This is a genomic window from Verrucosispora sioxanthis, from assembly GCF_010560025.1.
GTDB lineage: Bacteria > Actinomycetota > Actinomycetes > Mycobacteriales > Micromonosporaceae > Micromonospora > Micromonospora palythoicola.
Map to the genome: position 1 here is coordinate 115,344 of NZ_SAIY01000001.1, position 112,030 is coordinate 227,373.

Consider the following 112,030-nt stretch of genomic DNA (forward strand, 5'->3'; position numbering starts at 1 on the left):
GGCAGGTCGGTGCGGCCGATCGACCCGGCGAAGAGCACGTCTCCGGAGAGGCAGAGCTGCTCCGCCTCCCACCGCGAGCCGGCGCCGGGCAGCCGGAAGAGCACCGACCCGCCGGTATGGCCGGGCGCGTGGTCGACGGTGATCTCCAGCCCGGCGAGGGCGAGCGTCGTACCGTCGGCCAGCTCGGCCACGTCCTCGGGCTCGGCGTACGGCAGTCGCCCGCCGAACATCTGGGCCAGGTCCACCGACAGCCCCTTGGCCGGATCGGCCAGCAGCTCGCGGTCGTCCGGATGCACGTACGCGGTGATCCCGCGCGCCCCGCAGACCGGCGCCACGGAGAAGGTGTGGTCCAGGTGGCCATGGGTGAGCAGCACCGCGGCCGGGTGCAGACGATGCTCGGCGAGCAGCGCGTCGAGCCGGTCGATCACCCCGATGCCGGGATCGACCACCACGCACTGTTCCCCCGGCGCGGTGGCGACCACGTAGCAGTTGGTGCCGAAGGCGTCCGCGGGAAAGCCGGCCACGAGCACGTCCGCTCCCCTTTCCGTCGAGTCGTCCCCTCCGGGCAGCCTACCGGCGTCGAGGTCCGGTCTGCCCGACCCGCCGGGCACCCCGGGCGAGGCACTGACGGATCCCGATGCGGAAGGGCACCGACCTCGTACACCACTTTCCCAGCCGGTACCCGTACACTCTGGCGGGCGTGTGGCGTGGCACACCTGCCGCCCGACAGGTACACGACCACCGGGTGACGACCAGGGTAGAGGAAAGGGGAGCACGGGTGGCTTCCAGCAGGGACCGGCAGCGCAAACTGGCGCGGGCCAAGCTCGACCGGCAACTGGCCCGCCGGGCCGCCGCCGCCAGGCGTCGCCGACGCATCCAGGCCGGTGTCGGCACCGCCCTGATCCTGGTGCTGGTCGTCGCCGGCTCGGCGTGGGCCCTCGGCGCGTTCGACAGTGAGCCGACCGAGGACACCGCGACCGACGAGGTCTGCCTCTGGACCCCGCAGAACACCGACGGCAACGCCAACCTCAAGGACGTCGGCGAGCCCCCGACCACCGGCCTGCCGGTCACCGGCACCCGGCCGATGACGATCGTCACCAACCAGGGCGCGCCGATCTCCGTCGAGTTGGATCTCGCCAGCGCCCCGTGCGCCGCGGCCAGCATCGCCCACCTGGCCAGCCAGTCGTTCTACGACAACACCAAGTGCCACGAGATCACCACCGACGGCGCGGTGCGCTGTGGTGACCCCAGCGGCACCGGTCTGGGTGGCCCGGCCTACTCGTTCTACAGCGAGAACGTGCCGACTGCCCCGGAGGCGTCGCCGGAGCCGAGCCCGTCTCCGGACGAGCCACCGACGTACCCCAAGGGCACGGTCGCGATGATCTCGAACCCGCCCGGGGCCAACGGCAGCCAGTTCCTGATCTTCTTCAAGGACTTCACCCCGACCGAGGAACCGCAGTACCCGATCATCGGCCGGGTCACCGAGGGTCTCGACGTCGTCGAGAAGATCGGTGCCCTGCCGACGGTGGACAATGGGGCCGGGGAGAAGGTCAAGCCGGAGAACGACGACGTGGTCATCCAGAGCCTGACCGTCGGTGAGCCCGTGCTGGACCCGGCGTCGCCCGCCGATCCGGCGCCCTCGGGCACGCCGAGTCCGGAACCCTCCGGCGCGCCCGAGGCCAGCGCCAGCGCCGGCTGACCAGGCTCGACCGGGCACCCACCCCACCACAGCGGCATCCACATACAGTCCAGGAGGATCGAGGCGTGACGTCCACCAGAGAGCGGCAGCGCGCGGCGGCCCGCGCCCGGCTCGAGAAGGAGATGGCCGAGCGGGCCGCTCGGGCCCGTAAGCGCCGCCAGACGCAGGCGGTCGTCGGGGCCGGCGTGGTCCTGCTGCTGGTGGTCGCCGGCACGGCCTGGCTGGCCAGCAACATGCTCGGCGACGACAGCGGCACCGACAACGCGGCCCAGGACGCCAACACGGTGCAGTGCGACTGGGTCGAGCTGCCCGAGGGCGAGCGCACCCCGCAGGTCAAGGACGTCGGGCTGCCGGACACCCAGCAGAGCAAGGCTGGCGTCCAGACCATGACGATCACCACGAACCTCGGCCCGATCACCGCCCGGATCGACAGGTCCGCGGTGCCGTGCACGGCCGGCAGCTTCACCCACCTGGCCGAGCAGAACTTCTTCGACAACACCAAGTGCCACCGGCTGGTGACCGAGGGCATCAAGGTGCTCCAGTGCGGCGACCCGAGCGCCACCGGCGAAGGCTGGCGGGAGACCGACGGCACCGGCGGCCCGAGCTACCGGATGGCGGAGGAGAACCTGCCGGCCGACAAGCGGCCGCCGTACCCGGAGGGCGTCATCGCGATGGCCAACTCGGGCCAACCGTCAAGCAGCGGCAGCCAGTTCTTCATCGTGTACGGCGACTCCCCGCTGGATCCGAACTACACCGTCCTCGGCACCATCACCAGCGGGATGGACATCGTCAAGGACGTCGCGGCGGCCGGTGACGACGGCGCGTTCGCCCAGCAGGCCGGCGGCGGCCACCCGAAGAAGGAGGTCGTCATCACCGACCTCACCATGACCGAGGCCTGACCCCCGCACCAACCCACGAAGCGCCCGCCGGCAGTCCCGGCGGGCGCTTCCCTGTCCCCACTCCGCGTCCGCCTCCGTTAATCATGAGGTTGTTACCCACGACACGCCGTGCGGGTGACAACAACTTCATGATCGACGCGGGCCGACCGGCGGGCGGCGGGTGAGCGGGGTGGGGGTGGGTGTGGGTGTGGGGTTAGGCGCCGGAGGTTACGCGGTAGGCGTCGAAGACGCCGTCTACCTTGCGTACCGCCGCCAGTAGGTGGCCCAGGTGTTTGGGGTCGGCCATCTCGAAGCTGAACCGGCTCACCGCCACCCGGTCGCGGGTGGTGGTGACGGTGGCGGAGAGGATGTTGACCCGCTCCTCGGAGAGCACCCGGGTGACGTCGGCGAGCAGCTTGTGCCGGTCCAGCGCCTCCACCTGGATCGCCACCAGGAACGTCGAGGCAGAGGTGAGCTTCCAGTTGACCTCGACCACCCGCTCGCCCTGGGCACGCAGGTCCTCCGCGTTGGCGCAGTCGTCGCGGTGCACGCTCACCCCGCCGGAACGGGTCACGAAACCGAACACCGAGTCCGGCGGGACCGGGGTGCAGCAGCGGGCCAGCTTGATCCACACGTCGCTGACGCCGCGGACGACCACACCCGGGTCGTGGCTGGAGGCGCGGCTGCGCGGCGGCCGGGTGGCCACGGCGGTCTCGGCGATGTCCTCCGCCGCGCCCTCCTCGCCGCCGTAGGAGGCCATCAGCTTCTGCACCACCGACTGGGCGGAGACCTGACTGTCGCCGACCGCCGCGTACAGCGACGCCACGTCGGCCAGGTGCAGGTCCCGGGCGATGGCCATCAGGTTGTCGGAGGTGAGCATCCGCTGCAAGGGCATGCCCTGCTTGCGCATCGCCTTGACGATCGCGTCCTTGCCCTCCTCGATCGCCTCCTCGCGCCGCTCCTTGTTGAAGTACTGCCGGATCTTCGTCCGCGCCCGCGGGCTCTTGACGAAGCCGAGCCAGTCCTGCGTGGGGCCGGCCGTGTCGGACTTCGAGGTGAAGATCTCGATCACGTCACCGTTGGACAGCGTCGACTCCAACGGCACCAGCTTGCCGTTGACCCGCGCCCCGATGCACTTGTGCCCCACCTCGGTGTGCACCGCGTACGCGAAGTCCACCGGCGTCGACCCCGTCGGCAACGGGATCACGTCGCCCTTCGGGGTGAAGACGTACACCTCCTGGCTGGACAGGTCGAACCGCAACGCGTCCAGGAACTCGCTGGGGTCGGCGGCCTCCCGCTGCCAGTCCAGCAACTGCCGCAGCCAGGTCATCTCGTCGATGTGCGCCGGCGGACCGACGATCTGGGTGCCCTTGTGCTCCTTGTACTTCCAGTGCGCCGCGATGCCGAACTCCGCCGTACGGTGCATCGCGTAGGTGCGGATCTGCATCTCCACCGGCTTACCGGTCGGCCCGATCACCGTGGTGTGCAGCGACTGGTACATGTTGAACTTGGGCATGGCGATGTAGTCCTTGAACCGGCCCGGCACCGGCTGCCAGTTCGCGTGGATCACCCCAAGCGCCGCGTAGCAGTCCCGCACCGTGTCGACCAGGATCCGCACACCCACCAGGTCGTAGATGTCGTTGAAGTCGCGCCCCCGCACGATCATCTTCTGGTAGATCGAGTAGAGGTGCTTCGGCCGACCCGTCGTCTCCGCCTTGATCTTGGCGGCCTTCAGGTCGGTCTGCACCTTCTGGGTCACCTGCCGCAGCAACGCCTCCCGCTGCGGCTGGTGCTCCCCGATCAGCCGGTTGATCTCCTCGAACCGCTTCGGGAACAACGTCCCGAACGCCAGATCCTCCAACTCCCACTTGATCGTGTTCATACCGAGCCGGTGGGCCAGCGGGGCGAGGATCTCCAGCGTCTCCTTCGCCTTCTGTTCCTGCTTCGGGCGCGGCAGGAAGGTGAGCGTCCGCATGTTGTGCAGCCGGTCGGCCAGCTTGATCACCAGAACCCGCGGATCCTTGGCCATGGCGACGACCATCTTGCGGATCGTCTCGGCCTTCGCCGCGTCGCCCAACTTGACCTTGTCGAGCTTGGTGACCCCGTCGACCAGGAGGGCGACCTCACCACCGAAGTCGGACCGCATCTGGTCGAGGGTGTATTCGGTGTCCTCGATGGTGTCGTGCAGCAGCGCCGCCACCAGCGTGGTGGTGTCCATGCCCAGGTTCGCCAGGATGGTCGCCACCGCGAGCGGGTGGGTGATGTAGGGGTCGCCGGACTTGCGGTACTGCCCGGAGTGCCAGCGCGCCGCCGTGTCGAAGGCCCGTTGCAACAGCCGCGCGTCGGCCTTGGGGTGATTCTCCCGGTGGGACGCGATCAGCGGCTCCAGCACCTCGCTGACCTGCGAGGACTGCCACGGCGCGTTGAACCGGGCGAGCCGGGCCCGGACCCGCCGCCCGGTGGGGGCGTGGGACAGGCCGAAGCCACCGGCCGCCGAGGAATCGCCGGCGTCGACGGCCGGACGAGCCGGCTCGTCGGTCTGCCGCGCCGCCCCGGACGCGCCGTCCGACGCCGCCGCGGCGCCGTTGCGGTCGGTCAGCGAGCCCTCCGCCTCACCTGTCGGGTGCACCGTGCCCTCCACCGGAGGAACGACCTCGTGGGACACCGGCCTCCTCACCGCTCGCCGAGACGACACCGACCGTGCGCCGGCCGGTCTGGTCTAGCGCCGCACAGACGGGTAACCGCCCGGTCAGCAATGGGCAATGCTACCCCCACCCGAGGGGCCGTGCCGCTCCACCGGACGGTCGGTGCCGGGCCCGTCCGCGGTCGCCACGGCCTCAAACGGTCAACAGGGCATGCACGGGACGCGGGGCCAGCCGGTCGCGCCCGCCAAGGAACGACAGCTCCAGCAGCACGGTGAAGCCGGACACGGTGCCGCCCGCCCGCTCCACCAGGTCCAGCGTGGCCGCGGCCGTGCCACCGGTGGCGAGCACGTCGTCGACCACCAGCACCCGATGACCGGCCGTGAAGGCGTCCTGGTGCACCTCGAGCGTGGCCTCGCCGTACTCCAGTTCGTAGGAGGCGGCGTACGCCGGCCGGGGCAACTTGCCGGCCTTACGCACCGGCACCACCCCGACCCCGGTCGCGTACGCGATGGCGGCGGCGACCACGAAGCCCCGCGCCTCGATACCGACCACGGCGTCGAAGGACTCCCGCCCGTGGTACGCGACGATCCCGTCGATCACGTCCCGGAAGGCGTCACCGTCGGCGAACAACGGCATCAGGTCCTTGAACATGACGCCGGGCTTGGGAAAGTCGGGCACGTCGAGCACCCGGCTGGCCACCAGCCGGGCCACCTCCGGCCCGCTGTCCCCGCGTACCCCGGTGCTGTGGGTCTCCGTCACGGCAGTTCCGCTTCCCTTCCACACGACGGCGGCGTCCCGCACACTGCTCGCACAGCATGCAGGACGCCGCCGGTACCAGTTCCTACCGGGTCGCCCCGGGCGTCCTCAGCGTCGCTTTCCGCCGCCCGGACGGTTGCCGCCCCGGGACGCCCGCCCCGGGCACCGCCGGAACGCTTGCCCGCCGGCCGGGCGCCCACCTTCGGCGCGGCGGCACCGGCGAGGGCGCCGGCCTCCGCGGTGACCGGTTCCTGCTCCGGCTCCGGCTGGGCCGTGGCAGCCGCGCTGGCCTTGGCCGGGGTCTCGCCCCGGTTGACCGTGCCGCGCCGGGCCAGCACCCGCTTGTTGTGCGCCTGGATCCGCGGGTCGCGGTTCTTCAGCACCACCAGCAGGGGGGTGGCCAGCGTGATCGAGGTGAGGAAGGCCATCGCCATACCGACGAACAGCACCAGGCCGAGGTCCTTCAGGGTGCCCGCACCGAGCAGGCCGGCACCGATGAACAGGATGCCGCCGACCGGGAGCAGGGCGACCACCGAGGTGTTGATCGACCGCATCAGGCTCTGGTTCACGGCCAGGTTGGCCGCCTCGCCGTAGGTCTGGTTGTTGTTCGCGGTGATACCTCTGGTGTTCTCCTGCACCTTGTCGAAGACCACCACCACGTCGTACAGGGCGAAGCCCAGAATGGTGAGGAATCCGATGATCGTCGACGGGGTGACCTCGAACCCGACGATCGAGTAGAGGCCGGCGGTGAGGACCAGGTTCATCACCAGGGCGAAGATCGCCCCGACCGCCATCTGCCACTCGAACCGCAGGACCAGGTAGACCGTCACCAGCGCCAGGAAGATCACCAGACCGAGCAGTGCCCGGTTGGTCACCTGGCTGCCCCATGCCTCGCTGACCCGGTTGCTGGCGATCTCCGCCGGGTCGATGTTGAACACCTGACCCAACTCGGTCCGGACCGCCTCGGCCTGCTCGGCGTCCAGCTCGGTGGTGCGCAGCTCGTAGAACTCGCCGCCGCCACCGCCGACCTGCTGGGTGGTCACGACCCGGCCACCCTCGCCCGCGGTGGCCAGCACCTCGCCCGCCCGGTCCTCCACCTGCTCCAGGGTGCCGACGCTGGTCGGCACCTGGAAGGAGTTGCCGCCGGCGAACTCGATGCCGAGGCTGAAGCCCCGGAAGATGACACTGCCGAGCGCGATCAGCACCAGCACGGCGGCGACGGTGAACCACATCTTGCGTCGGCCGACGATGTTGAGGCCGGCCTCACCTCGGTAGAGGCGGGCTGCCAGACCAGTCTCAGCCATCTCAGGCCTCCTTGACACGCTGGTTGCGGGACGACGGGGCGGCCGGCTCCGACCGGGCCGGCAACGCCCGGCCCAGGCCGCTGACCCGTGGGGACAGGAACGCCTTGGTACGGGCGAACATCGTCATGATCGGGTGCCGGAAGAGGAAGACCACGAGCAGGTCCAGCACCGTGGCCAGGCCGAGGGCGAAGGCGAAGCCCTTCACCGTGCCGACCGAGACGATGTAGAGCACCACCGCCGACATGATCGTGATCGCGTTCGCGGAGATGATCGTCCGGCGGGCCCGGACCCAGGCACGGGGCACCGCGCTACGCGGACTGCGCCCCTCCCGGATCTCGTCCTTGAGGCGTTCGAAATAGATGACGAACGAGTCCGCCGCCACACCGAGCGAGACGATGATGCCGGCGATGCCGGCGAGGGTGAGCGTGAAGCCGATCTGCCGGCCGAGCACCACCAGCGCGCCGAAGAGCAGCAGCGCCGACAGGACCAGGCTCAGGAAGATCACCGAGCCGAGCAGGCGGTAGTAGAAGAACGAGTAGATGATGACCAGCAGCATGCCGATGCCGGCCGCCAGCAGACCGGCCCGCAGGTGGCTGGCGCCCAGGGTCGCGGTGACGTTCTGCTGTTCCTGCGCCTCGAAGGTGACCGGCAGCGCGCCGTAGCTGAGGTAGCCGGCCAGCTCGCTGGCCTCGGCGTTGCTGAAGTTGCCGGTGATCTGGGAGTTGCCGGTGAGCACGCCCTGGATCTGCGGCGACGAGATGATCTTGTTGTCCAGCACCACGGCGACGCGGCACTTGCCCTCGTCGCCGAGCGCGGACGCGTCGCACGCCTGGCCCTCGTTGTTGAACGCCTCGCGGGTCAGCGCGGTCCACTTGTCCTGGCCCGAGCTGGTGAAGTTCAGGCTGACCACCCACTGGCTGGTCTGGTCGCGCACCGCGTTGGCGTCGGAGACGTCGGTGCCGAGCACCTTCGCCACGTCCAGCAGGTTCTTGGCGTACCCACCCTCGCAGGCGACGACCTGCTGCTCCGGGTCGGAGATGGACGCCGGCGGCCGTTCGTCGAGTTGGACGCAGCTGATCGTCGGCACGTTGAACTGCATCTGCGCCGGCAGCACCGCGACCTCGCGGCCACTCAGCTCGGCGAACGGCTTGAGCTTCTCGGCCAGCGACGGGTCGGCGCTCAGGTCGGCCGGCGCCTGCAACCCGCTCGCCGCGGCCCACGCCTCGGCGCCGACCTTCTGCTCGACGGCCCGACGCTGCTCCTCGATGCTCTGCGGCACCTCTTCGCTCGCGGTCGGCGACGGGGTGGGCGACGCGGTCGCCGACGGCGTCGGCGTCGGCGTCGGCGCGCCACCGCCCTGACCACCGGCGTCCGGCGACGAGGTGGCCTCGGCGTCGGGCGTGGGGCTCGCGGAACCCGACGGGGTGGCCTCGGGGCTCGGGGAGCCGGACGGGGTCGCCGAAGGGGTCCCGCTCGGTGCCGGCGACGGGATCGAGCCGCTGCCGTCGGCGATCTTCAGCACCTTCCGGAAGCGCAGCTCGGCGGCGCTGCCGACCTCGTTGAGTTCGCGGTTCTCGCCGGGCAGGGAGACGACGATGTTGCGGTCGCCCTCGGTGACCACCTCGGCCTCGGCCACACCGTACGCGTTGACCCGGCTCTCGATGATCTGGCGGGCCCGCTCCAGGTTCTCCGCCGTCGGGGCCCGGCCGTCGAGGGTGTTGGTGGCCTCCAGCGTGAGCCGCGTGCCGCCGACCAGGTCAAGACCGAGGCGGGGTTCGAGCCGGTCCTTCCAGCCACCGCTGGCGCCGCCCGAGAAGAACACCAAAAGATAGAGGACGACGAAGATGGCCCCGAGCACGGCCAACTGCCGTCCCGGGCGCATCTGTCCCTGAGGTGGTGCCACGGCTGTCCTGTCTCCCTGTGGTCACGCCGCCGCGGGCGCGGCGGCGGGTCTGCCGGAATCCCAGGCCGGCGGTCTGCCTACCGGACGGCGCCCGGGCTGACGCCACCCCGGGTGGTCGACGCGCACGCGTGGACCGGGTACGAGCCGGCGCGCCGACGCCCGACGTCGGCCTGCTATCCAATTGTCTCAATGTGCGGATCGAGGATGGCACCCGCCCGGGGACGCGTGCGGGCACCTCCCGTCCGAGCCGCCGGTGGACCGGCAACCCGGATGGGACTCGATGTCAGTCCTTGACGGAGTCGGACTCCTCGACTGGCGACTCGACAGGGCGCTCCACCGGGGTGACCACCCGGGCGATCGCCGGTCGGGCGTAGCGGGTCTGCACTCCGGGAGCGACCTCCAGCAGGACGCTGTCGTCCTCGACACCGGTGACCGTGCCGTAGAGCCCGCCGATGGTGACCACCTCGTCGCCCACGGAGAGGTTGGCCTGCATCGATTCGGCCTCGCGGCGGCGCTTCTGCTGCGGACGGATCATCATGAAGTACATGACGCCGAAGAGCAGAGCGATCATGAGGATCGGCGTGAAGCCTCCCGCTCCGCCGCCATCTGCTGCGTAGTGCACGGTTGTCGACCTTCCCATTGGCCGCCGCAACGGCGCGTCGGCGCCGCAGCGGAGGCGGATTTTCACGTCCTGTACAGACCGCGGCGAGTCTAGTCGCTCTATCTGGGAACGCCGAATGCGGCACAGATCACGAACAGATCACGGCTCGCCGCCGTCCAGCGAGAACAGATCGGGCACGGTAGGAGCTTCTGCGGCAAATGTACCATTCGGTGGCGTACGGCCCAGATGGTGCCAGGCGGCCTCGGTGGCCACCCGCCCCCGGGGCGTACGCGCCAGCAGCCCCGCCCGCACCAGGAACGGCTCGCAGACCTCCTCGACCGTGTCCGGCTGCTCCCCCACCGCCACGGCCAGTGTCGACAGGCCGACCGGACCACCCCGGAACGAGTCCACCAACGCGGTCAGCACCGCCCGGTCGAGCCGGTCCAGCCCGAGGGCGTCCACGTCGTACACGGTCAGGGCCGCCTGAGCGGTCGCGACGGTGACCACACCGTCGGCGCGCACCTCGGCGAAGTCCCGCACCCGACGCAGCAGCCGGTTGGCGATCCGGGGCGTGCCCCGCGACCGGCCGGCGATCTCCGCCGCCCCGTCCTCGGTGATCGGCACCCCGAGGATGCGGGCCGAGCGGTGCAGCAGCGTCTCCAGGTCGGCCGGCGAGTAGAAGTCCAGGTGTGCCACGAAGCCGAACCGGTCCCGCATCGGACCGGTGAGCAGACCCGACCGGGTGGTCGCGCCGACAAGCGTGAACGGCTCCACGTCGAGCGGGATGGCGGTGGCCCCGGGTCCCTTGCCGACCACCACGTCGACCCGGAAGTCCTCCATCGCGCTGTAGAGCAGTTCCTCCGCCGGCCTGGCGATCCGGTGGATCTCGTCGATGAAGAGCACGTCGCCCTCGGCCAGGCTGGTCAGGATCGCCGCCAGGTCACCGGAGCGTTCGATCGCCGGCCCGCTGGTCACCCGGATACCGGTGCCCAACTCGGCGGCCACGATGTTGGCGAGGCTGGTCTTCCCCAGGCCCGGCGGGCCCGAGAGCAGGATGTGGTCGGGCGGCGAGCCGCGCCGCATCGCGCCCTGGAGCAGCAGGTCGAGCTGGTCGCGAACCCGGTCCTGGGCAATGAACTCGGAAAGGCGCTTCGGCCGGACGCTGACCTCCGCGTCCAGCTCCGCGTCGCTGACGTACGCCGAGACCAGGTTCTCGCTGCTCATCGGGTCCGACCCAGCAGTCGGATCGCCTGCTTCAACAGCACCGGCACCGGCGGGGTGGGACCGTCGACGGTCTCGGCGACGGCGGCGACCGCCTGATCGGCCTGGCCGGCCGTCCAGCCGAGCCCGATCAACGCCTGGCGGACCTGGTCCGGCCAGCTACCGCCGGTCACCCCGGCCGCGCCGTCGGCACCCACCGGCACCGGACCGATCCGGTCGCGCAGCTCCAGCACCAGCCGTTCGGCACCCTTCTTGCCGATGCCCGGGACCCGGGTCAGCGCCGCCGTGTCCGCGTTGGCGATGGCCTTGCGTACCGCGTCGGGGGTGTGCACCGCGAGCACCGCCTGGGCCAGCCGCGGACCGACGCCACTGGCGGTCTGCAACAGCTCGAACAGCGCCTTGGCGTCGTCGTCGGCGAAGCCGTAGAGGGTGAGCGAGTCCTCCCGGACGACGAGGCTGGTGGCCAGCCGGGCCGGCTGACCGACCCGCAGGTCGGCGAGGGTGCCGGGGGCGCACTGCACGGCCAGGCCGACGCCGCCGACCTCGATCACCGCGTGGTCCGGGCCGGTGGCGGTCACCACGCCACGCACACTGGCGATCATCTCGCTCCTCCTCGTCTGACCCGGTCCGCCGCGGCGGCCAGTTTCGACCGGGTGCCGCCGCGCCACACGTGGCAGATGGCCAGCGCGAGGGCGTCCGCGGCGTCCGCCGGCCGGGGCGGCTCGGGCAGCCGCAGCAGTCGGGTGACCATGGCGGTCATCTGGGCCTTGTCCGCCTGCCCGGAACCGGTCACCGCCGCCTTCACCTCGCTCGGGGTGTACGTCTGCACCGGCAGCCCGGCGCGCGCCCCGGCCAGCACCGCTATCCCGCTGGCCTGGGCGGTGCCCATCACCGTACGCACGTTGTGCTGGCTGAACACCCGCTCCACGGCCACGCTGTCCGGCCGGTGCTCGGCGACCAGCTCGGTCAGCGAACGGTCCAGGTGCAGCAGGCGGGTGGGCAGTTCGTCGGCCGGGTCGGTGTAGACCACGTAGTAGGCGATGAGTGTGCAGGGCCGGCCGGGTGTCCCCTCGACCACGCCGACGCCGCACCGGGTCAGTCCCGGATCGACGCCGAGCACCCGCACGCCGCCTCCCTCCAGCCGCCGGACAGTACGTGTGTTCGACACCCTACCGATGCCGCCACCACGGCGCGTCGCGGGACACGCCCGCCCCGGCACGCCGCCGGACACGACCGTGAGGACCGGATGGCCGCGCGGAACCGCGACCGCCGTGGCAACGGCGACGGAGATGTAGCGGACGACCACACAGTACGGCGGGAGTATGTGCCACCATCCCATGTGCGCCCGACCACACAGCTCGTAACTTCATGCGCCATGACGGCAGAACCCGTGGCGGTCCCCCACGTCGTGAACGTCGACCTGACCGGTCGTACCGCCCTCGTGACGGGCGGGGGCGGCGGCATCGGCCGGGCCTGCGCCCTGCGGCTGGCCGCGGCCGGCGCCACGGTCGTGGTGGTCGACCGCAACGTCGAGGCGGCCAAGCTGGTGGCCGCCGAGGCCGGCGGCCGGGCCGAGGGGGTGGACCTCGCCGATCCGGCGGCGGTGGACGCCCTCGACGCCGACGTCGACATCGTGGTCAACAACGCCGGACTGCAACACGTGGCGCCGCTCCAGGACTTTCCGGTCGAGCGTTTCGAGTACATCCAGCGGGTGATGGTGGAGGCGCCGTTCCTGCTGATCCGGCGGGCGTTGCCGCACATGTACGCCCGTGGTTGGGGCCGGATCGTGAACATCTCCTCGGTGCACGGGCTGCGCGCCTCGCCGTACAAGGCGGCGTACGTCTCGGCGAAGCACGCGCTGGAAGGGCTGTCGAAGGTGGTGGCGCTGGAGGGCGCGGCACACGGGGTGACGGCGAACTGCATCAACCCGGCGTACGTGCGTACCGCGCTGGTGGAGAGCCAGATCGCCGACCAGTCGACCGCCCACGGCATCCCCGAGTCCGAGGTGATCGAAAAGATCATGTTGGCCCGCGCGGCGGTCAAGCGGCTGATCGAGCCGGAGGAGGTGGCGGAGCTGATGGCGTACCTCTGCGCGCCGCCGGCGGCGTTCCTCACCGGTGCCTCGATCGCGCTCGACGGGGGTTGGACGGCGAACTGACGCCGGCCACCCGCAGAATGTCGGTCATGTCCTCGCCGGTGGAGTTCCTGGAACTGCTCGCCCGGGAGGCCGCCGCGGTCGAGTTCGAGGGACCGCTGGTCGCCGCCCGCTCGGCCGGGCTGCCCGCCGAGCGTCTCGCCGAGTTGGAACAGGCAAAGACGGTGGCGTTGCGGGTCCGGGCACTGCTGGAACGCCGCCGCCGTCGGGAGAGCGAGCTGTCCGGCCTGTACGACACGGTCAGCGACCTGGCCGGGCTGCGCGACCTGGACGAGGTGCTGCGGGCGATCGTGCACCGGGCCCGGCACCTGCTGGGCGCGGACGTCGCCTACATGACGCTCGACGACGCCGAGCGCGGCGACACCTACATGCGGGTGACCGACGGTTCGGTCTCCGCCCGCTTCCAGCGGCTTCGGCTGCCCATGGGCGCCGGGCTCGGCGGTCTGGTGGCCCAGTCCGGCGCCCCCTACGTGACCGCGAACTATCCGGAGGACGAGCGGTTCCACCACACCCGGGAGATCGACGCCGGGGTGGGTGAGGAAGGGCTGGTCGCCATCCTCGGGGTGCCGCTGCGACTCGGCTCGACGAGCATCGGCGTGCTCTACGCGGCCAACCGCTCGGCCCGGCCGTTCGCCCGGGAGGAGGTGGCGCTGCTGCTCTCGCTGGCGGCCCACGCCGCGGTGGCGATCGACACCGCGCGGCTGCTGGCCGAGACCCGCTCGGCGTTGGCGGAGCTGTCGTCGGCGAACACCACGATCCGGGCGCACAGCAGTTCGGTGGAGCGGCCGCGGCGGCGCACGACCGGATGACCGCGCTGGTGTTGCGCGGCGGCGGGGTGGAGGACCTGGCCGCGGCCGTCACCGACGTGCTCGGTGGCGCGCTGCTGGCGCTGGACGCCGAGGGACGGCGGCTGGCCCAGGTCGGCGAGATCGACGAGCCGGACCGGGCGGAGATCGTGGCGGCGGTCGCGGCGTCGCGGACCGAGGGGCGCAGCGTACGCCGGGGGCGTTGTGGTACGCGGCCGTGGTGGCCGGCGCGGAGAACCTGGGCGTGCTGGTGCTGCGTCCCGACGGCGAGCCGGCCGATGCCGACCAGCGGATCCTGGAGCGGGCGGCGCTGGTGACCGCGCTGCTGCTGCTGTTCCGGCGTACCGTCGCCGAGGCGGAGGGGCGGGTCCGGGGCGAGTTGCTCGACGATCTGGTCGCCCGGCCACTGCGGGACACCGACGCGCTGCGCAGCCGGGCACGTCGGCTTGGCGTGGATCTGGACGCACCGCACGTGCTGGTGGCCGTCGGCGACGACGCCATCGCGGCGACCGGTTCCGCCCGGCAGCGGGTGCTCTCCTGGGCCACCACGTACGCCTCGACCCGGGGCGGTTGGCCGCGGCGCGCGACGGCCGGGTGGCGCTGATGCTGCCCGGTCAGGACGCCGGTGGCAGCGCCCGGGCGGTGGCCCGGGACCTGTCCCGGATCACCGGGCGACCGGTGACCGCCGGAGCCAGCGGCCCGTCGACGGGCCCGGCGTCGCTGGCCGCGGCCTTTCGGGAGGCGGACCGGTGCCTGACCGCGCTCGGGGCGCTGGGCCGGGCCGGGCAGGGGGCGAGCAGCGCCGAGCTGGGTTTCGTCGGGCTGCTGCTGGGCGCCGTCGACGACGACGGCGACGCCGACGTGAGCCGGTTCCTCAGCACGACCATCGGGCCGGTGCTCGAATACGACGCCCGCCGGGGCACCGCGTTGGTGCGGACCCTGGAGGCGTACTTCGGGGTGGGTGGCAGCCTGGCCCGGGCCGCCGAGCAGTTGCACGTGCACGTCAACACGGTGACGCAGCGCCTGGAGCGGGTCGGGCAGCTGCTCGGTGCCGACTGGCAGCGACCGGATCGGGCCCTGGAGGTGCAGTTGGCCCTGCGCCTGCACCGACTGCGTACGCCGGCCGGCTGAGCGACCGTCGGGCACCGTGCGCCCTGCGATGTGTCGGCGGCGCCGGTCAGCGAGCGCGAATACCGGCCAGCACGCCGTCGACCACCTTCTCCGGCAGCGTCGCCTCGTCGAGGTCCGGGTTCCAGTTCAGCACCCGTTGGATGAGCATCGGCCCGGTGAGCATCGCCATCGTCACCTCGATGTCGATGTCGGCGCGCAGTTCGCCCTCGCGGACGCCACGGCGCAGCACCTCCCGCATCGCCGCCCGGCGGGGCTCCACGATGCTCTGGTAGAACGCGTACTGCTCGGGGCTGCGCTTCATCTCCGGCACCAGACAGGGCATGATCTGCGCCGCGCGCGGGTCGACGTTGTGACCGATTGCGCTCACCAGCGTGATCAGGTCCTCGCGGACGGACCCTCCGGACGGCTGCGGCGGATCGCCCTTGAGCCGGCGCAACGCGTCACGCAGCAGTGCGTCCTTGCCCGGCCAGCGGCGGTAGATGGTGGCCTTGCCCACCCCGGCCCGCGCGGCGATCGCCTCGACCGAGATCGTCTCGATGGTGCTGCCCTCCGCGAGCAGATCCAGGGTGGCCTCGACGATCGCCTCGTCCGCGCGGACGCTGCGTGGCCGCCCGGGTGGTCGCGCAGCGTCCGCGGTGCTTGTCATCCCCTCATTGTCCCTGCCCGGACGTGGCAGTGGCCAACCCGGGCTCGCCGATCATCACCGGCCCGCCGGTGGTGGCCCGGCCGGGCATGAAGCGCAGAGCCACCAGGATGCCGGCCGCGGCGACCAGCGCGGCCAGCGCGGCCGAGAGATGCATGGCCGAGACGAAGGAGTCGTTCGCCGCCGCGATCAGTTGCGGGCCCGCCGGGCCGAGCTGGCCGGCTGCCGCGTACGCGCCGGCGATGGACTCACCGGCCGCTTCGCCGGCTGCCGACGGCAGATCCGCCAGGGCCGGTTCGATCCCGTTGCGGTAGCCGGCGGCCAGCACCGAGCCGATCACCGCGACGCCGAGCGCGGCGGCCACCTGCCGGATGGTGTTGCTGATCGCGGAGCCCACGCCGGCCTTCTCCCGGGGCAGCGCCGACATGATCGATTCGGTGGCCGGCGGCATGATGTTGGCCATCCCGACGCCCTGTAGGAAGAAGGCGACAAGCACCAGCCAGATGGGCGTGGCGGCGTCGACGAAGGCGAACGCGCTCAACGCCACCGAGGTCAGCACCAGCCCCACCACCGACACCGCCCGGCTGCCGTACCTGCGGACCATGGTGGCGCTGCGCGGGGCGAAGACGAGTTGGGCGACCGCGAAGGGCAGGAAGAGCAGGCCGGTCTCGAGCGGGCTGTAGCCGCGCACCAGTTGCAGGTAGAACGAGCTGAAGAACATCACGCCCATCGCGGCGAAGAAGACCAGCCCGATCATCGCCACCGGGGCGGCGAACCGGGGCACCCGGAACAGTCGGACGTCAAGCGCCGGGTGGCTGCTGCGGCGCTCGTGCAGGACGAACCAGGCCAGCACCGCGACGCCGCCGAGGATCGAGGCCCAGACCAGGGGTCGACCGAAACCGTGTTCGCCGCCGTCGATGATGCCGTAGGTGAGGGCGACCAGGCCGACCACCGAGAGCAGCACACCGAACGCGTCGATGCGGCCCGGTCGCGGGTCGCGCGACTCGGGCACCAGCAACGCGACCAGGGCCACGCCGAGCGCCACCACCGGCACGTTGATCAGGAAGACCGAGCCCCACCAGTAGTGCTCCAGCAGCAGCCCGCCGAGGACCGGCCCGATGGCCACCGCCAGACCGACCGAGCCGGCCCAGACGCCGATGGCGCGTCCGCGCTCCCGGGGGTCGAAGACGTTGGAGATGATCGACAACGTCGCCGGCATGATGGCCGCGCCGCCGACCCCCATCAGGGCCCGGGCCACGATCAACTGGCCGGGCGTCTGCGCGTACGCCGACAGCAGGGACGCCAGGCCGAAGAGCGCCAGCCCGATCAGCAGCATCCGGCGCCGGCCGGCCCGATCCCCCAACACTCCGAAGGTGAACAGCAGCCCGGCGAAGACCAGAGTGTAGGAGTTGATCGACCATTCCAGCTCGCCCTGGCTCGCCCCGAGCCCGTGTACCGGATCGGCGAGGGTGCGTAGCGCGACGTTGAGGATGGTGTTGTCGAGGACGACCACGAGCAGGCTGATCACCAGCACCCCGAGGATCGCCCACCTCCTCGGATGTCCGGTGTTCTCGCTCGGCTGCATCTCCGCCCCCGGTCTTCGATTCGGATCCCGTCGGCTCTGAGCATAGAGCATTTACGATACGGAACGTATCCGTATCGATATGACGCGCGTCACCGTGCCGGTGGCGAGGACCGAGCGCGTCCCGGCCCGCCTACAGCATCCGGAGGGCGGCGGACAGCGAGCCGAGACGCGTTGCGGGTGGGGTGAGCGGCTCGACCCAGCCGGGCCCGGCGGCGTACACCCGGACCGCCGGGAACTCCCGGGCGAACCGGCCGATGCGGTACGACCGGCCGGTCACCGGCGACTGGGACCAGACCGCGACGGTGTGTGGCCGGGCCCGGTCGACGGCGCTGGCCAACGCCGTCCAGGGCAACGCCGGCCCGACCAGCAGGCAGCCCTGGCCGCGCTCACGCAACGCGGCGGCGAGCGCGTGCAGTCCGAGGCAGTGTTCTTCCTGCTCAGCCCCGGCCAGCAGGACGCCGTCGGTGGGCAGCCCGACTCCCGGATCGCGGCGGAACACGTCCAGCCCCGCTCGGACGCCTTCGGACAGGGCGTGCTCGATGGCGATTCCGACGGCGGCCCGCCCGCTGAACGCGGTGAGCACCGGCACGCAGACGTCGTCCCACAGCCGCACCACGCCCCACTCCTCGGCCAGTTCGACGACCAGCGCGCTGATCCGGCTGCGGTCGAACTCCTCGGCGGCGGCCGTCAGGCGCTTGCGCGCGACCTGCACGACCTCGGCCGGCACCGGTACCCCAGACACCAGACTCCCTCCCAGTGGACAGGTCTCCACGGGGATTCGTTCGGTGGCCCCGTCACGGATGCGCCCGCGACGACCTTGACCCGGACGGCTACGTTGATGATCAACTCAGCAAGAGCCGTCACCGGAAAGGTCCCGACATGCCCTTCGGCTTCATCCTGGCCATCGTCGCCGCCGTCGTCGCAATCGTCGCCGTCGCCGTCGCCCTGTTCAGCTCGCAACCCCAGGTGCGGCAGATCGGCGTCCTGACCGCGGTCGGCGCTTTGGCCGGCACGGCGATCCTCACCGTCGCGTCGAGCGCCCACTCGGTGCCGATCCGCTCGGTCGGCATCGTCACCAGCTTCGGCAAGCCGACCGGTGAGGTCACCGGTTCCGGCCTGAAATGGGTCACCCCGTGGCAGCGGGTCGGCGAGTGGGACGCCGGGCGGCAGAAGTACGACCACATCGGCAACGACCAGTGCGTGCGGGTACGTACCGGCACCCTCGCGGACGCGTGCGTGGAGGTGCTGATCGAGTGGCAGGTCCAGCCCGAGAACGCCCCGCAGCAGTTCATGGACTACAAGGGTGACTTCGAGAGTTTCCGGGGGCAGCGCGTCGGCGTCCAACTCGACAGCGCGGTCAACGACGCCTTCGCCACCTACAACCCGCTGGAGCGCATCGACTCGAAGACCGGCAACCTGAACGTCGACCTCAAGCCCTTTTCGGCGAGCATCAAGTCCAACGCCGAGGGGCGGTTGGCCGAGGACGTCGAGATCCTGTCGGTCACCATCACCCGGGTCAACCACGACGACAAGACCGAGGGCAACATCAAGGCGTTCCAGGACAAGCTCGCGCAGACGCGCAACCTCGAACAGGACCGCCTCAACGCCGAGATCCAGAAGCAGGTCACCGAGACCAACGCGACGGTGGACAAGGTGACCCGCTGCCTGGAGATCGCGGACAAGCACGGCAGCTCGCCGGGGCTGTGCATCAACCCGGGCATCATCACCGGCAAGTGAGGCGGCGGCCGGGGGACGTCGCGGACACCGTCGGGATGGCGGGAGACCGCTCCGCGGACAGTGCCGCCCGCCCTCACCGGTCGGGTGAGGGCGGGCGGCGGGCGCCGGCCGCACACCGGCGAGCCGTCCGGTGCGACGTGGCCGGCGCGGTCAGGAGGTGAGCGCGTCGAGGGCCAGGTCGACGTCCTCGGTGGTGGAGTAGAGATGGAACGAGGCCCGGACGCGACCGGCCCGCACCGCCGCGCGTACCCCGGCGCGTTCCAGCTTCTCCTGCGCGCCGGGCACCTCGACGGTGACGATCGCGCTGTGCCCGGGTGGCTGCCCCAGACCGGCGAGGAAGCGGTTGGCCAACGCCACGTCGTACGCCCGCACCTGCTCGACACCGATCTCCAGCAGCAGCTCCAGAGCGGGTACGGCACCCACCCAGCTGAACCAGGCCGGTGACAGGTCGAACCGGCGGGCGTCGTCGGCCAGCCGCAGCGGCGGCCCGTAGTAGGAGGCATGCGGATCGCGGCCCGCGTACCAGCCGGCGGCGTCGGGTCGCAGCCGGTCCCGCAGCCCGGGAGCCAGGTAGGCGAAGGCGGTGCCCCGGGGAGCCATCAGCCACTTGTACCCGCCGGCCACCACGACGTCGGCACGGGCCGCGTCGAACGGCAGCCAGCCGCAGGCCTGGGTGGCGTCCACCGCGACGAGCGCGCCGTGCGCCCGGGCCGCCGCGACGATCTCGTCGTACGCGGCGACAGTGCCGTCGGCGGACTGCACCAGGCTGAACGCCACCAGGTCGGTGTCCGCGTCGATCGAGGCGGCCAGCTCGGCCAGCGCGACGGTGCGTACCTCGACGCCCCGCTCGGCCTGGACCAGCCAGGGGAACAGGTTGGAGGTGAACTCGACCTCGGGCACCAGCACCCGGGCACCGGTGGGCAGCGCGGCGGCGACCGGCGCCAGCAACTGGGAGACGGTGGCACCGACGGCGACGTCGGCCACCGGCACCGCGACCAGGTCGGCGAACGCCGTTCGACACCGGTCGGTGGCGGTGCCCCAGTCCTCCCACGCTCCCCGCCCCACCCGCCAGGCGGCCAGCGCGTCCTGCAACGCGTCCCAGGCCGGGTCGGGCGGCAACCCGTAGCTGGCGGTGTTCAGCCAGCCCGGCTGCGGTTGCCACAACTTCTGTGCCTGCTCCAGATCCACACCCCGACGCTAGTGGCCCCGCCTCCCACCCCTAAGCGCCAATCCCCCCCTCGTGGCCCCCACCCCTTATCCCCCACCCGGAGGGGTACGGGGACGTCAGGTGACGTTGGCGGGGCCCAGGACGCTTTTCAGGTCGGCCATGAGGGCGGTGGTGGCGGCCACGCGGACCGGGCTCAGGCGCAGGGTGGTGGAGCGGGTGCCGTTGAGAAGTTTGACGTGCACCTCGGCGTCGCCGGGGTGCAGCACCAGGGTCTCCCTGAGGCGTTCCACGAGCGGTGGGGTGCAGCGGGTCACCGGGATGGTGAGGGTGACCGGCTTGTTCGTCGTGCTGGTGCTGACGTCCGGCAGGGACATGTCCATCGCCATGATGCGCGGGGTGTCGTCGCGCCGGTCGACCCGGCCCTTGACCACCACGATCGCGTCCTCGGCGATGTACTGCCCGATCACCTCGTAGGTGTTCGGGAAGAACAACGTCTCCACGCCGCCGGCCAGGTCCTCCAGGGTGGCCGAGGCCCACGCCCGCCCCTGCTTGGTGACCCGTCGCTGCACGCCGGAGAGGATGCCGGCGAGGGTGACCACCGCGCCGTCGGGCACGGTGCCCTCCTCCGACAGCGCAGCGATGGTGGTGTCGGCCGCCGCACCGAGGATGTGTTCCAACCCGAACAGGGGGTGGTCGGAGACGTACAGGCCGAGCATCTCGCGCTCGAAGGCGAGCTTGTCCCGCTTGTCCCACTCCCCCTCGGCGATGACCGGCATGACCGTGGTGTTCGTCGCCACCTCGGCGTCACCGAAGCCCGCGCCGAACAGGTCGTACTGCCCGACGGCCTCCTTGCGCTTGACGTCGGCGTACGCGTCGATGGCGTCGGCGTGCACGGCGAGCAGGCCCTTGCGGGGGTGCTTCAGCGAGTCGAACGCCCCCGCCTTGATCAAGGATTCGATGGTCTTCTTGTTGCAGACCACCGCGTCCACCTTGGACAGGAAGTCGTAGAAGTCGGCGTACTCGCCCTTCTCCTCGCGGCAGCGCATGATCGCGGCGACCACGTTCGCGCCGACGTTGCGGATCGCGCCGAGGCCGAAGCGGATCTCCCGGCCGACCGGGGTGAACGGGCCGGCCGAGGTGTTCACGTCCGGCGGCAGCACCTGGATGCCCATCCGCCGGCACTCCGACAGGTACATGGCCATCTTGTCCTTGTCGTCACCGACGGAGGTCAGCAGCGCCGCCATGTACTCGGCCGGGTAGTTGGCCTTCAGGTAGCCGGTCCAGTACGACACCAGCCCGTAGCCGGCGGTGTGCGCCTTGTTGAAGGCGTAGTCGGCGAACGGGACGAGGATGTCCCACAGGGTCTTGATGGCCTCGTCGGAGTAGCCGTTGCTCCGCATCCCGTCGCGGAACGGAATGAACTCCTTGTCGAGGACCTCCTTCTTCTTCTTGCCCATCGCCCGGCGCAGCAGGTCGGCCTTGCCGAGGCTGTACCCGGCGAGCACCTGGGCGGCGCGCTGCACCTGCTCCTGGTAGACGATCAGACCGTAGGTCGGGCCGAGGATCTCCTCCAGCGGCTCGGCCAGCTCCGGGTGGATCGGGGTGATCTCCTGGAGCCCGTTCTTGCGCAGCGCGTAGTTGGTGTGCGAGTTGGCACCCATCGGGCCGGGTCGGTAGAGCGCCAGGACGGCGGAGATGTCCTCGAAGTTGTCCGGCTTCATCAGCCGCAGCAGCGACCGCATCGGCCCGCCGTCGAGCTGGAACACGCCGAGGGTGTCGCCCCGGGCCAGCAACTCGTACGTCGGTTTGTCGTCCAACGGCAGTTTGAGCAGGTCGACCTTGAGTCCGTGGTTGAGCTCGATGTTCTTCAGCGCGTCGTCGATGATGGTCAGGTTGCGCAGGCCGAGGAAGTCCATCTTCAACAACCCGAGCGACTCACACGTCGGGTAGTCGAACTGGGTGATGATCGCCCCGTCGGCGTCCCGGCGCATCAGCGGGATGTGCTCGATGATCGGCTCGGCGGACATGATGACGCCGGCGGCGTGCACCCCGGTCTGCCGGATCAGCCCCTCGATGCCCTTGGCGGTGTCGATCACCTTGCGGACGTCGGGGTCGGACTCGTACAGCCCGCGGATCTCGCCGGCCTCGGCGTAGCGCGGGTGCTTCGGGTCGAAGATGCCGGTGAGCGGGATGTCCTTGCCCATCACCGCCGGTGGCATCGCCTTGGTGATCCGGTCGCCGACCGCGTACGGGTAGCCGAGCACCCGGGCCGAGTCCTTGATCGCGGCCTTCGCCTTGATCGTGCCGAAGGTGGCGATCTGGGCGACCTTGTCCTCGCCCCACTTGTCGGTGACGTACTTGATGACCTCACCGCGCCGACGCTCGTCGAAGTCGATGTCGACATCCGGCATGGAGACCCGCTCGGGGTTGAGGAAACGCTCGAAGATCAGCCCGTGCGGGATCGGGTCCAGGTCGGTGATGCCCAGGGCGTACGCGACCAGGGATCCGGCTGCGGAACCACGGCCCGGACCGACGGCGATGCCCTGCGCCTTGGCCCACTGGATGAAGTCGGCCACCACGAGGAAGTACGACGGGAAGCCCATCTGGATGATGACACCCAGCTCGTACTCGGCCTGCACGACGTGCCCCTCGGGGATGCCCTCCGGGTACCGGCGGGCCAGGCCGGCGAAGGTCTCCTTGCGGAACCAGGACTCCTCGGTCTCGCCCTCGGGGACCGGGAAGCGCGGCATCAGGTTGTGGAACTCGAACATCCCGGCCGGGTCGACCCGTTCCGCCACCAGCAGCGTGTTGCGGCAGCCCTCCAGCCAGGCGTCGGAGTGGTCCACGCCGCGCATCTCGTCGGCGGACTTGATGTAGTAGCCGCTGCCGCCGAACTTGAACCGGTTCGGGTCGGCGACGTTGCTGCCGGTCTGTACGCACAGCAGCACGTCGTGCGCCTCGGACTGCGCCTCGTGGGTGTAGTGCGAGTCGTTGGTGACCACCGGCGGGATGTTCAGCTTGCGGCCGATCTCCAGCAGCCCGTCGCGGACCCGCTTCTCGATGTCCAGGCCGTGGTCCATCAGCTCCAGGAAGTAGTTCTCCCTGCCGAAGATCTCCTGGTACTTCGCGGCGGCTTCGAGGGCCTGCGCGTCGTGGCCGAGCCGCAGCCGGGTCTGCACCTCACCGGAGGGGCAGCCGGTGGTGGCCATCAGTCCGTCGGCGTACTCGGCGAGCAGCTCGGCGTCCATCCGGGGCCACTTGACGAAGTAGCCCTCGGTGTAGGAGCGCGAGGTCAGCGCGAACAGGTTGTGCAGGCCGGTCTTGTTGCGCGCCCAGATGGTCTTGTGGGTGTAGCCACCGCTGCCGGAGACGTCGTCGCTCTTCTGCTCCGGCCGGCCCCACCGCACCCGCGACTTGTGGAACCGTGACTCCGGCGCCACGTACGCCTCGATGCCCAGGATCGGGGTCACCCCGGCGGCCATCGCCTGCTTGTAGAAGTCGTTCGCGCCGTGCATGTTGCCGTGGTCGGTCATCGCCACCGCCGGCATCCCCTGCCGCTTGACCTCGGCGAACAGGTCCTTGAGCCGGGCCGCCCCGTCGAGCATCGAGTACTCCGTGTGCACGTGCAGATGCGCGAACGAATCGCCCATGCGGAGGCCCCCCGGTTCGGATGATCGAGTCGGTCGGCGCTAACCCTAACCCCGCCGTCGCCGGTCGCTCCAGCGCGCCGCGCGCGGCGCTCGCCGGTCCGCTCGACCCGCCTCGGCGACGGCACCGACGCCCGTGCCGTGTCGGCTGGTGGACTCGGGGCCGGACACGGCGGTCGCGGCGGCGTAGCCTGAACGCCACCGCAACACCGGCGAGCACGGGACGGCGCGATGACCCTCGCGGACGGGATCGACGACCTGGCCGCAGCCGCGGCGCGCGGCGACCCGGCGGCCCTGGACACGCTGCTCGCGGCGGTGCGTCCGGAGGTGCTGCGGCTGTGTGGTCGGCTGCTGCCCAACCGGGAGGACGCGGAGGAGGCCTGCCAGGACGCGCTGCTCGCGGTGGCGCACGGCATCCACCGGTTCGAGGGCCGCTCGTCATTTCACACCTGGCTGTACCGGCTGACCGCCAACCGGGCCCGCTCGACCTACCGGGCGCTGCGCCGACGGTGGCTGATGGAGACCGCCGGGGCCCCGCTGCCGGACCGGCCCGACCCGCGCCGCACCAGCGTGGTCGCCGGTACCCGACTCGATCTGCTGGAGGCCCTCGACGCGGTCCGACCGGACCTGGCCGAGGCGCTGACCCTGCGGGACGTGCTCGACCTCGACTATCGCGAGATCGCCGAGTTGCTCGACATCCCCGTGGGCACGGTCAAGTCCCGCATCCACGAGGCCCGCCGGCAGGTCCGGCAGCGGCTCACCGGTGCCGGCTGACCAGGCCGGCCCGCGCCGCCTGGCGGTGCTGGCCCTGGCCGTCGGGATCGTCGCGGGTGCCGCCGGTTGCCGCCGAGCCGGTCGCGCCGCTGCCGGTACGCCCACCCGCGTCCACCACCGCAGCACCGCAGTCTGCCCCGTCGCCGGTGCCGCCTTTCCGTCGACGGCCCGGCCGAGCGGAACACCTGTCGGCGCCCCACCGGCGGTCGGGACGGTGCCGACCGTGCGGTCGACTCCGGCGCCCCGCCCGCCCACCCCGCGACGGAGCACCCGTTCCCCGACACCCGCCACCAGCATGTCCGAGTCCTGCCTCGGCGCGGTCCGGTACGAGTTGCCCCTGTCCGACCCCGGGCCGTTGCCGTCGTCGCTCTGCTTCGCCACCGGCGGGGTGCTGCGCCTGCGGGACATCGGCCCGGGTGAGGTCACGGTGGACCGCGAGGACCTGGTGGACAGCAACTACGAGGCCGGTGTGGTCGATCTCCGGTTCCTCCGGACCGGCACCGTGGACGTGTTCATTCCCCGGGAGGCGGGCACCCACGTGCTCACGGTGGTGGTGCGATGACCGGCTGTCGTACCCGTACCCCGTCGAGCAACGCGTCCACGAACTCGTCGCCGGCACCGGGCGGGGGCACGACCTGGGCGTAGAGCAGGCCGGTGGGCGCCCGGGCGGCGGCCTCCACCAGCACCGGGCGCTCGTGTGGGCAGTCGAAGCGGGCGACCACCCAGTCCAGGCCGCCCAGCCGCACCCGTCGGGGCGAGGTGGGTGTGCAGTCGGCGTGGGGCTGCTCGGCGACGAAGGTGGCCGGATCGCCGCGGCGGGCGGCGGCCTCCGACAGTCCGAGGAAGGCGCCCGGCACGCGCGGGTCGACGGCCCACCGGCGCGGCTCCGGCGAGATCACCATCGCGGGTTCGAGGCGGCCGGACGGGTCGTACCGCCCGGCCCAGCCGGTGCCGGCCGCCCGCCAGCCGGCCGGCAGCACGACGGACAGCGGACCACTTCTCGCCGTACCGCTGGGCGTCGCCGAGTCCGCCGAGACTGTGCCGGCCGCCGCCACCAGGATCACCGTCAGCGCGACCGCACGCAGCCACCGTGTCGGTGCGGCAGCTACCGGGGCGTCGGCGCCGCGGGTACCGGGCGCGGGAGCCGGCCACTGTCCGGTGCTCGGGGCGGTCGGATCCGGGTTTGCCGCGCCGCCGCCAGCAGGGCCGCGCGGAACGCCTCGGCGTCCAGGTACCTGTCGTCCGGGCGGGTGGCGGTGGCTCGCCGGAGAACCGCCGCCACGGGCTGCGGCACCGGCTGTGCGAGCAGTCGCCGGCCGAGTCGGCCGAGGGCGTACACGTCGGCGCGCTCGTCGACGACCGCGAGCGGGTCGTCCTGCTCGGGTGCCATGTAACCCGGCGTGCCGGCGCGCATGGTGAGCCCGGAGGCGACGGCGAGCGCCTTGGCCAGACCCAGGTCGGCGATGACCACTCGTTCACCGTCGGCGGTCGAGCGGAACAGGATGTTGCCGGGTGTCAGGTCACGATGCACCACTCGGTGCCGGTGCAGCACCGCCACCCCGGCGGCGATCTCGGCGAGCAGGTTCAGGGCGGTCGCCACGGGAAGGGGCCCGGCGGCGAGCCGCTCCCGGAGGCTGCCCCCGTCAGCCCAGTCGAGCACCGTGTAGGGCCGTCCGTCCGTCAGTTCCCCCACCACGCGTACCCGGACCAGCCGGTCGTCCTCCATCCGGCGTAGCAGCCGGGCCTCGTCCAGGAAGCGTTCCCGGACGCGAACGTCGTGGTGCCAGTTCTCCGCCAGCACCTTGATCGCCACCCGGATCTCCAGCCTCGGGTCGTACGCCAGCCAGACGGTCGCGAACGAGCCCACCCCGAGCAGGCGCTCCACCCGGTACGCCCCGATCCGCCCCGGCACCCCCACCCGCCCCACCCCACCCTCTCCCGCAACCCTCCCCCTCCCCCGTCCCCGCAGCAACCACCCCGGCGGATGGGGACGGGGCGAACCGCAGGGGTGGCTGGGGAGACGAAGAGAGTAGGAACTCGATGCCGAGGAGGCGATTTCTGTGCACCGTTTCGCGTATGTCGCAGTCGCGACCGTTCTTGGCCTCGCCGGGGCAGCTCCGGCGCAGGCCGCACCACTGCCGCGTTCGGCTCCCTCGGTGGTGGTGGGCGCGCAGCCGCCGGTCACCACCGACACCGGTGTGTTGAGCGTGCGGGGCGCCGGGCCGTACCGGATCGGTGCCGGTCTCGACCGGCTCACCGCCGCCGGAATGATCGACTGGTCCGTCGCCACCTGCGACGGCGTGGTCCGGGCTGGTGCGACCGGCGCCTGGGCGGGCGTGATCCTGTTGGCCTTCCGGCACGGCCGGCTGGTCGAGGTGACCACCGCCACCGTCCCGCCCTACTCCCCCGCCGGTGCGGGAGTCGGCATGACCTTCGCCGACCTGGAGACGATCTACGGCCCGCGCGGCGGCCTGATCAGCAACGACGCGGGCACCGCAACGGCGTACCTGGTGCGGGTGGGCGCGCGGGTGGAACTGTTCACCGGGCATCCGATCCGGTCCGGCGTGGGCGCCTTCCAGGTCGGTCCGGCGTCCTTCGTGGAACGTGGCTTCCGGCAGGGCGGCACCTGCTGAGGCGGCCTACGGAGGGACGGGGAGACGACGCGGGGCGTCCGGTCATCCGGGCGCCCCGCGTCGTCGGGCACGGGACGGGCCAGTTACATCGTTGCGTGCTAGACAATGGTGTGTGTCGCACAGTATCGTGTGACGCATGGTCAGCGATGACGTGTTACGGACCCACCTACAGGAACTACGTCGGGGCACCGTGGTGGTGGCCAGCCTGGTCGCGCTGCGCCGACCCGACTACGGCTACGCACTGCTGCAACGACTCACCGGACACGGCTTCCCGGTCGACGCGAACACCCTCTATCCCCTGCTGCGACGGCTGGAGGAGCAGGGGCTGCTGACCAGCGAGTGGAACACCGAGGAGAGCCGGCCTCGGAAGTTCTACCGCACCAGCGACTCCGGCAAGCAGGTGCTGGAACGCCTGCTCGACGACCTCGCCGCCGTACAGACCTCCCTGCGCACCCTGATCGAAGGAGCCCCCGAATGACCTCGCTGACCGACCGCTACCTGGCTGCCACCCTGCGCTCGGTGCCCACCGGGCGACGCGAGGAGATCGCCACCGAACTGCGCGCCTCCATCGGCGACATGATCGACGGCCGGACCGCCGAAGGGCTCGACGCCGCGACGGCCGAACGCGCCGTCCTCACCGAGCTGGGCAACCCCGCCCAACTGGCCGCCCGATACTCCGACCGCCGTCTGCAGCTCATCGGGCCGGCGTACTACCTGGCCTGGCAGCGGCTGCTGATCGTGCTGCTCAGCACCATTCCCGCTATCGTCGGGGTGCTGATCGGCGTACTCCAGGCCACCGTCGCCGACAACCCGGCCGGTGCGATCGGCGAGGGCATCGTCGCGGCGTTCAACGTCGCGGTGCAGATCGCCTTCTGGGTGACCCTGGTCTTCGCGCTGCTGGAACGCCTCGGCACCCCGCTGAACCTGCCCGAGTGGAGCGTCGACCAACTACCCGAGCTGCCCACCGAACGGGGCGTCACGCTCACCGACGTGTGCGCCTCGATCGTGTTCCTCGGCCTGTTCATCGCCTTCCTGCCGTGGCAGCACTTCCAGTCGGTGGTCGGGCCCGACGGCGAGCGCCTGCCGATCCTCGATCCGGCGCTGTGGACGTTCTGGCTGCCGCTGCTGATCGTCGTCCTGCTCGCCAGCATCGCCCTGGAGATCGGCAAGTACCGTGCCCGCCGGTGGACCTGGCCGCTGGTCGTCGGCAACGCCGTGCTGAGCCTGGCGTTCGCGGTGCCGGCGATCTGGCTGCTGCTCGACGACCGGCTGCTCAACCCGGAGTTCGTCACCCGCTTCGCCTGGCTGCGCGACGGCGGTCTCGACACGGTCGCCCGGATCAGCATCGTGGTGATCGTCGCGATCACCCTGCTGGACATCGCCGACAGCGTGGTCAAGGCGCGTCGGTCCGCGCGCTGAGCAGGAGCGGGCCTGGACCGACGAACGTACGATGATCAGCGGAAGTACCGACTCACACCGAGGGAGCGGCCGTGGAACTGATCATCGGACTGGTGTGCCTGTTGTTGATCGTCGTGGCGGTGCTCGGCTTCGGCGTGTCGATCTACAACGGGCTGGTCCGGGCCCGCAACGCGTACCGCAACGCCTTCGCCCAGATCGACGTGCAACTCGTCCGGCGACACGACCTGATCCCCAACCTGGTCGAGACCGCCAAGGGCTACCTCAAGCACGAACGGGAGACCTTGGAGGCGGTGATCAACGCCCGCAACGCCGCCGTCAACGCGCAGGCCACCGCCGCCGCGGCTCCCGGTGACCCGGCGGCGATGCAGCAGCTCAGCGGCGCGGAGAACGCGCTCACCGCCACCCTGGGTCGGCTGTTCGCGCTCTCCGAGGCGTACCCGGACCTGAAGGCCAACCAGAACATGATGCAACTGTCGGAGGAGCTGACCTCGACGGAGAACCGGGTCGCGTTCGCCCGGCAGGCGTACAACGACGCGGTGATGGCCTACAACAACAAGCGCGAGGTGTTCCCCTCCAGCGTGGTGGCGGGGATGTTCTCGTTCGGCCCGGCGGAGCTGTTCCAGCCGGACGACCCGCAGCAGCGCCAGGCGCCGCAGGTCTCGTTCTGATCGGGCCGCGATGAACTTCTTCGAGCGACAACGGCAGGTGCGTCGGCTGTCGACCCGGCTGGTGCTGCTGTTCGTGCTGGCCGTGGTCGGGATCGTGGTGGTGGTGAACGTCGCGGCGTTGGTCGCCTTCAACGCCACCACCGCCGATCCCGGCCAGCTCGCCGGGTTCATCGCCATGGTCACCGTCGCCACCCTCGCCGCGATCGGGCTGGCCGCCCTGGTCCGTACGCTCGCGTTGCGCGGCGGCGGCGGGAAGGTGGCCCGCGAGCTGGGCGGGGTACCGGTGCCGGCGAACACCACCGACCCCGAGCTGCGCCGGCTGCGCAACGTCGTCGAGGAGATGGCGCTGGCCTCCGGCGTACCCGTCCCCGAGGTCTACGTGCTGCCGGAGGAGACGGCGATCAACGCCTTCGCCGCGGGATGGACCCCGTCCGACGCCGCCGTCGCCGTCACCCGGGGCGCGTTGCAGCGACTCAACCGGGACGAACTCCAGGGGGTGATCGCCCACGAGTTCAGTCACGTGGTCAACGGCGACATGCGGCTCAACATCCGGTTGATGGGCCTGCTGTTCGGCATCCTCTTCCTGACCGTGATCGGCCGCGGGCTGGCCCGCGCCGGAGTCATCGGCGGCGGCCGGTCGCGCGGCAACAACAGCGGCGGCAGCGCCGCCCCGCTGGCGCTGGTGGGCCTGGCCCTGCTGGTGGCCGGCTACGTCGGCGTGCTCGCCGGGCGGCTCATCCAGGCGTCGGTCTCCCGGCAGCGGGAGTACCTGGCCGACGCCTCCGCGGTGCAGTACACCCGCCAGACCCGGGGCATCGCCGGGGCGCTGAAGAAGATCGGGGGTCTCAGCGACGGCTCCGAGCTGAAGTCGCCGAAGCGCGACGAGGTGGGGCACATGCTCTTCGGCGAGGCGGCCCGCACCTCGTGGTTCGCCACCCATCCCCCGCTCGCCGACCGGATCAGGGCACTGGAGCCGTCGTTCGATCCGGCCGAGCTGCAACAACTGTCACGGCGATGGGCGGCGGCGGCGCCGTCCGGCCGTCAGGAGGATGTGGCGATGGGTCTGGCCCCGGCCGCACCAGGCCAGCCGGGCGCACCAGGCCGGCCCGCTGCGGCGGGGCGGAGACGTCGGGCCGGGCGCGGCAGGCTCAGCCCGGGCCACCCGGGCGCGGCGAGCGGATCCGCGTCGCGCCGGAAGAGGTGCTGGGCCGGGTGGCCGCGCCGACCGAGAGCGCCTACACCCACGCCGCAGCCATCCTCGACCGGATCCCGGATCCACTGCTCGACCGGGCCCGCGACCGGGAGGCGGCCGTACCGCTGCTGCTCGGCCTGCTGCTCAGCGCCGAGCCGGAGGTCCGGCAGCACCAGTACGCCGCGGTGGCCCAGCGGCACGGCCAGCACCTGGCCGACGCTGCCCTGCGCGCGGCGGACGACCTGGTCGAACTCCCCGCCGAGCTGCGGTTGCCGCTGGCCGAGCTGGCCTTCCCGGCGCTACGCGACCGGCCCGACCCCGAGGTGGAGTCACTGCTGGCTGCCGTGTTCACGTTGATCCAGGCGGACGGCGCGATCAACGTGACCGAGTACTGCCTGTCCCGGCTGTTGCTGGCCGAGTTGGAGGAGTCGCTACGGCCGGACTCGCGCTGGCGTACCGACCGGCGCAAGCTCACCGACACGCGCTCGGCGGCGGCCACCCTGCTGGCCATCCTCGCGCAGGTCGGGCACCCTGACCGAGGCGAGGCGGAACGGGCCTACCAGGCCGGCGTGGGCACGCTGCTGCCGGGCACCAACCTGCCGTACGCGCCGCCGGAAAACGGCGTGCTCGCCCTGGAGACCGCCTGGCCGGTGCTCGACGGGTTGCGTCCCGGCGACAAGGAACGGCTGGTGGCGGCCACCGTTGCGGTGATCAGCCACGACGGGATGATGACCGTGCCCGAGATCGAGTTGCTGCGGACGATCTGCGGCCTGCTGCACTGTCCGCTGCCGCCGATGGTCGGCGACGTCACCGGCTGACCATCGCCCCGCCCGGCCGCACGGCCCGGTCCGCCGGTGCTCTCTGCCCTCGGTGGGCCCACACACGGACCGGACACAGACAGTGATTGTCACTACGAGTCACGGCAACGCGGACGACCTCTATCCACCTCGCACGCTTTGCTCTGCTTCAACCCACGCACTGGCGCCTGAGCAGGGGCGCTGCAACGGCCCACGGCCGCGCATGTCGCATCCCTCGATACTTTCCGTGAACATTGCGTCCGTTGAAGCAGAGCAAAGGGAGGAGAGGGGTATTGGTTGGGGGAGGTCGGGAGGCACTGTCCGTGAGGATCGGTGGACGGACGGACGGCCTGATCTCACCCGACGCGAATGGCGATCGGCGGGGGGATGGCATGCTGCCCAGGGTGACCACCGAGACCGCCGAGACCAGCGACGAGTGGCGCCGGGCCGAGACCGGTGACGACTGGCGACGGCCGGGGCCGACGCCGGAGCAGCGACGGCTGGACCTGTTCGCCGGTCTGGCCGCGACGGCTCTCGCCCTGCTCAGCCTGACGTTGGCCCGCAGCACCGGGGCATTCTTGCTGGGCCCACCGCCGTCCGGTGTCGAGCAGCTCTTCTGGACCGTCGCGGTGCCGCTGCCGTTGATCTGGCGACGTCGCTTCCCCGTCGCCGCCACGCTGGCCGTGTCGGCCGCGTTCATCGGTTCGCAGGTGCGGGCCGTCCCCGAGTGGCAGCTCTCCGCCTGGGCGCTGTTCATCGCCATCTACACGCTGGGCGCCTGGGGCCGGGACCGTCGATTGTCCCGCCGACTGCGGATCGGCGTGATCGTTGCGATGTTCACCTGGATGGGGATCGCCTTGTCGATCAACTACCGGACGCTCACCGCGGAGTCCTTCGACGACGCTGTCGGCCCGGTGCCGCCGGTGCTCGCCGCGATCGTCACCGGCATCCTGGTCAACGCGCTGTACTTCGGGTTCGCGTACTTCTTCGGCGAGACCGCCTGGGTGGCCGCTCGTCGTGAACACCAGGTGGCCGAGCAGGCGGAGCGGTTGCGCCGGTCGCAGGCCGAGGTACGCGAGCACGCGGTGGTCGGCGAACGGGTACGGATCGCCCGTGAGCTGCACGACGTGGTCGCCCACCACGTGTCGGTGATGGGCGTGCAGGCGGCGGCCTGCCGCCGGGTCTTCGACAAGGATCCGGCGAAGGCCCGCGACGCCCTCGCCGCCATCGAGGAGACCGCCCGTCAGGCGGTCGACGAGTTGCGCCGGATGCTCGGCGTACTGCGGGCCCGCGACGGCGACCCGGAGAACGCGCGGCAGCCGGCCGGGATCGACCGGATAGCCGCCCTGGTGGATCGGGCCGGCGAGGCCGGGCTACGCGCCACCCTGGGGGTGTACGGCGATCCGCAGTCGCTGCCCGAATCGGTCTCCCAGGCGGCGTTCCGGGTGGTGCAGGAGGCGGTGACGAACGTGTTGAAGCACGCCACCGGAGCGAGTCTGCTCGACGTCCGGGTCCGCTATCTGGCACAGGAGATGGAGGTCGAGGTGAGTGACGACGGTCGGGGCAGCCGCTCGGCGAACGCCGACGGGATGGGACTGATCGGGATGCGGGAACGGGTCGCGACCCACGGCGGTGAGTTGGAGGTGGGTCCGCGTACCGGGGGTGGCTGGCGGGTGCGGGTCCGTTTCCCACTGCCGGCAGGGAGTTCGACGTGAGCCCGATCCGCGTGCTCCTCGCCGACGACCACCACCTGGTGCGTACCGGCTTCCGGGTGATCCTGGAGATCGAGGACGACATCGAGGTGGTCGGCGAGGCCGCCGACGGGGAGCGGGCCGTCGGCATGACCCGGGCGCTGCGCCCGGACGTGGTGCTGATGGACGTGGAGATGCCCGGGATGGACGGGCTGGAGGCCACCCGGCGGATCAGCACCGACGACGAGCCGGGCGGGCCGGCCGTGCTGATGCTGACCACGTTCGACCGCGACGACTACCTCTTCGCCGCGCTGCGCGCCGGGGCGAGCGGCTTCCTGCTCAAGAACGGCACACCGGAGGCCCTGGTCGACGCGATCCGGGTGGTGGCCCGCGGCGACGGGCTGCTCGCGCCGGAACTCACCCGGCGGGTGATCGCCACCTTCGCCCGCCCCGGCGACAGACCCGGTGGTGACGTCGGTTCGGAGGCGGCGCTGGACAGCCTGACCCCTCGGGAACGGGAGGTCCTGGTGCTCGTCGCCGGGGGCGCCAGCAACGCCGAGATCGCCGCCGACCTGCACCTGGGCGAGGCGACGGTGAAGTCACACGTCAGCCGGGTGCTGGCCAAGCTGGGTCTGCGCGACCGGGTGCAGGCGGTGGTCTTCGCGTACGAGCACGGGGTGGTGCGGCCCGGCGGGTGAGCGGCCTCCACCGGGAGAGGGAGTCGTGATCTCCGTCGGCGGGCGGACGGCAGCCGGCCACCGACGACCTAGCGTTGCCCCATGACCAGCGTGCTCCGTCTCGACGGCGTCGACCGCAGCTTCGGCGACCGTCAGGTACTCAAGGACGTCTCGTTCGACGTGGTCGCCGGCCGGATGACCGGCTTCGTCGGCGGCAACGGTGCCGGCAAGACCACCACCATGCGGATCATCCTCGGCGTGCTCGCCGCCGACGCCGGCCAGGTGACGTGGCGGGGTGAACCGCTGAGCCGGGACGCGCGGCGGCGCTTCGGCTACATGCCCGAGGAACGCGGCCTGTACCCGAAGATGAGCGTCCGGGAGCAGGTCACCTACCTCGGTCAGCTGCACGGGTTGACCGCCGACGCCGCCCGCCGCGCCACCGACGGGCTGTTGGAGCGGGTTGGTCTCGCCGAGCGGGGCAACGACCTGCTGGAGACGCTGTCCCTGGGCAACCAGCAACGCGCGCAGATCGCCGCCGCACTGGTGCACGACCCGGAGGTGCTGGTGCTGGACGAGCCCTTCTCCGGCCTCGACCCGCTGGCCGTGGACACGGTCGTCGGCGTGCTGCGGGAACGGGCCACCGCCGGTGCCCCGGTCCTCTTCTCCAGCCACCAGCTCGACGTGGTCGAGCGGCTCTGCGACGACCTGGTGATCATCGCGGACGGCTCGATCCGGGCCGCCGGCAGCCGGGAGCAGTTGCGTTCGGCGTACACCACGCCCCGCTTCGAGCTGGTGGTGGAGACCGACGCCGGCTGGCTGCGCGACCACCCCGGGGTGAGCCTGGTGGACCTCGACGGCGCACGAGCCGTGTTCGACCTGGCCGCCGGCACCGACGAACAGCCGGTGCTGCGCGCCGCGTTGGAGCGCGGCCCGGTCCGCGCGTTCCGCCCGGTCACCCCCTCCCTCGCCGAGATCTTCCGAGAGGTCGCCAAGTGAACGTCATGCAGGCCACCCGCCTGGTCGCCGCCCGGGAGATCCGGGTCAAACTGCGCGACCGTACCTTCCTGATCAGCACCGTCGTCTTCCTGCTGATCGCCGCGGCGGCGACGATCCTGCCGCCGCTACTGTCCGGCGGGCCGTCCACCGTGGCGGTGACCGAGGCGGCGGCGGGCCCGTTGCGGGCGGCCGGGCTGGAGGTGCTCGCCGTACCCGACGACGCCGCCGCCGAGCAGGCGGTCCGCGACGGCGACGCGGACGCCGCCGTGGTCGCCGGCCCGGCCGTGCTCGCCATGGACGACGCCCCCGACGACGTGATCTCCGCGTTGAGCACCGAACCCCCGGTCCGGCTGCTGAACCCGGACGCGGTGGACCCGGTGGTGGCCTTCCTGGTGCCGTTCGCGTTCGCCTTCATCTTCTTCATCACCTCGCAGACCTTCGGGGTGCAGATCGCGCAGAGCATCATCGAGGAGAAGCAGACCCGGATCGTGGAGATCCTCGTCGCCGCGGTGCCGGTCCGCGCCCTGCTGGCCGGGAAGATGCTCGCCGGTACGATCCTCGCGCTCGGGCAGATCGCCCTGGTGGCCGTGGTCGCGGTGGCCGGCATGACGTTCGGTGACAACACCACGCTGCTGTCGCTGCTCGGGCCGGCGATCAGCTGGTTCGTGCCGTTCTTCCTGCTCGGCTTCGTGCTGATCGCGTCGATGTGGGCGGCGGCCGGCGCGCTGGTGAACCGGCTGGAGGACATCGGTGGTGTGTCGATGCCGGTACAGCTCGCGGTGATGCTGCCGTTCTTCGCGGTGATCTTCCTCAACGACAACGTCACCGCCATGCGGGTGCTGTCCTACCTGCCGTTCTCCGCACCGACGGCGATGCCGCTGCGGTTGTTCACCGGGGACGCCGCCGGGTGGGAGCTGGTCGTCTCGCTGGCCCTGCTGCTGGTCGCGGCGGCCGGATTCCTGCTCGCGGGAGCCCGGGTCTACGAGGGTTCGCTGCTGCGCACCAACGGCCGCACTTCGATCCGCACCGCCTGGCGCGAACGCGAAACGCTCGGCTGAGCCGGCCGCTGCAGACGCTCAGCGTTGGGGTGGAATCGCGGCCCAGTTGGTGGGGAGGTGCGGGACTGGCCAGGCGGGGTCGGGTTGCCAGGTCGACCAGGACTCGTCCCACCAGCGCTCACCGGCGTCGAGCAGGGCGGCGATCCGGTCGCCCTCGGCGCGGATCGCCTCGCCCTGGCCCGGGTAGCGCCCCTCCACCAGCCGCTGGGCGAACATCTCCACGTCCTTGAAGACGTACCGGTCGGCGTCCGCCGCCCACCACAGGTCCAGCTCGTGGTCGAGGGTGTCCACCCCGATCGGCGTACGCCGGAACGGGTCCTGGAGGTTGAAGTACCAGCCGGCGAAGGTGCGCTGCGGGCCGGACCAGAACACGTCGACCGAGTGCGCCTCGCCGGGCCGTTGCAGCATCAGCTTGCCGTGCCCCGTCCAGGCGGTGTGCCCGGCGAGCTGCCACGGGTGCCGCCCGCACGGAAACTTCCCCGACTCGGGGAAACCGAACTCGGCGCCGGTCGGCAGGAAGAGCGCGAGCAGGTCGGGTGAGTCCTCGACGCAGATCGTCGGGCAGCCGAACCACACCTCACCGCGCAGGATCTCCCGCCGTACCAGCACGTCACCCGGCGCGAACCGGCCAGCCGTCGTCACGCTCGCAGATGCCGCCCTACTTCTTGCCGACAAGCTTCTGGGTGATCGGCCGCCCGGCCTCGCTGGCGAGCCGCAGGATCACCGCGCCGACCGGATCCTGCTCCCCGTCCTTGAGCCCGACATCCGTGGAGTTGACCCGCATCGGCGCCTGGCCGGTCGGCTTCATCACGTACGCCGCGGTCTTGCCGGCGAACAGGGTGCCACCACCGAAGACCTGGACCTCCACCTCGGCCATCTCGGCCCAGGTGGCGGCCCGGGCGTTGCCGTTATGGACGTACACCATCCCGCCAGGGTAGAGGTAGCCTGCCTCGAAGCCCCTCACCAACACGACGACGAACCAGCCGACAGCGCAGATGCCGAGCGCCAATGACGGGATCGCCAACCAGATCAGCGGCCGCCAGGAGGACGCGAGCGCGAAGAGGGCGACCGACACCAGGACCGCCACCGCGCCGACGGCGACGATCGTGAGCGCGGACCTGATGGGATTTCCGCTGCTGCGCTTGTCGATCAATGTACCGAGCCCGCGTTCCGCAGCCAGGCTGGCCACCTTTTCCGGTACTTCCTGCCGCTCGTCGACACTGCTCATGCCCGCCCCGTTTCGGTCGTCGAAAATCAGCGGCGAGCATATCCATGGTGGACAGTTGCTGCTGCCCCGTGTTGCGCGGCGGGCGGGAGCCGACGAGTGGCCGGGTGTGGCGTCCGGCTACCGGCGAGCGCCAGCGGACTTCAGCTCTCGGGCAGGGTGCGCATGGTGCGCAGGGGGGAGAAGACGACCCAGAGCACTCCGAGCAGGGCGCCGAGGCTGGCGATCCAGAGGGCGGGCCGGACCCCGATTGCCGCACCGAGCGTTCCGCCGAGCACGGCACCGATCGGCCGGATGCCGTAGTTGACGGTGCGGCGGAAACCGGAGACCACGGCGAGCATCGCCACCGGGGTGGCCGCGATCTGCACCGATCCGACGGCGATGTCGAGGATCATGACGCCCAGCGCGGCGACGAACTCGGCGGCGAACAGCAGCGCGAGCACCAGCGGCTGCGGCCCCATGGCCAGCGGCACGAGGACCATGGGGGCCGGGAAGGCGACGAAACCGAGGAGCACCGCGGGGCCGATGCCGATCCGGCGACTGATCGCGCCGGTGACCGCCGCGCCGAGTAGTCCACCGACCGCGCCGGCCCCGATGATCAGGCCGAGCAGGCCCGGGGAGACACCCAGTTCGGTGGTCACGTACAGCACGAACAACGCGGCGAACATGTAGTTGAACAGGTTGAGCGTGGTGGTGCCGAGCAACGTCGCCCGCAGGACCGCCGAGCGGGCCACGTACCGCACTCCGGCGGCCATCCCTCGGCCGGAGCCCTTCGGTACGGGATTCTCGGTGACCTGCGTCCGGGCCAGGAAGACCGCCGAGATCAGGTAGGTGAGCACCCCGGAGAGGAGCGCGAACGGAGCGGTGAGCACCTGCACCAGCACCCCGCCGATGCTCGGGCCGGCCACGTGCGACATGGCCCTGCTGCCGTTGACCAGACTGTTGGCGTCCACGTAGTCCGCCCGTCGGACCAGGGCGGCGAACAGGCTGCTGTGCGCCACCTCGAAGAACACCGAGAGGATCCCGATCAGGAAGGCCACCACACAGAGCAGCGGCAGGTTCAGCGCGTCCACCCACCACAGCAGTGGCACGGCCAGCAGCAGGACCGCCCGACCGACATCGGCGACGATCATCACTTGGCGCCGGCGCGGGTACCGGTCCACCCACGCGCCCGCCGGCAGGGAGAAGAACAGGTTCGGCAGCAGCGAGGCGGCGGTCAGGTAACCCATCTCGGCGGGTCCGGCGCCGAAGGCGAGCACGGCCAGCAGCGGCACGGCGAGCATGGTGATCTGGTCGCCGAAGAGCGAGACGGTCTGCGCGGACCAGTAGCGTCGGAAGGCCGCCTGCCGCAGCAGCCGTGGGACGCGCGGCCGGCGCGGCGGCGCCGGGTCGGCCAGGGTGAGGGATCCGGTCACGATTCGTCTCGGCTCGTCTCGTGCGGAGGTACGCCGCCGCGCGGTAGCGCCATCTGGACGAACGTCACCGGGCGGGAGCCGGGTGGGCGCTTCGCCGGGTCGGCGATCCGTTCGTCGTACCGGGCCAGCAGCGCGTCGATCTGTCCCGTGATCTCACCCAGCTCGGCGGCGGTGACGTGCAGCAACGCGTCGCCGAAGCCGGCGGCGGCCCGCCACTCGGCGGGCTCGTCGGCGCGGATCGCCAGGTAGTCCTGCGCCCGTTGCAGGTAGAGGGCGACCATCACGCTGTTGATCTGATCCGTGGCCTCCCGCATGGCCGGATCGTCGGAGTCGTCGTCCCAGGAGGTGTACTGCGTGGTGGCCCGCCAGGGCCGTTCCCGACCGTCCGCCCCGGGCACGCGTTCGGCGAACCCGTACTTGGCGAGTTGCCGCAGGTGGAACGAGCAGTTCGGCACGTTGTCGTCGAGCCGAGCCGCCGCCTGCGTGGCGGTCATCGGCCCTTCGCCACGCAGCAGCCCGATCAGGCGCATCCGCAGCGGGTGGGCGTACGCCCGCAGGGCGCGTGGGTCGGTGACCTTGAGCGAGCGCCGAGGTACCTCGTCAGTCATACAGTAGAGGATGCTTTAGAAAGACATCTCTAGCAACTGCCATCCATCCGTCCCACCGTCGAGGCCGGCCTAGGTCGCCGCGCCGGGCGTGGTCGACGAGGGGCACGAGAAAGGCGCTGACCTCGTGGTCAGCGCCTTCGACTCGTACACTCTGTCAGCCGACGGCGGCCATGACCTCGTCGGAGACATCGAAGTTCGCGTAGACGTTCTGCACGTCGTCGCTGTCCTCCAGGACGTCGATCAGCTTGAAGATCTTGCGCGCGCCCTCCTCGTCCAGCGGCACGGTGACGCTGGGGATCAGGGAGGACTCGGCCGACTCGTACTCGATGCCGGCGTCCTGCAGAGCGGTCCGCACGGCGAGCAGGTCGCCCGGCTCGGAGATCACCTCGAACGCCTCGTCCAGGTCGTTGACCTCCTCGGCGCCCGCGTCGAGGACGGCCAGCATCACGTCGTCCTCGGTGGTGCCGGCCTTGGGCACGATCACCACGCCCTTGCGGGAGAACATGTACGACACCGAGCCGGCGTCGGCGAAGGAGCCGCCGTTGCGGGTCAGCGCGGTGCGTACCTCGGTGGCGGCGCGGTTGCGATTGTCGGTCAGGCACTCGATCAGCAGCGCGACGCCGTTCGGGCCGTACCCCTCGTACATGATCGTCTGGTAGTCGGCGCCGCCGGCCTCCAGGCCGGAGCCGCGCTTGACGGCCCGGTCGATGTTGTCGTTGGGGACCGAGTTCTTCTTGGCCTTCTGGATCGCGTCGAAGAGCGTCGGGTTGCCGGCCGGATCACCGCCACCGGTACGCGCCGCGACCTCCACGTTCTTGATCAGCTTGGCGAACATCTTGCCGCGCTTGGCGTCGATGACCGCCTTCTTGTGCTTGGTCGTCGCCCACTTTGAGTGGCCGGACATCTGTTACCTCCGTTGCTACCCGCCGTCCGCATCGACCGCACCGAGCGCCCCGCTCCGCACCGGCGCACACGGTGGTGCCGGTCAGCTCTGGTGGAAGCAGTGGCGGCCAGATGGCCCTGCCGAATCTCGACAATCCTACCGACGTGCGGCGGGTGGTCGTCACCCGCCGCACGTCAGCCGTCGGCCCGCTCTCCCCCGATCGCCACAAAGCGGACGAAGTCACTCCCCCATGCCGTACGACCCCAGCACGGTGAACTCGGTCGTGCTGCGCTGCTCGCAGCGTTCTTCAAGCCCGGCCCGGAAGCGGCCGAACGACTCCAGCGACGGCAGTGGTCCGGGCAGGTCCGGGCCGATGACGACGTCGACGAAGCTGAGCCCGTCGTCGAGCCGCAGGGTCAGATAGCGGAACCCGGGCGGGCGCAGTCGGGTCAGATCCCGGTGCACCGCGTCGAGCAGGGTCAGGTGCTCGTCGAGGCGGTCCGAGCGGACTCGGTACGTGATCAGAAGCGTCTCCATGGTCAGATCACCGGCCACCAGCCGGGACCGCGTCCCGCCCCGCAGTCCGGACCGAGGCGAGGAGTTCGGCGAGCATTGCCGTGATCATCTCCGCTCGGCCGTCGCGGGGCGCGATCCGACCTTCGGCGGTCGGATCGGACCGGTCCTCGCCGGACCAGTCGAAGTCGGTGAACAACTCCAGCTCCACGTGGTTCGGTAGGACCGCCATGCCCACCTCGGCGAGAATGGGCCGTAGGTGCTCGGCGGCCCGCCCACCCCCGCGTACGCCGTAGGTGAGCACACCGGCCGGCTTGCCCCGCCACTCGGCGTCCAGGTAGTCGATGGCGTTCTTGAGGACGGCCGGGATCGAGCTGTTGTACTCCGGGGTGACGAAGACGAACGCGTCGCAGGCCGCTGCGACCGTCGACCAGCGGCGGGTGTGCTCGTGACGGTAGTCGCCGAACCTCGCCGGCACCGGTTCGTCGAGCATCGGCAGCCGCTGCTCGGCGAGATCGACAAGTTCGACGTCGACCTTCCCCGCTCGCACCGCCGGATGCCGGGCCGTCGTCTCGGCCACCCATCCCGCCACTGTCGGGCCACGTCGCCCCGGGCGACTGCTGCCGACGACCAGGCCCACCTTGATCGGTCCGTGCTGTCGTGTTTTGTTCATGAGCCGATCCCACCGCCGTCGGAAGCGCTCGGGGAGACCGGCGGGAGGGTAGCCCTGGCGGGGCCACGCTCCGGGAGCACGAGCGCGGCAGACTGGACGGGTGATGGACGGCGAGTTGGGCGCGTTCCTCCGCAGCCGACGCGAGGCGCTGCGCCCCGAGCAGGTGGGGCTGCCCACCAACGGCAGGCGACGTACGCCGGGCCTGCGGCGGGCGGAGTTGGCCACGCTGGCCCAGGTCAGCGTGGAATACCTGACCCGGCTCGAACAGGGCCGGGACACCCGCCCGTCGCCGGGCATCCTCGCCGCACTGGCGGAGGCGTTGCGCCTCGACGACGCCGACCGCCGGCACCTTCAACAACTCGCGTCCGTCGACCACCGCCGGCAACTGTGCGCGGGCGGGCGGCCGACCGCGTCGCGTACCGTCCGCCCGCAGGTCCGGACGCTGCTGGAGGCGTTGCGGGACCGGCCGGCGTACCTGACCAACCGGCTCGGCGACGTGCTGGCCTGGAACGAGCCGTTCGACCGGTTGGCCCGCCCGCTGGGGCTGCTCGACGGCGAGCGGCCCAACCTCGTGTGGTTCCTCTTCGTCGACGAGCGCGCACGTCAGCACTTTCCCGACTGGGCCGACCTCGCCGACCAGCAGGTCGCCGACCTGCACCGGTTGCGCGGGGGCGACCCCGCCACCGACGCGTTCGCCGAACGGCTCACCCGTACGGTCGGGGAACCGTTCCGGTCCCGGTGGCAGCGCCGGCCGGTCGCGGTGCAGCCGAGCGGGGTGCGCTGGTTGCGGCATCCGGAGGTGGGGCCACTGCGGCTGTCGTACGAGACCCTGGAAATCCCCGACGACCAGCAGCGACTGGTGGTGCAGCAGCCCACCGATGCGGACAGCGCCGCCGCGCTGGATCGCCTCCTCGGCCGCCGCCCCGGCAGCCTCCGCTCCGTGGCCGGCTGACGTCAGTCCCGGACAGCGCCCCGGCCGGCACAAGATCCCCGCAGTTTCGGGGAAACTGCGGCTTGGAGGCCGCAGGAAGCGGCAGTTTCCCCGAAACTGCCGGCACGCCTCGGCGCAGCGCGGCGGCGCAGGGGTGGTGTCGGGGTCAGCGGGCGGTGCGGACCAGGTCGACGAAGTAGGCGTGCAGGCGGGGGTCGCCGGTGAGTTCCGGGTGGAACGAGGTGGCCAGCAGGTTGTGCTGGCGTACGGCGACGATCCGGCCGGACGCGGGTCCGTCGGACACCATGCCGAGGACCTCCACGTTCTCGCCGACCCGCTCGACCCAGGGCGCGCGGATGAAGACCGCGTGCAGCGGTCCGCCCGGGATGCCGGTGATCTCCACCGGCGCCTCGAAGGAGTCGACCTGCCGGCCGAAGGCGTTGCGGCGGACGGTCATCGCGATGCCGTCGAAGCCGCGCTGGTCCGGCCGGCCGTCGAGCACCTCGGCCGCCAACATGATCATGCCGGCGCAGGAGCCGTAGACCGGCATCCCATCGGCGATCCGCTTGTCGATCGGGTCGCGCAGCTCGAAGATGTCGACCAGCTTGCTGATCGTGGTGGACTCCCCGCCCGGGATGACCAGGCCGTCGACCGCGTCCAGTTCCGCCGGCCGGCGTACCGGGCGGGCCTGCGCGCCCGCCGCCGTCAGGGCCGCGACGTGTTCGCGGACATCGCCCTGGAGGGCGAGGACACCGATCACGGGTGCCGTCACCGGTGGGTCACCAGCCGCGTTCGGCGAGGCGGTGCGGCTGCGGGATGTCGTCGACGTTGATGCCGACCATCGCCTCTCCGAGACCCCGGGAGACCTTGGCCAGCACGTCCGGGTCGTCGTGGAAGGTGGTCGCCTTGACGATGGCGGCGGCCCGCTGGGCCGGGTTGCCGGACTTGAAGATGCCCGAGCCGACGAAGACGCCCTCGGCGCCGAGCTGCATCATCATCGCCGCGTCGGCCGGGGTGGCGATGCCACCGGCGGTGAACAGCACCACCGGCAGCTTGCCGGTCTCGGCGATCTCCTTGACCAGCTCGTACGGTGCCTGCAGCTCCTTGGCCGCGACGAACAGCTCGTCGGCGGGCAGCGACGACAGGCGGCGGATCTCCTGGCGGATCTTCCGCATGTGGGTGGTGGCGTTGGAGACGTCGCCGGTGCCGGCCTCACCCTTCGAGCGGATCATGGCGGCGCCCTCGGTGATCCGGCGCAGCGCCTCGCCCAGGTTCGTCGCGCCGCAGACGAACGGCACGGTGAACGCCCACTTGTCGATGTGGTTGGCGTAGTCGGCCGGGGTGAGCACCTCGGACTCGTCGACGTAGTCCACCCCGAGGGACTGGAGGATCTGCGCCTCCACGAAGTGGCCGATGCGGGCCTTGGCCATGACCGGGATGGAGACCGCGTTGATGATGCCGTCGATCATGTCGGGGTCGCTCATCCGGGACACCCCGCCCTGGGCGCGGATGTCCGCGGGTACCCGTTCGAGGGCCATCACCGCGACCGCGCCGGCGTCCTCGGCGATCTTGGCCTGCTCGGGGGTCACCACATCCATGATCACGCCACCCTTGAGCATCTCGGCCATGCCGCGCTTCACCCGCGCGGTGCCGACTACCGGGGTGGCGGTGTTCGGGGAAGTCGTCTCGGACACGTCGTCGCTCCTCAGGCGTCCTCGGGAGGTGGCAGCGCAGATGCTACGCGCGGGCCGGCGCCGCTCCGACAGCCAATCAACCCCGTGGTGGCCTGCTGTGTGGCCGCCGTCACCCCGGGCGGGGGGCTCAGCGGATGGGCACGTCGGCGGCCGGGACGGTCAGGGTCGGGTCGTCGATGTCGAAGTAGCGCGGCCAGGTGTGCCCGCGTCCCATCCGCAACAGCCGCACCAGCGGCCGGCTGCGCACCGACCGGGCGTCGCGGACCAGGTCGGTGTGCACCTGGCGGGCCAGGGCGAGCCGCCGGCTGGCCGCGATGACCGCCTCGCAGTCGCCGTCGGTGGGGTCGAGCCGCACCGCCCGCAGCTGCCGGGTCAGGTCGTTCTCGGCCGCCTCCCGCTCCTCCGGCTGGGCGTCGAGGGCGATCCGTGCTGCCGCGTACAGCTCGACGCCGTAGCGACGTTCGGCCAGCACCGCCGCGGCGGCGGCCCGACGCAGCAGGTGGGCGTCCAGGGCACGGGCGGCGAGCTGGGCGCGGTCCTGGAGCCGCTCGACCCGGCCGGCGGTCCAGATCAGGTACACCGCCACCAGGGCGACGACCACCGTCGCGCCCACCACCCACCACATGCCCGGCATCGTAGTGCTGCTCCCGTTCCTCCCGATCAGTCCGGCCCCGCCCACTCCTGGTCGATCACCCGCCCGTCGGTCGCCTCGATCGCCGCTGCGTATACCTCCAGAACCCGGCGGGCAACCACGGGCCAGTCGAAATTCGCCACCACCTGGTCGCCGCAGGCGGTCAGCTCCGCGCGTTGGTCCGGATCGTCCAGCAGTTCGGCGATCGTCTGCCGCAGCGCCACCGCGTCTCCGGTGGGGAACAACCTGCCGGCCCGGCCGCCGTCGAGCACCCGGCGGAAGGCGTCGAGATCGCTGGCGACGACCGTGGTGCTGGCCGCCAACGCCTCGGTGAGGATCATGCCGAACGACTCGCCGCCGGTGTTGGGTGCCACGTAGAGGTGCACGCTGCGCAGCATGCGCGCCTTCTCCGGCTCGGGCACCAGCCCGAGGAAGGTGACCCGGTCGCGCAGGTCGGCCGGAAACCGGTTGAACAGGTCGTCCGGGTCGCCGGGGCCGGCGACCAGCAGGCGCAGCCCGGGACGCTGCCGGGCCAGCTCGACGAAGGCGTCGCGCAGGATCGGGAACCCCTTGCGGGGTTCGGTGAAACGGCCCAGGAAGCCGAGGGTGCCGCCGGTACCCGGCCCGCACGCCCCCGGCCAGCCGGACAGCGGCTCGACCCCGGCGTACTTGGCCACCGCCACCCCGTTCGGGATCTCCACCGCGCCGCCGTCGAGGTGCTCGACCTGCACCTTGCGGGCCAGGGCGCTCACCGCGATCCGTGCGGTGATCCGCTCCAGCAGGATCTGGAGCACCCCCTGGGCGGCGGCGAGCACCCGGGAGCGGGTCATCGCGGTGTGGAAGGTGGCCACCACCGGTCCCCGGGCGGAGAGCACGGCGAGCATGGACAGGCTCAGCGTCAGCGGTTCGTGCACGTGCAGCACGTCGAAGTCGCCCCGGGTGATCCACCGGCGGACCCGCGCGGTGGAGACGGGGCCGAACGCGATGCGGGCCACCGAGCCGTTGTACGGCAGCGGGACCGCCCGCCCGGCCGGCACCACGTACGACGGCAGCGGCGAGTCCTCGTCCGCCGGGGCGAGCACACTCACCTCGTGGCCCAGCCCGATCAACGCCTCGGCCAGGTCCATGACGTGGTTCTGCACCCCGCCCGGGACGTCGAAGGAGTACGGGCAGACGATGCCGATCCGCATTGCGCCCGTCCCCTCAGTCCAGCCACATCCGTTGCAGCATGTGCCAGTCTTCCGGATGCCGGGCGATGCCCGCCGCGAGACCGTCGGCGATCCGCTGGGTCAGCGACCTGACCCGTATGTCGAGGGTGCCCGCCTCGGGCCCCGGCACCGGCAGCGGGCCCTCCAGCGAGGCGCACGCCGCATCCGGTTCGTACCACATCGACGCCACGTACAGCGGTGCGCCGGTACGCAACGCGAGCAGCGCCGGACCGGGCGGCATCCGCGTCCGGCCGCCGAAGAAGTCCACCTCCACGCCCCGGGCGGAGAGATCCCGGTCGGCCAGCAGCGGCACCACCGCCCCGGCGGCCAACCGGTCGGTCAGTACGTCCAGCGGCGGCCGGACGCCGCCGGTGGTGGGCAGGATCTCCATCCCCAGCCGTTCCCGGAACGCGGTGAACCGCCGATAGACGCCCTCCGGCTTGAGTCGTTCCATGACGGTGGACAACGGCCACCCGTTCGCCACCACCCACGCGCCGGCCATGTCCCAGTTGCCGGCGTGCGGCAGCGCTACCACCGCACCCCGGCCGGCGGCCACGTCGGCGGCAAGCAACTCGGTGCCGTCCAGTCGGAATCCGGCGAGAATCTGGTCGCGGCTCAGCGACGGCAGGCGGAACGCCTCCATCCAGTAGCGGGCGTACGACCGCAGGCCCCGGCGGACCAGGTCGTCGAGCTCGGCCTCGGGCAGTTCCGGACCGACCACGCGGCGGAGGTTGGCGCGTAGCCGGGTGGCCCCGCCCCCGGCGGCGGTGAGCGCGGTCGGCCCCGGCGGTGAACGCGGCGGCGGCGACCGGTCGAGGTAGCGCGCGGACCAGCCGCCAGCCGGCGAGGAAGCCGAACTCGGTGAGGTTCACCCGGTGCTCCGTCCGGCTGTGCCGCTCACCCGTGGCCGCCCGGCACGTCGACCTGCTGGGCCTGCCGGTACACGTGGCGCATCCGCTGGCCGACGGTGAACAGGGACACCGCCGCGAGCAGCCAGAGCGCGATCGGCAGCGCCACCGGGTGGACCAGCTCGGCGAGCAGGCCGCCGACACCGACGATCAGCAGTCGCTCCGTACGCTCGGCGATGCCCACGTTGCAGGTCATCCCGAGCCCTTCGGCGCGGGCCTTGACGTACGACACGAGCCCTCCGGCGGCCAGGCAGATCAGCGCGGCGGCCAGCCCTGCGCGGTCGCCCTCGGTGGCCAGGTAGAACGCGACCGCGCCGAACACCGCGCTGTCGGCGACCCGGTCCATGCTGGAATCGAGGAACGCGCCGAACCGGGTCGACCCGCCGCTCATCCGGGCCATCGTCCCGTCGAGCAGATCGGTGAGCGCGAAGACCGTCACGATCAGCGCACCGGCGACCAGGTGGCCGCGGGCGCCGAAGCCGAGCGCGCCGGCGAGCACCCCGAGGGTGCCCGCGACGGTGACCGCGTTGGGGGACACGCCCGCGCGCAGCAGGCTGCGGGCGATCGGCTCCACGACGCGGGTCATCCCCGCGCGGGCCGACACTTGGAAGATCTTCGCCATGGCGGTCCCACGATAACGGTCGGCCCTGGACCGGCGACACCGCCCGGCTGACCAGCCACGCTCAACCCGGCGCGGCGGCTGGCCGGAGAGGGTTGTGTCGGCCCGGCATCGGGTGTGAGATCGAGCCAGAAGGGTGACCCGGCTCACCCCGCCGCCTGTTGACTGCCCGGTCCCCAGCGAATCACCGGAGGATATCGCCGCAGCACCCCGCCCGGGCCGCATCCCCGTCGCGTGCGGCGGTCGCCACCCACCACCACCGGCTGAGGGAGGTGCGCCCGATGGCGCAGAGGAGTCAGGACAGAGGAGCCCCCGGCGTACCGGTGGTGACCGACCCCGCCAGGATCCGCAACGTGGTGCTCGTCGGGCACTCCGGAGCTGGCAAGACGACACTTGTCGAGGCGTTGCTCGCAACCTCCGGCACGATCTCCCGGGCCGGCTCGGTCACCGACGGCACCACCGTCTGCGATCACGACCCGGCCGCCGTCCGCCAGCAGCGTTCGGTCGCCCTGGCCTGCGCGCCGCTGCTGCACGACGGGATCAAGATCAATCTGCTCGACACGCCGGGCTACGCCGACTTCGTCGGCGAGTTGCGCGCCGGGCTGCGGGCCGCCGACGCCGCCCTCTTCGTGGTCTCGGCGGTCGACGGGATGGACGCGGCCACCGCGGCGCTGTGGGAGGAGTGCGCGGCGGTGGACATGCCCCGGGCGGTCGCGGTGGCCCGGCTGGACCACCCCCGCGCCGACTTCGACGAGGCGGTGGCGCTGTGCCAGCGGGTCTTCGGCGACAACGTGCTCCCGCTCTACCTGCCGATGCTCGGCGACGACGGCGAATCCACCGTCGGTCTGCTGGGGTTGATCACGCGGCGGGTCTTCGACTACACGGGTGGGCTGCCGCCGCAGGTGCGTGAGCCCGACCCGGAGCACCTGCCGGCCATCGTCGAGTCCCGCAACGAGTTGATCGAGGGGATCATCGCCGAGAGCGAGGACGAGACCCTGATGGACCGGTACCTCGAAGGCGAGGAGATCGACGCCGCCATCCTGGTGGAGGACCTGGAGAAGGCGGTCGCCCGCGGCCACTTCTATCCGGTGGTGCCGGTCTGCGCGGCGACCGGGGTCGGCCTGGACGCGCTGCTGGAGGTGCTCACCGCCGGCTTCCCCGCCCCGCCGGAGCACGCACTGCCCGCGGTGACCGGGGTGGACGGCTCGCCACGACCGCCGCTGACCTGTGATCCGGACGGCCCGCTGGTTGCCGAGGTGGTACGGACCACCATCGACCGGCATGTCGGGCGGGTCTGCGTGGTCCGGGTCTTCTCCGGCACGCTGCGCCCCGAGCAGACCGTGCACGTGTCCGGGCACGGCCTGGCCGAACGTGGCCACCCCGACCACGACGCCGACGAGCGGATCGCCCACCTCTACAGCCCGCTCGGTGCCACCCTGCGGGAGGTGGGCGTGGCGGTGGCCGGTGACATCTGCGCGATCACCAAGTCCGGCAGCGCGGAGACCGGCGACACCATCTCCGCCAAGGAGAACCCGCTGCTGATCGCGCCGTGGGAGATGCCGGAGCCGCTGCTGCCGGTGGCGATCGTGGCGAAGTCCCGGTCCGACGAGGACGCCCTGGCCCGCAACCTCGGCCGGCTGGTCGCCGGTGACCCGACGATGCGGCTGGAACGCAACCCGGAGACCCACCAGCTGGTGCTGTGGTGCATGGGCGAGGCGCACGCCGACGTGGTCCTCGACCGGCTGCGCGCGGGCGGCGTCGAGCTGGACACCGAGCCGGTGCGGGTGGCGCTGCGGGAGACGCTCACCGTGCCGGCCCGGGGGCACGGCCGGCACGTCAAGCAGTCCGGTGGGCACGGACAGTACGCCGTCTGCGACATCGAGGTGGAGCCGCTGCCGCGCGGTGGGGGCTTCGAGTTCGTCGACCGGGTGGTCGGCGGCGCGGTTCCGCACAACTACATCCCCTCGGTGGAGAAGGGGGTACGCGCCCAGATGGAGCGCGGCCTGGTCGCCGGCCACCCGGTGGTGGACCTGCGGGTGACGCTCGTCGACGGCAAGGCGCACAGCGTGGACTCCTCCGACGCCGCGTTCCAGACCGCCGGGGCGCTGGCCCTGCGCGACGCCGCCGACCGGGGGCAGCCGGCGCTGCTGGAGCCGGTCGACGAGGTGACGGTACGGGTGCCCGACGTCAACGTGGGCGCGGTGATGGGCGACCTGTCCGGCCGACGTGGCCGGGTGCTCGGCACCGAGCCGGACCCGGCCGCCGAGGGGCGCACCCTGGTACGCGCCGAGGTGCCCGTCACCGAGCTGCTGCGGTACGCCGTGGAGCTGCGGGCGATGACCTCCGGAGCCGGCACCTTCCGACGGCACTTCGTCCGCTACGACCCGATGCCCGCCCACCTGGCCGACCAGATCCGCAAGGAGCACGGCTGACCGGTCAGGGGCGGGCGGTGGGCAGCATCGGGCTGGGCCAGTAGGGGCGGTCGGCCTCCCGCAGCGCGGCGGCCCGCAGGGCGGCTAGCTGCCGCTCCACCTCCGCGAAGTGGTCGGCGGCGAGTGGGCCGAGGGCGAGCGCGGCGGCGTTCTCCTCGACCTGGGCGACGGTGCGGCAGCCCGGGATCGGGACAGCCCGGTCGCTGCGGGCCCAGATCCAGCCCAGCGCCCCCTGGGCCAGGGTGCGCCCGTCGGCGGTCAACGCCGCCCGGACCGCCTGCACCCGACGCAGCCACTCCGGTGCCGGCCGCCCACCCCGGAACCACTCCAACCAACCCGAGGTCATTCCGCGCACGTCGTCGCGGGGCAGCACCGACTCGGGACGGTACTTGCCGGTGAGCAGCCCCATGCCGAGCGGACCACGGTTGACGCTGGCCAGGTCGTACTTCTCGCAGACGGCGAGCAGGTCGGGTGCGTCCCGCAGCACCGACAGGCTGTGCTGCACGGCGGTGGCGTGTGGGGCGTCGTGCCCGAGGGCCGCCGCCCGGTCGGCCCGGTCGGTGCTCCAGCCGTACGCGCGGACCAGGCCGTCGGCCACCAGGTCCTCCAACGCGCCGATCAGCTCGCACGCCCGGGGCACGGGCAGGTCGGCCAGGTGCAGTTGGTAGAGGTCGATCCGGTCGGTGCCGAGACGGCGCAGCGAGTCCCGGACCGCCCGGCGCAGGTAGGCCGGTGAGGCGTCGGGCCCGATGGCCTGCCGGGTCCGCTCGTCGAACGTGTACCCCCATTTGGTGGCGATCACCGCCTCGTCACGGCGGCCGCCCAGGGCCCGCCCGAGGATTCGTTCTCCGTGTCCCGCGCCGTGGCTGTCGGCGGTGTCGAAGAGGGTCACGCCGAGGTCGAGCGCGCGGCGGATCGCCCGCACCGACTCCTCGTCGTCGACGGCCCCCCAGCCCAGCGGTGTGCGCCCCACGGTCCACGGGCCGGCGATCGCCCAGCAGCCCATGCCCAGGGCGCTGACCGCGATGCCGCTGCGGCCCAGTGTCCGCGTCGCCTCCACCACCGGCGCATCGTGCCATCTTTCGGACAGACGTTGACGAAGATCCAGCACGACCATCCGTACGGGTACCGGCGGGCGTACGGATCACCCGACCGGGGGCCGATCCGGCGCGGTTTCGTCGCTGCCGCCCCGCGTCGCGGACGACCTGCGGATGGCCGGCGAATCCCCTTCCGCACCGCGTCGCCTTTGCTCTGCTTACCGATACGCATCGACTTCACTGCGTGACCGCTGCGTGGGTTGAAGCAGAGCAAGGGCGCGTACCAAGAGGTCGCCGCCGCGCGCGGGCGAAGACGGCGCGGCGCGGGCGGGAGAGGCGCCCTGGGTCAGGCGGGCCAGGCGCGGGCGAGCAGGTCGCGGGTGTCGCCCAGCAGTTGCGGCAGGACCTTGGTGCGCCCGATCACCGGCATGAAGTTGGCGTCGCCGCCCCACCGGGGCACCACGTGCTGGTGCAGGTGGGCGGCGATGCCGGCACCGGCCACCCCACCCTGGTTCATGCCCAGGTTGAAGCCGTGGGCACTGCTGACCTTGCGAATCACCCGCATGGCGGTCTGGGTGAACGACGCCAGCTCGGCCGTCTCCGGCCCGTCCAGGTCGGTGTAGTCGGCCACGTGCCGGTACGGGCAGACCAACAGGTGCCCCGGGTTGTACGGGTACAGGTTGAGCACCACGAACACGTGCCCGCCACGTGCCACGACCAGGCTCTCCTCCGGCGGGCGGGCCGGGGCCAGGCAGAACGGGCACCCCGAAGGTCGCTCGTAACCGCCCTCGGGCCGGTCCTCGCCGGAGATGTACGTCATCCGGTGGGGCGTCCAGAGCCGGTCCAGCCCGTCGGCCATGTCCCTGTCGGTGTGCTCCTCCGCCCCAGTCACACCGGCGATCCTACGGCCCTGACCGGCCGTCACATCTCGGCGGAGGGGCCGGTGTTGGTCCGGGAGGTGACCACGTCCAGGACGTGGGTGACCGCCTCGGCCAGCGGTACCCCGTTGCGCTGGGAGCCGTCCCGGTAACGGAACGAGACGGTGCCGGCGGCCACGTCGTCGTCGCCGGCGATCACCATGAACGGGATCTTCTGCTGCTGCGCGGTGCGGATCTTCTTCTGCATCCGCTCGTCACCGGCGTCCACCTGGGCCCGGATCCCCTCCGCGCGCAGCGCGGCGACGAAGCCGTGCAGGTAGTCGGCGTGGTCGTCGCGGATCGGGATGCCGACCACCTGCACCGGAGCCAGCCAGGCCGGGAACGCTCCCGCGTAGTGCTCGGTGAGCACGCCGAAGAACCGTTCGATCGAACCGAAGAGGGCCCGGTGGATCATGACCGGTCGCTGTCGGGTGCCGTCGGCGGCCTGGTACTCCAGGCCGAACCGCTCCGGCTGGTTGAAGTCGACCTGGATGGTGGACATCTGCCAGGTCCGGCCGATGGCGTCCTTGGCCTGCACCGAGATCTTCGGACCGTAGAAGGCGGCGCCGCCCGGGTCCGGCACCAGTTGCAGGCCGGAGGTCTCGGCGGCGGTGCGCAGCGCCTCGGTGGCCTCGGCCCAGTCGTCGTCCGAGCCGATGAACTTCGGCGAGTCGTCGCGGGTGGACAGCTCCAGGTAGAAGTCGTCCAGGCCGTAGTCGCGCAGCAGGTCCAGCACGAACGACAGCAGGGTGGTCAGCTCGCCGGGCATCTGCTCCCGGGTGCAGTAGATGTGCGAGTCGTCCTGGGTCAGACCGCGTACCCGGGTGAGGCCGTGCACGACACCCGACTTCTCGTACCGGTAGACGGTGCCGAACTCGAACAGCCGTAGCGGCAGTTCTCGGTAGGACCGTCCGCGCGACCGGAAGATCAGGTTGTGCATCGGGCAGTTCATCGCCTTGAGGTAGTACTCCGCGCCCTCCAACTGCATGGGCGGGAACATCGTGTCGGCGTAGTACGGCAAGTGCCCGGAGGTCTCGAAGAGCTGCGCCTTGGTGATGTGCGGGCTGTTGACGAACTCGTACCCCGCCTCCTCGTGGCGGCGACGCGAGTAGTCCTCCAGCTCCCGGCGGATGATGCCGCCCTTGGGGTGGAAGACCGCGAGGCCCGAGCCGATCTCGTCGGGGAAGCTGAACAGGTCCAGGTCCGCGCCGAGCTTGCGGTGGTCGCGCCGGGCGGCCTCCTCCAGCAGCTTCAGGTACGCCTTCAACCCGTCGCGGGTCGGCCACGCGGTGCCGTACACGCGCTGCAACTGCGGGTTCTTCTCCGACCCCCGCCAGTACGCGGCGGCCGAGCGCATCAGCTTGAACGCGCCGATCAGCCGGGTGTTGGGCAGGTGCGGCCCCCGGCACAGGTCCGACCAGCAGACCTTGTCCTCGTCGGCGGCGAGGTTGTCGTAGATGGTCAGCTCACCGCCGCCGACCTCCATCACCTCGGAGGAGTCCAGTCCCTCGCCCTTGACGTCGATCAGCTCCAGCTTGAACGGCTCGGCCGCCAGCTCGGTCTTCGCCTCGTCCAGGCTGTCGAAGCGGCGACGCCGGAACCGTTGCCCCGACTTGATGATTTCCTGCATCCGCTTCTCGAGCTTGCCCAGGTCGTCGGGCTGGAACGGCTTGTCCACCGCGAAGTCGTAGTAGAAGCCGTTGTCGATCGGCGGGCCGATGCCGAGCTTCGCCTGCGGGAAGATGTCCTGCACGGCCTGGGCCAGCACGTGGGCCGTGGAGTGGCGCAGCACGTTCAGCCCGTCCGGGGAGTCCAGCGCGACCGGCTCGACGGTCGTCTCCTCGGCCGGTCGCCAGTCCAGGTCGCGCAGCACGCCGTGCGGGTCGCGGACCACCACGGTCGCCCGGGGGCCGTTGGTGGGCAGCCCGGCCGCGGCCACCGCGTCGGCCGCCGTGGTCCCGGCGGCGACGACGACGGGGTCGGCCACGGCGGGGGTACGGGGTGCGGACACGGATGACTCCTCGCAGCAGACGTGACGGATGGTGCCGATGTCGGCTCACTGATGCTATCGGGCGCCCGGGACGCCACCGCCGTCGACACCGACGGCAGCCGATTCCCGCCACCGTTGAACCTTTCCGGCCCCGGATCCGAACTACCGGGTGTGGCCGGAGCCGGTTCCGGCCGCGTGGACACGGATGGGAACCCAGATGGCGATGACGCACGGCCCGAGCCGTCGACGCCGGGGCGCGCTGGTGGCCGCCCTGGCCACGGCCGTGGTGCTGCTCTGGCCCGCCACGGCGTGGGCCGACGGGGTGACCTTCACCCCGACCGAGGCACAGCAGGGCAACGCGGTGAAGCTCGAATTCGTGGTGCCCGACGAACGGCCCGGTGTCCGTACCGAGAAGATCGAGATCACGATTCCCGAGGATCCGCCGATCGCCGAGGTGTATCCGCTGTCGGTCGAGGGCTGGGCGCCGACGATCACCACCCGGAAGCTGGACCGGCCGGTGTCCGGCATGCACGGCCCGGCCACCGACGTGGTGACCGCCTCGCTGATCTGGTCGCGGGCGAAGGGCCAGGCGGGCGAGGGCCCGGCTCGGCTGGTGTTCTCGATGGCCCCGCTGCCGCAGACCGAACGGCTGACCTTCGAGCTGGTGCAGACGTACGCCGACGGTCTCCAGGTGCGCTGGGGTGCCGGTCCCGGCCAGCGTCCGCTGCCGGCGCTCACGCTGGTGCCCGGTGACCCGGCCTACCCGGGCGCCCACGGCGGGCACGGCGCGCCCCCGGCGGCGCGGCGCCCGTCGAGGCGCCGCCCACCACCGCCACCTCCGGCGGCGGCCCGAACGCGAACAGCCTGCTCGCCGCCGGGCTGGTCGCCGGCCTCGGCGGCGGCGCGGTGGTGGGTTGGCTGATCAGCCGCCGACGCCGCGCCGCCACCGAGGAGATCGACCGCTCGGTGCTCGACGAGGAGCGGCCCGGCGAGCGGCCGGCAGCCGGAACGGTCGAGGTCAGGACGCCCGGCGACGGGCGGACGCCTCCGGTGCGGCAGGTACGCCCGAGGTGCCGGTTCCGACGTGGTCGAGGCGGGCGCGCGGCGCTGAGCGGCGGGCGCCGGCGGGTCCGTCAGCCGGCCCGCTGAGCGGCGGGCGCGGCGGGTTTGGGTCAGCCGGCCCAGTCGGGTAGCGGCTCCCGGGCGGCCAGCCAGTCGGCGGGCACCCACGCTCGGTGGCCACCCCGGTGTACGCGGCGACGATCCGCCGACGATGGCCGCGGTGGTGTCCCGTCGCCGCCCGCCTCGACACAGGCGCGTACCGCGGCCGGATAGTCGTCAGGTGGGTGGCGGCGACCCAGCACGTGAAGGCGACGGTGTCCTGCGCGGTGACGCGGGAGCCGTTGCCGAGCGCGTCCACCACCTCCGGCAGCGGCCGGCCGGGCAACTCCGCCGCCCGGCGTACGCCCCGGTGCACCTCGGTCGCCGGGTCCACGGCGGCGGCGACGCCGGCGAGCAGGCGACCCGGGTCCGGCCGGTCCCCGTCCAGTCGGGCCCGGACGGCTCGGGCGGCGGCCACCGCGACCGCCACCGCACCGGCGATCCCCTCCGGGTGGGCGTGGGTCACCTCGGCCGACGCCTGTGCCGACTCGACCACCCGGCTGGTCGAGTCGGCGAAGTACGCGCCCAACGGGGCGACCCGCATCGCCGCGCCGTTGCCGCAGGAGCCCTGCCCGTCGAACGCGGACGCGGCGGCGACCGGCCACGGGGTGCCGGTCCGGATCAGGCGCAGGATGCGCACCGCTCCCGCTCCGTAGCCACGGTACGGCTCGCAGCGTTCGGCGAAGTCGAGCGCCAGCGCGTCCCGGTCGATCCGGCCCGCCTCGGCCAGCTGGGCCAGCACCGAGCAGGCCATCTCGGTGTCGTCGGTCCACTGCCAGGGCGGTGGCGGGAGCCGGTCGGCGGTCAGGTCGGCGAGGTGCCGGCCGGGAACGAAGAACTGCGAGCCGAGGGCGTCGCCGACCGACAGGCCGACGAGGCTGTCCCGCGCGAGGGCCAGGCGGGTGTCCGGATAGAGGGTGAACGTCATGGTCACACCAGCTTGACCGGTACCCGGGGTGGGCGCAATCACGGCGCACTTGCCGCCCCGAGTACCGTGCTTGGGTGGCCACCGTCCTCCTGGTCGAAGACGATCACGTCGTACGCGGCGCGATGCTTCGTTCCCTCACCGACCGGGGTCACGCGGTACACGCGGTCGGCACCGCGCTGGACGCGTTGCGCCGGGTCGCCGCCGAGACGCCGGACCTGGTGGTGCTCGACCTCGGCCTGCCGGATCTGGACGGCTCGGACGCGCTGCGGATGCTCCGGGGCATCACCGACGTGCCGATCATCATCGCGACCGCCCGCGACGACGAGCAGTCCGTGGTCAAGCTGCTGCGAGCGGGTGCCGACGACTACATGATCAAGCCGTTCACCGGCGCGCACCTGGACGCCCGGATCACCACGGTGCTGCGCCGCGCGGGCCGGGCCAGCCGCTCCACCCAGCCGGCCGTGCACAGCGTGGGTGGGCTGCGGGTGGACGTCGGCGAGCGCAGTGCCCACCTCGACGGTGCGGCGCTGGCGCTGACCCGCAAGGAATTCGACCTGCTGGCGTATCTCGCCGCCCGTCCTGGCCGGGTAGTGTCCCGGCGGGAGCTCTTGGAGGAGGTATGGCGGCAGCCATCGGTCGGCGAGGATCAGACCATCGACGTTCACCTGTACTGGCTACGGCGCAAAATGGGCGAGTCCGCGGCGAAGCCGCGCTACCTGCGCACCGTGCGGGGGGTGGGCTTCCGGCTGGTGGCGCCGGACTGAGACCGGCGCTGGCCCTGTTGACGGCCGGCGTGGGCACCCTGCTGGCGCTGGCCTTCCTCGTGCCGCTCGGGCTGACCCTCGGCGGGCAGGCACGCGAGGAGGCGATCGCCGACGCGGCCCGGCGCAGTGCGCTGGTGACCGGGGCCCTGGCGATCAGCACCGACGCGGAGGTCGTCACCCGGGCGATCGAGGCCAGCGGCGGCGACCCGGCAACCCGGCCCGTCGTGCACGGGCTCGGCGTGGACTCCACCACCGGACGAGCCGACGCGGCGCAGCTGGCGCAGGCCCGGGAGCAGGGCCGGTCGCTCGTCGTCGACATCGACGGCGGGGTGCTCCGGCTCGATCCGGTGGTGCTGGGCGAGCGGACCGCCGTGGTCGAGGTCTTCGTGCCGGACGCCGCGCTCGACGCCGGTGGTGGCCGGTGGTGGCTGCTGATCGGGGTGGCCGTCGCGCTCGTGGGTGCCGCGATGCTCGTGGTGGACCGGCTCGCCGCCCGGGCGGCCGACGCGAGCCGGGCCCTGGTCAAGGCGGCGCTCGCAATCGGCGACGGCGACCTGGGCGTGCGGGTCGAGCCGAACGGCCCACGCGAGCTGGTCGAGGCCGGCCACGCGTTCAACCGGATGGCGCAACGGTTGGTGGCGGCGCGCACCGAGGAGCGGGAGCTGGTGGCGGATCTGTCCCACCGGCTGCGTACCCCGTTGACCGTGCTGCGGCTCGACGCCGAGGCACTGGAGTCCGACGACACGAGTGTCGGCTCGTTCAGTCAGGCCGAGCTGGACTACCGGCGTGGCATCCGGCGGATCCGGCAGGCGATCGTCACCCTGGAGGGTGAGATCGATGTCCTGATCAAGACCACCCGCAAGGCGGTGGCGACCGAGGCCGCGCCACCGGCGACGTGCGACGTGAGCGAGGTGGTCCGGGATCGGATGGTGTTCTGGGCCGCCCTCGCCGGTGACCAGAACCGCCCGCACCGGGTCTCCGGTGCCCAGTTGCGGATCCCCGCGCCGGTTCCCCGGGCCGAACTGGCCGCCGCCCTGGATGCCGTGATCGGCAACGTGTTCCGGTACACCCCGCAGGGCACCGCGTTCGAGGTGGCGGTGTCGCGACGCGACGGCTACGTGGCCATCCGGATCGACGACGCCGGCCCCGGTATCGCCAACCCGGATCGGGCGCTGCGGCGCGGCGCCAGCGACCAGGGCTCCACCGGCCTGGGGCTGGACATCGCCAAGCGGGTGGCGTTGCAGGCCAACGGCTCGGTCAGCATCGACCGGGCGCACCTGGGCGGGGCGAGTGTGGTGATGCTGCTGGCCGACCCGGAGGCGACGCCGCGCCAGGTCAGCCGGTTCGGTCTGGTGGGCCGGATGGCCCGGGAGGGCCGGGAGCAGAAGGCCGGTGGCCGCCGCTGGCCCCGACAGCGCCCGACGGACCGCTGACGGTCAGACACTCCGGAGTGCGGGCCGGTCGCTTCGGGCTGTGCGAGGGCGCAAGTCTTCCTTAGATCCGAATTAACCCCGTTCCACCCGACCGGTCCCGGCTGACAGGATCGCTGGCGAACCCAGCAGTTCCACCGGCCTGTCGCTCCCAGCGCCGTCGGCCGGTGGAGCCGTGCGCGCGGCGGGAGACACGGTCCCCCCACACCTCCTCCCGCCGCGCGCCACCTGGCCGGTGCACCCGGGCGACGGCGTCAGCCGCGCCGGTCGGCGAGATAGGTGTCGATCTCCGCCAGGATCCGCCGCCTGCCGGTCTCGTCGAGGAAGGACGCGGTCACCGCGTTGCGGGCCAGCTCGGCCACCCCGTCCGGGCCGGTGTCGAGCAGCCGGGCGGCGACCGCGTACTCGTCGTCGAGGGTGGTGCCGAACATCGGCGGATCGTCGGAGTTGATGGTCACCAGGACCCCGGCGTCGACCAGCCGGCGCAACGGATGCTCGTCGATGTGGGCCACCGCCCGGGTACGCACGTTCGACGTCGGGCAGACCTCCAACGCGATCCGCCGCTCGGCCAGGTACGCGAGCAGGTCCGGGTCCTGCGCGGCGGAGATGCCATGGCCGATGCGTTCCGCGCCCAGCTCGCGCAGGGCGTCCCAGATCGTCTGCGGACCGGTGGTCTCACCGGCGTGCGGCACCGACCGCAGCCCGGCTGCGCGAGCCTGGTCGAAGTAGGGCTTGAACTGCGGCCTCGGCACGCCGATCTCCGGGCCGCCGAGGCCGAAGCTGACCAGCCCGTCGGGGCGTTCGTCGAGCGCGATCCGCAGCGTCTCCTCGGCCGCCGGCAGGCCGGCCTCGCCGGGAATGTCGAAGCACCAGCGCAGCTCGATGCCGAAGTCGGCGGCGGCCCGCTTACGGGCGTCCTCGATCGCCTCGCAGAACGCCGGTGCCGGGATGCCGCGGTGCACGTGCGAGTAGGGCGTCACGGTCAGTTCGGCGTAGCGCACCTGCTGGCGGGCCAACTCCCGGGCCACCTCGTGGGTGAGGATCCAGACGTCGTCCGGGTCACGGACCAGGTCCACCACGCTGAGGTACAACTCGATGAAGTGGGCGAAGTCGCGGAAGACGAAGTAGTCGGCCAGCAGCTGGGGGTCCGCCGGGACGGGGCTGCGTCCCTCGTGCCGGGCGGCCAGCTCGGCCACGATGCGGGGCGAGGCGGAGCCGACGTGGTGCACGTGCAGCTCCACCTTGGGCAGTCCGGCGATGAAGGTACGCAGGTCGGTCACGAGTTCTCCTGGGCGGAACCGGTACGGGCGACGACGAAGATCCGTCGGAACGGGAAGTACACCTGGCCATGCCGCACCGGGTACGCCTCGGCGAGGCGTACCGCCAGCGCGGCCCGGAAGGCGGACCAGCCGGCGGCGTCCAGTGCCGCCCGGACCGGGCGCAGGGCGGTGCCCTCCAGCCAGGTCAGCACGGGGTGGTCCGAATCGGGACCGGCCGCCAGCAGGTGCACGTAGGTAGTCTCCCAGGCGTCGACGGTGCAGCCCGCGGCGACCAGGGACCCGGCGTAGTCGACAGGTTCGGCGACCGGTGCTTCGTCGAGCAGCGGGGTCAACGCCGCCCGCCACGGTGGCCGACCGGCGACCTCGCGCAGCGCCCGGTGTGAGGGCGCGTCGACGTTGCCCGGCACCTGCACCGCCAGCCAGGCACCGGCCGGCAGCTCGGTGGCCCAGCGGACGAGCAGGTCCCGGTGGCCGGGCACCCACTGGAGCACCGCGTTGCTGACCACCACGTCGGTGTCCGGCTCGGGACGCCAGTCGCGCACGTCCGCCACCTCGAAGCGGGCCGGGACGTCCAGCGTGGCGGCCCGCGAGATCATCTCCGGCGACGAGTCCAGGCCGACCACACGGCTGTCCGGCCAGCGGGCCGCGAGCACTGCGGTCAGGGTGCCGGGTCCGCAGCCGAGGTCGACAACCCGTCGGGGACGGTCGGCCGCCACCCGGGCCAGCAGGTCGTGGAAGGGCCGGGAGCGCTCGTCGCCGTAGCGTAGGTACGCCGTCGGATCCCACATGACCACGCCCACCTCTCGCAAACCGTACGTCCGTCTTGTTTACCGTACGGCCCGGCCACCGCCGAGGCAAGCCGGGTCACTAGGCTCACCGTATGGAGCAACGCACGTTCCCCCGCATGGATCGCCAGGTCGGCGTGGTCGGGCTCGGCGCCTGGCAGCTCGGCGCCGATTGGGGCACGGTCACCGAGGACGACGCGATGGCGGTGCTGACCGCCGCGGTCGACGCCGGGGTCACCTTCCTGGACACCGCCGACGTCTACGGCGACGGGCGCAGCGAACAGCTGATCGGACGCTTCCTGGCGGCACGCCCCGACGCCGGGCTGACCGTGGCGACCAAGATGGGCCGGCGGGTGGCGCAGACGTCCGAGGTGTACACCCTGGACAACTTCCGCCGGTGGACCGACCGGTCCCGGACGAACCTGGGCGTGGACACACTGGACCTGGTGCAGCTGCACTGCCCGCCGACGGCCGTCTTCGGCACCGACGAGGTCTTCGACACCCTCGACACCCTGGTGGCCGAGAAGCGGATCGCCGCGTACGGCGTCAGCGTGGAGACCTGCGACGAGGCGCTCACCGCGATCGCCCGCCCCGGGGTGGCCAGCGTGCAGATCATCCTCAACGCGCTGCGTCACAAGCCGCTCGAACGGGTGCTGCCGGCCGCCTCGGCCGCCGGGGTCGGCATCATCGCCCGCGTCCCGCTGGCCAGTGGCCTGCTCTCCGGCCGCTACGACGAGCACACCACGTTCGCCGCCGACGATCACCGCAACTACAACCGGCACGGGGAGGCGTTCGACGTCGGCGAGACCTTCTCCGGGGTGGACTTCACCACCGGCCTGGCCGCGGTGCGGCGGATCGCCCCGCTGGTGGGCGCGGACCGCACCATGGCCCAGTTCGCGCTGCGCTGGGTGCTCGACCAACCGGGCGTCACCGTGGTCATTCCGGGTGCCCGCGACGCCATCCAGGCCCGCGGCAACGCCGCAGTGGCTGGCCAGGCCCCACTGTCCCCTGGGGAACTGGCCGAGGTGGCGGCGGTCTACGACGACCTGATCCGCCCCCAGGTGCACCACCGATGGTGAGCGGTGGGCCCGGCGACCGCCCGTTCGACGGCGGGCCGGCCGGTGGTGGGCCGCCCGCGGCGCCCGGCGACGCACGGCCGGGTGGCGAGCCACAGCGGCGGCAGACGGTGATGACCGGATGGCTCCGGCTCACGCTCGGTCTGCTGGCCGTGGTGGTGGGTGCGGTGTGGACGGTGCAGGGACTCGGTTACGTCGAGGGCAGCGTGATGACCGGCCAGCGGATCTGGGCGGTACTCGGGCCGCTGCTGGTACTGGTCGGGTTGGCTCTGCTCTGGCTCGGTGTCCGCGCCCGCGACCGCCGCTGAGGCACCTGCGGCGACGATGCGGAAAGCCCCGCGTCCGATGGGACGCGGGGCTTCGCACTGATTCGGGGACTGCCTCGCCACTGGCCGACGGTCGCCGACCGGTGCCTCAGAGGGGGCGGACCTGCTCGGCCTGCGGACCCTTCTGGCCCTGGGCGATCTCGAACTCCACCCGCTGGTTCTCCTCCAGCGTGCGGTAGCCGCTGGTCTGGATGGCCGAGAAGTGGACGAACACGTCAGCACCCCCGCCGTCGACGGTGATGAAGCCGAAGCCCTTGTCAGCGTTGAACCACTTCACGGTTCCCTGCGCCATGTGTATCTCCTTCTAAAACTGGCGGCCGAGCACACCGTGCGGCCGGTTGGCCGTTTTCGAGCAGCGGTGTCTGAGGCGGCCCCCGGTGAAGGAGACTTCTCTCAACCCACGCCGTCTCTCAACAGCGTGGAACAGCTTAACCACGTACGCAAAAACTGTGCAGAGCCTAGCCGACGAAATTCTCCGACATGTGACCTGACGGATGCGTCGAATCCGTCGGGCGGAGGCGGTGGGGCAACGCGAAAGGCCCCCTCACCGGCAACCGATGAGAGGGCCTCGAGACGGACCTTCAGTCCGGCCAACTACCGGTCAGCCGACGGACGCCGACCGCACCGCCCCGATCCACCGCCGCCCGGACGACCGAGAAGATGGCGCCCTGCAAGGCGGCCGCCGCGAGGATCTCCCCCCAGCGACGGTCCTCGTCCGTCGGGTTCGGCGCCTCACCGTCACCGGCGGTCATCTTCCACACCTGCCGGAAGACCGCGCCCGCGATCGCGCCGGCGGCGAAGCCCATCAGCACGCCGACCGGCTTGTAGGCGGCCCTGCCGATTCCCTTGCTCACGCACGCCTCCCTCTGATGATCATCAACACCACGGCGGCGGCGAGCGCACCGGCCGCGAGCGCGACGAACGGCGCGGGTCCCTGGCGGCTCGGACCCTGCTGGTGGTTCAGGCCGGCCTGGGCGCGTACCCGGGCGACCGTCATCGCAGCCTGCTCGCGTACCCGCTCCCGCGCCTGGTCCGCCGAGGACTTCAGTCGCTTCTTCACGTCGGCCTTGGCGGCCAGCGCCTCCATCGTCTCGCCCAACTCGACGCGGGTACGCCGGATCTCCTCCCGCAGCGCCTCCGTGTCACCCGTACCGTTACCTGTCATGCCCGTCCCCTGTCCTTCACGGCGGCGCTGACCACGTCGACGTCGGCCCGTAGGCTGCGCACGGTCGCCTCGGGCACCGGCGGGACCGCACGGCTGACCCGGCGCTTGCCGATCAACGCCAGCACGCCGGCGACCAGGAACAGGACCACCGCCACGATCAGCGCGGCAGCCCACGCCGGCAGCACCAGGGCCAGCAGGAGGATCGCGGCGGTCACCAGCGCCCCCAGGCCGAAGAAGGCGAGGGCGCCGCCCCCGGCGAACAGCCCGACACCGATGCCGGCCTGCTTGCCCTTCTCGGTCAGCTCGGCGCGGGCCAGCGTGAGTTCGTCCCGAACCAGGCGCGAGACCTGCTCGGTCGCCCGCTGGACCAGTTCGGCGGTGGACGGCTCCGTCCCGTTGTGGGATATCCGCCCGTTGTGGGACGTACGGGCGTTCGCCACGTCAGCCATGCTGTCCCCCTCTCGTCATCACCGCGCTGTATGCCCGGAGTCGCCGCTCGTCAATCCTGTTCCCGAAAAAGGGGGCAGAAGCGTCGGGCAGCACGTCCCCACCGGACGCCGCGCCAAACCTGCGCATCCGAGTGGATAACGAGGTGGTCAGCGGCGAGGTTCGGCGGGCTTCCGAGCCTCGACCGTCTCGTCGGGGCCGACGAACGCCTCGTTGCGGGCGTGGCCGTCGTCGCTGCCACCGAAGAGCCGGGCGTCGTCGGGCACCTCGGCCTCGGCCCGACGGCGCGTCGAGTGCCGCGGCTGGATCCACTGCCACGCCAGGTCGCTGCCGCCGTCGCCGACCTCGGTACGCAGGCGGGGCATCGCGGTGGGCCGGTGGTCGCGTACCCAGGCGACCAGGTGTTCCCGCACGAGGCAGCGCAGGTCCCACAGTGCGCCCGCGTTGCTGGCGCTCACCAGCGCGCGAACCTTGATCGTCCCGCCGGTCGCGTCGGTGACCTGGAGGACACAGACCCGGCCGTCCCACAGCTCGGTGCTCTCGACCAGCCGGCGCAGCTCCTCCCGCATGGCCTGTACCGGGATCGACCAGTCGACCTCGAACTCGGCCGTGCCCAGGACCTTCGCCTCGGTCCGGGTCCAGTTCTGGAACGGCTTGCTGGTGAAGTAGGAGGTCGGCAGGATCAACCGCCGGTCGTCCCAGACCTGGACCACCACGTAGCTGAGGGTCAGCTCCTCGATCCGACCCCACTCCCCCTCGACCACCACCACGTCGTCGAGGCGTACCGCGTCGCTGAAGGCCAGTTGCAGGCCGGCGAAGACGTTGCCCAGCAGGCTCTGCGCGGCCAGGGCGGCGACCACACCGACCACACCGGCACTGGTGAGCACGCCGGCACCGATGCCCCGCACGGCGGGGAAGGTCATCAGCATCACGCCGAGGGTGATGACGACGATCACCACTATCGTCACCCGGCGCAGCATCACCACCTGGGTGCGTACCCGCCGGGCGTGCCGGTTGTCCGGCACGTCCACCCGGAACCGGGCGAGCGCGGTGTCCTCGACCACCACGAGCAGCGAGGCGACCAGCCAGGCCGCGGTGGCGATGATGGCCAGCACCAGCAGGTGCAGCAGGGCCTGGCGCCAGCCGGTGCCGATCGCGTACCCGGTGCTGAACCGGACGGCGAACTGCACGGCGAGCACGGTGGCGGCGACCTGGAACGAGCGGTGCGCGTGCTGGGTCAACTCGGTCAGCAGCAGTGATTTGCGGCCCCAGCGACGGGTGAGGCGGTGCACCACCTCGACCACGGCAAGAGCGATCGCCGCCGCGGCGAGCGCGGCGACGACCGTCACGAGGTAGCTGTGCACGTGTTGCTTCTCCTTCCGGCCCGACGGCGATCCCGGTGGTGGTGTCCGGCGTGCGGGCAATCAAGATCCGGCAAAGGGGCAATGGTGCCCTGGATCGCCGGCCTCGGCCACCGCGGGGGTGGCCGGGGAGGAGAAGGTCATACCTTGCGGTAGCGGGACTGGAGGAAGCAGTAGACGCCGAAGGCGGCGATGCCCAGCGCGATGAGGGTCAGCAGGATGGTGCCGAACGCCTGTTCACGCAGGGTCCGCAGCGCGGCGTCCAGACCACGGGCCTTCTCCGGGTCGTAGTTCACCGCGGCCAGTATGACCAGCAGACCGGTCACGGCGAAGGCGACACCCCGGGAGGCGTAGCCGGCCATACCGAGCCGACGGGCGAGCTGCCGGGTCTTGGCGCTCATCTCGCCGGTCTTCAGCCGCTTCATGAACTTCTTCTTGAGGCCGTAGATCGCCATGCCGATGCCGATGCCCATCAGCACCAGGCCGGCGAGGCCGACCAGCCAGCGACCCCCGGTGGACTCCATCAGCCGGGCGGTCAGGCCCTGCTGCTGGGAGGCGCTGTCGGAGTTGGCGTCGGAGAAGACCTTCCAGGCGGTCCAGGCCAGCCAGAGGTAGATCAGCGTACGGGCGGCGGAGACGATCCGTTCCTTGAGCCGGTCGTTGCCCCGCTCGGTGCGGTGCCCGACGGCCGCTTCGAGGGCCTGCCAGATCGCCATGGCGAGCATGCCCACGGCGATGGCAATGACCAGGAACTGACCCATGGGTTGCGCGGCGAGGGTACGCAGCGCGCCGGACTGGTCGCCGTCGTTGGACGAGTTGCCGAACGCGATCTGCAGCGCCAGCCAGCCGAACAGCAGGTGCACGATCCCGTAGCCGATGAAACCGGCCCGGGCGAGGAGTTCCAGCCACCGGCTGTCGGCCGTACGGGCGGCGGTGGCTTCGGCGTTCCGGGTAAGAGACATGGCGCCTCAATCTCCGAACGCGAAGATTTCCAAACGTGCTGGCCGCCGCCCGAACATCATCAGCCGCCGTTACGCGCGATGCGGACCTTCACCTCGCTGTCGGTGACGCTGTCCAGGGTGACCGCGAGGCCACCGACGTCGGCCGCCTGCTGGCCGACCGTGAGGGACAGCTGTTCGCCGCCGACCTCGATGGTGGCCACGTCGTCCTGCGTCTCGACCAGACGAGCCTCGACGCCGAGAATGTTGGCCCGGGCGTCCACGCCCCGGTCGAAGGTCACCGTGCAGGCGTCCAGGCCGCAGTCGGTGCTGGCCCCCTCGGAGCTGCAACCGGCCAGCAGGGCCGCGCCGAGCGCGAGACCGGCCAGCAGGCCGGTGAGGCGGGTGGTAGTGGGCGGAGTCTTACCGGCGAGGGATCGGTTCGTCACGCCGTCAAGCGTACGAGACACCGGCGAACCGACCGGGCGGGCCGACCGGCGGTGGACAATGCAGGAGTGAGCATGCTGGTCGAGGACAATCCCGCCAAACACCGCTACGAGATCCTGGTCGACGACGCGCTGGCCGGCTTCACCGCCTACCTGCCCCGCGACCAGGTGCTGATCTTCACGCACACCGAGGTCGACTCGGCCTTCCAGAACATGGGCGTCGGCTCGGCGCTGATGCGCGGCACCCTCGATCAGGTCCGCGCGCAGGGGCAGCGGGTGGTGCCGCGTTGCCCGTTCATGGCCGCCTTCATCGAACGCCACCGGGAGTACGCCGACCTGGTCACCAGCCCGGACTGACCGCGCCGCCGGCGAGCAGCTCGGCCGCGGCCCGACCGGCGGCCCGGGTGGCGCCGTGGGTGGCGATGTGCACCGCCCCGGTGACCAGCGCGGGCACCCCGAGTTCGACGACCACCGCGTCGGGGCGGGCGGTCAGCGCCCGATCGACCGCGGCCCGCATCCAGGCGTGCCGGTGCAGGTCGCGCACGACCAGCACCAGCGGCCGGCCGACGGCACCGGCGGCCGGGTCGGTCGGCGCCGACTGCTCGACGTGTCGGACGCTCGTGGTGCCCGGCACGAGGGCGGCCAGCGGCGCGGCCACTCCCCAGGGAGTCGCCGATCCGATCGCGATGTTGTGCGGCGGCTGGAACTCCACCACGTGCGCCGGGCCGTGCAGCGGCAACGAGACGGTCGTGGCGTCGCTGGTGGTGACCCGCACGGCACGTCGCGCCGCGACCAACCCGACAGCTGAGCCGCCGGTCGGGCCGGCGGGACGGCCGGCACGGGCCGCCACCGTCCAGGCGGCGAGTTGGCCGATCCGCTTGGCCGCCTCGGCGAGCCGCTCCTCAGGTAGCTCCCCGGCGACGACCGCGTCGACGATGGCGTCGCGCAGGTGCCGGGCCGTCTCCTCGTCGGCGTGCTCGCCGCCGACACAGATCGCGTCCGCACCGGCGGCCAGGGCACGCACGGCCGCACCGGCGAAACCGTAGCGGTCAGCGACCGCGCCCATCTCCACCGCGTCGGTCACCACCACGCCGTCGAAGCCCATCTCCTCGCGCAGCAGGCCACCCAGTATGCGGGCGCTCAGGGTGGCCGGCAGGTCCGGATCCAGGGCCGGCACCAGCAGATGCCCGGTCATCACCGCCTGGACGCCCGCCGCCACGGCGGCCCGGAACGGGGCCAGCTCGACGGCGTGCAGCCGGTCCCGGTCGGCGTCGATCCGGGGCAGGTCGTGATGGGAGTCGACGCGGGTGTCGCCGTGGCCGGGAAAGTGCTTCGCGCAGGCGGCGACGCCGCCGGACTGCAGGCCGCGTACCCAGGCGGTGGTGTGCCGGGCGACCAGCGACGGCTCCGCGCCGAACGACCGGACGCCGATCACCGGGTTGTCCGGGTTGGAGTTCACGTCCGCGTCGGGCGCGTAGTTGAGGGTGATCCCGGCGGCGGCGAGTTCCGCGCCGAGGTCGCGGGCCACCTCCTCGGTGAGAGCCGGGTCGTCGACCGCGCCGAGTGCCAGGTTGCCCGGGCGGGAGCTGCCCAGACCGGACTCGATGCGGGTGACGTCGCCGGCCTCCTCGTCGATGGCGACGATCACGTCCGGCCGCTCCGCCCGCAGCGCGGCGGTCAGCGCGGCCACCTGCCCGGGATCGACGACGTTGCGGCTGAACAGCACCACCGAGCCGAGCCCGTCGCCGAGCCAGCGGCAGATCCAGGCGGGTGGGACGGTGCCGACGAAACCGGGCTGCAGGACCGCGGCCGCCAGGGACGCCAGGTTTCCGTTGCGCTCGACCCGCTCGCTGAGTTGATGATTCGTACGCTGCCGCTCGCTCATTCGGCGCTGTACCCCCGCGTGTTCCGCCGTGGACTCCCGCCGGCCGGCGGTTCAGACATGGTCACACCGCGCCACCCCAATAGTCAATAAACCTTACAGTTGCCTTGGGAGCGCTGCACCGCGACAGTGCGGGTATGGACCCCGTGCTGCTGGCCGACGCGACGAGCCCGGCCGACATCCCCGGCGTACGCCTGCTCGGCCTGGTGGTGGGCGGTCTGCTGCTGCTTGTCGCCATCCGCGCGATGTTCCGCCGCTGAGCCACCGCGGCGGGTGTGACCGGCGCCCGCCGGGGTACCGCCTGCCCCACAGGCATCAGTGGGGCGAGGGGGAAGCAATGAAGATCGGATATTTCCTGTCCACCGAGGAGTACACGCCGGCCGAACTGCTCGACCAGGCCCGGGCCGCCGAGCGGGCCGGCTTCGAGGCGTTGTGGATCTCCGATCACTACCACCCCTGGATCGACGCCCAGGGGCAGAGTCCCTTCGTCTGGTCGATGCTCGGCGCGCTGAGCCAGGTCTGCCGGCTGCCGGTCACCACCGCCGTCACCTGCCCGACCGTACGCATCCACCCGGCGGTGCTCGCCCAGGCCGCGGCGACCACCTCGGTGCTGCACTCCGGCCGGTTCGTCCTCGGGGTGGGCTCCGGCGAGGCGCTCAACGAGCACATCCTCGGCGGTGCGTGGCCGCAGGCCGGCGTCCGGCTGGAGATGCTGGAGGAGGCGGTCGAGGTGATGCGCAGGCTGTGGCGCGGTGGTTTCGTCAACCATCACGGCCGGCACTACCAGGTGGAGCACGCCCGGATCTACACGCTGCCGGAGGCTCCCCCGCCGATCTACGTCTCCGCGTTCGGGCCCAAGGCCGTGGATCTGGCCGCCCGGATCGGCGACGGTTTCGTCAACACCATGCCCGACGCCGACCTGGTGCGCCGGTTCCGGGACAACGGCGGGGGCGACAAGCCCTGCCAGGCCGGTTTCAAGGCCGCGTACGCGCCCACGGTCGAGGAGGGCATGCGACTGGCGTACGAGCGCTGGCCGACCGAGGCGATCCCCGGCGAGCTGCTCCAGGTCCTGCCCTCGCCGCGGCACTTCGAGCAGGCCGCCACGCTCGTGGATCCGGAGGCGATGCGCGAGGCGTTCGTCTGCGGCAGCGACGCCGACGCCCACCTGGCGAAGATCGACGCGTACGCGAAGGCCGGATTCGACGAGGTCTACGTCGCCAACACCGGGCCGAACTGGTCGGGGCTGCTCGACCTGTACCAGCGCGAGGTGCTGCCCCGGCTACGTTGATCAACCCGGGTTTCGGCGCGGAGCCGCCCGGGTACCTGCGGCCTTCGATGAAACTGACCACGCACTCGATGTCGTTGCGCCGTGCCGCGCGCAGCCTGTTCGGTTGGACCGCCCTGCGGCCCAACCAGTTGGCCGCGATGCGGGCCGTGATGCGCCGCCGCGACGCCCTGGTGGTGCTGCCCACCGGCGCCGGCAAGTCGGCGATCTACCAGATCCCGGCCAGCCTGATCCCCGGCCCGACCGTGGTGATCTCCCCGCTGCTGGCGCTCCAGCAGGACCAGATCGCCGCGCTCAACGAGCGGCAGCGCGCGGAACTGCGGGCGGTCCGGATCAGCTCGGACGAGACCGCGGCCCAGCAGGCCGAGGCGATCGCCGAGATCCGCGACGGGCGGGCCGAGTTCCTCTTCATCACCCCGGAACAGCTGGCCAACCCCGACCGGCTGGCCGAGGTCCGGGACCTCAGGCCGGCGCTGGTGGCGATCGACGAGGCGCACTGCATCTCCGCCTGGGGCCACGACTTCCGCCCGGACTACCTGGCCCTCGGGCAGCTGATCGAGGGCATCGGCCGACCACCGGTGGTCGCGCTGACCGCGACCGCCTCGCCGCCGGTACGCGACGACATCGTCAGCCGGCTGCGGCTGCGCAAGCCCGAGATCGTGGTGTCCGGCCTGGACCGGCCCAACCTCTTCTTCGAGGTGGCGCACTGCCCCACCGAGGACTACCGGTGGCGGCGGCTGATCGCCCTGCTGCGTGAGGACGAGCGGCCCGGCATCATCTACGTGCCCACCCGCCGCGCCGCCGAGGAGCTGGCCGACCGGCTGACCGACGCGGGTTTTCCCGCGCAGTACTACCACGGCGGGATGCCGGCCAGCGCCCGCGCCCGGCTGCACGAGGCGTTCCTCGCCGACCAGGTGCCGATCATGGTGGCGACCTCGGCGTTCGGCATGGGCATCGACAAGCCGAACATCGCCTGGGTGGTGCACATGGCGCTGCCCGACTCGCCGGACAGCTACTTCCAGGAGATCGGCCGGGCCGGCCGCGACGGCCAGCCGGCCCGGGTGCTGCTGCTCTGGCAGGCCGAGGACGTCGGGCTGCAACGCTACTTCAGCGGTGGCCTGCCCGACGCCACCGAGCTGCGCGACCTGGCCGCGTTGCTGCGCCGCGAGCCGACCACCCGCAAGGAGCTGCGCGAGGTGACCGGGCTCGGCCCGCGCAAGCTCGGGCAGTACCTCGCCCTGCTGGAACAGGTCGGCGCCGCCCAGCAGGCGCCGGGACAGCGGGTCGGCGCACCCCGTTACGCCCCCACCCCGGTCGACGCGGCGGCGGCCGCGGTGGCCGAGGCGGAGCGGCAGCAGAGCCTGACCCGGTCGCGTACCGACATGATGCGGGCCTTCGCCGAGACCAGCGCCTGCCGGGGGCAGACGTTGCTGGCCTACTTCGGCGAGCAGATGAGTGAGATCTGCGGGCACTGCGACAACTGTCACGCCGGCACCAGCGTGCCCGACGACGGTTCGGTGGGCCCGTTCCCGGTGCACAGCCAGGTGCGACACGCCGAGTGGGGCTCCGGCCTCGTGCTCAGCTACGAGGAGGACCGGATGACGGTCCTGTTCGACGAGGTCGGGTACAAGACGCTGTCGGTCAGCGTGGTGTCCGAACAGGGTCTGCTCACCCTGGACTAACCTGAGCCGGCCGCCGCCGGCGGTGCGGGGCGACGAGGACGTGAACGACGAACGGGAGGGGCGGGTCGTGATCGAAGAACCGGCGTACACCGGTTTCGGTTTCTCCGACGAGGAGTGGGGGCTGCTGGTCGGGCTGCCGCAGTCGGTGCTCACCGCGGCGAGCGCCGCCGAGTCCGACGGCACCAAGGCGACGATGGCCGAGGGCGCCGCCGGCCTGGAGACCATCTCCGGCGGGCGGGAGTCGGCCAGTCCGCTGGTGGCCGCGGTGGCCGGCGAGATCGTCACCCGGGTCGGCGACCCGGAGGCCGGTGAGGAGATGCCGGTCATCGAGCCCGCGGACCCGCGCGGCTACGCCGAGGACGTGCTGGGCCGGGCCAAGGAGGCGTCGGCGCTGCTGGCGGCCAAGGTGGACGAGGGCGAGGCGGGCGCGTACCGGCACTGGCTGGTGGAGATCGCCGACCAGGTCGTCGGCGCCGCCAGCACCGGCGGCGTACTCGGCCTGGGCGGTACCGAGGTCAGCCCCTCCGAACGCCGCTTCCGCGACCGCCTCTCCCAAATCCTCAACGACTGACCCCACCCCACCCCCAACCCCGTCGATCATGAGGTTGGCGGCGGTGTTGATCTCAGAAACTGCCGCCAACCTCATGATCAACTAGTTGGATTGGGGGGTGGGGTTAGGCGATTCGGCGGGGGAAGAGGAGGGCGGAGAGGAGTACGGCGAGGGCTAGCAGGGCGAGGCACCAGAGCGCCGCCCGGGTGGGTGCGGTGCCGACCGGGGTGTTCAGGAGGAGGCCGCGCAGCGACTCGATGACCGGGGTGACCGGCTGGTGCTCGGCGAAGCCCCGCAGCCAGCTGGGCATGGTCTCGACCGGTACGAAGGCACTGCTCGGATACGGCAGGAACATCACGATGAAGGTGTATCCGTTGGCCGCCTCCGGGGTCCGGGCCAACAGGCCGAACGCCGCCGACAGCCAGGACACCGCCAGCAGGAACAGCAGCAGCACCCCGGCGGCGGCCAACCAGCGCAGTGGCGCGACGGCCGGCCGGAACCCGATGGCCACCGCCACCCCCAGCACCAGCACCGTGGAGACGGTGTTGCGGGCCACGCTCGCCACCACGTGCCCGGCGAGAATCGAGGTGGCACCGACGTCCATCGTGCGTAGCCGCTCGATCATCCCGGTGGTCAGGTCGGTGGTGACGCTCACCGCCGTGCCGGCCGCGCCGAAACCGGCGCAGAGCAGCAGCACACCGGGCACCACGTAGGTCACGTACGCCGAACCGGTCTCGATCGCCCCGCCGAAGAGGTAGACGAAGAGCAGCATCAGGATCACCGGCAGCAGCAGCGAGGTGAGCAGCGCGTCGACGTTGCGCCGGGACAGCCGGACACAGCGGCCGACCATCACCGCGGCGTGCGTCGGCCGGACGGTCAGCTCAGACACCGGCCACCTCCCGCTCGGGGCTCGCCGGCCGACCGGTGAGGGTGAAGAAGACGTCGTCGAGGGTCGCCTCCCGGACGGTGAACCGGACCACCCCGTGCCGGTCCGGATCGACCTCGTCGAGCAGGCCGCGTACCTGGGGGGCGCTGCCGTCGGTGGCCACCGACAACGCCAGCCGGGCCGGTTCGCGGTGGGTGACCCGGTCGCCCAACCGCCGGGCCGCCTCGGCGAGCCCGGCAGCGTCGCGCCAGGTCAGCTCCAACCGCTGGGCACCGAAACGGCGCTTGAGCTCGGCCGCCGTCCCCTCGGCGGCGAGCCGGCCGCCGTGCAGCACCATGATCCGGTCAGCCAGGCGGTCGGCTTCCTCCAGGTACTGCGTGGTGAGCAGCACCGTCACCCCGGCGCCGGCCAGCTCGCCGATCACCTCCCACAGCGCCTGCCGGCTGCGCGGGTCGAGACCGGTGGTCGGCTCGTCAAGGAAGATCACCGACGGAGCGCCCACCAGGCTGGCCGCCAGGTCGAGGCGTCGCCGCATCCCGCCGGAGTACGTCACCACCCGCCGGCCGGCGGCGTCGGTCAGGTCGAAACGGTCCAGCAGAGCAGTGGCACGGGCGCGGGCCGCCGGAGCGCTCGACCCGGCGAGGCGGGCCAGCATGGTCAGGTTCTCCACGCCGGTCTGCCCGTCGTCGAGCGCCGCGTGCTGGCCGGCGAGGCTGATCGTCCGGCGTACCCGCCGCCGCTCGCGCACCACGTCGTGGCCGGCGACCCGGGCGGTACCCGAATCCGGTCGGGTCAGCGTCGCCAGGATGCGCACCGTGGTGGTCTTGCCGGCTCCGTTCTGCCCGAGCAGGGCATGCACCCCGCCGGTGGGCACCCGCAGGGTCAGCCCGTCGAGCACGACGTGGTTCCCGAAGGACTTGCGCAGGTCGACCAGCTCGACCGCTGGCGGTCCATGCACCATGAACACCCTCCCTATTCTGCGTACCTCATACGCTCTTATGCGTAGACCATACGCAGAAGATATGCTGGCGGTCAACGCCGGCCTGGGAGGTGGAGTGGGCGAAGACATCGAGCTGCCCGAGAACGTCGCGCTCGCCTGGGGGCTGCGTGACCGTCCGAGCCGTGGCCCGAAGCGCAGCCTCAGCCTCGACCAGGTGGTCGCCGCCGGCATCCAGATCGCGCAGGCCGAGGGGTTGACGGCGGTGTCGATGAGCCGGGTGGCAGGCGAACTCGGCGTGGCCACGATGTCGCTGTACCGGTACGTGCCCACCAAGCACGACCTGCTCGACCTGATGGTGGACACCGCGTACGGCCCGCCACCGCGCCCGCGCGGGGCCGACGAGGGCTGGCGGCCGGCGCTGGCCCGATGGGGTGAGGGCAACGTCGCCGCGCTGCGCCGGCAGCCCTGGATGCGGCACGTGCCGATCACCGGCCCACCGATCAACCCCAACCAGGTGCGGTGGCTGGAGTACGGGCTCGCCGCGCTGCGCGGCACCGGCCTGCGCGCCTCCGAACGGATCGCCGCGATCATGCTGGTCAGCGGGTACGCCCGCAGCTGGGCCACGCTCACCGCCGACATCGCCGAGGCCGCCGCCCGGACCGGGCGGACCCCGGAAGAGGTGGGCCTGCGCTACTGGCAGCACCTCGCCGTGCTCACCGCGCCCGGCCCCTACCCGGCGATCCACGAACTGCTGGCCGAGGGCGACGAGTACGACGACGACGTCGACCTCGAATGGCGGTTCGGGCTGGGCCGGATCCTCGACGGCGTGGCAGCCATGATCGAGACCCGGGCCACCGACCCGTCCGGTTCCGGTCCGCCCGACGGTGGTTGACGCTCTCGGTCAGGTCCGCGCCAGCAGGGTCAGCACCGCCCGCTCGGCCTGCTCCGGCGAGGTCGCCCCGGTCACCGGAGCGACCACCCCGTCGTGGAAGAGATCCACCACCCTCGGGTCCACGTACGAGGCGCGAGCCACCGTCGGCGTGTTGCCGAGCAACTCCGCCACCTGTCGCATCACCGCCGCCACCGCCCGGCGGCGAGCGGTCACCGAACGGGCGGAGGCCAGTGCTGCCAACTCCGTCGCCGCCCGTACCGTCGCGTGCCAGGTGCGGAAGTCCTTCGCGGTCATCTCGCCACCGCTGGCCTCGCGGAGATAGTCGTTGACCTCGTCGGCGCGCACGTCCCGCCACTGCCGGCCGTCCCAGTAACCGAACAACCGGTCGGCCGACCGCCGCCGCCGACGCAGGTCGGTGAGCACCCGGCACAACTGCGGGTCGGAGATCAGCCGGACCTGCTCGATGCCACCCTTGGCCGGGAACTCGAACAGCACACACCCCTGGCGCAGCCGGGCGTGCTCGGGGCGCAGGGTCGCCACGCCGAACGTCGGATCCTCGCCGGCGGCGTACTGGTCGCTGCCCACCCGGAAGGCGCCCATGTCGAGCAGCCGGGTCACCGTCGCCAGCACCCGCTCGCGGCGCAGCCCGCGTACCGTCAGGTCGTGGCCGACCCGCTCGCGCAGCAGCGGCAGCCGGCCCGCCACCTCCAGCACGTGGTCGAACTTCGCCTCGTCCTGCCGCTGCCGCCACAGCGGGTGGTAGAGGTACTGCTTCCGGCCGGCCGCGTCGACGCCGATGGCCTGGATGTGCCCGTTCGGGTACGGCGAGATCCACACGTCCCGCCAGGCCGGCGGGATGACGAGGGCGCGCAGCCGGGCCAACTCGTCGGGGTCGCGTACCGGCTCGCCGCGCGGGTCCAGGAACGACCAGCCCCGGCCCCGCCGACGCCGCCGATATCCCGGCCGACCCGGATCGCTACGCCGCAACCGCACGGTCCACCCGCACCACCCGTTCCACCTCGTCGACCGCGGCCAGCACCTCGTCCACGCCGAGGGCGACCATCGTGGGATGGTCACCTACCCCGTCCCACTCCGGCCATGCCCGCGCGCCGGCCCAGAGTGCCCGGTGCCGTCGGCGCTCCGGCGGTGGGCCCCAGCGCGCCGGCGGGACCGGACCGAACAGCACCACCGACGGGGTGGGTAGCCGGTGGCCAGATGCGCCACCCCGGTGTCCCCCGCTGACCACCAGGCGCGCTCCGGCGATCAGCGCGGCGAGCTGGGCCAGGTCCGTCCGGCCGGCCAGCACCGCGGCGGTGGGCAACCCGGCCCGGTACGCGACCCGAGCGACCAGGTCCCGCTCCGACGCGCTGCCGGTCAGCACCACCCGGTGCCCCGCCCGGTCAGCTCCCGGGCCAGGGCCGCGCACCGGGCGGCCGGCCAGCCCTTGGCCGGCTCCTTCGGAGGCGGGGTGCAGCACCGTGAGCCCGCCTGCCGCGCTCGGACCCAGCCGGCGCAGGTCAGGTATCAGTCGGGTCGGCCGCAATGTCATACTCGCGCAACAGCCGGCACCAGCGCGACACCTCGTGCTCGTCGTCGTCCCACTGCGGCCCGTCGGCGTGCGGCGCCTCGGCGTTGGCGAAGGCGATCAGCCGGCCGGGACGGGCGGCGGCCAGCAGCCGGTGCGACCGCGGACCCCGGCCGTGCAGGTTGACCGCCACCGCCACCCGCCCGGCAGGCCGGGCCAGCCGGTCCAGGCCATCGGTGGGCAACAGCCGGTCCACCCCGCCGACCAACTCGACAAGCGGCCCCAGCCAGGCCGGCGCGGCGAGCACCAGTTGCTGGTCCGGGTACGCCGCCCGCAACGCCCGCACCGCCGGGACCGCCGTGGCCAGGTCACCGACGCCGAGGGCACGCAGCGCCAAAATCACGGGTACGACGTCTCCCGATCGGCGCAGACCACCATCTCGCGGATCGCGCAGCCGGCCGGCTGGGACAGGGCGAACATGACGGCGGCGGCGGTGTCGGCCGGATCGTTGAGGACCGCGTCCGACCCCGGCCGGTACTGCGGATCGCGTTCGTCGAAGAAGGCCGTCCGCATCCCACCCGGGATGAGCAGCGTGACACCGACCGTGCCGGCCAGTTCGGCGGCGAGCGCCCGGGTGAAGCCGACCACCCCGAACTTCGCCGCACAGTACGCCGTCGCGTCGCTTACCGCCTTGATGCCGAGGGTGGAGGCCACCGTCACGACGGTGCCCCGGGAGGCGGTCAGGAACGGTAGCGCGGCCCGGATCACCGCGGCGGTCGCCAGCAGGTCCACGGCGACGATCCGGTCCCAGGTCTCACCGGGCACGTCGGCGAGCCGGCCGGGCACGTCGATGCCGGCGGCGGTGACCACGGCGTCCAGCCCGCCCACGCGCTCGGCCAGCTCGCGGTGGCGGCCTCGGCGCGGCGGCTGTCAGCCAGGTCGCACTCCAGCAGGGACCGGGCCGGCGCCTGCCGATCCAGCACCAGCGGCCGACCACCGGCGGCGGCCACCGCCGCCACCACCGCCGCACCCAGTCCGCTGGAGCCGCCGGTGACCAGCACCGTCCGCCCGCTCCTCACGCTCACCGGGTGGCCTCCGTTCGGGTGGCCGTCGCGGCGATCATCTCGGTGGTGGACCGCCCGTCCAGATAGGGCACCACCACCGTGTGACCGCCCCACCGGCGCAGGATCTCCGCCTCCGGCAGGTCGGCGCCGTCACCGCCGCCGGTCGCGTAGTCCCCGCCCTTGACCCAGACGTCCGGGCGCAGCCAGGACAGCGCCGCCTCCGGTGTCGGCTCATCGAAGATCATTACCGCGTCGACGCAGCTCAACGCGGCCAGCAGCCGACTTCGGTCGTCCTGGCGCATCACCGGCCGGTCCGGTCCCTTGAGGCCGGTGACGCTGGCGTCGGAGTTGAGGCACACGATCAGGCAGTCGCCGAGTTGCCGGGCGGCCTGCAACGTCGCGACGTGGCCGGCGTGCAGCAGGTCGAAGCAGCCACCGGTGGCGACGACCGTCCGCCGGCGGCGCGGACCTGGGCGACCACGGCGGCCGACGCGGCCACCCCGACCCGGTCACCGGCCACCGCAGCGTGCACCGCCTGCGGGGCGCGCCGCACCGGCGCCGGCAGGGCCGTCGCCACCCCACCGTCCGCCACGTACGCCGACGCCTCCGCCACCGCCTCCTGCACCGCCTCGGAGACCAGCGCGCCACGGGCCAGGGCGAGACCGGCGGCCACGGCGAACCGGTCACCCGCGCCGCAGGTGTCCTCTCGGCGGCCACCGGGCCGCGCACCATCAGCGGCGTCGATCCGGCGTGGCTGAGCAGCGCGCCGTCGGCGCCGAGCGTCACCGCGACCGCCCCCGCGCGCCACCGCTGCCGCAGCCGCTGCGCACCCTCGGCGGCGGTGGCCAGCCGGGTGCCGCTGACCGGCGCCTCCATCAGCTCCCGCACCTCCGCCTCGTTCCGGGGTGACCAGGTTCGCCCCGGGTACCGCGGCGGGTCCACGAGGTGCGGGTCCCGGACCAGCGGAGCGCGGATCGGGCCAGGGCCGCCCGCAGCGCCGGCTGCCGTGCCACCGCGCGGCCGTAGTCTTGGCCACCACCACCGATGCCCCGCTCCAGGACGCGTAGCACCGCCTCGCCCGGCTCCGCCAACTCCCCCGCCCCGCCGCCCCGGTCATGGCGTAGCGGCACCCGGCCCCCGGACCGCGCCGATCTTCTCCGGGGTGGCGCCGGCCCAGCCGCAACGGATAGACCTGCACCCCGGCGGCGGCGAGCAGCACGCTCAGCCGGGCCCCGCCGGCATCGTCGGCCAGCGCGGTCACCAGCACCACCTCGGCACCCTGTGCGGCGGCGAAGACGGCGGAGAGTCCGGCACCGCCGGGCCGGTCCACGTGTGCGATCTCGTCGAGCACGGGCACCGGCGAGTCCGGACAGAGCCGGTTGACCACCCCCTCCACATCCCGGTCGAGCAGGGTGTCGCCGACCACCACCACGGGTCCCGTCACGTTCGCCTCCTCACGCCTGCACCGGCCGGACGGTACCGCCGTCCAGCACCACCTCGACACCGGCCCGCACCGGACCGGCCGCCGGCGCCGCCGGGGCCGGCTGATCCCCCATCGCCTGCTCGACGTACTCGCAGAGCAGGTGACTGGAGACCAGGTGCAGCTCCTGGACCACCTGGGTGTCCGGCGAGTCCACCGCGAGCACCTCGTGACACGCCTCGGCGAGCGGGTTCGGCGCCGGCCCGGTGAACGCCCAGCAGCGCAGGCCCGCCTCCCGACCGGCGCGGGCGGCGGTGAGCAGGTTGCCGCTGCCGCCGCTCGTGGACAGCAGCAGCAGCACGTCGTCGGGTCGGCCGTGCGCGCGGACCTGCCGGGCGAGACCTCCTGGTAGCCGTAGTCGTTGCCGATCGCGGTCAACGCCGACGTCTCGGCGCAGCGCGATGGCCGACAGCGGCCGACGGTCGTCGCGCAGCTTGCCGACCAGTTCGGCGGTCAGGTGTTGCGCCTCGGCGGCACTGCCACCGTTGCCGGCGACGAGCAGCCGGCCGCCGTCGGTGAGCCGTCCGGCGGAACCGCGCCCCCACCGGGCGAGCAGCGGCTCGCAGCGGCGGAACGGCGGCAGTGCCGCGGTCGGAGGTGGGCCAGATGCGCGTCGAGCAGACTCATCAGGCCACCACCCGGTCGGTCGACGCACCGCGGCCACCTCGTCGTAGACCTCGGCGAGGCGCTGCGCGGTGACCGTCCGAGTAGTGCCGGCGGGCGCGGGCCCGCGCCGCGCCCGCGTACGCGAACCAGGATCCGGTCGTCGAGCAGCGCCCGCAGCGCCGCACCCAGCGCGCGCGGATCCCGCGCCAGGACCAGGTCCCCGGTCACGTCGACCACCGTGTCCCGCAGGCCGCCGACGGCGGTGGCCACCACCGGCACCCCGCAGGCCATCGCCTCCAGCGGGGTCAACCCGAACAGGGGCTCGTACCAGGGCGCGGCGACCAGGATGTCCGCCGAGCGGTACCAGCGGCCCATCTCCTCCCGGGGCACCGCGCCGACCAGGCGGACCCGGTCGGCGACGCCGCAACTGCCGGCGAGGGCCCGCAGCCGCCGGGCGTACGGGTCGGTCTCCAGCAGGCCGGCCGGCGGACCACCGACCACCACGCACTCGGCCTCGGGTACGTGCGCCATCGCCCGTACCACCGTCTGGAAGCCCTTGCGTTCCACCAGCCGGCCCACGGTGAGGATCCGGGGCCGCCCGGGCTCGCGCTCGGCGGCCGGCCCCAGCGGGGCGAAGGTGGCGAGGTTGACACCGGACGGGATGACGGTCATCGCCGACCGGGGCACCCCCATCCGGACCAGCTCACCGACCTCGTCGCGGCACTGGGCGATGACCCGGTCCACCGAACGGCCCAGCTGACGCTCGTAGCCGATGCGCCGCGCCGGGCTGGTGTCCTGCACGCCCTGGTGACGACGCTTCACCGCGCCGAGCGCGTGGTAGGTCTGCACCACCGGCACCCCGGTCTGCCGGCCGGCCTCCAGCGCGGCCAGCCCACTCATCCAGAAGTGTGCGTGGATCACCTCGGGCACCCAGTCCCCGCCCCGCCACCGGTCGACGAGCCAGGCGCCGAACGGGCGCATGTGCGGCAGCAACGCGTCCTTCGCCAGCGGCTCGGCCGGCCCGGCCGGCACGTGCACCACGTCGTAGCCGTCCGGACTGCGTACCGTCACCGGCAGGTCCACCGCGTCGCGGCGGGTGTAGACCCGCACGTCGTGCCCGGCGGCGGCGAGCGCGGCGGAAAGCTCCGCGACGTGGGTGTTCTGGCCACCGGCGTCCTCGCCGCCCAGGATGGCGAGCGGGCTGGCGTGCTCCGAGATCATCGCTATCCGCATACTTCCTCCTCCAGCAGCCGGTCCCAGTCGGTGAGGAAACGGTCGAGGCCGTACCGTTCGCCGGCGGCGACGCGCGCCACGGCGCCGGCCTCGCGCGCCCGCTGCGGTTCGGCGAGGAGCCGGCTGGCGGCCGCCAGCAGGGTGTCGACCCGGGTGGAGAGGGCACCGGCACCCGGTGGCACCGCCATCACCGCTTCGGTGGTGGCCAGCGCCACCACCGGCATGCCCATCGCCATCGCCTCGATCAGGCTCAACCCCAGCGACGTCCACCGGCACAGGTGCAGGTATGCCCGGCGGCGCGCCAACTCGGCGTGCATCCGGTGCTGCGGCACGTCGTCGTGGCTGGTCAACCGGTCCGCCGGGAGGCCGAGGTGCTCGGCCAGGCCGGCCACCTTCATGCCGAAGACGTCGAGTGGGGCGATCTCGGCGAAGCGCACCAGCAGGTCGGTGCCGGTGACCCGCCAGCGGCGTACCGGTTCGTTGATCACGACGGCCAGCCGGTCCAGTTCCCCGGTCCAGACCGCCGTCGGTGTCACGATTCCGTGGTCGACGACGGTGGTCCGGGTGGTGCCGGTGTCCCAGAACAGCTCGTTGAACGCGGTCACGTGGGCGATGAGCAGGTCGTCCCGGTCGGCCAACGGGTGGCGGCTGTTGGGGACCTGACCGTCCTTCGGTGTGTTGTGCTCCACGTAGATCGCCGGCACGTCCCCGCCGGGCCGGCGGCCGAGCCACTGCTCGGCCAGGTCGATCTCCTCGGGGCGTTGCAGGATCACCACGTCGACGTCCGCGCCGCGCAGCTGCTCCGGGCTCACCTCCGCGGCGCTCTCCGGCCAGGTGTACGTCCGGGCCCGGCCCAGCCCGTACGGCCCCCGGTCCGGGGTGGCCGGGATCAGGTAGCGGTGCTTGCCGTGCACGAAGGAGGTGGTCCAGGAACCGTGCACGTGCCAGAGCAGGATGTTCATCGGCCACTCCCACCGCCGACGGTGACCACCTCGGGTGCCGCCCTGGGCCCGGCCGCGCCGGTTGGCACCCGGTCCGGCGGCACGCCCAGCAGCCGCAACGCGTCGAGCACGTCGCCCGGCTGGATGTCGCTGAGGCAGGGGTGCCCGGGTACCGGACACCGGGCGGCCCGGTGTCGCGGCAGGCGGCGGCGGCGTCGCCGAGGCGTACCGTCGGCACCCGCCACGGTCCCCACTGCCCGAAGGGGACGGTGGGGGCGAAGAGGCTGACCACCGGCACGCCGTAGCCGGCGGCCAGGTGCGCCGGCCCGGTGTTACCGACCACCACCGCGGCGGCCCCGGCCACGATCGCGGCCAGCTCGGCCAGGGCGGTCCGGCCACCGAGGTCCCGGCAGTGCCGGCCGGCGACCCGTGCGGTCAGGTCCCGTTCGGTTGGGCCGCCGGTCACCACCACCCGGTACCCGACGGCGCTCAACTCGGCGGCGATCCGCTCGGCCACCTCGGGCGGGCACCCCGCGCCGGTGCCGCCGACCCGGGATGCAGCACCACGTAACCCGGCGCACCCGCCTCGGGTGGGGGCGGTGGGACCGGGCGCAGCCGCAGGTGCGGTTCGTCGCCCTCGCCGAGCAGGTAACCGGCGGCAGCGGCCAGCGAGAGGGCCCGCTCCGCCTCCGGCACGCCGACCGGCACCCGGTGCCGCACGTCCAGCAGGCTGCCCGGGTAGTCGTCGCTGATCGCCGCGATCCGGGCGACCCCGGCCATCCGCAGCAGCAGGGCCAGGGGCAGCGGCGACTGGTGGAACGAGGTGAAGATGACGGCCTCGTCGGCGGCCACCGCCGCCAGCCGGGTGACCAGAGCCGCCATCTCCTGCGGATCCACCGGCGCGGGAGCCGGGTCGATCCAGGGCAGCCGGTGCTCGATCACCTCGTCGACGCCGGGCAGCAGATCGGCGGCGGCCCGGCCCCGGGGGCCACAGAGCAGCACCACCCGCTGGGCGCCGGCGGCGACCGCCCGGATGCCCGGCCCGGTCACCAGCACGTCACCCGCCGAATCCGACCGCACCACCAGTACGGTGCGGCCGGCGTCCGGCGCCCCGGTGCCGACCGCCGCACACCGTGGCGACGGCCCGGCTTCCCGCCCCCGGCAGCGGCTTCGCCGGGCTCAGTGACGCCTGGCGTCGAAGGATCTCCGCGACGGCCGAGGGCAGGTCGGCGGCCACCCACGGCGCCGCCGCCACCTCCTCGGCCCGGGTCACCGGCGTGGGGACCAGGATGCCGGTCGCACCGGCGGCCAGCGCCGCCGTGACGTCGCGACCGATGTCACCGATCAGGGCACAGCGGGTCGGCACGGTGCCCAGGGCCCGGGCCGCGGCGTGCACCAGACCCGGCCGTGGCTTGCGGCACGCGCAGCCGTCCCCGTCGTCGTGGGGACACACCTGCCAGCAGTCGAACGGGCCGAGCAGGGCCTCGATCCGACGGTGCACCCGGTGCAGCTGCCGCTCGGTGAACAGACCCCGGGCCAACCCGGACTGGTTGGTCACCACGGCGAGCTTCAGTCCGGCCGCGCGCAGCCGGTCCAGCGCAACGCGGGCCCCGGGCACCGGACGCACCTTGTCCGGATCCGAGTTGTACGGCACGTCTTCGACCAGGGTGCCGTCGCGGTCCAGCAGCACCGCGTCGAAGAGCACCGGGCCGGACACGGACCCACCGGGCTCGGCCAGCGGCTCCGCTGACCTGCGCTGATCCGGCTCCCCACGGTCCTGTCGCACGGGCGGCGGGTTCCCTGCGCCCCGGTGAGTAAACGTCACCCGCGACGCGGCTGGGGCGACCGCGCACCGGCGGCACCGGCACTGCCGCCCGCGGTTGGCCTTACCCGCAGTCCCGGAGAAGCTAACCCGGCGGCCTCGTTACCCGAGGCCGCCGGCGGGGTACCGAGCAGCGGTGGCGGTCGTGGAGAAAGTGATCGAGGCACCGGTCCGACAGGTGTGGGCGGTACTCGCGGACGGATGGACCTACAGCGACTGGGTGGTGGGCACCGCCCACATGCGCGACGTCGACCAGGACTGGCCCCGGGTGGGCACCCGGCTGCACCACCGCGCCGGTCCCTGGCCGTTCTCCCTGGAGGACTGCTCGACGGTGCTGGCCTGTGAGCCGGAACGCAAACTCGTGCTCCGCGTCCAACTCTGGCCGGCCGGGGAGGCGGTGGTGACCTTCACCCTGGAGCCCCTCGGCACGGCGCAGACCCGGGTGCTGCTCGCCGAGGACTTCGCCGCCGGGCCACTGCGTTGGATCCGCACCAAAATCAACGATCTGGTGCTGCATCTGCGCAACGAGGAGACCCTGGACCGGCTCTCCGACATCGCCGAACGGGAGAAGACACCGGCCTGATCGCGGGCACGACGCCGGGAGCCATTTCACCCCGGAAGGGACAAGTGGCTACGCTCACGGGGAACCCTGTCCGCATACCGAGGATGTCCCCCATGATCGAACCCGTCCAGTTGCCCTCGCCGTGGCGGGACGTGCGCCTGACCGTCGTGGTCCCGACCTACAACGAGGCGGGCAACGTGCCGGTGCTTGTCGAGCGTCTCCTCGCGTTGCCACTTCCCGGTTTGCAGGTGCTGGTCGCCGACGACAACTCCCCCGACGGCACCGGTGAGGTCGCGGACAAGCTCGCCATCGAGCATCCGGAGCGGGTGCAGGTCGTGCACCGGCCGGGCAAGGAGGGTCTGGGCCGGGCGTACGTGGACGGGATCGGCCGGGCCCTCGACGGCGGCGCCGAGTACGTGGCTCAGATGGACGCCGACCTGTCCCACCCACCCGAGGCGTTGCCGGGCATGCTGGGCGCGCTGCTGTCCACTCAGGCCGGCGTGGTCATCGGGTCACGCTACGTCCCCGGCGGCGAGCTGGACGAGAACTGGCCGCTGTACCGTCGGGCGCTCAGCGGCTGGGCGAACCTGTACGTGCACACGCTGCTGCGGGTCCGCATCCGCGACCTCACCGCCGGTTTCAAGATCTGGCGGGCCGACGCGCTGCGCGACATCGGGTTGGAGCGGGTGCAGTCCAACGGTTACAGCTTCCAGGTCGAGATGCACTACCTGGCCACCAAGCTGGGGCACACCATCCTGGAGGTGCCGATCCGGTTCGAGGAGCGGCGCGACGGCACCTCGAAGATGACCACCGCCACCAAGATCGAGAGTGCGCTGATGCCGTTCAAGCTGCGTACCCGGCACCGCAACATCGAGCCCTGACCTGCCGGGCCCGGTGGGTCACTCGTAGACGGCACGGTGCGCGGTGGCGATCGCCCGGTGGTACACCCCACCGGTGAGGGCACGGTCCCGGGCCAGCGCGGCGCGGGCGGCGTTCGCACCGGGGGCGCCGTGCACTCCCCCGCCGGGATGCGCCGACGCGCTGGCCAGGAAGAGCCGATCCACCGGAGTGTCGGCGCGGCCGAGCCCGGGTACCGGCCGCAGGAACAGCTGCTGGTACGGGGCAGCGGTGCCGCCGCCGAGCGCACCGCCGACCAGGCTCGGGTCGGCGGCCTCCAACTCGGCCGGCCCGGCCACGTGCCGGCCCACCACCAGACCGCGGAAGCCGGGCGCGGCGGCTTCCAGCACCGTCTCCATCCGCTCGACGTGGGACATGATGTCGTCGGCCCGCCAGTGCCGGCGGAACGGCAGGTGGGTGTACGACCAGAGCGACTCGGTGCCCGGCGGCGAGTGACTCGGGTCCGCCACCGACATCTGCCCCACCAGCAGGAACGGATCCGGTGGCAGCTCACCCATGGCCAGCCGGGCGGCGTAACCGGTCAACCCGTTGAGGTCCGCCCCCAGGTGCACCGTGCCGACGGTGGCCAGGCGACGGTTCGTCCAGGGCACCGGAGCGGACAGCGCCCAGTCCACCTTCAGCGTGGAGCCGTCCCACCGGAAGTGTTCCAGGTCGGCCACCAGTCGCGGGGGCAGCAGGGCCGGGCCGACCAGGTCCAGGTACAGGGCGGGCGCGGGCACGTCGGCGAGCACCGCCCGACGAGCCCGCCAGTTGGCCCCACCGACGGTGCGGACACCCACCGCCCGGCCCCGGGCGACCAGCACCCGGTCCACCCGGGCACCGTAGAGAATCCGGCCGCCCCGCTCGGTCAACCGGGCCACCAACGCGTCGGTGATCTTTTGTGCGCCGCCCTCCGGAACCGGCCAGCCGACCTGCTGGCCGAGCATGGCGAGCAGCCAGCCGTAGACGCCGGAGCCGGCCTCCTCCGTGGACAGGTCGGTGTGCAGGGCGCAGCCGGCGAGCAACGCCGGCCCGCCGGCGCCGGCGAACAGTTCCTCGCCGAGCCGGTTCACCGGCAGCACCAGCCGCCGGGCCAGCCGCAGCGCGCCGCCGACCCGTAGCCGGCGTAGCAGGCCGAGGCCGCCGCGGACCGGCGGGAACGGCGTGGTGATCAGCTCCAGCATCGGTTCGGCGACCTGCCGCCACTGCGCGTACGCGCTCAGCCAGCGCTCGCCGTCGCCGGGGGCGAAGGTCTCCAGCGAGGCCGCCGTGACCGCGGGGTCACGGTTGAGCACGGCGGCCCGGTCGTCGGGGAACAGGTGGGCCAGCACGTCGGGGGCGTGCCGCCAGGTGAGCCCGTACCGGGTCAGGTCGAGCCCGCGCAGAACCGGCGAGGCGTAGCCGAGCGGGTAGAACGAGCTGAACAGGTCGTTGAGGTAACCGGGTGCGGTCACCTCGGCCGAGCGGACCGCCCCGCCGGGTGCCCCGGTCGCCTCCAGCACCAGCACGTCCCAACCCGCGTCCGCCAGCAGGTTGGCGGCGACCAGACCGTTGTGTCCGGCACCGACGATGACGGCGTCGGCCCGCTCGGCACCGAGGGAACCTGGCGAAGTCATCCGAGGACGCTACCCCGGGCCCATCGGACGAAACGTTTGCCACGGCCGGGCCCGGGCATGCAGCGCGCCATGTACACGGTCACGCAGCTCATCGGTGGGGTGTGGGGTGCCGGCGGCGAGGCCGGCGAGTTGACGGTGCACGATCCGGCTGACGGCCGCCCGGTGACCAGCGCCCCGGTCGCCACGGCCGACGAGGTCGACAAGGCGGTGGCGGCGGCGCGGGGGTGGCGGCCGAGTGGGCGGCGACCTCCCCGGCGGAGCGGGCCGCGGCGCTGCACCGGATCGCCGACGCGGTCGCCGAGGCCGCCGACGACCTGGCCCAGGCGACGACCGCGGAGATGGGCAAGCCGCTCGCGGACGCCCGGGGCGGTGTCGAGGCGGGCATCGCCACCCTGCGGCAGTACGCCGAACTCGCACCGGCCCGAGGCGGTCGTACCCTGCACGGCGATCCCGCCGCGATCGACTTCATGACGCCGCAGCCGCGTGGGGTGGTGGCTGCCATCACGCCGTGGAACGACCCGGTCGCCGTGTCCTGCGGGCTGCTCGGAGCGGCCCTGGTCACCGGTAACGTGGTGCTGCACAAGCCCAGCGAGCGCACCCCGGCGACCGGGTGGCTGCTGGCCCGGGCGTTCGACACCGCCCTGCCGGCAGGGGTGCTGTCGCTGCTCAGCGGTGGCCCGACCACCGGCGCGGCGTTGGCCGCCGCCGAGGTGGACATGGTGGCGCACGTGGGGTCCAGCGCCACCGGCCGGGCGATCGCCACGGCCGCGGCCGGCACCGGTGCCAAGGTCCTGCTGGAGAACGGCGGCAGCGACCCGCTGATCGTCGACGCCGACGTCGACCCGAGCTGGGCCGCCGGTGAGGCCGCCCTGGGTGCGTTCGCCAACGCGGGTCAGATCTGCGTCGCGGTGGAGCGGATCTACGCCCACCGCGACGTCGCCGAGGACTTCGTCGCCGCGCTCGTCGAGCGGGCCGCCGCGCTGCGCGTCGGACCGGGGCGGGATCCGCGGACCCAGCTCGGTCCGCTCGTCGACCGGCGCCATCGCGATCAGGTGCACGGGCAGGTGATCGCGGCGGTGGCCGACGGTGCCCGGCTGCGCGTCGGCGGAACCCTGCCGGAGGGGCCGGGTGCCTTCTATCCGGCGACGGTGATCGACCGTTGCCGGCACGACCTGGCGTTGATCCGGGAGGAGACGTTCGGCCCGGTGGCGCCCGTCGTGGTGGTGGACTCGTTCTCCGAGGCGCTGCGGTGCGCGGCCGACTCACCGTACGGGTTGGCGGCGACCGTGCTGACCGGGTCGATGAGTCACGCCCAGCGGGCCTGGCGGGAGCTGCCGGTGGGGACCGTGAAGGTCAACTCGGTGTTCGGTGGCGCGCCGGCCGGCGCCGCCCACCCGCGCCGGGCCAGTGGTCAGGGCTTCGGCTACGGGCCGGAACTGCTCGACGAGTTCACCGCCACCAAGGCGGTGCACATCCAGGCGCCCGGCGGCGGTCACTGGTGAGCCGGCGCACGGGCGTGCCGACGGGGCCCGGCCGGAGGCGTACGCCGGTCCCGGGCCCCGTCGACGGCGGCGGGCTCAGTCGCCGCGGGCCTTGCGGGTCTGTCGGTCGTTGGCCTTCTGGATGGCCTTGACCAGTTCCGGCTTGGTCATGGTCGACCGTCCCGACACGTCCAGTTCGCGGGCCACCCCCAGGAGATGCTCCTTGGTGGCGTTCGCGTCCACCCCACCGGCGGTCGGTGCCCGTCGGGCCGGGCCGCCGCCGGCGGCCTGCCGGTCGCTGGGGCCCTTGCGGCCCTTCGGCTCCCAGTGGTCACCGACCTTCTCGAACTCGTGCTTGACGGCGGCGAACGCGGTGCGGTGGGCCCGCTCGCCCTCGCCGTAGGTCTCGACCGCGGAATCGTGTGTCTTCTCCCAGGTGCGCTGGGCCTTCTCCGGGGAGCGCCGCAGCGTGCTGGGCAGTACCTCGCGCCCGGGCATCTCGATCCTCCTCCGTGTGCGAGCGATTCGAATTGGCGTACCCCGGTGAGGCGGCGGCAAACGCCGGCAGGGTTTGCCGCCGGACCACGTCGGGTACCGCCGGGGCCATCCACGTGCCGGCAGCGCCCAGGGAGCGGTGATGACGACGACGAACCCCGACGCCCCGTCGACCGATCCGCCGGTGCCGGGCCTGCCGGGAATCCGCCAGCTCCGCTGGTCGACCTGGCGTGGCGTGCTGGTCCGGGCCGGGCGCAACTACCTGCGGGACAACTGCACGGACTGGGCTGCGGCCCTCACCTACTACGGGGTGCTGGCGTTGTTCCCCTCCACCGTCGTGGTGGTGGCCCTGGTCGGTCTGGTCTCCGACGGTGAACGCACCGTCGACACGGTGCTCGATCTGGCCCGCGAGATGGGCGCCGGCTCGGTGGTGGCGAACGAGAGCTTCGTCGGCGTGGTCCGCGAGGTGGTGGACCAGAACAGTTCCGCCGGCGTGTTGCTCAGCTTCGGTCTGCTCGGTGCGCTCTGGTCGGCCTCGAACTTCATCGCCTCTTTCACCCGGGCCTCGAACGCGATCTACGGCGTGGTCGAGGGACGGCCCGTGTGGCGGCTGCGCCCGACCCAGATCGGGCTCGCCGCCGTGTCGTTGGTGCTGCTCGCCATCGTGGCCGCCGGTCTGATCGTCAGCGGCCCGGTCGCCGACGCGGTCGGCGACCTGGTGGGTGCCGGCGGCGCCGCCCGCACCGCCTGGGCGATGGCCAAGTGGCCGGCCTTGGCGTTGATCGGCATGCTGTTGATGTCCCTGCTGTTCTGGGTCGCGCCGAACGTGCGGCAGCCCCGCTTCCGTTGGCTCACCCTGGGCGGTGTGGTGGCCCTGACCAGCTGGGCAGTCGGCTCCTTCGGCTTCGGGTTGTACGTGGCCAACTTCGGCTCGTACAACACGACCTACGGCAGCCTCGGGGCGGTGATCGCGTTCCTGGTCTGGCTCTACCTGTCCAACTCCGCGCTGATGCTCGGTGTCCAGATCAACGCCGAACTTCAGCGGGGACGGCGGCTGCAGTCCGGCCGCGAGGACACCGACGAGCCGGTGCTGCCGCCGCGGTCGCCGGCCGGTGCGTGACCGCGCATCGGTTTACCCCCCGCCCTCTCGGGTAGCGCAGAAGGCATGGATCGCGGCAGCAGCAAGCACTCACCGAGGGTCGACGAGCAGATGAGCCAGGAGGTCAGCGGCCTCGTGCAGGGGCCGGGGACGGGCGGCTCGCGGGTCGACGAGTTCCGCGTCCCGGAGCCCGCGGGAGAGGACCAGCCGGAGCCGACCACGGCGCCGGCCGGCGACCTGCGCAGCGGCGCTCCCCAGGGCATGACCTCCGAGGATGTCGAGGCCCGCAGCCGGCTGGGACGGTTCATCACGATGAACGCCCTGCCCGGGGACCGGGCCGCACTGCTCGCCAACGCGCGGGAGAACGAGGCCCCCGACGACGTACTGGCCGCGTTGGAGCGCCTGCCCGAGAGCACCCGGTACCAGACGGTGTCCGAGGTGTGGGCGGCGCTCGGCCACACCAACGAGACGACGCGCTGGTAGGTGGACCGACCGGTCCGCACGCCTCACCAAGTGCAGGGAAGGATTCTGATGAGTGGTGTAACGGAGCATGTCGACGTGGCCGTCCCGGTCCGGACGGCGTACGACCAGTGGACCCAGTTCGAGGAGTTTCCGCAGTTCATGGAGGGTGTGCAGGAGATTCGCCAGCTCTCCGACACGATGACCCACTGGACGGTCGAGATCGCCGGGGTCAAGCGGGAGTTCGACGCCGAGATCACCGAGCAGCTGCCCGACGAGCGGGTGGCGTGGCGGTCGACCGGCGGCACCCAGCACTCCGGGGTGGTCACCTTCCACCGGCTGGACGAGAACACCAGCCGGGTCTCCCTCCAGCTGGAGTTCGACCCGCACGGGGTCATCGAGAAGACCGGCGACAAGCTCGGCGTGGTCGACCGTCGGGCCAAGGGCGACCTGCAGCGCTTCAAGACGTTCATCGAGCGACGCGGTCAGGAGACCGGAGCGTGGCGCGGGCAGGTCGACCGTCCGCAGCCCTGATCCCCGCGATGACACCCACGACGGCCGCCGGGCGTACCCGGCGGCCGTCGCCGCTTGATCGGGTCCGCTGCCGTACCGAGGCAGGGTCACGCCCGGTCTGCGGTGTCGTTTGCGACGACGGGGCGGGGGTACCGCGATGGGCATGACCGACGACAGGGCGTGGCGCAACGAGGAACGACTTCCCCTTGAGGAGCTGGACCGGGCCGTCGCCCGATCCACCCTCGATGGGCAGGCCGACGACGTGACCGGTAACGACGCCGGGGAGGAAGCGGCCTTCGGACACGGCCCCGAGGCGGCCGACCGGGGCGGTGAGGTGCCCGGCACGGGCCGTGAGCCCACCGACCCGGACCGCGCGTACCGCCCGTCCACCACCGGGCGCACCGGCCCGGACACCCTCTGACACACCACCTACGGGGTATGTTCCGGGCGCCGGCGGTGGGTCCGGGGCGTACCCGCAGGGTCCGGCCCGGCAGCCCGACGGCCTCAGCCGAACGGTCGATGAATTCGGACAGCTCCGGCAGAATCGGCCGTTCGGCTGACGGCAACGGCCGTGCCGCGCGCAAGACTTTCGGAATGCATCAGGGCTCCGGCTTCCTCTCCACTCGTCAGCGCCGCCTGGCATGGCTCGGCTTCCTCCTCGCCGCCGCGCAGGCACCCGTCTCGGCCCGGCTGGTCGACGACAGCTCGTGGCTGTTCAGCCTCTGCGTCGCGCTGATGGTGGCAACCGTGATCATCGCCGACGACGCCGCGCGTCGCCGCCCGGCGGACGCGCCTTCCGCCGAGTAGGCCGTTTGCTGCCGGTCGTGGCGTGGCGTCCGGTTCCCGCCGTCCGCCGCGCCCGACTCGATCCCCTCGGACATCCGGCGGACACCACCCGGTGCTGCCGGTACCGTCCGAGCGGCCGAGGTCACGGCCCCGCCGGTTGGCTACATTCGTTCCCCATGCGCGTGTCGTCGAACCGGGTCGTCTCCCCCACCGCCGTCGACCGGGCGCGGTCCAGTCTGGTCACCCTCGCCAACGCCGTGGGGCTCGACGGACTCGCCGCGGCCGCCGCCCGGCCGGGGTTGCTCGCCGCCGTCGACCAGCACGCCGCCGCGGTGCGCGACAGTCTGCACGGGGACCGGCGGCCGTTGACCGCCGCCGCCCTCGCCGGCTACGCCGACGGCATGTGCGCCGCCGCCGAGGAGCACGGCTGGCAGCCGGCCGGCGCCCCGATCGACTGGGCGGAGGCGGACTGGGTGACGGTGCGCCTGCTCGCCGTCTGCGCGCTGACGGCCGCGCTGGACACGCCGGCCGCGCAGCCGCCACCGCTGTGACGTGCGGACGGGTGTCCGCCGTACGGCGGACACCCGTCTCAACGCGACCGGCAACGCGAGTACCCGACCGTCACGGACGGAACTGCTGGGTCTCGTCGCCGCTGTTGCCGGACTGGTAGGTGCCCCGGCCGCCGGCCATCGAGGACTCCGATCCCCGCGAGGCCGGCTGGGCGGCACCGCTCCGGTCGGCCATCTGCCGCTGCATGTCACCGCGGCCGGCCTCGGCACCCTGCCGCTGCTCACGGATCGCCCGCGATTCCTCGGCCGCCCGGGTGAGCCAGCCCTCCCAACGGTTCTGCATCGGCCGCACCAGACCGCCACCGACACCGATGATCAGGATGCCGGCCACCGTGGCGAGCACCGCGATCAGCACGGGCTGGGTCACGGTGGTGGCGATGCCCACCTGGTTGAGCGCCGCGATGACACCCAGGGCGAGGATGAAGATCGCTGTCACGTCGGCCAGGAAACGGCCGTACGACAGCCCGCCGAGCGCCCCGGTGACGAGGTCCCGCACCGCGTTGGCGATCGCGGCGGCCACCACCACGATGACGATCGCGACGAACGCCCGGGGCAGCCAGGCCACCACGCCCGCGATCAGATCACTGATCGCGTTCGGCCCCCAGACGCCGAAGGCGAACTGAAGGGTGAACAGCAGCACCGCGTAGTACGCGAGCCGCGCCAGGATGTCGCTGGCGTCGTACCGCGTCCGCTCCAGCGCACGCTTGATACCGCCCCGTTCGACCCACCGGTCGAACCCCACCCGTTCCAGTACCGTGTCCACGATTTTGAGCACGGCTCTGGCGATGAGCCATCCGACCACGAGGATCGCGATGAACGCGATGGCCCGGGGCACGAACAGCAGCACCGACCTCCACATGTCGGCCGCGGCGTCACCGATGTCGACCTGCCTGACCGCGAGGGTTTCCGGCATGATGTCCCTCCTGTCGCATGGATTGCCCGGCGCGCTTACCCCTTCCCCCGGCCAGCACGCCGCCGCGGTCACCCCCTTTTTCTGGACAGATCGCACCGGAGCGGCTCTGACCTGCACTGACGTCCCGGTCCGGCGCGCCCAGCCGATGATCGGGAACGTGGGTCGAGCGGGCCGACTAGGCTGCGCTCATGCCAGGAACGGTCGGGCGAGTACCCACGCCATCAGGCCCTCTGCCGGGCACGGCGGTGCCGGGCACGGCGGTGCCGGGCACGGCGGTGCCGGGCACGGCGGTGCCGGGCACGGCGGCCGTCGCCGGCCACCCCGCTGGGGTGACACCGCGCTCGGCCCGTACGAGTCGTGGGATCCCGCCGTCCGCGCGACCGTCGAGGTGGTGCTCGCCTCCCCGGCTCCGATGGCGCTGCACCTCGGCGCGGACCTGCTGCTGCTGTACAACGACGCGTACGCCGACCTGATCGGCGACCGACATCCGGACGCCATCGGTCGACCCCCCACCGAGGTCTTCGCCGAGGTCTGGCAGCGCCCCGGTGTCGGTGACGTCGTCGAGCAGACCTACCGCACCGGGGTTCCCGTCCTGGACCGGGAGATCCCACTCCCGCTGCACTCCGCCTCCGTCGCGCTCGACCAACCCGTCTACACGCGCGCGTGCTCACCCGTGCGGGACAGCCACGGCCGGGTCGTCGGCGTGCTGTCCGTGGTGGCCGAGACCAGCCCGGCGACCCGGCAGTTGCAGGGTCTCAGCGATTTCGCCGCGGCGCTGTCCGGCACGCTCACCCTGGACGACGTGGCCCGCGTCGCGCTGCGTTACGCGATCACCTCGTTCGACGCCGACCGCGTCTCCTTCGCGGTGGACGACGGGGGTGGCGGCACCGGGTGGCGGATGGTCCGGCGGGTCCGGGGCGAGTTGGTGGACGAGGCGGACGAGCGGCTGCCCCCACTGTGGCGACGCGGCCCCGCCGGCTGGTCGGCACCGGTGGTGGTCAGTGCCCGCACCGGCCAGGCCAGCTTCATCGACGACGGCCAGCCGCTGCACGAGATCGCGGCCGACCGGCACGACCAGAAGATCCGCGCCCTGGCGGCCGTACCGCTGCGAGCGTCGGTGGTTCGGGGAGCGCTGACCGTCGGCTACCGGTCGCCGCATCCGTGGTCGGCCGCGGAGCGGGCGCTGCTGGCGGCCTCGGCCGAGCTGGTCGGCCAGGCCACCGAGCGGGCCCGCCGCTTCGAGACCCAGCACGGCACCGCCCAACTGCTGCAACGGAGCATGCTGCCGGAGAACCTGCCGGTCCTGCCCCAGCTACGGATCGCCGCGCGCTACGACCCGGGGGTGGACGGCAACGCCGCCGGCGGTGACTTCTACGACGCGTTCGTACTACCCACCGGCGACCTGGGGGTGGTCCTCGGCGACGTCGCCGGCCACGACGTGCAGGCCGCCGCCCGGATGGGGCAGGTGCGGGCCGCGCTGCGGGCGCTGGCGCTCAACGATCCGCGCCCGGACCAGGTGCTCGCCGGACTCGATCGGCTGGTGGGCAGCCTGGGTGCCGAGGCCGGCACGTACGAGCTCTTCGTCACCGTGACGTTCGGCGTCATCGACGTCGGCCGCAAGGAGCTGACCCTGGCCAGTGCCGGTCACCCCGCGCCACTGGTACGTCGCTGTTCGCCGACGGGTGAGCCGAGGGCCGAGTACGTCGACGTGCCCTCCGGCGCTCCGCTGGGGGTCGGTTACCGGACGGCGACGCGTACCGTCGCGTTCGTTCCCGGTGACACGCTGCTGCTGTTCAGCGACGGTGTGGTGGAACGACGCCGGCACGGCCTGTCGGACGGCCTGGCCCGCCTGGCGGAGTCGGTGGCCGGTGCGCCCAGTGGCGACCCGAGGGCGTTGTGCGCGGTGGCCTCCGCGGCCGTGCCCGGCGCGACCGAGGACGACGTGGCCGTGCTCGCCGTCGAGTACGCGGTGCGGCCGAGCCGTTCGGCGCGGATGGAGGTGCCCGCCGAGCCGACCGCACCGAGCCGGGTGCGGCACTGGATGACCGCCCAGCTGACCGAGTGGGAGGTCGCGGAGTCGGTGATCGGCGCGGCGGTGCTGTGCACCAGCGAGCTGACCACCAACGCGCTGCTGCACGCCGGCACGGCGGCCCGGGTGGAGGTCGACCTCAGCCCCGAGCGGCTGCTCGTCTCGGTGGCCGACTCGGGCTCCCGGGGCACGGTGACCCGGGCCCGCACGGAGACCCTGAGCAGCCGGGGGCGCGGACTGGGGTTGATCGAGGAACTGAGCGACGCCTGGGGCACCGATCCCACCGTCCGCGGCTCGACGGTCTGGTTCGAGATCCTGCTGCCACCCGCCTGAAGCGCCGGACCGTGGGCTGCCGCACACCGTCGGTCCACGACGGATTTTCCGGATTACCGGAACGTCGGCCGGGGCACGTTGTGCGCCACCTGTCCGCGTGCCGCGGGCGTGGCGAGAGGCGGTCCGGTGGAGACGATCGACGTTGCGTTCGCGGTGCTCGGTGTGGCGGCCCTGCTCGCCGGCATCCTGCCACGGTTGCTGGAGCGGCGCCCGCTGTCCATGCCGCTGGCGTTCCTCGGCCTCGGAATGCTGATCTACCTGCTGCCCACCGGTCTGCCCGTGCCGGATCCCCTCACGTACAAGGATCTCGCCACCCATCTCACCGAGCTCTGCGTGATCGTCGCGCTGATGGGTGCCGGCCTGAAGATCGACCGGCCGTTGAGCTGGGCGCGTTGGTCCTCGACGTGGCGGCTGCTGGCCGTGGCCATGCCGCTGTGCATCGCCGCCGTCGCCCTGCTCGGCTGGTGGTGGGCGGGTCTGGTGCCGGCCAGCGCGTTGCTGCTCGCCTCGGCACTGGCTCCCACCGATCCGGTGCTCGCCAGTGACGTCCAGGTCGGCGAGCCCAACGCTGATGAGGATGCCGAGGACGAGGTCCGGTTCGCGCTCACCTCGGAGGCCGGGCTGAACGACGGTCTGGCCTTCCCCTTCGTCTACGCGGCGATCGCGATCGCGGGCGCCGGTCTCGCCCCCGGCGATTGGCTGGTCCGCTGGATCACGCTCGATGTGCTCTACAAGGTCGGGGTGGGGTTGATCGGTGGGCTCGTGATCGGCTGGCTGCTCGGGAAACTCTTCTTCCGGGCACCCAGCGAGCTGCGGCTGGCCCGGCACGCGGAGGGGTTCCTGGCGCTGGCCGCCACCTTCCTGGCGTACGGGCTGGTGGAGGTGGCCGGCGGCTACGGCTTCCTGGCGGTCTTCGTGGCTGCCCGCGCGATCCGGGCGGCCGAGCGCAACCACAAGTACCACGCGGTGCTGCACGACTTCGCCGAGCAGGTGGAACGGCTGCTCACCGTGCTGATGCTGCTCCTGCTGGGCGGTGCGGTGATCAGCGGGCTGCTGGCCGCGTTGACCTGGCCCGCCGCACTTGTCGGTCTGGCCCTGGTGTTCCTGGTCCGACCGCTTGTCGGTTGGCTGGCGCTGCGCGGCGCACCCGGACGACCCGCGGAGCATCTGGTGATCGCGGCCTTCGGCATCCGGGGCATCGGCTCGTTCTACTACCTGGCGTACGCCACCACCAAGGCGGACTTCCCGCAGACCGAGCTGATCTGGGCCACCGTCGCCCTGGTGGTGATCGTCTCGGTGGTGGTGCACGGGGTCGCGGCGACGCCGGTCATGCGGATGCTCGACGCGTCGGGCAAGCGCACCGCGACGGCGTCCCCGCCGGAGCCTTCACCCGCCGTCGCCGCCTGAGCTGCCCGCCGGACGACGCGGGCAGCCGGAGCGTCAGACCAGTCGGCGGGCCAGGGCGCGGCCGAGGTCGCGGCCGGAGCGCCAGGCGGTCTGCACCCGGGGTCTGCCGAACGCGTCCCCGGCCAGTCCGATGCCGTCGTCGTCGAGGTGGAAGCCGGTGGCCGGGCCACCGTCGTCGGCCGGTTTGGCGTACGTCCACCGGTGCACGTGCACGAACTCCGCCCGGTCGGGCAGGGCGAGCAGGTCGCGTACGGCCGCCTCGATCTGCGGCGCGGCCGCGGTGGGCTGGGCCAGGTGTCCGGCGGCGAACCCCTCGGTGGTGTGCGCGACCAGGACCGCGGCGCCGTCACCGCGCCGGTCGCCGTCGTCGCAGACCAGGCTGAGCAGTGGATGATCGTTGACGAAGGCACCACCGAAGTCGGTCCACCGCCGGCACGGAAAACGCAGCATCGCCGCCAGGGTGGGCGACCACCGCTGCCGTCCCACGGCGTCGGTGGCCGGGACGAGTTCCGGGTCGAGCAGCAGCGCGGCCTGCGGCCCGGGCATCGCCAGCACCACCGCCGCGCATTCCTCGCCGTCCACCGTCGGTCCCGGGCCGACACTGAGCACCAGCCGGTTCACCACCACGGGCAGGTCCCGGGCGAGTTGTTCCACGAGCGAGCGCAGCCCACGCGGTGCCGACCACCGCATCGGTCCGGGAGCCGCGCGACGGCCGCCACCGTCGTACGCCGCGAAGGTGTCGGTCCACTCGCGGGCCAGGCCGGCCGCCTGCCAGCCGCGTACCACCTCGGCGAACTCAGGGTCGCTGACGGTGAAGTAGGCGGCGCCGAGGTCGGCGGGGCGGCCGTCGAAGCGCCGGCTGGCCATCCGGCCGCCGACCACCCGTCCTCGTTCCCGGATGTGCACCGGTACCCCGGCGTCGCGCAGTTCCCGGGCGCAGGCCACACCGGCGATGCCGGCACCGATCACCACCACACCCGACGGTTCACCACGCATCCCGTGATCGTAGGACGGTCGTCCGTCGCGGCTCGACGCCCGCCGGAACGGTAGTCGGTCGTTTGTTCCGGAAACTCTTCACAGGCCGGCAATAAGCCCGTACCTTGTCGGACATGTGGGAGCGCTTCCACGCACTTTCTTCGATGGGTACGAGGAGCAGACCATGAGAACCCGAAGCACATTCGCTCTGGTCGGCGTCGTGGCGACGGCACTGACCGTGGCCGGCAGCGTCGGCGTGGGCGCGCTGCGCCCCGCGCCCGCCGCGGCCGCCGACTCCGCCTTCTACGTCGACCCGCAGACCAGCGCCGCCCGCTGGGTGGCGGCCAACCCGAACGACTCGAAGGCCGCCGTGATCCGGGACCGGATCGCCAGCGTGCCGCAACCCCGGTGGTACACCACCACCAACACCTCGACCGTACGCGCCGAGGTGGACTCCTTCGTCGGCGCCGCGGCCGCCGCCGGCAAGATCCCGATCCTGGTGGTCTACAACATCCCCAACCGCGACTGCAGCAACCACAGCGCGGGTGGCGCCCCGAACCACACCGCCTACCGGCAGTGGGTGGACCAGGTCGCCGCCGGCCTCGGTGGCCGTCCGGCCAGCATCATCCTGGAGCCGGACGTGCTCCCCATCATGAGCAGCTGCATGAACGAGAGCCAGCAGGCCGAGGTGCGGGCCTCGATGGCGTACGCCGGCAAGGCGCTCAAGCGGGGCTCGTCCGCGGCCAAGGTCTACTTCGACATCGGCCACGGTGGCTGGCTCTCCGCCGGTGAGGCCGCCGCCCGGCTGAACGCCGCCGACGTCTCCAACAGCGCCGACGGCATCTCGGTGAACGTGTCGAACTACCGCCGCACCGCCGACGAGGTGTCGTACGCCAAGCAGATCATCGCGGCCACCGGCAACTCCCGGCTGAAGGCGGTCGTCGACACCAGCCGCAACGGCAACGGTCCGACCGGCTCCGAGTGGTGCGACCCGCCGGGGCGGGCGATCGGCACCCCGAGCACCACCAACACCGGCGACTCCGCGATCGACGCGTTCCTCTGGGTGAAGCTGCCGGGCGAGGCGGACGGCTGCATCGCGGCGGCGGGTCAGTTCGTGCCGCAGCGGGCGTACGACCTGGCCATCGCCGCCGGTCCGGTACCGACCACGGCCCCGCCGACCACCACTCCGCCCACCAGCACCCCGCCCACCTCCACCCCGCCGACGTTCACCCCGCCCACCACGATCCCGCCGACCACCAACCCGCCCGGCGGTGGCTGCTCGGTGACGTTCACCCCGAACACGTGGACCGGTGGCTTCACCGCCGAGATCCGGGTGACCAACCGCGGCGCGGCACTGAACGGCTGGAACCTGACGTTCAACGTCGCCTCCGGGGTACGGCTGAGCAACGGCTGGAACGGTGAGTGGAGCCAGTCCGGCAACCAGATCACGGTCCGCAACGCCCCCTGGAACGGCAGCCTGCCCAGCGGCGGCACGCTCAGTGTCGGTCTCCAGGGCACCTACAGCGGCAGCAGCCTGGCCGCGCCGACCGGTTACACGCTGAACGGCACCGCCTGCGCCTGATCGCCCGACCCGTCCCGTGGCCCCCGGCACCGCCCGTACGGCGGTGCCGGGGGCCGACCCTGTGCCGCCCGGGCAGCAGGTCCCGCGGGCCCGCGAGCCCGACGCCACCGAGGCGTTACCGCTGTGCCGACGTGGGGTAGGCGACTGGTGACGAAGGAGGAGACCCATGACCACACAGTCGAACCCCTCGGCCTGGCAGCCGGGTGTGACCGGCGGCGGCACCCTCCCGTCGGGCCCCGGCGGCCGTCCCGCCGCACCCAGTGGCGACGGCCACGGACCACCGACCGGCCCGCCGACCGTGACGATCGGCGCGTTCGAGGACTATCCGAGCGCCCAGCGAGTGGTGGACCACCTCGCCGACAACCGGTTCCCGGTGGAACGCACCGCCATCGTCGGCACCGACCTGACCCTGGTGGAGACCGTGCTGGGTCGGCTGACCACCGCCCGCGCGGCGCTGGTCGGCGCGGGGACGGGGGCCTGGTTCGGTCTGTTCATCGGCCTGCTGTTCGGCATCTTCACCGTCGGCAACTGGGTGGCGGTGATCCTCGCCGGCCTCGTCATCGGTGCGATCTGGGGCGCCGTCTTCGGTGCCGTGGCACATGCGATGACGGGCGGGCAGCGCGACTTCACCTCCGCCAGTTCCCTGCGGGCCAACAGGTACGCGGTCACGGTGGAGGCCGACGTGGCCGACCAGGCCCGGCAATTGCTCGGCCGGCTGAACCTGGGTGGACGCGCGCCGCAGACGGCGGGCTGACTCCGTCCGAAACCACCGACCGGGCGGTCCCGCTGTGGGTGGGCCGCCCGGTCAGTCGGTGGCGAGGCGGGCGTGCAGGTGCTCGTCGTAGCGGCGCCCGTCGCCGTAGCGGTGCGACTGCCGCAGCGTGCCCTCGGCCGCGAAGCCGGCCCGCTCGGCGACCCGGCAGGACGCCGGGTTGGCCACCGCGTGGCACAGCTCGATCCGCTCCAGCCCGAGGTCGGCGAAGGCCCACCCGCTGAGCAGCACGACCGCCGCCGTGGCCACCCCGCGACCACGGGCGGCCGCGACCGTCCAGTACCCGATCGAGGCGTCACCGGCGTGGATGCGGTGCAGCGACACCGAACCGAGCAGGATCTCCGGATCGGCCGGATCGGCCGCCGCCAGCGACACATGACCTCCGCCCGACCAGTCGGCCCGCCACCGTAACCAGCGCAGCGCGGCGTCGAGATCGAGCGGGTCGCCCTGCGGGTTCCACTGCGCGATCGCCGGATCTCGCCAGGCATCCAGAACGGCGGGTGCGTCCGTGTCCCGCCAGGGGCGCAGCAGCAGGCCGGGAGCGGTCAGTTCCACGGCCGCAGAGTCTCACACCACCCGCGCCGAGCGCGCACCGGATATCTCCTCGGCGGCCCGCCCAGCAAACTCCTTCAAAGCTTCACCATCAACTCTGAGCACTCCCATCTGCACCGCAGCCACCAATACGGCGGCTCCTTGTTCAAATTTTGAATAGGTGCTACCTTGGCGACGTGACCGAGAGCCTGGACCGCGACCGCCTGACCGCCTGGCGGACCTACATCGAGGCCAGTCAGCGGTTGTTCACCCGACTTGAGGACGACCTGCGGGCCGCCAGCGGGCTCAGCTTCGCCGACTACCACGTGCTGGTGCTGCTCTCCGAGGTTCCCGGGCACCGACTGCGGATGGGCGAGCTGGCCGACCGCCTGGTCTTCTCACCCAGCCGGCTGACCTATCAGGTCTCCTCCATGCAACGACGGGGCCTGGTCGCCCGCCAGCCCTGCCCGCGGGACGGGCGGGGCAGCGAGGCGGTGCTGACCGCCGCCGGGCTGCTGGCGCTGCGGGAGGCCGCACCGCACCACCTGCGCTCCGTACGCACCCACCTGATGGACGACCTCGACGACACCGAGGTCGCCGCCCTGACCAGGATCTTCACCCGGGTCGGCCGACGACTGCGGGTGGCCGACGGCAGCGACGCCACCCTCGCCACCACCCCCGGCGACAACTGAAGGAGCCCCGATGCCCGCCATCACCGTCGACAACGTCCTCGTCCTGCCCCGGCTGCCCCGGCTCGACGAGTCCACCGCCTTCCGGCCGGTCCGCCGGCTCACCACCGCGCCCAGCGGCTTCGAGGGCGAGGGTTTCCCGGTACGCAAGGCCTTCGCCGGGGTGCCGATGAGCGAGCTGGACCCGTTCATCATGCTCGACCAGATGGGCGAGGTGGACTACGCGCCCGGCGAGCCGAAGGGCACCTCCTGGCACCCGCACCGGGGCTTCGAGACCGTCACCTACATCATCGACGGCATCTTCGACCACCAGGACAGCCACGGTGGCGGCGGCACGATCACCAACGGCGACACCCAGTGGATGACCGCCGGCAGCGGCCTGCTGCACATCGAGGCCCCGCCGGAGCACCTGGTGGTCAGCGGCGGGCAGTTCCACGGCACCCAGCTGTGGGTCAACCTGCCCCGGGCGGCGAAGATGAACCCGCCGAAGTACCAGGACATCCGGGGCAACCAGGCCGCGCTGCTGACCACCCCCGATGGTGGGGCGTTGATCCGGGTGATCGCCGGTGAGATCGCCGGCCACCGGGGGCCCGGATCCACGTACACCCCGATCACCGTCACCCACGTCACGGTCGAGCCGGGGGCGCAGGTGGATCTGCCCTGGCGGCCGGACTTCAACGCGCTGGTGTACGTGCTCGGCGGGCGCGGCACGGTCGGCGCCAACGGACGCGGTGTCCGCACCGGACAACTGGCCGTGCACGGGCCGGGTGACGCATTGCGGTTCAAGGCGAACGCCCGCCAGGACAGCCGCAACCAGACCCTCGACCTCTACATCATGGGCGGGCAGCCCATCCGGGAGCCGGTGGCGCACTACGGCCCGTTCGTGATGAACACCCGAGACGAGTTGATCCAGGCGTTCGAGGACTTCCAGGCCGGCCGGCTCGGCGTCGTCCCGGCGCAGCGGCTGCCGCACAGCGAGGGTCAGGGCGAGCGCCCCTGAGCGAGCGTCGGACGCGGGGCGGCTCCGGTTACCGGGGCCGCCCGGCCGGCTCAGGAGACGGCGAAGATGCCGGCCACGCCGAGCAGGACCATCACCAGTACGGTCAACAGCGCCCCCCGCTCGCCCTCCACCGCCTGCTCGCGGTGCTCGGTCGCGGAGTTCGTCGGCTCGCCGGACATGCTTCGGCTCCTCCCTGCTCGGGTGCGGGTCGGTCGCCAACAGCCAGCAGCCAGCAGCCCACCAGCGTGCGAGCCCGACCACGGGTTCGTATGGTGAGGACGTGAACGACCTCTCTGAGGGCGGGAGCATGCCGCTACAGGACTGGTTCCTCACCGCACCGGAACGCGCCAACCCGGTCTCTGAGTTACCCGTCTGGACCAGTGGAAACCTCGCCGAGCCGCTGATTCACGGTGCCGCGTACTTCGACCGGCTGGTCACCGAGGTCGACGGGCTCGGCGCGGGCGATCACCTCTTCTTCGCCGACTGGCGGGGGGACCCGGACGAGCGGCTCCGCCCGGACGGGCCGACGATCTCCCAGTTGTTCGCCCGGGCCGCCCAGCGCGGCGTGGTGGTCAAGGGACTGATCTGGCGGTCGCACCTCGACGTGCTGTCCTACAGCCACCAGGAGAACCGCAACCTCAGCGAGGCGATCTCGGCCGCCGGCGGCGAGGTGCTGCTCGACCAGCGGGTCCGGCGAGGTGGATCGCACCACCAGAAGCTGGTGGTGCTGCGCCGCCCGGCCGCCCCCGAGCAGGACATCGCCTTCGTCGGCGGCATCGACCTGTGTCACAGCCGCCGCGACGACGACGCGCACCACGGTGACCCGCAGGCGGTACGGATGGCCGCGGCGTACGGTGACCATCCGCCCTGGCACGACGTTCAGCTCGCGCTGCGCGGGCCGGTGGTGGGCGCGCTGGACACCACGTTCCGCGAGCGGTGGACCGATCCGATGCCGCTGGACTCGGAGAACCCCCTGGCCTATCTGCGCGACCGGCTCCGCGGGGCGGACCTCACCGCCGGGCCGCTGCCGGACCAACCCGCCGATCCGCCGGCCTGCGGGCCGCACCACGTCCAGGTGTTGCGCACCTACCCGGCGGTCCGACCCCGGTACGCGTTCGCCCCGGACGGCGAACGGACGGTCGCTCGCGGCTACACCAAGGCGGTACGCCGCGCCCGTCGGCTGATCTACCTGGAGGACCAGTACCTCTGGTCCGCCGAGGTGGCCGAGCTCTTCGCCGCGGCGCTGCGCGACAATCCTGATCTGCATCTGGTCGCGGTGGTGCCCCGCCATCCCGACGTGGACGGGCGGCTGGCCCTGCCACCGAACACGGTCGGTCGAGAGCAGGCGCTGGCCCTGTGCGAGCAGGCCGCGGCCGGGCGGGTGCACGTCTTCGACGCGGAGAACCACGCCGGCACCCCGGTCTACGTGCACGCCAAGGTGTGCGTGGTCGACGACGTGTGGGCCTGCGTCGGCAGCGACAACTTCAACCGGCGGTCCTGGACGCACGACAGCGAACTGTCCTGCGCGGTGCTGGACGACACCGCGGACGAGCGCCCCCCGCACGATCCGGCGGGTCAGGGTGACGGGGCCCGTCGGTTCGCCCGGGAGTTGCGGCTACGCCTGCTCCGCGAGCACCTGGACCGCGATCCAACCGGCGGCGACGACGCCGACCTGGTCGATCCGGACGACGCGGTCGCCGCGATCACCGCCGCCGCCGAGGCGTTGCAACACTGGTACGACGGCGGCCAGGTGGGACCACGCCCACCCGGCCGGCTGCGACCGCACCGCGCCCGGCGCCTGCCCTGGTGGACCCGGGCCTGGGCGCTGCCCGCGTACCGCCTGGTCTACGACCCCGACGGCAGGCCGCTGCGAGCCCGCCGGTCGGGCACCTGGTAACCCGGCGCCACCTCACCGAGGATCGTCAGCCCACCCGGGTACGCGAACGAGGAGCGCGGCGAGTAGTAGCCCCAGGCGATGGTGAGCGGGTTCTCCGGGCGCAACGCGTACACCGGGTGGTCCGGATCGAGAAACTCGACCGATTCGATCTCGAACGAGGTGGACGGTTCGGCGATCACCGGATAGATGCTGCTGACCAGCTGACCGTGCAACTCGGTCAGGTAACGGTGGTGGCCGTTGTGCATGGCGTGTCCGGTGTCGCCGACGCGCACCCGGGCTCGGATCACCGGCACACCCTCGATGTCCGTCCCGGTGGCGATCGTGTCGCCCTGCTCGGTGATGGTGGTGCGACCTGGCACGGCCGGGGCACCCCGGGCCAGGGCGTAGGTGCGCACCCGCTCGCTAGAGGTGACGTAGTGGGTCCACCAGCCACCGGGGGTTACCCCGTCCGGGGCGTCCATCCCGACGAGCGTGACACCGAGATAGGTGAGCGAGTAGGAACCGAAGCCCGAGGTCTGGCTCTCGTCGTCCACCACGTACTGGTTCATGAAGACCTCGCGGTCCGGGTGGGGCCGTAGCCCCGGGGGGACCAGCGCCGCCACCGCGTCCGGGTCCGCCGGCAGCCAGCTGAAGTACAGCGTCCGGCTGTTCACGACGAGGTGGGGAACGGCAGGATCGAGCACGGCACCTCCGGAGCAGGGATGTACTCCGCGACGCTAAGCCCAGTCCCGTTCACGGGACAACGACGGATTGATGACACTCCGCTTGCCATCCGGGTCAGCCATCGTCCGTTCGACGAACCGACGTCCTCGTTCGGCCCGACGACGAGGGTCGCACGGACATCTGCGACTGGCCCGATCGGTCGGTCGAACCGCACAATCCCGGTCGCGCCACCCTCCTCGGCGCACCGCTGTGGGAGATTTTGCGGCTTTCATGACCGGAAATCACTTAAGTACATCGTCCGTTCGGCTAGATTTCTAGGAGACGATCGGGCTAAGGTGACTCCCGAACGTACTAACGGAACTAACCAAAGCGTCACGTCTATATCCGCGGACGAGGTGCAGGGAGGACCACCATGACCGCGTCAACGATCACCGAATCGGCGACCACCCCGGCGACCCCGACCCCGAAGCTCGACCCGCGGGCGCTCACCGACAGCGCCGCCGAGCTGCTGAACGCCATGGCCGCGCTGCCGGCCGGGCACCCGTCCCGGGCCGCGCTGCGCGACCGGGCGATCGAGGCCTGGTTGCCGCTGGCCAACCACCTCGCCCACCGCTACAGCGGTCGCGGCGAGCCCACCGACGACCTCGCGCAGACCGCCGCCGTCGGCCTCATCAAGGCCATCGACAAGTTCGACCCCTCCCGCGGGGTCGACTTCGCCGGCTACGCGATCCCCACCATCATCGGCGAGCTGAAGCGGCACTTCCGCGACCGGACGTGGGACATTCGGGTGCCCCGCCGCCTGCAGGAGCTGCGGCTGGCCATCTCGGACGCCAACAGCTCGCTGCTGCAGTCCCTGGGCCGCTCCCCGACGGTGGCCGACATCGCCGCACATCTGAAGCTCACCGAGGAAGAGGTGCTGGAGGGCCTGGAGGGCGCCCGCGCGTACAACGCGGTGTCGCTGTCCACCCCGACCGGCGACGGCGATCGCGCGACCGAGCTGGGCGACATGCTCGGCGGTGAGGACAGCGAGTTCGAGCTGGCCGAGCTGCGGGTGGCGCTGGGCCCGGCGCTGGCCACGCTCGACGAGCGCGAGCAGAAGATCCTGACGCTGCGGTTCTACGGCAACCTGACGCAGTCGCAGATCGCGGAGCAGATCGGCGTGTCGCAGATGCACGTGTCCCGGCTGCTGGCCCGGGCCCTGACGAAGCTGCGGGGGCAGCTCGACGGAACGTACTAGGGGGGTGGCGATGGTGGCCGGGTCCGACGGACCCGGCCACCATCGTCTTCGCGCCACCTCAGCCGGCGACCGGCTCCCGCCACATCGGCCAGAACGGCGTGCCGTCGGGCAGCCGGAACGGCTCGGCGACCCGGTAGCCGTGCCGCGCGTACAGGTCGCGACTGGTCTCGCTGCTCGCCTCCAGGTACGCCGGCATGCCGTTGGCGTCCAGCCAGGCGTGATGGTGGCCCAGCAGTGCTGTGCCGACGCCCTGGCCCTGGCGGTCCGGCCGCACGGCGAGCAGCGCCAGATGATGGTGGTCGGCGTGCGGATGGTTCGCCGCGAACAGCTCGTCCAGGTGCACGAAGTTCGGGGTCCACTCCCCGCACGCCAGGGCCAGCCGGGCGTCGTAGTCCTCCGGCGGCGGCAGTGGTTCACCGACCGACGGCAACCAGACGGCCACCCCGGCGCGGTCCGCGGTGCCGAACACCAGTCCGTGCCGCGTCGCGTGCTCGACGATGATCTCGAAGTTCCCGGCCAGCACCGACTCCCGCTTGGCCTCGTCCGGCACCAACCAGCGGGGCTGGTCCAGCACCATGAACGCCTCGGCTATCCGGGCGGCGACCCAGCGGGTGTCGTCCGCGCCGAGCTGCCCGATTTCCGGCCGGCTCATCGCCGCACCTGCGCCGTCGGCGCCGGCTCGGTGACCGACGGGGGAACGACCACGGCCGCCGCGCTCTCCGCGCCCAGGCCGATCCGGGCGTACGTGTCGGGACGCCGCCGCCGTAGCGACAGGCCCCACAGTCCGCCCAGCAGCGCCGCCACCGGGTAGGCCAGCGGGATCGCCCAGCGCAGCGGCGAGTCCGGCTCGACGCCGAGCAGGTTGGCGAAGTTCTGCACCGCCAGCACGATGATCGCGACGAGTGCGATCGCGGCGAGGCCGGGCGCGACCAGCCGCCGCCACAGCGTCTCCCGCTCACCACTGCGGGCGAAGTACGCGATGATCGCGACCGCGGTGGTGGCGATCAGCAACAGCACGCCGAAGCCGCCGCTGGTGCCCAGCCAGAAGAACAGCTGCAGGACCGGATCCCAGCCGTTGACCGCGTACAGGATGATCACCAGCAGGCCCAGCACGCTCTGCGCGATCGAGGCGGCCCGGGGTGCGCCGGTGGTCGGCGAGGTCCGCCCGAACACCGCCGGCAGCACCCGCTCCCGGCCCAACGCGAAGGCGTAGCGCGCGGTGGTGTTGTGGAACGAGATCATGGCGGCCAGCACCGAGGTCAGGAAGAGGGCCTGCCCGATGGTCAGGACGGTGTCGCCCAGGTGCGCCCCGGCCAGGTTGAAGATCAGCTCGACGCTCTGGGTACCCGCCTCCTCGACGATCCGGTCCGGCCCGACCGCCACCGTCATGCTCCACGAGGAGAGCGCGTAGACCACCGCGATGATCGCCACGGACAGGTAGGTGGCCATCGGCACCGTACGCTTCGGGTCCTTGCTCTCCTCGCTGAAGACCACCGCCGCCTCGAAGCCGACGAAACCGAGGATCGCCAGCACCAGCACCGCGCCGAGCCCGGGCACGAAGAAGTTCTCCGGCGAGAACGCGGCGAAGCTCACGCTGCCACCGGCCGGGTTGCCCAGCTGGCCGAGATCGAACACCACGATGATGGCGATCTCGGCGCAGAGCAGCGCCGCCAGCACCATGCCGTTGATGTCCACCCGGAGCAGGCCGAGCATCGCCACCAGCGCCCACGCCACCAGCGCCACGATCCACCACTGTGGCGTGATCCCGAACAGCCGGTCCAGCACCGGTGCCGCCGCCGCGCCGATGGTTCCGTAGAGCCCGACCTGGAGCGCGTTGTAGGCGATCAGCGCCACCCAGGCCGTACCCACACCGGCCGGGCGTCCCAGCCCCCGGGCCACGTACGCGTAGAAGGCACCGGCGTTGGCCATCCGCCGGGCCATCGCCACGTAGCCGACGGAGAAGACGGCGAGCACCACGGCCACCGCCAGGAACGCAAGCGGAATGCCGAGCACGCCGATGACCCCGTAGCCGGTGGTGACGACGCCGGCGACCACGGTCAGCGGGGCCGCCGCGGAGAGGACGAAGAAGATCACTGAGGGAACGCCGAGCCGGCCGCGGGCCAGCGCCTCGGAGACGTTGCTCGGTCGTTCGGTTGTCGCTGTCGAGGACATGTACCGCTCCGGTCTGAGGGGAAGGGGGTGTACCGGGTCAGGGGGCGCCGCGCAGCACCGCCGCACCAACGGCTGCCTCGGTGTGCGCCACGAGTTCCTTCAGCGGGTCCGGCAGGGCCGGGATGATCAGGTTGAGTCGGTGGTGTGCGCGCGGGCCCGCGCTCCACAGCACCTCCCGGGTCAGGCCGGCGGCGGCGACCAGCCCGAGCAGCGTCGCGTCGGGGACGCTGGGCGGTTCGGCGCGCTCCAGCAGCGCCCGTAACCGGGTGGCCGGCCAGGCCACGACGTTGAGATCGATCGGCTGGTAGCTGACGGTGGTCCGCAGCAGTCGCCGGCTCTCCTGCCGGCGCAGCACACCGGCCCGGGACAGCCGCTCACCCACCGCGGTCACCGAGGTCTGGGCGAGAAAGCTGAGCCAGGTACGCACCGACTGGTGCTGCGCCTCGCCGAGCAACTGGTCCAGCACCGTGTGGGCCAACGCGTCGGCCGGTGGCCGACGGTCGATCACGCCGACCTGACCCCCGGAAACGGTGATGTGTCCATAGAGGATCAGCTCGCCGAGGAGCCCTCCGGCCAGCCCGAGACTTGTCGCCGCCGGGTGCAGCTTCGCCTTGCCCCGGGTGTCGTTGTGCGCGATCAGAAAGAACTCGTCGGCGGTGAGCACACGTCCTCCCGAGCCGGCCGTCCACAGTGATCGCTAACCGGGAAAGGATGCACCGAGCGCAACTGCAACGCAACTCCCGTTTTCGGCAGTTGCACTCCGTGGTGAAGCGACCTGCGCCTTTTCCCGTGACAGACTCGGAGGGTGACCGCGAGCCCCACCGTTCGACGCCGCCGTATCGCCCGGGAACTCCGCCAGTTGCGGGAACGCGCCGGCATGACCCTGGACGTCGCCGCCCGGCAACTGGACATGTCCAAGAGCAACCTGTCGCGCATCGAGAACGCGCAGATCGGCATCAAGCCACGCGATGTCCGGGCCGCGCTTGCGCTGTACCAGGTCACCGGCAGCGACGCCGAGGCGCTCATCGAGATCGCCCGAGGTGCCCAGCAGCGCGGCTGGTGGCAGCACTACAGCGACGTACTCCCGGAATGGTTCGAGTTCTACGTCGGACTGGAAGCCGAGGCCGCCACCCTGCGCACGTACGAGGCCGAGGCGGTGCCCGGCCTGTTGCAGACCGAGGCGTACGCCCGCGAGGTGTACCGGCTGACCGCCGGCGAGGAGGACCTCGATCGTAAGGTGGCCGCCCGGCTACGCCGGCAGGACGTGCTGCGCGGCGACCATCCGGTGGAGCTGTCGGTGGTGCTGAACGAGGCGGTACTGCTACGCCCTGTCAGCGAGCGCACCGTCATGGCGGGTCAGATGACCCACCTGGAGACCCTCGCCCAACTACCCAACGTAACCCTCCAGGTACTTCCCTTCGAAGCCGGCGGACATCCGGCGATGAACTCGCCGTACGTGCTCCTCACGTTCGCCGACGCGGCCGACGCGGCCGTTGTCTACCTGGAAAATCTCTCCACGGGCCTGGCACTGGAGGAGGTCGCGCAGGTGCGCTCGTATAGCCTTGTGCACGAGAGGCTGTGCAGTCTGGCACTCGATCCAGCGGCGTCCCTGATCCGCCTGAAGGAAGCTTCTCGTTACTTTACGTGACCGCTGCATCGCGGTCACTGTCGGTATCGACGGAGGGATCGCGATGACCGCGCTCGACCTGTCCCGGGCGGAGTGGCGCACCAGCACCCGCAGTGTGGGCAACGGCAACTGTGTCGAGGTGGCCACCGTCGACGGTGCAGTCGCGGTCCGGGACAGCAAGGACCGGCACGGCCCGGTGCTGACGTTTCCGCCGTCGGCCTGGCACGCCTTCGTCGTCTGCGCCCCCACCCGCTGACCCCGGGAGGGCCTGGGCAGGGGCGGTGCGAGACTGGGCCGTGCTCTCCGACGTGCCCATCGACCTGCCGGTCCGGCCGGTGCTGCCGGCGTTGGTGGCGGCGCTGGGCTCGGCCGGCAGCGCGGTCCTGGTCGCCCCGCCGGGCACCGGCAAGACCACCCTCGCCCCACTCGCCGTGGCCGACGCGGTGGCCGGGCGGGTGATCGTCGCCCAGCCGCGCCGGGTGGCCGCCCGTGCCGCCGCCCGGCGGATGGCGGCCCTGCTCGGCGAGCCGGTCGGTGGTCGGGTCGGCTACGCGGTCCGGGGTGAGCGACGGGCCGGACCGCGTACCCGGATCGAGGTGGTCACCACCGGGCTGCTGGTCCGCCGGTTGCACCACGACCCGGAGTTGGCCGGTGTCGACGCGGTGCTGCTCGACGAGATCCACGAACGTCAGCTCGACGCCGACCTGGCGCTCGCCTTCAGCGTCGAGTCCCGGGCCACCCTGCGGCCGGAGCTGTGGCTGCTGGCCATGTCGGCGACCCCGGAGGCGGACCGCTTCGCCGCCCTGCTCGGTGGCACGGTGCCGGCACCGGTGGTGCGGGCCTCGTCGGCACTGCATCCGGTGACCCGCGTATGGGCGCCACCGCCACGGCCCGTGGCCCCGTCCGGCGCCGGCCCGGTGGACCGGGCACTGCTCGACCACGTCGCCGCCACCGTCCGGCGGGCCCTGCGCGAGCAGGAGGGCGACCTGTTGGTCTTCCTGCCCGGCGTGGGCGAGATCGCCGCCGTCGCCGGCCGGCTGGCCGACCTGGGCGACCGCGTGGACGTGCTCCGCCTGCACGGTCGGCAGAGCGGGGTCGACCAGGACGCCGCCCTGCGGGTGGGAGACCGGCGGCGGGTGGTGCTGGCCACGGCGGTGGCGGAGAGCAGTCTCACCGTGCCGGGCGTACGGACGGTGGTGGACGCGGGCCTGTCCCGGTGGCTCGGTTGACCTGGCCCGAGGGCTGGGGCGCTGGTCACCGTGCCGGTTTCCCGCGCGGCGGCGACCCAGCGGGCCGGTCGGGCCGGCCGGGAGGCGCCCGGCCAGGTCTACCGCTGCTGGTCGCCCGCGGCGCACGAGCGGTTGGCCGCACAGCCGGAACCGGAGATCGCCACCGCCGACCTGACCGGGTTCGCCCTCGAACTGGCCGCCTGGGGCGCCCCCGGCGGAACCGGTCTCGCGCTGCCGGACCCGCCCCGGCGGCGGCGATGACGGTGGCGTACGAAACGCTCACCGCCCTCGGTGCGATCGACGCGAACGGCCGGATCACCGAGCGGGGGCGGACCGTCGTCGCGGTCGGCGCGCATCCCCGGCTGGCCCGGGCACTGCTCGACGGGGCCGATCACGTCGGTGCCGATCGTGCGGCGCAGGTGGTGGCGCTGCTCAGCGAGCCGACCGTGGCCGGTCCCGGCGACGATCTCGGCGCCGCCTGGCGTCGGTTGCGCGCCGGCACCGACCCGGCCGCCACCGCCCGCTGGCGCGCGGAGTGCGCCGGCTGCGCGCCGCCCTTCCGACGGGTCCGTCCGGTGGACCGCAGCGGCCAGACCAGCCGGGGTGGTTGCCCGACGAGCTGGCCGCCGGGTTGCTGGTTGGGTTGGCGTACCCGGAACGGTTGGCCCGGGTGCGGCGGCCGGGTGGTTCGGCGTACCTGATGAGTGGCGGAACCGCAGCGGAGCTGGCACCCGGGTCGGGGCTGGTGGGTGTCGACTGGTTGGCCGTCGCGGTGGCCGACCGCGCTCCCGGCGCACCGTCCGCCCGGGTCCGGCTGGCCGCCGTCCTCGACGAGGGGACCGCCCGCGCGGCGGCCGGCTCGCTGTTGCGCAGCGAACGGGAGGTCGGCTGGTCCGGCGGGGACGTGGTGGCGAGGGAGGTGCTCAGGCTGGGTGCCATCGGGCTGGTCGACCGTCCCTGACCCGGCCCGACCCGGACGAGATCGCCGCCGCGCTGCTGGCCGGACTGCGCGACACCGGGCTCGACCTGCTGACCTGGACCCCGGCGGCCAGGGCGCTGCGTGAGCGGCTGGCCTTCTGCCGGTACGCGCTCGGCGACGACTGGCCCGACGTCTCCGACGAGGCGCTGCTGGCCGGTGCGCCGCACTGGCTCGGGCCGGAGCTGGCCGGTGCCCGACGGCGGGCCGATCTGGCCCGCGTCGACGTGCTCGGTGCGCTACGCCGGCTGCTGCCCTGGGCGCTGGCGGGGCGGCTGGACGACCTGGCGCCGGAGCGGATCGCGGTGCCCAGCGGTTCGCGGATCCGGGTCGACTACGCCGACCCGACCGCGCCGGTGCTCGCGGTCCGGCTCCAGGAAACCTTCGGTTGGGCCGAGGCGCCCCGGGTCGGTGGCGGGCGGGTGCCGGTGCTGCTGCACCTGCTCTCCCCCGCCGGTCGGCCGGTGGCGGTCACCGCCGACCTGGCCTCCTTCTGGCGCTCCGGCTACCGCCAGGTCCGCGCCGAGCTGCGCGGACGCTACCCGCGCCACCCCTGGCCGGAGGATCCGACCACGGCCACGCCGACGCGGCGGGTCGGACGGCGCTCCTGAGTGCTCACGGCTCGTCGACCACGTCGGCGATGACGACGGTGATGTTGTCCGGTCCACCCGCCTGCAACGCGAGGTCGATGAGGCCGCGTGCGCAGGCCTCCCGCTCCCGCTGGCCGGCCAGCACCTCGGCCAGGGTGTCGGCCCGTACGACGTTCGACAGCCCGTCGCTGCACAGCAGCCAGCGGTCGCCGGCCCGGGGCACCATCGTCGCGTACGTCGGCGAGACCTCGTCGCCCTGCAACGCCTGGGTCACCACGGCTCGACGCGGGTGGCTACCGGCCTGGTCCGGGGTGATCAGGCCCTGGTCGACGAGCATCTGCACGAAGGTGTCGTCCCGGGTGATCTGCTTGAGCACTCCGTCGCGGAACAGGTACGCCCGGGAGTCGCCCACGTGGGCCAGCGCCAGGCAGCTGCCGGTACGCGCGAACAGCAGCGCGGTCAGCGTGGTGCCCATGCCCTGCCGCTGGGGATCCTCGGCGACCGCCTGACGGATCCGCTCGGTGGCCAGCTTGATGCCGTTCTGCAACGCGGCGACCAGCACGTCCTC

Annotated in this window: 110 protein-coding genes and 10 pseudogenes (2 of these 120 only partly in view); 54 read left to right on the forward strand and 66 right to left on the reverse strand. The window is 72.3% G+C overall.

Annotated elements, in window-relative coordinates; all coding sequences use genetic code 11:
- A protein-coding gene (locus ENC19_RS00550) for an MBL fold metallo-hydrolase (RefSeq protein ID WP_164445198.1) crosses the window boundary here: on the reverse strand, nt 1-530 show its 5' portion. 190 nt of this gene lie to the left of the window's left edge; only the first 530 of its 720 coding nucleotides appear in the window; the start codon lies at nt 528-530; the stop codon falls past the left edge of the window.
- Between the two features lie 248 nt (nt 531-778).
- On the opposite strand from ENC19_RS00550, the gene ENC19_RS00555 reads away from it, so the two are divergent.
- Both ENC19_RS00555 and ENC19_RS00560 read left to right on the forward strand, forming a co-directional pair.
- Nucleotides 779-1,699, forward strand: coding sequence for a peptidylprolyl isomerase (locus tag ENC19_RS00555; RefSeq protein ID WP_164445199.1), 921 nt, complete (start codon nt 779-781; stop codon nt 1,697-1,699).
- A 65-nt stretch (nt 1,700-1,764) separates the two neighbouring features.
- Complete coding sequence (locus ENC19_RS00560; RefSeq protein WP_164445200.1) at nt 1,765-2,598, forward strand: peptidylprolyl isomerase; 834 nt, start codon at nt 1,765-1,767, stop codon at nt 2,596-2,598.
- Nucleotides 2,599-2,791: 193 nt separating this feature from the next.
- Here the strand turns inward: ENC19_RS00560 and ENC19_RS00565 are convergent, their stop codons facing one another.
- The 8 genes and pseudogenes from ENC19_RS00565 to ruvC all read right to left on the reverse strand — a co-directional run bounded on the left by ENC19_RS00565 (nt 2,792) and on the right by ruvC (nt 12,133).
- Entirely contained in the window at nt 2,792-5,218 is a 2,427-nt protein-coding gene (locus ENC19_RS00565; RefSeq protein WP_281604546.1) for a RelA/SpoT family protein, read from the reverse strand.
- Between the two features lie 196 nt (nt 5,219-5,414).
- Nucleotides 5,415-5,981: an adenine phosphoribosyltransferase gene (locus tag ENC19_RS00570; RefSeq protein WP_164445202.1), complete on the reverse strand. Its 567-nt coding sequence runs from the start codon at nt 5,979-5,981 to the stop codon at nt 5,415-5,417.
- Nucleotides 5,982-6,086: 105 nt separating this feature from the next.
- Nucleotides 6,087-7,282, reverse strand: a pseudogene (gene secF / locus ENC19_RS00575) (protein translocase subunit SecF).
- 1 nt (nt 7,283) lies between these two features.
- On the reverse strand, nt 7,284-9,185 hold the full coding sequence (secD, locus tag ENC19_RS00580; protein WP_164445203.1) for a protein translocase subunit SecD: 1,902 nt from the start codon (nt 9,183-9,185) through the stop codon (nt 7,284-7,286).
- A gap of 283 nt (nt 9,186-9,468) precedes the next feature.
- Nucleotides 9,469-9,807, reverse strand: coding sequence for a preprotein translocase subunit YajC (gene yajC, locus ENC19_RS00585; protein WP_216592529.1), 339 nt, complete (start codon nt 9,805-9,807; stop codon nt 9,469-9,471).
- A gap of 138 nt (nt 9,808-9,945) precedes the next feature.
- Nucleotides 9,946-11,010 (reverse strand): Holliday junction branch migration DNA helicase RuvB, encoded by a 1,065-nt coding sequence (gene ruvB / locus ENC19_RS00590; RefSeq protein WP_164445205.1) that lies wholly within the window; start codon nt 11,008-11,010, stop codon nt 9,946-9,948.
- Nucleotides 11,007-11,609, reverse strand: coding sequence for a Holliday junction branch migration protein RuvA (gene ruvA / locus ENC19_RS00595; protein WP_164445206.1), 603 nt, complete (start codon nt 11,607-11,609; stop codon nt 11,007-11,009). The genes ruvB and ruvA overlap by 4 nt, the downstream gene beginning before the upstream one ends.
- Nucleotides 11,606-12,133 (reverse strand): crossover junction endodeoxyribonuclease RuvC, encoded by a 528-nt coding sequence (ruvC, locus tag ENC19_RS00600; RefSeq protein WP_164445207.1) that lies wholly within the window; start codon nt 12,131-12,133, stop codon nt 11,606-11,608. The genes ruvA and ruvC overlap by 4 nt, the downstream gene beginning before the upstream one ends.
- 249 nt (nt 12,134-12,382) lie before the next feature.
- Here ruvC and ENC19_RS00605 point away from each other — a divergent pair, with 249 nt between their 5' ends.
- From ENC19_RS00605 to ENC19_RS31185, 5 genes are read left to right on the forward strand one after another with little or no spacing between them, the layout of a single operon-like run.
- A complete protein-coding gene (locus tag ENC19_RS00605) occupies nt 12,383-13,165 on the forward strand; it encodes a 3-hydroxybutyrate dehydrogenase (RefSeq protein ID WP_164445208.1) in 783 nt (260 codons plus the stop codon).
- Between the two features lie 26 nt (nt 13,166-13,191).
- Complete coding sequence (locus tag ENC19_RS31170) at nt 13,192-13,971, forward strand: GAF domain-containing protein (protein ID WP_328824125.1); 780 nt, start codon at nt 13,192-13,194, stop codon at nt 13,969-13,971.
- A complete protein-coding gene (locus ENC19_RS31175) occupies nt 13,968-14,285 on the forward strand; it encodes a hypothetical protein (protein WP_328824126.1) in 318 nt (105 codons plus the stop codon). The genes ENC19_RS31170 and ENC19_RS31175 overlap by 4 nt, the downstream gene beginning before the upstream one ends.
- Nucleotides 14,189-14,572, forward strand: a complete 384-nt coding sequence (locus ENC19_RS31180) for a CdaR family protein (protein WP_328824153.1) — start codon at nt 14,189-14,191, stop codon at nt 14,570-14,572. Before ENC19_RS31175 ends, ENC19_RS31180 begins: the two co-directional genes overlap by 97 nt.
- The gene (locus tag ENC19_RS31185) at nt 14,506-15,099 is read left to right on the forward strand and encodes a PucR family transcriptional regulator (protein WP_328824144.1); all 594 of its coding nucleotides are present in this window, start codon (nt 14,506-14,508) and stop codon (nt 15,097-15,099) included. The genes ENC19_RS31180 and ENC19_RS31185 overlap by 67 nt, the downstream gene beginning before the upstream one ends.
- A 46-nt stretch (nt 15,100-15,145) precedes the next feature.
- Here ENC19_RS31185 and ENC19_RS00615 read toward each other — a convergent pair whose 3' ends face one another.
- The 3 genes from ENC19_RS00615 to ENC19_RS00625 form a co-directional block, all read right to left on the reverse strand.
- Nucleotides 15,146-15,745, reverse strand: a complete 600-nt coding sequence (locus tag ENC19_RS00615) for a TetR/AcrR family transcriptional regulator (RefSeq protein ID WP_164445209.1) — start codon at nt 15,743-15,745, stop codon at nt 15,146-15,148.
- A 4-nt stretch (nt 15,746-15,749) separates the two neighbouring features.
- Nucleotides 15,750-17,327: an MFS transporter gene (locus tag ENC19_RS00620; RefSeq protein WP_164445210.1), complete on the reverse strand. Its 1,578-nt coding sequence runs from the start codon at nt 17,325-17,327 to the stop codon at nt 15,750-15,752.
- A 130-nt stretch (nt 17,328-17,457) separates the two neighbouring features.
- Nucleotides 17,458-18,069: a transcriptional regulator gene (locus ENC19_RS00625; protein WP_328824127.1), complete on the reverse strand. Its 612-nt coding sequence runs from the start codon at nt 18,067-18,069 to the stop codon at nt 17,458-17,460.
- A gap of 137 nt (nt 18,070-18,206) precedes the next feature.
- Here ENC19_RS00625 and ENC19_RS00630 point away from each other — a divergent pair, with 137 nt between their 5' ends.
- Nucleotides 18,207-19,064 carry an SPFH domain-containing protein gene (locus ENC19_RS00630; RefSeq protein WP_164445211.1) on the forward strand — a complete coding sequence of 286 codons (858 nt, stop codon included), beginning with the start codon at nt 18,207-18,209 and terminating at the stop codon, nt 19,062-19,064.
- Nucleotides 19,065-19,214: 150 nt separating this feature from the next.
- Here ENC19_RS00630 and ENC19_RS00635 read toward each other — a convergent pair whose 3' ends face one another.
- Together ENC19_RS00635 and dnaE are read right to left on the reverse strand one after the other, a co-directional pair.
- Nucleotides 19,215-20,252, reverse strand: a complete 1,038-nt coding sequence (locus ENC19_RS00635; protein ID WP_164445212.1) for an aminotransferase class V-fold PLP-dependent enzyme — start codon at nt 20,250-20,252, stop codon at nt 19,215-19,217.
- Nucleotides 20,253-20,348: 96 nt separating this feature from the next.
- Nucleotides 20,349-23,882, reverse strand: coding sequence for a DNA polymerase III subunit alpha (gene dnaE, locus ENC19_RS00640; protein ID WP_164445213.1), 3,534 nt, complete (start codon nt 23,880-23,882; stop codon nt 20,349-20,351).
- A 228-nt stretch (nt 23,883-24,110) separates the two neighbouring features.
- Here dnaE and ENC19_RS00645 point away from each other — a divergent pair, with 228 nt between their 5' ends.
- Nucleotides 24,111-24,653, forward strand: a complete 543-nt coding sequence (locus ENC19_RS00645) for an RNA polymerase sigma factor (RefSeq protein WP_164445214.1) — start codon at nt 24,111-24,113, stop codon at nt 24,651-24,653.
- Here the strand turns inward: ENC19_RS00645 and ENC19_RS30835 are convergent.
- Nucleotides 24,637-24,771 (reverse strand): hypothetical protein, encoded by a 135-nt coding sequence (locus ENC19_RS30835; RefSeq protein WP_268967957.1) that lies wholly within the window; start codon nt 24,769-24,771, stop codon nt 24,637-24,639. The two genes, ENC19_RS00645 and ENC19_RS30835, sit on opposite strands and share 17 nt — an antisense overlap.
- Nucleotides 24,772-24,948: 177 nt before the next feature.
- Between ENC19_RS30835 and ENC19_RS29745 the strand changes: the two genes are divergently transcribed.
- The gene (locus ENC19_RS29745) at nt 24,949-25,215 is read left to right on the forward strand and encodes a hypothetical protein (protein WP_216592532.1); all 267 of its coding nucleotides are present in this window, start codon (nt 24,949-24,951) and stop codon (nt 25,213-25,215) included.
- Here ENC19_RS29745 and ENC19_RS00655 read toward each other — a convergent pair.
- Nucleotides 25,196-25,708, reverse strand: coding sequence for a hypothetical protein (locus ENC19_RS00655; RefSeq protein ID WP_164445215.1), 513 nt, complete (start codon nt 25,706-25,708; stop codon nt 25,196-25,198). The genes ENC19_RS29745 and ENC19_RS00655 overlap by 20 nt on opposite strands.
- Before the next feature lie 50 nt (nt 25,709-25,758).
- The gene (locus ENC19_RS00660) at nt 25,759-26,571 is read right to left on the reverse strand and encodes a serine/threonine-protein kinase (protein ID WP_164445216.1); all 813 of its coding nucleotides are present in this window, start codon (nt 26,569-26,571) and stop codon (nt 25,759-25,761) included.
- A gap of 238 nt (nt 26,572-26,809) precedes the next feature.
- On the opposite strand from ENC19_RS00660, the gene ENC19_RS00665 reads away from it, so the two are divergent.
- From ENC19_RS00665 to ENC19_RS00705, 10 genes are all read left to right on the forward strand, one after another.
- Nucleotides 26,810-27,286: a hypothetical protein gene (locus ENC19_RS00665; RefSeq protein ID WP_309246114.1), complete on the forward strand. Its 477-nt coding sequence runs from the start codon at nt 26,810-26,812 to the stop codon at nt 27,284-27,286.
- Nucleotides 27,287-27,422: 136 nt separating this feature from the next.
- Nucleotides 27,423-27,764: a PadR family transcriptional regulator gene (locus ENC19_RS00670; RefSeq protein ID WP_164445218.1), complete on the forward strand. Its 342-nt coding sequence runs from the start codon at nt 27,423-27,425 to the stop codon at nt 27,762-27,764.
- Entirely contained in the window at nt 27,761-28,705 is a 945-nt protein-coding gene (locus ENC19_RS00675) for a permease prefix domain 1-containing protein (RefSeq protein ID WP_164445219.1), read from the forward strand. Before ENC19_RS00670 ends, ENC19_RS00675 begins: the two co-directional genes overlap by 4 nt.
- Before the next feature lie 71 nt (nt 28,706-28,776).
- A complete protein-coding gene (locus tag ENC19_RS00680; RefSeq protein ID WP_216592533.1) occupies nt 28,777-29,373 on the forward strand; it encodes a LemA family protein in 597 nt (198 codons plus the stop codon).
- A 10-nt stretch (nt 29,374-29,383) separates the two neighbouring features.
- Nucleotides 29,384-30,922 (forward strand): M48 family metallopeptidase, encoded by a 1,539-nt coding sequence (locus ENC19_RS00685; RefSeq protein ID WP_208020786.1) that lies wholly within the window; start codon nt 29,384-29,386, stop codon nt 30,920-30,922.
- The gene (locus ENC19_RS29455; protein WP_208020787.1) at nt 30,835-31,383 is read left to right on the forward strand and encodes a hypothetical protein; all 549 of its coding nucleotides are present in this window, start codon (nt 30,835-30,837) and stop codon (nt 31,381-31,383) included. The genes ENC19_RS00685 and ENC19_RS29455 overlap by 88 nt, the downstream gene beginning before the upstream one ends.
- Nucleotides 31,384-31,766: 383 nt before the next feature.
- Nucleotides 31,767-33,077, forward strand: coding sequence for a sensor histidine kinase (locus tag ENC19_RS00690; protein ID WP_281601535.1), 1,311 nt, complete (start codon nt 31,767-31,769; stop codon nt 33,075-33,077).
- The gene (locus ENC19_RS00695) at nt 33,074-33,751 is read left to right on the forward strand and encodes a response regulator (RefSeq protein ID WP_164445221.1); all 678 of its coding nucleotides are present in this window, start codon (nt 33,074-33,076) and stop codon (nt 33,749-33,751) included. The genes ENC19_RS00690 and ENC19_RS00695 overlap by 4 nt, the downstream gene beginning before the upstream one ends.
- Nucleotides 33,752-33,832: 81 nt before the next feature.
- Nucleotides 33,833-34,726, forward strand: a complete 894-nt coding sequence (locus tag ENC19_RS00700; RefSeq protein WP_164445222.1) for an ABC transporter ATP-binding protein — start codon at nt 33,833-33,835, stop codon at nt 34,724-34,726.
- Nucleotides 34,723-35,784 carry an ABC transporter permease gene (locus ENC19_RS00705; protein WP_164445223.1) on the forward strand — a complete coding sequence of 354 codons (1,062 nt, stop codon included), beginning with the start codon at nt 34,723-34,725 and terminating at the stop codon, nt 35,782-35,784. Before ENC19_RS00700 ends, ENC19_RS00705 begins: the two co-directional genes overlap by 4 nt.
- Before the next feature lie 18 nt (nt 35,785-35,802).
- On the opposite strand, the gene ENC19_RS00710 is transcribed toward ENC19_RS00705, so the two are convergent.
- The 7 genes and pseudogenes from ENC19_RS00710 to ENC19_RS00740 all read right to left on the reverse strand — a co-directional run bounded on the left by ENC19_RS00710 (nt 35,803) and on the right by ENC19_RS00740 (nt 41,101).
- Nucleotides 35,803-36,426, reverse strand: coding sequence for a DUF402 domain-containing protein (locus tag ENC19_RS00710; protein ID WP_309246115.1), 624 nt, complete (start codon nt 36,424-36,426; stop codon nt 35,803-35,805).
- 16 nt (nt 36,427-36,442) lie between these two features.
- The gene (locus tag ENC19_RS00715) at nt 36,443-37,012 is read right to left on the reverse strand and encodes a hypothetical protein (protein ID WP_164445224.1); all 570 of its coding nucleotides are present in this window, start codon (nt 37,010-37,012) and stop codon (nt 36,443-36,445) included.
- A gap of 140 nt (nt 37,013-37,152) precedes the next feature.
- Nucleotides 37,153-38,424 carry an MFS transporter gene (locus ENC19_RS00720; RefSeq protein WP_164445225.1) on the reverse strand — a complete coding sequence of 424 codons (1,272 nt, stop codon included), beginning with the start codon at nt 38,422-38,424 and terminating at the stop codon, nt 37,153-37,155.
- Nucleotides 38,420-39,032, reverse strand: a pseudogene (locus tag ENC19_RS00725) (winged helix-turn-helix domain-containing protein); the annotation flags it as partial. The pseudogene ENC19_RS00725 and the gene ENC19_RS00720, both read right to left, overlap by 5 nt.
- 154 nt (nt 39,033-39,186) lie before the next feature.
- Nucleotides 39,187-39,936, reverse strand: a complete 750-nt coding sequence (locus ENC19_RS00730; RefSeq protein WP_164445227.1) for a YebC/PmpR family DNA-binding transcriptional regulator — start codon at nt 39,934-39,936, stop codon at nt 39,187-39,189.
- 219 nt (nt 39,937-40,155) lie between these two features.
- Nucleotides 40,156-40,452 carry a hypothetical protein gene (locus ENC19_RS00735; RefSeq protein WP_164445228.1) on the reverse strand — a complete coding sequence of 99 codons (297 nt, stop codon included), beginning with the start codon at nt 40,450-40,452 and terminating at the stop codon, nt 40,156-40,158.
- A 7-nt stretch (nt 40,453-40,459) separates the two neighbouring features.
- Entirely contained in the window at nt 40,460-41,101 is a 642-nt protein-coding gene (locus ENC19_RS00740; protein ID WP_164445229.1) for an NADPH-dependent FMN reductase, read from the reverse strand.
- 103 nt (nt 41,102-41,204) lie between these two features.
- On the opposite strand from ENC19_RS00740, the gene ENC19_RS00745 reads away from it, so the two are divergent.
- Nucleotides 41,205-42,053 carry a helix-turn-helix transcriptional regulator gene (locus ENC19_RS00745; protein WP_166457967.1) on the forward strand — a complete coding sequence of 283 codons (849 nt, stop codon included), beginning with the start codon at nt 41,205-41,207 and terminating at the stop codon, nt 42,051-42,053.
- 145 nt (nt 42,054-42,198) lie between these two features.
- Here the strand turns inward: ENC19_RS00745 and pdxT are convergent, their stop codons facing one another.
- From pdxT to pgsA, 6 genes and pseudogenes are all read right to left on the reverse strand, one after another.
- The gene (gene pdxT / locus ENC19_RS00750) at nt 42,199-42,804 is read right to left on the reverse strand and encodes a pyridoxal 5'-phosphate synthase glutaminase subunit PdxT (protein WP_164445231.1); all 606 of its coding nucleotides are present in this window, start codon (nt 42,802-42,804) and stop codon (nt 42,199-42,201) included.
- 7 nt (nt 42,805-42,811) lie between these two features.
- Complete coding sequence (gene pdxS / locus ENC19_RS00755) at nt 42,812-43,726, reverse strand: pyridoxal 5'-phosphate synthase lyase subunit PdxS (protein WP_164445232.1); 915 nt, start codon at nt 43,724-43,726, stop codon at nt 42,812-42,814.
- A gap of 127 nt (nt 43,727-43,853) precedes the next feature.
- Complete coding sequence (locus ENC19_RS00760; RefSeq protein ID WP_164445233.1) at nt 43,854-44,360, reverse strand: hypothetical protein; 507 nt, start codon at nt 44,358-44,360, stop codon at nt 43,854-43,856.
- Between the two features lie 26 nt (nt 44,361-44,386).
- Nucleotides 44,387-45,547: a glycosyltransferase family 4 protein gene (locus tag ENC19_RS00765; protein WP_164445234.1), complete on the reverse strand. Its 1,161-nt coding sequence runs from the start codon at nt 45,545-45,547 to the stop codon at nt 44,387-44,389.
- 13 nt (nt 45,548-45,560) lie between these two features.
- Nucleotides 45,561-46,437: pseudogene (locus ENC19_RS00770) on the reverse strand (phosphatidylinositol mannoside acyltransferase).
- Between the two features lie 25 nt (nt 46,438-46,462).
- Nucleotides 46,463-47,095, reverse strand: a complete 633-nt coding sequence (gene pgsA, locus ENC19_RS00775) for a phosphatidylinositol phosphate synthase (protein WP_164445235.1) — start codon at nt 47,093-47,095, stop codon at nt 46,463-46,465.
- 278 nt (nt 47,096-47,373) lie between these two features.
- Here pgsA and ENC19_RS00780 point away from each other — a divergent pair, with 278 nt between their 5' ends.
- Nucleotides 47,374-49,524: an elongation factor G-like protein EF-G2 gene (locus tag ENC19_RS00780; RefSeq protein ID WP_164445236.1), complete on the forward strand. Its 2,151-nt coding sequence runs from the start codon at nt 47,374-47,376 to the stop codon at nt 49,522-49,524.
- Nucleotides 49,525-49,528: 4 nt separating this feature from the next.
- Here ENC19_RS00780 and ENC19_RS00785 read toward each other — a convergent pair whose 3' ends face one another.
- From ENC19_RS00785 to thrS, 3 genes are all read right to left on the reverse strand, one after another.
- The gene (locus tag ENC19_RS00785) at nt 49,529-50,530 is read right to left on the reverse strand and encodes an aldo/keto reductase (protein WP_235944399.1); all 1,002 of its coding nucleotides are present in this window, start codon (nt 50,528-50,530) and stop codon (nt 49,529-49,531) included.
- Nucleotides 50,531-50,907: 377 nt separating this feature from the next.
- Nucleotides 50,908-51,420, reverse strand: coding sequence for an HIT family protein (locus tag ENC19_RS00790; RefSeq protein ID WP_166457969.1), 513 nt, complete (start codon nt 51,418-51,420; stop codon nt 50,908-50,910).
- Nucleotides 51,421-51,482: 62 nt separating this feature from the next.
- Nucleotides 51,483-53,489 carry a threonine--tRNA ligase gene (gene thrS, locus ENC19_RS00795; protein ID WP_164445239.1) on the reverse strand — a complete coding sequence of 669 codons (2,007 nt, stop codon included), beginning with the start codon at nt 53,487-53,489 and terminating at the stop codon, nt 51,483-51,485.
- Nucleotides 53,490-53,685: 196 nt separating this feature from the next.
- Here thrS and ENC19_RS00800 point away from each other — a divergent pair, with 196 nt between their 5' ends.
- Both ENC19_RS00800 and ENC19_RS00805 read left to right on the forward strand, forming a co-directional pair.
- Nucleotides 53,686-54,390 (forward strand): DUF1775 domain-containing protein, encoded by a 705-nt coding sequence (locus ENC19_RS00800; protein WP_164445240.1) that lies wholly within the window; start codon nt 53,686-53,688, stop codon nt 54,388-54,390.
- Entirely contained in the window at nt 54,375-54,617 is a 243-nt protein-coding gene (locus tag ENC19_RS00805) for a hypothetical protein (protein ID WP_164445241.1), read from the forward strand. The genes ENC19_RS00800 and ENC19_RS00805 overlap by 16 nt, the downstream gene beginning before the upstream one ends.
- Nucleotides 54,618-54,640: 23 nt before the next feature.
- Here the strand turns inward: ENC19_RS00805 and ENC19_RS00810 are convergent.
- Nucleotides 54,641-55,557: pseudogene (locus ENC19_RS00810) on the reverse strand (ADP-ribosylglycohydrolase family protein).
- A 74-nt stretch (nt 55,558-55,631) separates the two neighbouring features.
- Here ENC19_RS00810 and ENC19_RS00815 point away from each other — a divergent pair.
- On the forward strand, nt 55,632-56,321 hold the full coding sequence (locus ENC19_RS00815) for a response regulator transcription factor (RefSeq protein ID WP_164445242.1): 690 nt from the start codon (nt 55,632-55,634) through the stop codon (nt 56,319-56,321).
- A gap of 17 nt (nt 56,322-56,338) precedes the next feature.
- Complete coding sequence (locus tag ENC19_RS00820; protein ID WP_166457880.1) at nt 56,339-57,754, forward strand: HAMP domain-containing sensor histidine kinase; 1,416 nt, start codon at nt 56,339-56,341, stop codon at nt 57,752-57,754.
- A gap of 251 nt (nt 57,755-58,005) precedes the next feature.
- On the opposite strand, the gene ENC19_RS00825 is transcribed toward ENC19_RS00820, so the two are convergent.
- A complete protein-coding gene (locus ENC19_RS00825; RefSeq protein WP_164445243.1) occupies nt 58,006-59,031 on the reverse strand; it encodes an adenosine deaminase in 1,026 nt (341 codons plus the stop codon).
- The gene (locus ENC19_RS00830; RefSeq protein ID WP_164445244.1) at nt 59,028-59,819 is read right to left on the reverse strand and encodes a trans-aconitate 2-methyltransferase; all 792 of its coding nucleotides are present in this window, start codon (nt 59,817-59,819) and stop codon (nt 59,028-59,030) included. The genes ENC19_RS00825 and ENC19_RS00830 overlap by 4 nt, the downstream gene beginning before the upstream one ends.
- Nucleotides 59,820-59,911: 92 nt before the next feature.
- On the opposite strand from ENC19_RS00830, the gene ENC19_RS00835 reads away from it, so the two are divergent.
- Together ENC19_RS00835 and ENC19_RS00840 are read left to right on the forward strand one after the other, a co-directional pair.
- The gene (locus ENC19_RS00835; RefSeq protein WP_164445245.1) at nt 59,912-60,895 is read left to right on the forward strand and encodes an aldo/keto reductase; all 984 of its coding nucleotides are present in this window, start codon (nt 59,912-59,914) and stop codon (nt 60,893-60,895) included.
- Nucleotides 60,896-61,005: 110 nt separating this feature from the next.
- Nucleotides 61,006-61,200: a hypothetical protein gene (locus ENC19_RS00840; protein ID WP_164445933.1), complete on the forward strand. Its 195-nt coding sequence runs from the start codon at nt 61,006-61,008 to the stop codon at nt 61,198-61,200.
- Between the two features lie 106 nt (nt 61,201-61,306).
- On the opposite strand, the gene ENC19_RS00845 is transcribed toward ENC19_RS00840, so the two are convergent.
- From ENC19_RS00845 to ENC19_RS00875, 7 genes are all read right to left on the reverse strand, one after another.
- Nucleotides 61,307-61,510 (reverse strand): cold-shock protein, encoded by a 204-nt coding sequence (locus tag ENC19_RS00845; protein ID WP_011905669.1) that lies wholly within the window; start codon nt 61,508-61,510, stop codon nt 61,307-61,309.
- Between the two features lie 289 nt (nt 61,511-61,799).
- Complete coding sequence (locus ENC19_RS00850) at nt 61,800-62,072, reverse strand: DUF4235 domain-containing protein (protein WP_164445246.1); 273 nt, start codon at nt 62,070-62,072, stop codon at nt 61,800-61,802.
- Nucleotides 62,069-62,383 carry a DUF3618 domain-containing protein gene (locus ENC19_RS00855; RefSeq protein ID WP_164445247.1) on the reverse strand — a complete coding sequence of 105 codons (315 nt, stop codon included), beginning with the start codon at nt 62,381-62,383 and terminating at the stop codon, nt 62,069-62,071. The genes ENC19_RS00850 and ENC19_RS00855 overlap by 4 nt, the downstream gene beginning before the upstream one ends.
- Nucleotides 62,380-62,832, reverse strand: coding sequence for a phage holin family protein (locus ENC19_RS00860; RefSeq protein WP_164445248.1), 453 nt, complete (start codon nt 62,830-62,832; stop codon nt 62,380-62,382). The genes ENC19_RS00855 and ENC19_RS00860 overlap by 4 nt, the downstream gene beginning before the upstream one ends.
- A gap of 147 nt (nt 62,833-62,979) precedes the next feature.
- A complete protein-coding gene (locus ENC19_RS00865; protein ID WP_164445249.1) occupies nt 62,980-64,194 on the reverse strand; it encodes a mechanosensitive ion channel family protein in 1,215 nt (404 codons plus the stop codon).
- Nucleotides 64,195-64,331: 137 nt separating this feature from the next.
- On the reverse strand, nt 64,332-65,153 hold the full coding sequence (locus ENC19_RS00870; RefSeq protein ID WP_164445250.1) for a DUF1206 domain-containing protein: 822 nt from the start codon (nt 65,151-65,153) through the stop codon (nt 64,332-64,334).
- A gap of 59 nt (nt 65,154-65,212) precedes the next feature.
- Nucleotides 65,213-65,578, reverse strand: coding sequence for a hypothetical protein (locus tag ENC19_RS00875; RefSeq protein WP_164445251.1), 366 nt, complete (start codon nt 65,576-65,578; stop codon nt 65,213-65,215).
- Between the two features lie 72 nt (nt 65,579-65,650).
- Here ENC19_RS00875 and ENC19_RS00880 point away from each other — a divergent pair, with 72 nt between their 5' ends.
- A complete protein-coding gene (locus tag ENC19_RS00880) occupies nt 65,651-65,932 on the forward strand; it encodes a GNAT family N-acetyltransferase (protein WP_166457974.1) in 282 nt (93 codons plus the stop codon).
- Here the strand turns inward: ENC19_RS00880 and ENC19_RS00885 are convergent.
- Complete coding sequence (locus ENC19_RS00885) at nt 65,916-67,460, reverse strand: glycoside hydrolase family 3 protein (RefSeq protein WP_164445253.1); 1,545 nt, start codon at nt 67,458-67,460, stop codon at nt 65,916-65,918. The two genes, ENC19_RS00880 and ENC19_RS00885, sit on opposite strands and share 17 nt — an antisense overlap.
- A gap of 134 nt (nt 67,461-67,594) precedes the next feature.
- Between ENC19_RS00885 and ENC19_RS30840 the strand changes: the two genes are divergently transcribed.
- The 4 genes from ENC19_RS30840 (at nt 67,595) to ENC19_RS00900 (ending at nt 70,995) form a co-directional block, all read left to right on the forward strand.
- The gene (locus ENC19_RS30840) at nt 67,595-67,717 is read left to right on the forward strand and encodes a hypothetical protein (RefSeq protein WP_268967958.1); all 123 of its coding nucleotides are present in this window, start codon (nt 67,595-67,597) and stop codon (nt 67,715-67,717) included.
- Between the two features lie 77 nt (nt 67,718-67,794).
- Nucleotides 67,795-68,745 carry a TIGR03557 family F420-dependent LLM class oxidoreductase gene (locus tag ENC19_RS00890; RefSeq protein ID WP_164445254.1) on the forward strand — a complete coding sequence of 317 codons (951 nt, stop codon included), beginning with the start codon at nt 67,795-67,797 and terminating at the stop codon, nt 68,743-68,745.
- Between the two features lie 47 nt (nt 68,746-68,792).
- Nucleotides 68,793-70,424, forward strand: a complete 1,632-nt coding sequence (locus ENC19_RS00895) for a RecQ family ATP-dependent DNA helicase (protein WP_164445255.1) — start codon at nt 68,793-68,795, stop codon at nt 70,422-70,424.
- A gap of 67 nt (nt 70,425-70,491) precedes the next feature.
- The gene (locus ENC19_RS00900) at nt 70,492-70,995 is read left to right on the forward strand and encodes a hypothetical protein (protein WP_164445934.1); all 504 of its coding nucleotides are present in this window, start codon (nt 70,492-70,494) and stop codon (nt 70,993-70,995) included.
- Nucleotides 70,996-71,098: 103 nt separating this feature from the next.
- On the opposite strand, the gene ENC19_RS00905 is transcribed toward ENC19_RS00900, so the two are convergent.
- Complete coding sequence (locus tag ENC19_RS00905; RefSeq protein ID WP_216592538.1) at nt 71,099-71,863, reverse strand: ABC transporter permease; 765 nt, start codon at nt 71,861-71,863, stop codon at nt 71,099-71,101.
- Nucleotides 71,856-72,821 (reverse strand): ATP-binding cassette domain-containing protein, encoded by a 966-nt coding sequence (locus tag ENC19_RS00910; RefSeq protein WP_166457976.1) that lies wholly within the window; start codon nt 72,819-72,821, stop codon nt 71,856-71,858. Before ENC19_RS00910 ends, ENC19_RS00905 begins: the two co-directional genes overlap by 8 nt.
- 94 nt (nt 72,822-72,915) lie before the next feature.
- Between ENC19_RS00910 and ENC19_RS00915 the strand changes: the two genes are divergently transcribed.
- Entirely contained in the window at nt 72,916-73,692 is a 777-nt protein-coding gene (locus tag ENC19_RS00915) for a TetR/AcrR family transcriptional regulator (protein ID WP_281601558.1), read from the forward strand.
- A 9-nt stretch (nt 73,693-73,701) separates the two neighbouring features.
- Here ENC19_RS00915 and ENC19_RS00920 read toward each other — a convergent pair whose 3' ends face one another.
- The 9 genes and pseudogenes from ENC19_RS00920 to ENC19_RS00960 form a co-directional block, all read right to left on the reverse strand.
- On the reverse strand, nt 73,702-74,685 hold the full coding sequence (locus tag ENC19_RS00920) for a DNA topoisomerase IB (RefSeq protein WP_164445257.1): 984 nt from the start codon (nt 74,683-74,685) through the stop codon (nt 73,702-73,704).
- Entirely contained in the window at nt 74,669-75,169 is a 501-nt protein-coding gene (locus ENC19_RS00925) for a glycosyltransferase family 9 protein (RefSeq protein WP_164445258.1), read from the reverse strand. Before ENC19_RS00925 ends, ENC19_RS00920 begins: the two co-directional genes overlap by 17 nt.
- A 40-nt stretch (nt 75,170-75,209) precedes the next feature.
- Nucleotides 75,210-75,620, reverse strand: coding sequence for a glycosyltransferase family 9 protein (locus ENC19_RS00930; protein WP_164445259.1), 411 nt, complete (start codon nt 75,618-75,620; stop codon nt 75,210-75,212).
- A pseudogene (locus ENC19_RS00935) lies at nt 75,617-76,296 on the reverse strand (SDR family oxidoreductase). The gene ENC19_RS00930 and the pseudogene ENC19_RS00935 overlap by 4 nt, the downstream one beginning before the upstream one ends.
- A gap of 2 nt (nt 76,297-76,298) precedes the next feature.
- A pseudogene (locus ENC19_RS00940) lies at nt 76,299-77,725 on the reverse strand (PfkB family carbohydrate kinase).
- Nucleotides 77,726-77,735: 10 nt separating this feature from the next.
- Nucleotides 77,736-78,425, reverse strand: coding sequence for a D-sedoheptulose-7-phosphate isomerase (locus ENC19_RS00945; protein WP_408058048.1), 690 nt, complete (start codon nt 78,423-78,425; stop codon nt 77,736-77,738).
- Nucleotides 78,402-79,600 (reverse strand): annotated as a pseudogene (locus tag ENC19_RS00950) (glycosyltransferase); the annotation flags it as partial. The gene ENC19_RS00945 and the pseudogene ENC19_RS00950, both read right to left, overlap by 24 nt.
- On the reverse strand, nt 79,591-80,562 hold the full coding sequence (locus ENC19_RS00955; RefSeq protein ID WP_164445261.1) for a glycosyltransferase: 972 nt from the start codon (nt 80,560-80,562) through the stop codon (nt 79,591-79,593). The gene ENC19_RS00955 and the pseudogene ENC19_RS00950, both read right to left, overlap by 10 nt.
- Nucleotides 80,559-82,279 (reverse strand): annotated as a pseudogene (locus tag ENC19_RS00960) (HAD-IIIA family hydrolase). The gene ENC19_RS00955 and the pseudogene ENC19_RS00960 overlap by 4 nt, the downstream one beginning before the upstream one ends.
- Before the next feature lie 229 nt (nt 82,280-82,508).
- Here ENC19_RS00960 and ENC19_RS00965 point away from each other — a divergent pair.
- On the forward strand, nt 82,509-82,946 hold the full coding sequence (locus ENC19_RS00965; RefSeq protein ID WP_309246116.1) for an SRPBCC family protein: 438 nt from the start codon (nt 82,509-82,511) through the stop codon (nt 82,944-82,946).
- Between the two features lie 92 nt (nt 82,947-83,038).
- Nucleotides 83,039-83,806 (forward strand): polyprenol monophosphomannose synthase, encoded by a 768-nt coding sequence (locus tag ENC19_RS00970; protein WP_164445263.1) that lies wholly within the window; start codon nt 83,039-83,041, stop codon nt 83,804-83,806.
- An 18-nt stretch (nt 83,807-83,824) separates the two neighbouring features.
- On the opposite strand, the gene ENC19_RS00975 is transcribed toward ENC19_RS00970, so the two are convergent.
- Nucleotides 83,825-85,438: a phytoene desaturase family protein gene (locus ENC19_RS00975; protein WP_164445264.1), complete on the reverse strand. Its 1,614-nt coding sequence runs from the start codon at nt 85,436-85,438 to the stop codon at nt 83,825-83,827.
- A gap of 69 nt (nt 85,439-85,507) precedes the next feature.
- On the opposite strand from ENC19_RS00975, the pseudogene ENC19_RS00980 reads away from it, so the two are divergent.
- A pseudogene (locus ENC19_RS00980) lies at nt 85,508-86,940 on the forward strand (aldehyde dehydrogenase family protein).
- Nucleotides 86,941-87,015: 75 nt separating this feature from the next.
- Here the strand turns inward: ENC19_RS00980 and ENC19_RS00985 are convergent.
- Nucleotides 87,016-87,417, reverse strand: coding sequence for a ChaB family protein (locus tag ENC19_RS00985; RefSeq protein WP_164445265.1), 402 nt, complete (start codon nt 87,415-87,417; stop codon nt 87,016-87,018).
- Nucleotides 87,418-87,556: 139 nt separating this feature from the next.
- On the opposite strand from ENC19_RS00985, the gene ENC19_RS00990 reads away from it, so the two are divergent.
- The 6 genes from ENC19_RS00990 (at nt 87,557) to ENC19_RS01015 (ending at nt 90,822) form a co-directional block, all read left to right on the forward strand.
- Nucleotides 87,557-88,534 (forward strand): YihY/virulence factor BrkB family protein, encoded by a 978-nt coding sequence (locus tag ENC19_RS00990; protein ID WP_164445266.1) that lies wholly within the window; start codon nt 87,557-87,559, stop codon nt 88,532-88,534.
- Nucleotides 88,535-88,579: 45 nt separating this feature from the next.
- Nucleotides 88,580-88,996 (forward strand): DUF2795 domain-containing protein, encoded by a 417-nt coding sequence (locus ENC19_RS00995; protein WP_164445267.1) that lies wholly within the window; start codon nt 88,580-88,582, stop codon nt 88,994-88,996.
- Between the two features lie 48 nt (nt 88,997-89,044).
- A complete protein-coding gene (locus tag ENC19_RS01000; RefSeq protein WP_164445268.1) occupies nt 89,045-89,506 on the forward strand; it encodes an SRPBCC family protein in 462 nt (153 codons plus the stop codon).
- Nucleotides 89,507-89,648: 142 nt separating this feature from the next.
- Nucleotides 89,649-89,906 carry a hypothetical protein gene (locus ENC19_RS01005; protein WP_099846597.1) on the forward strand — a complete coding sequence of 86 codons (258 nt, stop codon included), beginning with the start codon at nt 89,649-89,651 and terminating at the stop codon, nt 89,904-89,906.
- Nucleotides 89,907-90,004: 98 nt separating this feature from the next.
- Complete coding sequence (locus ENC19_RS01010; protein WP_235944347.1) at nt 90,005-90,292, forward strand: hypothetical protein; 288 nt, start codon at nt 90,005-90,007, stop codon at nt 90,290-90,292.
- A 155-nt stretch (nt 90,293-90,447) separates the two neighbouring features.
- The gene (locus tag ENC19_RS01015; RefSeq protein WP_164445269.1) at nt 90,448-90,822 is read left to right on the forward strand and encodes a DUF6401 family natural product biosynthesis protein; all 375 of its coding nucleotides are present in this window, start codon (nt 90,448-90,450) and stop codon (nt 90,820-90,822) included.
- A gap of 70 nt (nt 90,823-90,892) precedes the next feature.
- Here the strand turns inward: ENC19_RS01015 and ENC19_RS01020 are convergent, their stop codons facing one another.
- Entirely contained in the window at nt 90,893-91,753 is an 861-nt protein-coding gene (locus ENC19_RS01020) for a mechanosensitive ion channel family protein (RefSeq protein WP_164445270.1), read from the reverse strand.
- 157 nt (nt 91,754-91,910) lie between these two features.
- Between ENC19_RS01020 and ENC19_RS01025 the strand changes: the two genes are divergently transcribed.
- Nucleotides 91,911-94,115: an ATP-binding SpoIIE family protein phosphatase gene (locus tag ENC19_RS01025; protein WP_408058036.1), complete on the forward strand. Its 2,205-nt coding sequence runs from the start codon at nt 91,911-91,913 to the stop codon at nt 94,113-94,115.
- 126 nt (nt 94,116-94,241) lie between these two features.
- On the forward strand, nt 94,242-95,522 hold the full coding sequence (locus ENC19_RS01030; RefSeq protein ID WP_164445271.1) for a cation:proton antiporter: 1,281 nt from the start codon (nt 94,242-94,244) through the stop codon (nt 95,520-95,522).
- 33 nt (nt 95,523-95,555) lie between these two features.
- Here the strand turns inward: ENC19_RS01030 and ENC19_RS01035 are convergent, their stop codons facing one another.
- Nucleotides 95,556-96,497 carry an NAD(P)/FAD-dependent oxidoreductase gene (locus ENC19_RS01035; RefSeq protein WP_328824145.1) on the reverse strand — a complete coding sequence of 314 codons (942 nt, stop codon included), beginning with the start codon at nt 96,495-96,497 and terminating at the stop codon, nt 95,556-95,558.
- Between the two features lie 184 nt (nt 96,498-96,681).
- On the opposite strand from ENC19_RS01035, the gene ENC19_RS01040 reads away from it, so the two are divergent.
- Complete coding sequence (locus ENC19_RS01040; RefSeq protein WP_164445273.1) at nt 96,682-98,079, forward strand: glycoside hydrolase family 6 protein; 1,398 nt, start codon at nt 96,682-96,684, stop codon at nt 98,077-98,079.
- Nucleotides 98,080-98,245: 166 nt separating this feature from the next.
- Complete coding sequence (locus ENC19_RS01045) at nt 98,246-98,833, forward strand: general stress protein (RefSeq protein ID WP_164445274.1); 588 nt, start codon at nt 98,246-98,248, stop codon at nt 98,831-98,833.
- A 51-nt stretch (nt 98,834-98,884) separates the two neighbouring features.
- Here ENC19_RS01045 and ENC19_RS01050 read toward each other — a convergent pair whose 3' ends face one another.
- Nucleotides 98,885-99,406, reverse strand: coding sequence for a GNAT family N-acetyltransferase (locus tag ENC19_RS01050; protein ID WP_164445275.1), 522 nt, complete (start codon nt 99,404-99,406; stop codon nt 98,885-98,887).
- Nucleotides 99,407-99,579: 173 nt separating this feature from the next.
- Here ENC19_RS01050 and ENC19_RS01055 point away from each other — a divergent pair, with 173 nt between their 5' ends.
- A complete protein-coding gene (locus ENC19_RS01055; protein WP_164445276.1) occupies nt 99,580-100,074 on the forward strand; it encodes a MarR family winged helix-turn-helix transcriptional regulator in 495 nt (164 codons plus the stop codon).
- 10 nt (nt 100,075-100,084) lie between these two features.
- A complete protein-coding gene (locus ENC19_RS01060) occupies nt 100,085-101,071 on the forward strand; it encodes a pirin family protein (RefSeq protein WP_164445277.1) in 987 nt (328 codons plus the stop codon).
- Between the two features lie 50 nt (nt 101,072-101,121).
- Here ENC19_RS01060 and ENC19_RS30845 read toward each other — a convergent pair whose 3' ends face one another.
- Nucleotides 101,122-101,250, reverse strand: coding sequence for a hypothetical protein (locus ENC19_RS30845; RefSeq protein ID WP_268967959.1), 129 nt, complete (start codon nt 101,248-101,250; stop codon nt 101,122-101,124).
- A 128-nt stretch (nt 101,251-101,378) separates the two neighbouring features.
- On the opposite strand from ENC19_RS30845, the gene ENC19_RS01065 reads away from it, so the two are divergent.
- The gene (locus tag ENC19_RS01065; RefSeq protein ID WP_164445939.1) at nt 101,379-102,968 is read left to right on the forward strand and encodes a phospholipase D family protein; all 1,590 of its coding nucleotides are present in this window, start codon (nt 101,379-101,381) and stop codon (nt 102,966-102,968) included.
- Here ENC19_RS01065 and ENC19_RS01070 read toward each other — a convergent pair.
- The gene (locus ENC19_RS01070) at nt 102,917-103,651 is read right to left on the reverse strand and encodes an acetoacetate decarboxylase family protein (protein ID WP_164445278.1); all 735 of its coding nucleotides are present in this window, start codon (nt 103,649-103,651) and stop codon (nt 102,917-102,919) included. The two genes, ENC19_RS01065 and ENC19_RS01070, sit on opposite strands and share 52 nt — an antisense overlap.
- Nucleotides 103,652-104,043: 392 nt before the next feature.
- On the opposite strand from ENC19_RS01070, the gene ENC19_RS01075 reads away from it, so the two are divergent.
- Nucleotides 104,044-104,868: a SigB/SigF/SigG family RNA polymerase sigma factor gene (locus ENC19_RS01075; RefSeq protein WP_164445279.1), complete on the forward strand. Its 825-nt coding sequence runs from the start codon at nt 104,044-104,046 to the stop codon at nt 104,866-104,868.
- 58 nt (nt 104,869-104,926) lie between these two features.
- Here the strand turns inward: ENC19_RS01075 and ENC19_RS01080 are convergent, their stop codons facing one another.
- The 3 genes from ENC19_RS01080 to ENC19_RS01090 are packed head-to-tail and all read right to left on the reverse strand — an operon-like array spanning nt 104,927 to nt 107,704.
- Nucleotides 104,927-105,520, reverse strand: coding sequence for a GNAT family N-acetyltransferase (locus tag ENC19_RS01080; RefSeq protein WP_164445280.1), 594 nt, complete (start codon nt 105,518-105,520; stop codon nt 104,927-104,929).
- The gene (locus tag ENC19_RS01085) at nt 105,517-107,040 is read right to left on the reverse strand and encodes an APC family permease (RefSeq protein ID WP_164445281.1); all 1,524 of its coding nucleotides are present in this window, start codon (nt 107,038-107,040) and stop codon (nt 105,517-105,519) included. The genes ENC19_RS01080 and ENC19_RS01085 overlap by 4 nt, the downstream gene beginning before the upstream one ends.
- Before the next feature lie 37 nt (nt 107,041-107,077).
- Nucleotides 107,078-107,704, reverse strand: coding sequence for a GOLPH3/VPS74 family protein (locus ENC19_RS01090; protein WP_164445282.1), 627 nt, complete (start codon nt 107,702-107,704; stop codon nt 107,078-107,080).
- 141 nt (nt 107,705-107,845) lie between these two features.
- On the opposite strand from ENC19_RS01090, the gene ENC19_RS01095 reads away from it, so the two are divergent.
- The 3 genes and pseudogenes from ENC19_RS01095 (at nt 107,846) to hrpB (ending at nt 111,483) form a co-directional block, all read left to right on the forward strand.
- Nucleotides 107,846-108,688: a helix-turn-helix domain-containing protein gene (locus ENC19_RS01095; protein ID WP_164445283.1), complete on the forward strand. Its 843-nt coding sequence runs from the start codon at nt 107,846-107,848 to the stop codon at nt 108,686-108,688.
- Between the two features lie 43 nt (nt 108,689-108,731).
- A complete protein-coding gene (locus tag ENC19_RS01100) occupies nt 108,732-108,923 on the forward strand; it encodes a DUF397 domain-containing protein (RefSeq protein ID WP_164445284.1) in 192 nt (63 codons plus the stop codon).
- Nucleotides 108,924-108,963: 40 nt separating this feature from the next.
- Nucleotides 108,964-111,483: pseudogene (gene hrpB / locus ENC19_RS01105) on the forward strand (ATP-dependent helicase HrpB).
- 4 nt (nt 111,484-111,487) lie between these two features.
- On the opposite strand, the gene ENC19_RS01110 reads toward hrpB, so the two are convergent.
- Nucleotides 111,488-112,030, reverse strand: partial view of a PP2C family protein-serine/threonine phosphatase gene (locus ENC19_RS01110; RefSeq protein ID WP_164445285.1) — the 3' portion only. 186 nt of this gene lie beyond the right edge of the window; the window shows 543 of its 729 coding nt (coding positions 187-729); its start codon lies beyond the right edge, outside the window — the gene reads right to left on this strand; it ends in the stop codon at nt 111,488-111,490.

What these genes read in the sequence shown, in the direction of transcription:
- ruvB (WP_164445205.1), bottom strand. Translation starts at nt 11,010, where the DNA reads ATGAGCAGCGAGAACCTGGTCTCGGCGTACGTCAGCGACGCGGAGCTG.
- ruvA (WP_164445206.1), bottom strand. Translation starts at nt 11,609, where the DNA reads ATGATCGCCAGTGTGCGTGGCGTGGTGACCGCCACCGGCCCGGACCAC.
- ENC19_RS00605 (WP_164445208.1), top strand. Translation starts at nt 12,383, where the DNA reads ATGACGGCAGAACCCGTGGCGGTCCCCCACGTCGTGAACGTCGACCTG.
- ENC19_RS31170 (WP_328824125.1), top strand. Translation starts at nt 13,192, where the DNA reads ATGTCCTCGCCGGTGGAGTTCCTGGAACTGCTCGCCCGGGAGGCCGCC.
- ENC19_RS31175 (WP_328824126.1), top strand. Translation starts at nt 13,968, where the DNA reads ATGACCGCGCTGGTGTTGCGCGGCGGCGGGGTGGAGGACCTGGCCGCG.
- ENC19_RS00615 (WP_164445209.1), bottom strand. Translation starts at nt 15,745, where the DNA reads ATGACAAGCACCGCGGACGCTGCGCGACCACCCGGGCGGCCACGCAGC.
- ENC19_RS00620 (WP_164445210.1), bottom strand. Translation starts at nt 17,327, where the DNA reads ATGCAGCCGAGCGAGAACACCGGACATCCGAGGAGGTGGGCGATCCTC.
- ENC19_RS00630 (WP_164445211.1), top strand. Translation starts at nt 18,207, where the DNA reads ATGCCCTTCGGCTTCATCCTGGCCATCGTCGCCGCCGTCGTCGCAATC.
- dnaE (WP_164445213.1), bottom strand. Translation starts at nt 23,882, where the DNA reads ATGGGCGATTCGTTCGCGCATCTGCACGTGCACACGGAGTACTCGATG.
- ENC19_RS00645 (WP_164445214.1), top strand. Translation starts at nt 24,111, where the DNA reads ATGACCCTCGCGGACGGGATCGACGACCTGGCCGCAGCCGCGGCGCGC.
- ENC19_RS29745 (WP_216592532.1), top strand. Translation starts at nt 24,949, where the DNA reads ATGTCCGAGTCCTGCCTCGGCGCGGTCCGGTACGAGTTGCCCCTGTCC.
- ENC19_RS00670 (WP_164445218.1), top strand. Translation starts at nt 27,423, where the DNA reads ATGGTCAGCGATGACGTGTTACGGACCCACCTACAGGAACTACGTCGG.
- ENC19_RS00675 (WP_164445219.1), top strand. Translation starts at nt 27,761, where the DNA reads ATGACCTCGCTGACCGACCGCTACCTGGCTGCCACCCTGCGCTCGGTG.
- ENC19_RS00685 (WP_208020786.1), top strand. Translation starts at nt 29,384, where the DNA reads ATGAACTTCTTCGAGCGACAACGGCAGGTGCGTCGGCTGTCGACCCGG.
- ENC19_RS00700 (WP_164445222.1), top strand. Translation starts at nt 33,833, where the DNA reads ATGACCAGCGTGCTCCGTCTCGACGGCGTCGACCGCAGCTTCGGCGAC.
- ENC19_RS00715 (WP_164445224.1), bottom strand. Translation starts at nt 37,012, where the DNA reads ATGAGCAGTGTCGACGAGCGGCAGGAAGTACCGGAAAAGGTGGCCAGC.
- ENC19_RS00730 (WP_164445227.1), bottom strand. Translation starts at nt 39,936, where the DNA reads ATGTCCGGCCACTCAAAGTGGGCGACGACCAAGCACAAGAAGGCGGTC.
- ENC19_RS00735 (WP_164445228.1), bottom strand. Translation starts at nt 40,452, where the DNA reads ATGGAGACGCTTCTGATCACGTACCGAGTCCGCTCGGACCGCCTCGAC.
- ENC19_RS00740 (WP_164445229.1), bottom strand. Translation starts at nt 41,101, where the DNA reads ATGAACAAAACACGACAGCACGGACCGATCAAGGTGGGCCTGGTCGTC.
- ENC19_RS00745 (WP_166457967.1), top strand. Translation starts at nt 41,205, where the DNA reads ATGGACGGCGAGTTGGGCGCGTTCCTCCGCAGCCGACGCGAGGCGCTG.
- ENC19_RS00760 (WP_164445233.1), bottom strand. Translation starts at nt 44,360, where the DNA reads ATGCCGGGCATGTGGTGGGTGGTGGGCGCGACGGTGGTCGTCGCCCTG.
- ENC19_RS00765 (WP_164445234.1), bottom strand. Translation starts at nt 45,547, where the DNA reads ATGCGGATCGGCATCGTCTGCCCGTACTCCTTCGACGTCCCGGGCGGG.
- pgsA (WP_164445235.1), bottom strand. Translation starts at nt 47,095, where the DNA reads ATGGCGAAGATCTTCCAAGTGTCGGCCCGCGCGGGGATGACCCGCGTC.
- ENC19_RS00780 (WP_164445236.1), top strand. Translation starts at nt 47,374, where the DNA reads ATGGCGCAGAGGAGTCAGGACAGAGGAGCCCCCGGCGTACCGGTGGTG.
- ENC19_RS00785 (WP_235944399.1), bottom strand. Translation starts at nt 50,530, where the DNA reads ATGGGCTGCTGGGCGATCGCCGGCCCGTGGACCGTGGGGCGCACACCG.
- ENC19_RS00790 (WP_166457969.1), bottom strand. Translation starts at nt 51,420, where the DNA reads ATGGCCGACGGGCTGGACCGGCTCTGGACGCCCCACCGGATGACGTAC.
- ENC19_RS00800 (WP_164445240.1), top strand. Translation starts at nt 53,686, where the DNA reads ATGGCGATGACGCACGGCCCGAGCCGTCGACGCCGGGGCGCGCTGGTG.
- ENC19_RS00830 (WP_164445244.1), bottom strand. Translation starts at nt 59,819, where the DNA reads ATGTGGGATCCGACGGCGTACCTACGCTACGGCGACGAGCGCTCCCGG.
- ENC19_RS00835 (WP_164445245.1), top strand. Translation starts at nt 59,912, where the DNA reads ATGGAGCAACGCACGTTCCCCCGCATGGATCGCCAGGTCGGCGTGGTC.
- ENC19_RS00840 (WP_164445933.1), top strand. Translation starts at nt 61,006, where the DNA reads ATGACCGGATGGCTCCGGCTCACGCTCGGTCTGCTGGCCGTGGTGGTG.
- ENC19_RS00845 (WP_011905669.1), bottom strand. Translation starts at nt 61,510, where the DNA reads ATGGCGCAGGGAACCGTGAAGTGGTTCAACGCTGACAAGGGCTTCGGC.
- ENC19_RS00855 (WP_164445247.1), bottom strand. Translation starts at nt 62,383, where the DNA reads ATGACAGGTAACGGTACGGGTGACACGGAGGCGCTGCGGGAGGAGATC.
- ENC19_RS00860 (WP_164445248.1), bottom strand. Translation starts at nt 62,832, where the DNA reads ATGGCTGACGTGGCGAACGCCCGTACGTCCCACAACGGGCGGATATCC.
- ENC19_RS00870 (WP_164445250.1), bottom strand. Translation starts at nt 65,153, where the DNA reads ATGTCTCTTACCCGGAACGCCGAAGCCACCGCCGCCCGTACGGCCGAC.
- ENC19_RS00880 (WP_166457974.1), top strand. Translation starts at nt 65,651, where the DNA reads ATGCTGGTCGAGGACAATCCCGCCAAACACCGCTACGAGATCCTGGTC.
- ENC19_RS00885 (WP_164445253.1), bottom strand. Translation starts at nt 67,460, where the DNA reads ATGAGCGAGCGGCAGCGTACGAATCATCAACTCAGCGAGCGGGTCGAG.
- ENC19_RS30840 (WP_268967958.1), top strand. Translation starts at nt 67,595, where the DNA reads ATGGACCCCGTGCTGCTGGCCGACGCGACGAGCCCGGCCGACATCCCC.
- ENC19_RS00890 (WP_164445254.1), top strand. Translation starts at nt 67,795, where the DNA reads ATGAAGATCGGATATTTCCTGTCCACCGAGGAGTACACGCCGGCCGAA.
- ENC19_RS00895 (WP_164445255.1), top strand. Translation starts at nt 68,793, where the DNA reads ATGAAACTGACCACGCACTCGATGTCGTTGCGCCGTGCCGCGCGCAGC.
- ENC19_RS00910 (WP_166457976.1), bottom strand. Translation starts at nt 72,821, where the DNA reads ATGGTGCATGGACCGCCAGCGGTCGAGCTGGTCGACCTGCGCAAGTCC.
- ENC19_RS00955 (WP_164445261.1), bottom strand. Translation starts at nt 80,562, where the DNA reads ATGAACATCCTGCTCTGGCACGTGCACGGTTCCTGGACCACCTCCTTC.
- ENC19_RS00970 (WP_164445263.1), top strand. Translation starts at nt 83,039, where the DNA reads ATGATCGAACCCGTCCAGTTGCCCTCGCCGTGGCGGGACGTGCGCCTG.
- ENC19_RS00975 (WP_164445264.1), bottom strand. Translation starts at nt 85,438, where the DNA reads ATGACTTCGCCAGGTTCCCTCGGTGCCGAGCGGGCCGACGCCGTCATC.
- ENC19_RS00985 (WP_164445265.1), bottom strand. Translation starts at nt 87,417, where the DNA reads ATGCCCGGGCGCGAGGTACTGCCCAGCACGCTGCGGCGCTCCCCGGAG.
- ENC19_RS00990 (WP_164445266.1), top strand. Translation starts at nt 87,557, where the DNA reads ATGACGACGACGAACCCCGACGCCCCGTCGACCGATCCGCCGGTGCCG.
- ENC19_RS00995 (WP_164445267.1), top strand. Translation starts at nt 88,580, where the DNA reads ATGGATCGCGGCAGCAGCAAGCACTCACCGAGGGTCGACGAGCAGATG.
- ENC19_RS01000 (WP_164445268.1), top strand. Translation starts at nt 89,045, where the DNA reads ATGAGTGGTGTAACGGAGCATGTCGACGTGGCCGTCCCGGTCCGGACG.
- ENC19_RS01005 (WP_099846597.1), top strand. Translation starts at nt 89,649, where the DNA reads ATGACCGACGACAGGGCGTGGCGCAACGAGGAACGACTTCCCCTTGAG.
- ENC19_RS01010 (WP_235944347.1), top strand. Translation starts at nt 90,005, where the DNA reads ATGAATTCGGACAGCTCCGGCAGAATCGGCCGTTCGGCTGACGGCAAC.
- ENC19_RS01015 (WP_164445269.1), top strand. Translation starts at nt 90,448, where the DNA reads ATGCGCGTGTCGTCGAACCGGGTCGTCTCCCCCACCGCCGTCGACCGG.
- ENC19_RS01020 (WP_164445270.1), bottom strand. Translation starts at nt 91,753, where the DNA reads ATGCCGGAAACCCTCGCGGTCAGGCAGGTCGACATCGGTGACGCCGCG.
- ENC19_RS01040 (WP_164445273.1), top strand. Translation starts at nt 96,682, where the DNA reads ATGAGAACCCGAAGCACATTCGCTCTGGTCGGCGTCGTGGCGACGGCA.
- ENC19_RS01045 (WP_164445274.1), top strand. Translation starts at nt 98,246, where the DNA reads ATGACCACACAGTCGAACCCCTCGGCCTGGCAGCCGGGTGTGACCGGC.
- ENC19_RS01060 (WP_164445277.1), top strand. Translation starts at nt 100,085, where the DNA reads ATGCCCGCCATCACCGTCGACAACGTCCTCGTCCTGCCCCGGCTGCCC.
- ENC19_RS30845 (WP_268967959.1), bottom strand. Translation starts at nt 101,250, where the DNA reads ATGTCCGGCGAGCCGACGAACTCCGCGACCGAGCACCGCGAGCAGGCG.
- ENC19_RS01065 (WP_164445939.1), top strand. Translation starts at nt 101,379, where the DNA reads ATGCCGCTACAGGACTGGTTCCTCACCGCACCGGAACGCGCCAACCCG.
- ENC19_RS01075 (WP_164445279.1), top strand. Translation starts at nt 104,044, where the DNA reads ATGACCGCGTCAACGATCACCGAATCGGCGACCACCCCGGCGACCCCG.
- ENC19_RS01080 (WP_164445280.1), bottom strand. Translation starts at nt 105,520, where the DNA reads ATGAGCCGGCCGGAAATCGGGCAGCTCGGCGCGGACGACACCCGCTGG.
- ENC19_RS01085 (WP_164445281.1), bottom strand. Translation starts at nt 107,040, where the DNA reads ATGTCCTCGACAGCGACAACCGAACGACCGAGCAACGTCTCCGAGGCG.
- ENC19_RS01100 (WP_164445284.1), top strand. Translation starts at nt 108,732, where the DNA reads ATGACCGCGCTCGACCTGTCCCGGGCGGAGTGGCGCACCAGCACCCGC.